115 protein-coding genes and 1 tRNA gene (1 of these 116 running past the window's edge) are annotated in these 111,383 nt (G+C 62.3%); 48 read left to right on the forward strand and 68 right to left on the reverse strand.

All coding sequences use genetic code 11. The features are described from left to right. Positions 1-136: 136 nt before the first annotated feature. Both M2360_RS22330 and M2360_RS22335 read right to left on the reverse strand, forming a co-directional pair. Entirely contained in the window at positions 137-1,486 is a 1,350-nt protein-coding gene (locus M2360_RS22330; RefSeq protein ID WP_280777591.1) for an HlyD family type I secretion periplasmic adaptor subunit, read from the reverse strand. Continuing rightward, positions 1,483-3,603, reverse strand: a complete 2,121-nt coding sequence (locus M2360_RS22335) for a type I secretion system permease/ATPase (RefSeq protein ID WP_280777592.1) — start codon at positions 3,601-3,603, stop codon at positions 1,483-1,485. The genes M2360_RS22330 and M2360_RS22335 overlap by 4 nt, the downstream gene beginning before the upstream one ends. Before the next feature lie 341 nt (positions 3,604-3,944). On the opposite strand from M2360_RS22335, the gene M2360_RS22340 reads away from it, so the two are divergent. From M2360_RS22340 to M2360_RS22350, 3 genes are read left to right on the forward strand one after another with little or no spacing between them, the layout of a single operon-like run. Beyond that, positions 3,945-6,623, forward strand: a complete 2,679-nt coding sequence (locus M2360_RS22340; protein WP_280777593.1) for a bifunctional acetate--CoA ligase family protein/GNAT family N-acetyltransferase — start codon at positions 3,945-3,947, stop codon at positions 6,621-6,623. 53 nt (positions 6,624-6,676) lie between these two features. Next, on the forward strand, positions 6,677-7,102 hold the full coding sequence (locus M2360_RS22345) for an antitoxin Xre-like helix-turn-helix domain-containing protein (RefSeq protein WP_280777594.1): 426 nt from the start codon (positions 6,677-6,679) through the stop codon (positions 7,100-7,102). After that, complete coding sequence (locus M2360_RS22350; RefSeq protein WP_280777595.1) at positions 7,103-7,795, forward strand: RES family NAD+ phosphorylase; 693 nt, start codon at positions 7,103-7,105, stop codon at positions 7,793-7,795. Positions 7,796-8,880: 1,085 nt separating this feature from the next. Here M2360_RS22350 and M2360_RS22355 read toward each other — a convergent pair. The 14 genes from M2360_RS22355 to M2360_RS22420 all read right to left on the reverse strand — a co-directional run bounded on the left by M2360_RS22355 (position 8,881) and on the right by M2360_RS22420 (position 24,741). Beyond that, positions 8,881-9,807, reverse strand: coding sequence for a TIM barrel protein (locus tag M2360_RS22355; RefSeq protein ID WP_280777596.1), 927 nt, complete (start codon positions 9,805-9,807; stop codon positions 8,881-8,883). Positions 9,808-9,818: 11 nt separating this feature from the next. Beyond that, positions 9,819-10,652, reverse strand: coding sequence for a TIGR01459 family HAD-type hydrolase (locus tag M2360_RS22360; RefSeq protein ID WP_280777597.1), 834 nt, complete (start codon positions 10,650-10,652; stop codon positions 9,819-9,821). Then, a complete protein-coding gene (locus tag M2360_RS22365; RefSeq protein ID WP_280777598.1) occupies positions 10,649-11,929 on the reverse strand; it encodes an FGGY-family carbohydrate kinase in 1,281 nt (426 codons plus the stop codon). Before M2360_RS22365 ends, M2360_RS22360 begins: the two co-directional genes overlap by 4 nt. Further along, positions 11,926-12,966: a class II aldolase/adducin family protein gene (locus M2360_RS22370; protein ID WP_280777599.1), complete on the reverse strand. Its 1,041-nt coding sequence runs from the start codon at positions 12,964-12,966 to the stop codon at positions 11,926-11,928. Before M2360_RS22370 ends, M2360_RS22365 begins: the two co-directional genes overlap by 4 nt. Positions 12,967-13,167: 201 nt before the next feature. After that, complete coding sequence (locus tag M2360_RS22375) at positions 13,168-14,694, reverse strand: glycerol-3-phosphate dehydrogenase (RefSeq protein ID WP_280777600.1); 1,527 nt, start codon at positions 14,692-14,694, stop codon at positions 13,168-13,170. 2 nt (positions 14,695-14,696) lie between these two features. Continuing rightward, the gene (locus M2360_RS22380) at positions 14,697-15,350 is read right to left on the reverse strand and encodes a class II aldolase/adducin family protein (protein WP_280777601.1); all 654 of its coding nucleotides are present in this window, start codon (positions 15,348-15,350) and stop codon (positions 14,697-14,699) included. A 7-nt stretch (positions 15,351-15,357) separates the two neighbouring features. Beyond that, positions 15,358-16,395 carry a 2-hydroxyacid dehydrogenase gene (locus tag M2360_RS22385; RefSeq protein WP_280777602.1) on the reverse strand — a complete coding sequence of 346 codons (1,038 nt, stop codon included), beginning with the start codon at positions 16,393-16,395 and terminating at the stop codon, positions 15,358-15,360. 4 nt (positions 16,396-16,399) lie between these two features. Next, positions 16,400-17,986, reverse strand: coding sequence for an FGGY-family carbohydrate kinase (locus M2360_RS22390; protein ID WP_280777603.1), 1,587 nt, complete (start codon positions 17,984-17,986; stop codon positions 16,400-16,402). Next, entirely contained in the window at positions 17,983-19,107 is a 1,125-nt protein-coding gene (locus M2360_RS22395) for an ABC transporter ATP-binding protein (RefSeq protein WP_280777604.1), read from the reverse strand. Before M2360_RS22395 ends, M2360_RS22390 begins: the two co-directional genes overlap by 4 nt. Beyond that, positions 19,104-20,222, reverse strand: coding sequence for an ABC transporter ATP-binding protein (locus tag M2360_RS22400; protein WP_280777605.1), 1,119 nt, complete (start codon positions 20,220-20,222; stop codon positions 19,104-19,106). The genes M2360_RS22395 and M2360_RS22400 overlap by 4 nt, the downstream gene beginning before the upstream one ends. Positions 20,223-20,225: 3 nt before the next feature. Further along, positions 20,226-21,083: a carbohydrate ABC transporter permease gene (locus M2360_RS22405; RefSeq protein ID WP_280777606.1), complete on the reverse strand. Its 858-nt coding sequence runs from the start codon at positions 21,081-21,083 to the stop codon at positions 20,226-20,228. A gap of 9 nt (positions 21,084-21,092) precedes the next feature. Further along, positions 21,093-22,016: a sugar ABC transporter permease gene (locus tag M2360_RS22410; RefSeq protein WP_280777607.1), complete on the reverse strand. Its 924-nt coding sequence runs from the start codon at positions 22,014-22,016 to the stop codon at positions 21,093-21,095. 190 nt (positions 22,017-22,206) lie between these two features. Further along, positions 22,207-23,652, reverse strand: coding sequence for an extracellular solute-binding protein (locus tag M2360_RS22415; RefSeq protein ID WP_280777608.1), 1,446 nt, complete (start codon positions 23,650-23,652; stop codon positions 22,207-22,209). A gap of 120 nt (positions 23,653-23,772) precedes the next feature. Further along, entirely contained in the window at positions 23,773-24,741 is a 969-nt protein-coding gene (locus M2360_RS22420) for a sugar-binding transcriptional regulator (protein WP_280777609.1), read from the reverse strand. A gap of 373 nt (positions 24,742-25,114) precedes the next feature. Here M2360_RS22420 and M2360_RS22425 point away from each other — a divergent pair, with 373 nt between their 5' ends. Then, a complete protein-coding gene (locus M2360_RS22425) occupies positions 25,115-25,885 on the forward strand; it encodes a triose-phosphate isomerase (RefSeq protein ID WP_280777610.1) in 771 nt (256 codons plus the stop codon). Between the two features lie 31 nt (positions 25,886-25,916). Beyond that, positions 25,917-26,357: an RpiB/LacA/LacB family sugar-phosphate isomerase gene (locus M2360_RS22430; protein ID WP_280777611.1), complete on the forward strand. Its 441-nt coding sequence runs from the start codon at positions 25,917-25,919 to the stop codon at positions 26,355-26,357. A 20-nt stretch (positions 26,358-26,377) separates the two neighbouring features. On the opposite strand, the gene M2360_RS22435 is transcribed toward M2360_RS22430, so the two are convergent. Next, positions 26,378-26,812, reverse strand: a complete 435-nt coding sequence (locus tag M2360_RS22435; protein ID WP_280777612.1) for a DUF5615 family PIN-like protein — start codon at positions 26,810-26,812, stop codon at positions 26,378-26,380. Beyond that, positions 26,809-27,438, reverse strand: coding sequence for a DUF433 domain-containing protein (locus tag M2360_RS22440; protein WP_280777613.1), 630 nt, complete (start codon positions 27,436-27,438; stop codon positions 26,809-26,811). The genes M2360_RS22435 and M2360_RS22440 overlap by 4 nt, the downstream gene beginning before the upstream one ends. Positions 27,439-27,655: 217 nt before the next feature. On the opposite strand from M2360_RS22440, the gene M2360_RS22445 reads away from it, so the two are divergent. From M2360_RS22445 to M2360_RS22460, 4 genes are all read left to right on the forward strand, one after another. Next, on the forward strand, positions 27,656-28,099 hold the full coding sequence (locus tag M2360_RS22445; protein WP_280777614.1) for a hypothetical protein: 444 nt from the start codon (positions 27,656-27,658) through the stop codon (positions 28,097-28,099). Between the two features lie 130 nt (positions 28,100-28,229). After that, entirely contained in the window at positions 28,230-28,700 is a 471-nt protein-coding gene (locus tag M2360_RS22450) for a hypothetical protein (RefSeq protein ID WP_280777615.1), read from the forward strand. Between the two features lie 5 nt (positions 28,701-28,705). Continuing rightward, positions 28,706-29,374 (forward strand): response regulator transcription factor, encoded by a 669-nt coding sequence (locus M2360_RS22455; protein WP_280777715.1) that lies wholly within the window; start codon positions 28,706-28,708, stop codon positions 29,372-29,374. Continuing rightward, entirely contained in the window at positions 29,371-30,696 is a 1,326-nt protein-coding gene (locus M2360_RS22460) for an ATP-binding protein (RefSeq protein ID WP_280777616.1), read from the forward strand. Before M2360_RS22455 ends, M2360_RS22460 begins: the two co-directional genes overlap by 4 nt. 20 nt (positions 30,697-30,716) lie before the next feature. On the opposite strand, the gene M2360_RS22465 is transcribed toward M2360_RS22460, so the two are convergent. From M2360_RS22465 to M2360_RS22480, 4 genes are all read right to left on the reverse strand, one after another. Then, positions 30,717-31,925 carry a calcium-binding protein gene (locus M2360_RS22465; protein WP_280777617.1) on the reverse strand — a complete coding sequence of 403 codons (1,209 nt, stop codon included), beginning with the start codon at positions 31,923-31,925 and terminating at the stop codon, positions 30,717-30,719. A gap of 28 nt (positions 31,926-31,953) precedes the next feature. Then, a complete protein-coding gene (locus tag M2360_RS22470) occupies positions 31,954-32,457 on the reverse strand; it encodes a hypothetical protein (RefSeq protein ID WP_280777618.1) in 504 nt (167 codons plus the stop codon). A 14-nt stretch (positions 32,458-32,471) separates the two neighbouring features. Then, positions 32,472-33,692 (reverse strand): calcium-binding protein, encoded by a 1,221-nt coding sequence (locus M2360_RS22475; protein ID WP_280777619.1) that lies wholly within the window; start codon positions 33,690-33,692, stop codon positions 32,472-32,474. 109 nt (positions 33,693-33,801) lie between these two features. After that, a complete protein-coding gene (locus M2360_RS22480) occupies positions 33,802-34,683 on the reverse strand; it encodes a hypothetical protein (protein WP_280777620.1) in 882 nt (293 codons plus the stop codon). Between the two features lie 365 nt (positions 34,684-35,048). Here M2360_RS22480 and M2360_RS22485 point away from each other — a divergent pair, with 365 nt between their 5' ends. The 3 genes from M2360_RS22485 to M2360_RS22495 all read left to right on the forward strand — a co-directional run bounded on the left by M2360_RS22485 (position 35,049) and on the right by M2360_RS22495 (position 36,015). After that, positions 35,049-35,264: a DUF4287 domain-containing protein gene (locus M2360_RS22485; RefSeq protein WP_280777621.1), complete on the forward strand. Its 216-nt coding sequence runs from the start codon at positions 35,049-35,051 to the stop codon at positions 35,262-35,264. 92 nt (positions 35,265-35,356) lie between these two features. Beyond that, complete coding sequence (locus M2360_RS22490; protein ID WP_280777622.1) at positions 35,357-35,692, forward strand: type II toxin-antitoxin system RelE/ParE family toxin; 336 nt, start codon at positions 35,357-35,359, stop codon at positions 35,690-35,692. Beyond that, the gene (locus M2360_RS22495) at positions 35,689-36,015 is read left to right on the forward strand and encodes an XRE family transcriptional regulator (protein ID WP_280777623.1); all 327 of its coding nucleotides are present in this window, start codon (positions 35,689-35,691) and stop codon (positions 36,013-36,015) included. Before M2360_RS22490 ends, M2360_RS22495 begins: the two co-directional genes overlap by 4 nt. 90 nt (positions 36,016-36,105) lie before the next feature. Here M2360_RS22495 and M2360_RS22500 read toward each other — a convergent pair whose 3' ends face one another. Together M2360_RS22500 and M2360_RS22505 are read right to left on the reverse strand one after the other, a co-directional pair. Then, the gene (locus tag M2360_RS22500) at positions 36,106-36,963 is read right to left on the reverse strand and encodes a WYL domain-containing protein (RefSeq protein WP_280777624.1); all 858 of its coding nucleotides are present in this window, start codon (positions 36,961-36,963) and stop codon (positions 36,106-36,108) included. Between the two features lie 287 nt (positions 36,964-37,250). Continuing rightward, positions 37,251-38,168 (reverse strand): LysR substrate-binding domain-containing protein, encoded by a 918-nt coding sequence (locus M2360_RS22505; RefSeq protein WP_280777625.1) that lies wholly within the window; start codon positions 38,166-38,168, stop codon positions 37,251-37,253. A 184-nt stretch (positions 38,169-38,352) separates the two neighbouring features. On the opposite strand from M2360_RS22505, the gene M2360_RS22510 reads away from it, so the two are divergent. Both M2360_RS22510 and M2360_RS22515 read left to right on the forward strand, forming a co-directional pair. Continuing rightward, positions 38,353-38,787 (forward strand): cupin domain-containing protein, encoded by a 435-nt coding sequence (locus tag M2360_RS22510; protein WP_280777626.1) that lies wholly within the window; start codon positions 38,353-38,355, stop codon positions 38,785-38,787. After that, complete coding sequence (locus tag M2360_RS22515) at positions 38,784-39,341, forward strand: DUF4865 family protein (RefSeq protein ID WP_280777627.1); 558 nt, start codon at positions 38,784-38,786, stop codon at positions 39,339-39,341. The genes M2360_RS22510 and M2360_RS22515 overlap by 4 nt, the downstream gene beginning before the upstream one ends. A 227-nt stretch (positions 39,342-39,568) precedes the next feature. Here M2360_RS22515 and M2360_RS22520 read toward each other — a convergent pair whose 3' ends face one another. Then, the gene (locus tag M2360_RS22520) at positions 39,569-40,198 is read right to left on the reverse strand and encodes a TetR/AcrR family transcriptional regulator (protein ID WP_280777628.1); all 630 of its coding nucleotides are present in this window, start codon (positions 40,196-40,198) and stop codon (positions 39,569-39,571) included. Between the two features lie 280 nt (positions 40,199-40,478). On the opposite strand from M2360_RS22520, the gene M2360_RS22525 reads away from it, so the two are divergent. After that, complete coding sequence (locus M2360_RS22525; RefSeq protein WP_280777629.1) at positions 40,479-41,417, forward strand: alpha/beta fold hydrolase; 939 nt, start codon at positions 40,479-40,481, stop codon at positions 41,415-41,417. 728 nt (positions 41,418-42,145) lie between these two features. Here the strand turns inward: M2360_RS22525 and fba are convergent. Further along, positions 42,146-43,210 (reverse strand): class II fructose-bisphosphate aldolase, encoded by a 1,065-nt coding sequence (fba, locus tag M2360_RS22530; protein WP_280777630.1) that lies wholly within the window; start codon positions 43,208-43,210, stop codon positions 42,146-42,148. A 365-nt stretch (positions 43,211-43,575) separates the two neighbouring features. Between fba and M2360_RS22535 the strand changes: the two genes are divergently transcribed. The 3 genes from M2360_RS22535 (at position 43,576) to M2360_RS22545 (ending at position 46,860) form a co-directional block, all read left to right on the forward strand. Beyond that, a complete protein-coding gene (locus M2360_RS22535; RefSeq protein WP_280777631.1) occupies positions 43,576-44,337 on the forward strand; it encodes a DeoR/GlpR family DNA-binding transcription regulator in 762 nt (253 codons plus the stop codon). 188 nt (positions 44,338-44,525) lie between these two features. Then, positions 44,526-46,418 carry a methyl-accepting chemotaxis protein gene (locus M2360_RS22540; RefSeq protein WP_280777632.1) on the forward strand — a complete coding sequence of 631 codons (1,893 nt, stop codon included), beginning with the start codon at positions 44,526-44,528 and terminating at the stop codon, positions 46,416-46,418. 67 nt (positions 46,419-46,485) lie between these two features. Further along, on the forward strand, positions 46,486-46,860 hold the full coding sequence (locus M2360_RS22545) for a nuclear transport factor 2 family protein (RefSeq protein WP_280777633.1): 375 nt from the start codon (positions 46,486-46,488) through the stop codon (positions 46,858-46,860). Positions 46,861-46,935: 75 nt separating this feature from the next. Here the strand turns inward: M2360_RS22545 and M2360_RS22550 are convergent, their stop codons facing one another. The 3 genes from M2360_RS22550 to M2360_RS22560 all read right to left on the reverse strand — a co-directional run bounded on the left by M2360_RS22550 (position 46,936) and on the right by M2360_RS22560 (position 47,971). Then, the gene (locus tag M2360_RS22550; protein WP_280777634.1) at positions 46,936-47,340 is read right to left on the reverse strand and encodes a type II toxin-antitoxin system death-on-curing family toxin; all 405 of its coding nucleotides are present in this window, start codon (positions 47,338-47,340) and stop codon (positions 46,936-46,938) included. Positions 47,341-47,369: 29 nt separating this feature from the next. Beyond that, positions 47,370-47,525, reverse strand: coding sequence for a hypothetical protein (locus M2360_RS22555; protein WP_280777635.1), 156 nt, complete (start codon positions 47,523-47,525; stop codon positions 47,370-47,372). Between the two features lie 167 nt (positions 47,526-47,692). Further along, a complete protein-coding gene (locus M2360_RS22560; protein WP_280777636.1) occupies positions 47,693-47,971 on the reverse strand; it encodes a helix-turn-helix domain-containing protein in 279 nt (92 codons plus the stop codon). 284 nt (positions 47,972-48,255) lie between these two features. On the opposite strand from M2360_RS22560, the gene M2360_RS22565 reads away from it, so the two are divergent. The 6 genes from M2360_RS22565 to M2360_RS22590 all read left to right on the forward strand — a co-directional run bounded on the left by M2360_RS22565 (position 48,256) and on the right by M2360_RS22590 (position 53,612). Further along, positions 48,256-49,248, forward strand: coding sequence for a carbon-nitrogen hydrolase family protein (locus M2360_RS22565; RefSeq protein WP_280777637.1), 993 nt, complete (start codon positions 48,256-48,258; stop codon positions 49,246-49,248). Positions 49,249-49,413: 165 nt separating this feature from the next. Beyond that, positions 49,414-49,839: a MarR family transcriptional regulator gene (locus tag M2360_RS22570; protein ID WP_280777638.1), complete on the forward strand. Its 426-nt coding sequence runs from the start codon at positions 49,414-49,416 to the stop codon at positions 49,837-49,839. Next, positions 49,836-51,437, forward strand: coding sequence for an MFS transporter (locus M2360_RS22575; protein ID WP_280777639.1), 1,602 nt, complete (start codon positions 49,836-49,838; stop codon positions 51,435-51,437). The genes M2360_RS22570 and M2360_RS22575 overlap by 4 nt, the downstream gene beginning before the upstream one ends. An 18-nt stretch (positions 51,438-51,455) precedes the next feature. Continuing rightward, positions 51,456-52,493 (forward strand): HlyD family secretion protein, encoded by a 1,038-nt coding sequence (locus M2360_RS22580; RefSeq protein ID WP_280777640.1) that lies wholly within the window; start codon positions 51,456-51,458, stop codon positions 52,491-52,493. Between the two features lie 187 nt (positions 52,494-52,680). Next, on the forward strand, positions 52,681-53,019 hold the full coding sequence (locus M2360_RS22585) for a hypothetical protein (RefSeq protein ID WP_280777641.1): 339 nt from the start codon (positions 52,681-52,683) through the stop codon (positions 53,017-53,019). 98 nt (positions 53,020-53,117) lie between these two features. Beyond that, positions 53,118-53,612, forward strand: a complete 495-nt coding sequence (locus M2360_RS22590) for a hypothetical protein (protein WP_280777642.1) — start codon at positions 53,118-53,120, stop codon at positions 53,610-53,612. A gap of 57 nt (positions 53,613-53,669) precedes the next feature. On the opposite strand, the gene M2360_RS22595 is transcribed toward M2360_RS22590, so the two are convergent. Continuing rightward, on the reverse strand, positions 53,670-54,173 hold the full coding sequence (locus tag M2360_RS22595) for a hypothetical protein (RefSeq protein ID WP_280777643.1): 504 nt from the start codon (positions 54,171-54,173) through the stop codon (positions 53,670-53,672). A 44-nt stretch (positions 54,174-54,217) separates the two neighbouring features. On the opposite strand from M2360_RS22595, the gene M2360_RS22600 reads away from it, so the two are divergent. Then, positions 54,218-54,499 (forward strand): XRE family transcriptional regulator, encoded by a 282-nt coding sequence (locus M2360_RS22600; protein WP_280777644.1) that lies wholly within the window; start codon positions 54,218-54,220, stop codon positions 54,497-54,499. Between the two features lie 73 nt (positions 54,500-54,572). Here the strand turns inward: M2360_RS22600 and M2360_RS22605 are convergent, their stop codons facing one another. From M2360_RS22605 to M2360_RS22625, 5 genes are all read right to left on the reverse strand, one after another. Next, on the reverse strand, positions 54,573-56,027 hold the full coding sequence (locus M2360_RS22605) for a methyl-accepting chemotaxis protein (RefSeq protein WP_280777645.1): 1,455 nt from the start codon (positions 56,025-56,027) through the stop codon (positions 54,573-54,575). Between the two features lie 189 nt (positions 56,028-56,216). Continuing rightward, positions 56,217-57,407, reverse strand: a complete 1,191-nt coding sequence (locus tag M2360_RS22610) for a nickel/cobalt efflux transporter (RefSeq protein ID WP_280777646.1) — start codon at positions 57,405-57,407, stop codon at positions 56,217-56,219. Positions 57,408-57,738: 331 nt separating this feature from the next. Then, the gene (locus M2360_RS22615; RefSeq protein WP_280777647.1) at positions 57,739-58,149 is read right to left on the reverse strand and encodes a DUF1236 domain-containing protein; all 411 of its coding nucleotides are present in this window, start codon (positions 58,147-58,149) and stop codon (positions 57,739-57,741) included. Positions 58,150-58,230: 81 nt separating this feature from the next. Continuing rightward, positions 58,231-59,592 (reverse strand): ATP-binding protein, encoded by a 1,362-nt coding sequence (locus M2360_RS22620; RefSeq protein WP_280777648.1) that lies wholly within the window; start codon positions 59,590-59,592, stop codon positions 58,231-58,233. Continuing rightward, entirely contained in the window at positions 59,592-60,284 is a 693-nt protein-coding gene (locus tag M2360_RS22625) for a response regulator (RefSeq protein WP_280777649.1), read from the reverse strand. The genes M2360_RS22620 and M2360_RS22625 overlap by 1 nt, the downstream gene beginning before the upstream one ends. A gap of 305 nt (positions 60,285-60,589) precedes the next feature. Between M2360_RS22625 and M2360_RS22630 the strand changes: the two genes are divergently transcribed. Both M2360_RS22630 and M2360_RS22635 read left to right on the forward strand, forming a co-directional pair. Next, positions 60,590-61,276, forward strand: coding sequence for a TetR/AcrR family transcriptional regulator (locus M2360_RS22630; RefSeq protein WP_280777650.1), 687 nt, complete (start codon positions 60,590-60,592; stop codon positions 61,274-61,276). Positions 61,277-61,731: 455 nt separating this feature from the next. Next, entirely contained in the window at positions 61,732-62,031 is a 300-nt protein-coding gene (locus tag M2360_RS22635; RefSeq protein ID WP_280777651.1) for a hypothetical protein, read from the forward strand. A 231-nt stretch (positions 62,032-62,262) separates the two neighbouring features. On the opposite strand, the gene M2360_RS22640 is transcribed toward M2360_RS22635, so the two are convergent. The 4 genes from M2360_RS22640 to M2360_RS22655 form a co-directional block, all read right to left on the reverse strand. Further along, positions 62,263-62,339, reverse strand: a tRNA-Pro gene (locus M2360_RS22640). A gap of 151 nt (positions 62,340-62,490) precedes the next feature. After that, on the reverse strand, positions 62,491-63,156 hold the full coding sequence (locus tag M2360_RS22645) for an ATP-binding cassette domain-containing protein (protein ID WP_280777652.1): 666 nt from the start codon (positions 63,154-63,156) through the stop codon (positions 62,491-62,493). Continuing rightward, positions 63,153-63,998: an ABC transporter permease gene (locus M2360_RS22650; RefSeq protein WP_280777653.1), complete on the reverse strand. Its 846-nt coding sequence runs from the start codon at positions 63,996-63,998 to the stop codon at positions 63,153-63,155. Before M2360_RS22650 ends, M2360_RS22645 begins: the two co-directional genes overlap by 4 nt. A gap of 30 nt (positions 63,999-64,028) precedes the next feature. Beyond that, complete coding sequence (locus M2360_RS22655) at positions 64,029-65,468, reverse strand: hypothetical protein (protein WP_280777654.1); 1,440 nt, start codon at positions 65,466-65,468, stop codon at positions 64,029-64,031. A 352-nt stretch (positions 65,469-65,820) separates the two neighbouring features. On the opposite strand from M2360_RS22655, the gene M2360_RS22660 reads away from it, so the two are divergent. The 5 genes from M2360_RS22660 to M2360_RS22680 all read left to right on the forward strand — a co-directional run bounded on the left by M2360_RS22660 (position 65,821) and on the right by M2360_RS22680 (position 69,634). Continuing rightward, complete coding sequence (locus tag M2360_RS22660; protein WP_280777655.1) at positions 65,821-67,263, forward strand: hypothetical protein; 1,443 nt, start codon at positions 65,821-65,823, stop codon at positions 67,261-67,263. Positions 67,264-67,497: 234 nt separating this feature from the next. Next, on the forward strand, positions 67,498-67,713 hold the full coding sequence (locus tag M2360_RS22665) for a hypothetical protein (RefSeq protein WP_280777656.1): 216 nt from the start codon (positions 67,498-67,500) through the stop codon (positions 67,711-67,713). 168 nt (positions 67,714-67,881) lie between these two features. After that, the gene (locus M2360_RS22670) at positions 67,882-68,763 is read left to right on the forward strand and encodes a hypothetical protein (RefSeq protein ID WP_280777657.1); all 882 of its coding nucleotides are present in this window, start codon (positions 67,882-67,884) and stop codon (positions 68,761-68,763) included. 97 nt (positions 68,764-68,860) lie between these two features. Further along, on the forward strand, positions 68,861-69,271 hold the full coding sequence (locus tag M2360_RS22675; protein WP_280777658.1) for a universal stress protein: 411 nt from the start codon (positions 68,861-68,863) through the stop codon (positions 69,269-69,271). 45 nt (positions 69,272-69,316) lie between these two features. Beyond that, positions 69,317-69,634 (forward strand): TraR/DksA C4-type zinc finger protein, encoded by a 318-nt coding sequence (locus tag M2360_RS22680; RefSeq protein ID WP_280777659.1) that lies wholly within the window; start codon positions 69,317-69,319, stop codon positions 69,632-69,634. A gap of 30 nt (positions 69,635-69,664) precedes the next feature. On the opposite strand, the gene M2360_RS22685 is transcribed toward M2360_RS22680, so the two are convergent. The 3 genes from M2360_RS22685 to M2360_RS22695 form a co-directional block, all read right to left on the reverse strand. Next, on the reverse strand, positions 69,665-70,774 hold the full coding sequence (locus tag M2360_RS22685; RefSeq protein ID WP_280777660.1) for a LuxR family transcriptional regulator: 1,110 nt from the start codon (positions 70,772-70,774) through the stop codon (positions 69,665-69,667). A gap of 104 nt (positions 70,775-70,878) precedes the next feature. Further along, positions 70,879-71,787 (reverse strand): peptidoglycan-binding domain-containing protein, encoded by a 909-nt coding sequence (locus M2360_RS22690; protein ID WP_280777661.1) that lies wholly within the window; start codon positions 71,785-71,787, stop codon positions 70,879-70,881. After that, positions 71,759-73,195 carry a HAMP domain-containing sensor histidine kinase gene (locus M2360_RS22695; RefSeq protein WP_280777662.1) on the reverse strand — a complete coding sequence of 479 codons (1,437 nt, stop codon included), beginning with the start codon at positions 73,193-73,195 and terminating at the stop codon, positions 71,759-71,761. Before M2360_RS22695 ends, M2360_RS22690 begins: the two co-directional genes overlap by 29 nt. Positions 73,196-73,802: 607 nt before the next feature. On the opposite strand from M2360_RS22695, the gene M2360_RS22700 reads away from it, so the two are divergent. The 7 genes from M2360_RS22700 (at position 73,803) to M2360_RS22730 (ending at position 77,181) form a co-directional block, all read left to right on the forward strand. Further along, complete coding sequence (locus M2360_RS22700) at positions 73,803-74,213, forward strand: DUF5330 domain-containing protein (protein WP_280777663.1); 411 nt, start codon at positions 73,803-73,805, stop codon at positions 74,211-74,213. Positions 74,214-74,489: 276 nt separating this feature from the next. Continuing rightward, positions 74,490-74,906: a SufE family protein gene (locus tag M2360_RS22705; RefSeq protein ID WP_280777664.1), complete on the forward strand. Its 417-nt coding sequence runs from the start codon at positions 74,490-74,492 to the stop codon at positions 74,904-74,906. 110 nt (positions 74,907-75,016) lie between these two features. Further along, a complete protein-coding gene (locus M2360_RS22710; RefSeq protein ID WP_280777665.1) occupies positions 75,017-75,259 on the forward strand; it encodes a DUF1902 domain-containing protein in 243 nt (80 codons plus the stop codon). A gap of 7 nt (positions 75,260-75,266) precedes the next feature. Further along, positions 75,267-75,461, forward strand: a complete 195-nt coding sequence (locus tag M2360_RS22715; RefSeq protein WP_280777666.1) for a type II toxin-antitoxin system HicA family toxin — start codon at positions 75,267-75,269, stop codon at positions 75,459-75,461. Positions 75,462-75,557: 96 nt separating this feature from the next. After that, positions 75,558-75,872 carry a hypothetical protein gene (locus M2360_RS22720; RefSeq protein ID WP_280777667.1) on the forward strand — a complete coding sequence of 105 codons (315 nt, stop codon included), beginning with the start codon at positions 75,558-75,560 and terminating at the stop codon, positions 75,870-75,872. Between the two features lie 751 nt (positions 75,873-76,623). After that, positions 76,624-76,773, forward strand: a complete 150-nt coding sequence (locus tag M2360_RS22725; RefSeq protein ID WP_280777668.1) for a hypothetical protein — start codon at positions 76,624-76,626, stop codon at positions 76,771-76,773. 18 nt (positions 76,774-76,791) lie between these two features. Continuing rightward, entirely contained in the window at positions 76,792-77,181 is a 390-nt protein-coding gene (locus tag M2360_RS22730; protein ID WP_280777669.1) for a hypothetical protein, read from the forward strand. 7 nt (positions 77,182-77,188) lie between these two features. Here the strand turns inward: M2360_RS22730 and M2360_RS22735 are convergent, their stop codons facing one another. The 12 genes from M2360_RS22735 to M2360_RS22790 all read right to left on the reverse strand — a co-directional run bounded on the left by M2360_RS22735 (position 77,189) and on the right by M2360_RS22790 (position 86,692). After that, positions 77,189-77,797 (reverse strand): PIN domain-containing protein, encoded by a 609-nt coding sequence (locus M2360_RS22735; RefSeq protein WP_280777670.1) that lies wholly within the window; start codon positions 77,795-77,797, stop codon positions 77,189-77,191. Continuing rightward, complete coding sequence (locus tag M2360_RS22740) at positions 77,781-78,236, reverse strand: helix-turn-helix domain-containing protein (RefSeq protein WP_280777671.1); 456 nt, start codon at positions 78,234-78,236, stop codon at positions 77,781-77,783. Before M2360_RS22740 ends, M2360_RS22735 begins: the two co-directional genes overlap by 17 nt. 131 nt (positions 78,237-78,367) lie before the next feature. After that, on the reverse strand, positions 78,368-79,174 hold the full coding sequence (locus M2360_RS22745; protein WP_280777672.1) for a DUF6456 domain-containing protein: 807 nt from the start codon (positions 79,172-79,174) through the stop codon (positions 78,368-78,370). 5 nt (positions 79,175-79,179) lie between these two features. Further along, positions 79,180-79,686, reverse strand: coding sequence for a helix-turn-helix domain-containing protein (locus M2360_RS22750; protein WP_280777673.1), 507 nt, complete (start codon positions 79,684-79,686; stop codon positions 79,180-79,182). 203 nt (positions 79,687-79,889) lie between these two features. Then, entirely contained in the window at positions 79,890-80,318 is a 429-nt protein-coding gene (locus M2360_RS22755) for a MucR family transcriptional regulator (protein WP_280777674.1), read from the reverse strand. Positions 80,319-80,870: 552 nt separating this feature from the next. Then, positions 80,871-81,212, reverse strand: a complete 342-nt coding sequence (gene mnhG, locus M2360_RS22760; protein ID WP_280777675.1) for a monovalent cation/H(+) antiporter subunit G — start codon at positions 81,210-81,212, stop codon at positions 80,871-80,873. After that, positions 81,209-81,544: a cation:proton antiporter gene (locus M2360_RS22765; RefSeq protein WP_280777676.1), complete on the reverse strand. Its 336-nt coding sequence runs from the start codon at positions 81,542-81,544 to the stop codon at positions 81,209-81,211. Before M2360_RS22765 ends, mnhG begins: the two co-directional genes overlap by 4 nt. Further along, complete coding sequence (locus M2360_RS22770) at positions 81,541-82,017, reverse strand: Na+/H+ antiporter subunit E (protein ID WP_280777677.1); 477 nt, start codon at positions 82,015-82,017, stop codon at positions 81,541-81,543. The genes M2360_RS22765 and M2360_RS22770 overlap by 4 nt, the downstream gene beginning before the upstream one ends. Continuing rightward, a complete protein-coding gene (locus tag M2360_RS22775) occupies positions 82,014-83,570 on the reverse strand; it encodes a Na+/H+ antiporter subunit D (protein ID WP_280777678.1) in 1,557 nt (518 codons plus the stop codon). The genes M2360_RS22770 and M2360_RS22775 overlap by 4 nt, the downstream gene beginning before the upstream one ends. Position 83,571: 1 nt before the next feature. Continuing rightward, a complete protein-coding gene (locus M2360_RS22780; RefSeq protein ID WP_280777679.1) occupies positions 83,572-83,949 on the reverse strand; it encodes a Na+/H+ antiporter subunit C in 378 nt (125 codons plus the stop codon). Next, complete coding sequence (locus M2360_RS22785; RefSeq protein WP_280777680.1) at positions 83,946-84,353, reverse strand: Na+/H+ antiporter subunit B; 408 nt, start codon at positions 84,351-84,353, stop codon at positions 83,946-83,948. Before M2360_RS22785 ends, M2360_RS22780 begins: the two co-directional genes overlap by 4 nt. Continuing rightward, positions 84,350-86,692, reverse strand: a complete 2,343-nt coding sequence (locus M2360_RS22790) for a putative monovalent cation/H+ antiporter subunit A (protein ID WP_280777681.1) — start codon at positions 86,690-86,692, stop codon at positions 84,350-84,352. Before M2360_RS22790 ends, M2360_RS22785 begins: the two co-directional genes overlap by 4 nt. Positions 86,693-87,483: 791 nt before the next feature. On the opposite strand from M2360_RS22790, the gene M2360_RS22795 reads away from it, so the two are divergent. After that, positions 87,484-88,554: a putative phage abortive infection protein gene (locus tag M2360_RS22795; RefSeq protein ID WP_280777682.1), complete on the forward strand. Its 1,071-nt coding sequence runs from the start codon at positions 87,484-87,486 to the stop codon at positions 88,552-88,554. A gap of 746 nt (positions 88,555-89,300) precedes the next feature. Here the strand turns inward: M2360_RS22795 and M2360_RS22800 are convergent. Together M2360_RS22800 and M2360_RS22805 are read right to left on the reverse strand one after the other, a co-directional pair. Next, complete coding sequence (locus M2360_RS22800) at positions 89,301-89,606, reverse strand: DNA-binding transcriptional regulator (RefSeq protein ID WP_280777683.1); 306 nt, start codon at positions 89,604-89,606, stop codon at positions 89,301-89,303. 89 nt (positions 89,607-89,695) lie between these two features. Next, positions 89,696-90,556 carry a type II CAAX endopeptidase family protein gene (locus tag M2360_RS22805; protein ID WP_280777684.1) on the reverse strand — a complete coding sequence of 287 codons (861 nt, stop codon included), beginning with the start codon at positions 90,554-90,556 and terminating at the stop codon, positions 89,696-89,698. A 218-nt stretch (positions 90,557-90,774) separates the two neighbouring features. Here M2360_RS22805 and msrB point away from each other — a divergent pair, with 218 nt between their 5' ends. Continuing rightward, positions 90,775-91,176: a peptide-methionine (R)-S-oxide reductase MsrB gene (gene msrB, locus M2360_RS22810; RefSeq protein ID WP_280777685.1), complete on the forward strand. Its 402-nt coding sequence runs from the start codon at positions 90,775-90,777 to the stop codon at positions 91,174-91,176. On the opposite strand, the gene M2360_RS22815 is transcribed toward msrB, so the two are convergent. Together M2360_RS22815 and mnmD are read right to left on the reverse strand one after the other, a co-directional pair. Next, positions 91,177-91,839 carry a hemolysin III family protein gene (locus M2360_RS22815; RefSeq protein ID WP_280777686.1) on the reverse strand — a complete coding sequence of 221 codons (663 nt, stop codon included), beginning with the start codon at positions 91,837-91,839 and terminating at the stop codon, positions 91,177-91,179. 88 nt (positions 91,840-91,927) lie between these two features. Next, positions 91,928-92,647 carry a tRNA (5-methylaminomethyl-2-thiouridine)(34)-methyltransferase MnmD gene (mnmD, locus tag M2360_RS22820; protein WP_280777687.1) on the reverse strand — a complete coding sequence of 240 codons (720 nt, stop codon included), beginning with the start codon at positions 92,645-92,647 and terminating at the stop codon, positions 91,928-91,930. On the opposite strand from mnmD, the gene M2360_RS22825 reads away from it, so the two are divergent. Together M2360_RS22825 and M2360_RS22830 are read left to right on the forward strand one after the other, a co-directional pair. Continuing rightward, on the forward strand, positions 92,646-93,860 hold the full coding sequence (locus tag M2360_RS22825; protein WP_280777688.1) for an FAD-binding oxidoreductase: 1,215 nt from the start codon (positions 92,646-92,648) through the stop codon (positions 93,858-93,860). The two genes, mnmD and M2360_RS22825, sit on opposite strands and share 2 nt — an antisense overlap. A 451-nt stretch (positions 93,861-94,311) precedes the next feature. Further along, positions 94,312-94,776 carry a hypothetical protein gene (locus M2360_RS22830; RefSeq protein ID WP_280777689.1) on the forward strand — a complete coding sequence of 155 codons (465 nt, stop codon included), beginning with the start codon at positions 94,312-94,314 and terminating at the stop codon, positions 94,774-94,776. Positions 94,777-94,854: 78 nt separating this feature from the next. On the opposite strand, the gene M2360_RS22835 is transcribed toward M2360_RS22830, so the two are convergent. The 4 genes from M2360_RS22835 to M2360_RS22850 all read right to left on the reverse strand — a co-directional run bounded on the left by M2360_RS22835 (position 94,855) and on the right by M2360_RS22850 (position 100,062). After that, the gene (locus M2360_RS22835) at positions 94,855-96,333 is read right to left on the reverse strand and encodes a calcium-binding protein (RefSeq protein WP_280777690.1); all 1,479 of its coding nucleotides are present in this window, start codon (positions 96,331-96,333) and stop codon (positions 94,855-94,857) included. Between the two features lie 228 nt (positions 96,334-96,561). Next, entirely contained in the window at positions 96,562-98,211 is a 1,650-nt protein-coding gene (locus tag M2360_RS22840) for a calcium-binding protein (RefSeq protein ID WP_280777691.1), read from the reverse strand. Between the two features lie 58 nt (positions 98,212-98,269). Continuing rightward, positions 98,270-99,835, reverse strand: a complete 1,566-nt coding sequence (locus M2360_RS22845; protein ID WP_280777692.1) for a hypothetical protein — start codon at positions 99,833-99,835, stop codon at positions 98,270-98,272. Between the two features lie 50 nt (positions 99,836-99,885). Continuing rightward, positions 99,886-100,062 carry a hypothetical protein gene (locus M2360_RS22850; RefSeq protein WP_280777693.1) on the reverse strand — a complete coding sequence of 59 codons (177 nt, stop codon included), beginning with the start codon at positions 100,060-100,062 and terminating at the stop codon, positions 99,886-99,888. Positions 100,063-100,247: 185 nt separating this feature from the next. On the opposite strand from M2360_RS22850, the gene puuE reads away from it, so the two are divergent. Further along, positions 100,248-101,171 carry an allantoinase PuuE gene (puuE, locus tag M2360_RS22855; protein ID WP_280777694.1) on the forward strand — a complete coding sequence of 308 codons (924 nt, stop codon included), beginning with the start codon at positions 100,248-100,250 and terminating at the stop codon, positions 101,169-101,171. 229 nt (positions 101,172-101,400) lie between these two features. On the opposite strand, the gene M2360_RS22860 is transcribed toward puuE, so the two are convergent. Next, positions 101,401-103,311: a PhoX family phosphatase gene (locus tag M2360_RS22860; RefSeq protein WP_280777695.1), complete on the reverse strand. Its 1,911-nt coding sequence runs from the start codon at positions 103,309-103,311 to the stop codon at positions 101,401-101,403. Between the two features lie 528 nt (positions 103,312-103,839). On the opposite strand from M2360_RS22860, the gene M2360_RS22865 reads away from it, so the two are divergent. Continuing rightward, positions 103,840-104,163 carry a type II toxin-antitoxin system RelE/ParE family toxin gene (locus tag M2360_RS22865; protein WP_280777696.1) on the forward strand — a complete coding sequence of 108 codons (324 nt, stop codon included), beginning with the start codon at positions 103,840-103,842 and terminating at the stop codon, positions 104,161-104,163. Positions 104,164-104,178: 15 nt separating this feature from the next. Continuing rightward, positions 104,179-104,478, forward strand: coding sequence for an addiction module antidote protein (locus M2360_RS22870; RefSeq protein WP_280777697.1), 300 nt, complete (start codon positions 104,179-104,181; stop codon positions 104,476-104,478). A 168-nt stretch (positions 104,479-104,646) separates the two neighbouring features. On the opposite strand, the gene alc is transcribed toward M2360_RS22870, so the two are convergent. The 4 genes from alc to uraD form a co-directional block, all read right to left on the reverse strand. Continuing rightward, entirely contained in the window at positions 104,647-105,651 is a 1,005-nt protein-coding gene (gene alc / locus M2360_RS22875; protein ID WP_280777698.1) for an allantoicase, read from the reverse strand. Positions 105,652-105,761: 110 nt separating this feature from the next. After that, positions 105,762-106,118, reverse strand: coding sequence for a hypothetical protein (locus M2360_RS22880; RefSeq protein ID WP_280777699.1), 357 nt, complete (start codon positions 106,116-106,118; stop codon positions 105,762-105,764). A 12-nt stretch (positions 106,119-106,130) separates the two neighbouring features. Continuing rightward, positions 106,131-106,679: a hypothetical protein gene (locus M2360_RS22885; protein ID WP_280777700.1), complete on the reverse strand. Its 549-nt coding sequence runs from the start codon at positions 106,677-106,679 to the stop codon at positions 106,131-106,133. 168 nt (positions 106,680-106,847) lie between these two features. Continuing rightward, entirely contained in the window at positions 106,848-107,336 is a 489-nt protein-coding gene (uraD, locus tag M2360_RS22890; protein ID WP_280777701.1) for a 2-oxo-4-hydroxy-4-carboxy-5-ureidoimidazoline decarboxylase, read from the reverse strand. Positions 107,337-107,540: 204 nt separating this feature from the next. Here uraD and M2360_RS22895 point away from each other — a divergent pair, with 204 nt between their 5' ends. Next, entirely contained in the window at positions 107,541-109,343 is a 1,803-nt protein-coding gene (locus tag M2360_RS22895; protein ID WP_280777702.1) for a methyl-accepting chemotaxis protein, read from the forward strand. A 33-nt stretch (positions 109,344-109,376) separates the two neighbouring features. On the opposite strand, the gene M2360_RS22900 is transcribed toward M2360_RS22895, so the two are convergent. Beyond that, positions 109,377-109,667, reverse strand: a complete 291-nt coding sequence (locus M2360_RS22900; RefSeq protein WP_280777703.1) for a hypothetical protein — start codon at positions 109,665-109,667, stop codon at positions 109,377-109,379. 331 nt (positions 109,668-109,998) lie between these two features. On the opposite strand from M2360_RS22900, the gene M2360_RS22905 reads away from it, so the two are divergent. Further along, on the forward strand, positions 109,999-111,383 hold the 5' portion of the coding sequence (locus M2360_RS22905; protein WP_280777704.1) for a M10 family metallopeptidase C-terminal domain-containing protein. It continues 151 nt past the right edge of the window; only the first 1,385 of its 1,536 coding nucleotides appear in the window; it begins with the start codon at positions 109,999-110,001; the stop codon falls past the right edge of the window.

Raw genomic sequence — 111,383 nt, forward strand, 5'->3', positions numbered from 1 at the left:
ATCTCGAGAGCCGTTTGTTCGGGAGCGGGTTTCTTCAACATGTCCCAGTGAATCACAAACCCCTGGATGTGGCCAGGGGTTTGTCAGCAGTCTGAAGGCCGGGTCGCCCCGGCCTTTTCCACATCCAATCTTTTCCTCACCGTTCCAGCATGGATTTGCCGAAATATCCCGTGAGCGGCTTGACCAGGTAGTCCCAGGGCGTGCGGTAGGTGGTGCGGATGAACACGTCCACCGGCATTCCGGGGCGGATCTGCTGGGCCTGGCCGAGGAATTTTTCCTCGCCGGGGAGAAGTTCGAGCGAGGCGGTGTAATAGCTCTGGCCGGTGCGTTCATTGGTGATGATGTCGGCGGCGACGCGGCGCACGCGGCCTCTGAGATCGGGCGTGTGGCGATGGTCGAAGCTCTGGAAGCGGATGATGGCGTCCTGGCCTTCATGCACCTGATCGATCTGGTTGGGCGGCAATTGCACGCTCACCACCAGCTTCACCTTTTCCGGCACGATTTCCATTATCGGCTCGGCGGCGCGCACCACGGCGCGGATGGCGTGGACCTGCAGGTTGAACACCTTGCCTTCCATCGGCGACTTCACCTCGATGCGCGACAGCGTCTCAAGCGTGGAGTTGCGGCGTTCCTTCAGTTCCGCCACCTTGGCGTCGGTGTCCGACAGTTCCTTGATCGCCTCTTCGCGCATCTGCGCCGAGACATTGATGATGGCGAGTTCCAGTTCCGCCACCCGCGCCCGGTTTTCGGCGATCGAGGCGTGCGATTCCGAAATGCTGCCGCGCGTTTGCGCCGCGTCGCGTTCATAGGAGCTGACCCGGGTCATCTCCGTCAGTCCCTTGGCGAGCAGCGCCTTTTGCCGTTCCACATCGCCGGTCAGCAGCGTGAACTGCTCCTGCAGCGCCGCGATGCGGGCGCGAAGACCGTCATTCTGGTTTTCGATCTGGGATTTCCGCTCCTGCAGCTGTTGGATCTGCTTGTCGCGGGTCAGCCGCCGCGCCACCAGCAATTCTTTCTGGCTGCGGACGATTTCAGCGGCCGTCGAGTCGGTCTTGGCGCGCTCGAGCAGATCGGCGTCGAACAAGGGTTCGGGCAATTCGTCCTGTTCGGCCACCAGCCGGGCCCGCACGCCGAGCAGCGGATAGAGCTGGCTCTCGGTCACGGCGAGTTCAGCGCGGTCGAACGTGTCGTCGAATTCGATCAGCGTCTGGCCGGCTTCCACCACCTGGCCGTCGCGCACCAGGATCTTGCCGATCACGCCGCCGGTGGCGTGCTGGATAACCTGCCGCTTGGTTTCGACCTCGATCACGCCCTGGCCGACCACGGCGCCGGCCATGGTGGTGAAGATCGACCAGGCGCCGAAGCCGAACACCAGGATGAACAGCGTCACAAAGCCCATGACCATGTAGCGCCGCGCGCTCCAGGATTGGGCAGCGGCCTGAGGGGCGCTCGGGGCGGCGCGGAGTTGCAATGCGTCAGGGCTCATTTCTGCTCCCCGTCCTTGGCGGTGGCGTCAGCGGCGTTGTCCGGGCTGGCGTCGCCGCCGTTTCCAGTCTGTTTGTCGGTCTCGCCGCTAGCAGAAGGCTGTGGCGGCATTGAGGCTGCGGCGTCCTGCGGTCCGGCTGGCCGCGGCTTGACCCCGCCAATGCCGGGCATGAGGCCGGTGCCGAGAATGCCCGGCAAGGCCGGGCGCGCGCCCGAAGGTGGAGCAGGAGCGGGGCGGGGCGGGGCGGGAGGCGTCGCGCCGGGCGCGGCCGCGCCGGGTTGACCGCCTTGCGCGGCGCCGCCGTTCGGCGCGGGCGGGCGCGGGCCCTGCGGCAGTTGCGCCGCGGCGCCAGGCTGGCCGCCGCCTTGCTGGCCGCCGCCTTGCTGGCCGCCGCCTTGCTGGTTGCCCGGCGTGATCGCCTGGTAATTCTTCAGATGCTGCTTGAGCACCTCGTCGCGCGGGCCAAAGGCCACGCGGTTGCCGCCTTCGAGGATCAGGATCAGGTCGCATTCCTCGATCGCCGCCGGCCGATGCGCCATGATGACCACCGAACGGCCTTCTTTCTTGGCGTTGCGGATGGCGATGTTCAGCGCCGCCGATCCCTCGGCGTCGAGATTGGCGTTGGGCTCGTCGAGCACCAACAGCACCGGATCGCCATAGAGCGCGCGGGCGAGGCCGATACGCTGCTTCTGTCCGCCCGAAAGCCGCTGGCCCTGCGCGGGCAGCTTGGTGTCGTAGCCCTGGCCGAGCTTGACGACGAGATCATGCGCCGCCGCCTTCTGCGCCGCAGCCACCACCTTTTCGGAATCGACGTCGAGCGACAGGCGCGCGATGTTTTCGGCGATCGTGCCTTCAAACAGCGCAACGTCCTGCGGCAGATAACCGACATAATTGGCGAGGTCATCGACATTGTACTGGTCGATCGCCGCCCCGTCGAGCCTGACCTTGCCGGCCTGGATCGGCCAGACGCCGGTCAGCACGCGGGCCAGCGTCGATTTGCCGGAACCGGACTGGCCGATCACGCCCAGCGCCTGGCCGGGCCGGAGTTCGAAGGACAGGTTGCGCAGCGTCGGCATCCGCTCGCCGGGCGGCACGACGGAAATGTTCTGCACGTCGAGAATGGCGCGCGGCTTCGGCAGCGTGGTGCGCTGCGATTCCGGCGGCACCTTGGACAATACGTCGGCCAAACTCTTCCAGCCCTGGATGGCGCGCTGGATCAGCGCCCACTGGCCGATCATGCCTTCGATCGGCGACAGCGCCCGGCCGATGATGATCGAGGAGGCCAGCATCGCGCCCGAGCTGATATGGCCCTGGATGGCGAGCCAGGCGCCGGCGCCGAGAATGGCCGACTGCAGGAAGATGCGGAAGGTCTTGGACGTGGTCGAATAAAAGCCGTTCTGGTCGCTATAGTCGATATTGGCGTTGAGCATGTCCTGGCGGAAACGCTGCCAGCGCACGGCGGTGGAGGTGCGCATGCCGAGCGCGCGCACGGTGTCGGCCTCGCGCTGCAGCGTGCCGGTCCATTCCTCCGAAAGGCGCGCGGTGTTCATCGCCTTTTCCTGGTTTTCCTTGGTGCCGTTCTGGTTGAGCCAGGTCAGCGCGATCAGGATCAGGCCGCCGATGACGCCGATGACGCCCATCAACGGATGGAAGATGAAGATGATCACCACGAACACAGGCGTCCACGGCACGTCGAACACCGAGAACGCCGCCGGCGACGCCAGCGCGCGCTGGATGGAATCGAGGTCGCGCATGGCGGTATTGGTGTTGACGCCCTGGGACGCCAGCATGGTGCGATCGGTGACGATGCGGAACACCCGCATTTCCAGCTTGGCGGCGAAGCGCGCGCCGATGCGCGCGGAAATACGCGCGCGCATATGGTCGAGCACGCCCATGATCATATAGAGGGCCACCAGCAGCATCGTCAGCACCACCAGCGTGGGCTCGGAACGGCTGGTCAGAACGCGGTCATAGACCTGCAAACTGTAGATCGAGCCGGTCAGCACCAGCATATTGACGAAAAAGGAAAAAATACCGATTGCGACGAATGCGGAGCGGCTTTCGGCGAGGGCCGCCCGAAGCTCCTCCACACCGTTTTTCTTAGGAGCTGCGCTCAAAATAAGCCTCACGTGAGATAATATGCGTTACTTTTGCGGTCTCTGCCTTGAATGCGCGAACGGATCGAATCCCGCCCTACATACGCCCCTTGGTTAATCGCCATTAACGCGCTTTGAAGGCGACAATCAATAGCGCGGGATACAAAGGATTGTGAAAAACCGGGCTTTATCTACTAGATTTTCCTAGAAGAATTCCAAGGTTGACAGTTCTTCGCGCCAGCGCCCAAGATTTGCGCTTCCTCGGACGTCATGCGTGGGGTTTGAGGAATGTCAATGCTTTCTCCCGGATTTCAAGCCAGGAAAAGGGCCTCGGTTTCACTCAAATTGCACCGGAGACGCCCATGACGATCCGCAATCTCGACAAGGCGCTTGATCCCAACTCCATCGCCGTGATCGGCGCCTCCGAACGGGCGGGTTCGGTCGGCGCCGTTGTCCTGTCGAATATTGTCTCGGGCGGCTATGCGGGCGACGTCTATCCGGTCAATCCGAAATATCGTCGGCTCAGCGGCCTCGTGTGCCACGCCCGCGTCGCCGATCTGCCCGAAGCGCCCGATCTCGCCGTCATCTGCACGCCGCCGGAAACGGTTCCCGGACTGATCGGCGAACTTGCCTCCAGGGGCTGCCGGGCGGCCGTGGTCATTACCGCCGGCGTCACCGGGGCGAGCGGGCTGAAACAGGCCATGCTGGCGGCGGCGCGGCCACATCTCTTCCGCATTTTCGGGCCCAATACGGTCGGGCTCATTCTGCCGCATGCCAAACTCAACGCCAGCTTCGCACATAGGGCCCCCGCGCCGGGCGGCGTGGGATTGATTTCGCAATCCGGCGCTATCGTCACCTCGCTGATCGATTGGGCGGCGGGCGAGGGGGTGGGGCTGTCGGCCGCCATCTCGCTCGGAGACATGGCCGATGTCGACGCCGCCGATTGCCTCGATATGCTCTCGGGCGATCCGAATACGCGCGTCATCGTCATGTATCTCGAATCCATCGCCCATCCGAAGAAATTCATGTCGGCGGCCCGCGCCGCCGCCCGGATCAAGCCGGTGATCGCCATCAAGCCAGGCCGTCACGCCGCCGCCGCCAAGGCCGCCGCCACCCATACCGGCGCGCTGTCGGGCGCCGATCGCGTCACCGAAGCGGCGTTGAAGCGCGCCGGCGTTCTCAGGGTGCGCGCTCTCGACCAGTTGTTCGACGCCGTCGAGGTTCTCGCGCGCTTTGAGCCGATGCCGCGCATTCGCGCCGGTCTCGTCACCAATGGCGGCGGCGCCGGCGTGCTGGCCGTTGACCGGCTGATGGACTGGAAGGGAGACCTCGCCGACCTCTCGGCCGAGACGATCGCGGCTCTAGACGCGACGCTGCCGCCCAACTGGTCGCGCGCCAATCCCGTCGACATCATCGGCGACGCTCCGCCCGAGCGCTATGTCGAGGCGGTGAAAGCCGTCGCCCGCGATCCCGGCGTCGATGCGATATTGGTGATGAACTGCCCGACTGCGCTTGCGTCGCCCTTGGAGGCGGCGCATGCCGTGGCGGCGCTGGCGGAAAACGGCCGCATCGGGGGCAAGCCGACGATCGCCTGCTGGCTGGGCGAAGAAACGGCGCGCGAGGGAAGAGCGGTGCTGCGCGCGGCGGGCCTTGCCGTCTATGCCGCGCCCGAGGCCGCCGCCGACGCGATCGGCTATCTCGGCGATTGGTCGCGCGCGCAAGCGGCATTGTCGCGCGTGCCGCAGGCGTCTCCCGACATCGCGCCGGACGCGCGCGCCAAGGTCGCCGAGATCCTTCGCTCCGTCGCAAATGATGGCCGCACGATGTTGAGCGAGGTCGAAGCCAAATCCGCGCTCTCGGCCTATGGGCTGCCGACGCCGGAGACGCGGATCGCTGCCACGCCGGAAGACGCCCGCGCCATCGCCGAACGCCTGCTCGCGGGCGGCGGGCGGCTTGTCGTCAAACTGCAGTCGAAGACCATCACCCACAAATCCGATGTCGGCGGCGTGATCCTCGGCGTCGACAGCGCCGACGCCGCTGTAGCCGCCTGCCGGGAAATCGAGCGGCGTCTGGCCTCGATCGGTCAGGCCGCCGCCATCGACGGCTACGCCATTCAGCCGATGATCGAGCGTCCGCATGCCCATGAACTGATCATCGGCGCGAGCCTCGATTCCGTCTTCGGTCCGGTGATCCTGTTTGGCGCCGGCGGCACAGCGGTCGAAGCGCTTGACGACGCGGCAATCGGCCTGCCGCCGCTCGACGCCGTTCTATCAGGCGATCTCATCGACGCCACCCGTATCTCCAGACTGCTCAAGGGCTATCGCGACCGCAAGCCCGCCGATCGCGACGCTATCATCGGCGCGATCCAGGCGGTCTCGGCGCTCACAGCCGATTTCGGCGCCATCCGCGCCCTCGACGTCAATCCGCTGCTCGCCGACGAGGATGGTGTCATCGCGCTCGACGCCCGCATCGAGATCGATCCCGCCAGGCTGGACCAGCCCGCGCCCAACCGGGCGCTCGCCATCCGTCCCTATCCCGGCGAATGGGCCGAAGACGTCGATCTCGGCCTGCTCAAGGTCCATATCCGCCCGATCCGCCCCGACGATCTCGCGCTTTACGGCCCATTCTTCGCCCGGATCAGCGACGAGGATCTTCGCCTGCGTTTCCTGTCGCCGCGCCGGCATTTCCCCGACCAGATGCTCAAGCGGTTGACGCAGCTCGATTACGACAGGGAAATCGCCTTCGTCGCGCTCGACCGCGACAAGGGCGACCTCATGGCGATCGGCCGCCTCAACGCCGATCCCGACAAGGACAAGGCCGAATATGCGCTGCTGGTCCGCAGCGACCTGCAGGGCCACGGCCTCGGCTGGACGCTTCTGCGCCGCCTGATCGATTACGCCCGCGCGGAGGGCGTGCGCAGCATCGAAGGCGTGATCCTGGCGGAAAACGACCGCATGCTGCAGATGGCCCGCGAATTCGGCTTCGCCATCACCCGCAATGCCGAGGATATGAGGCTGATGACGGCGGCTCTCACACTTTGACTGGAAGTTCCGTCAAATGACGCCTATATTGACGTCAAATGAAGGAGAGCGCCATGCTGCAAGCGCCACAAGCGCCATCTTCGGTCCCGCCGGCCAGCTTCGCCGATGAGGCCGACCGGACGCGCCTCAACAAGACTGCGCTCAAGGCTTATCGCCGGCTGGTGGATGAATGGGGGCTGACCGGCGCTGAGGCCGCAGCCCTGCTCGGCGTTTCCGTCAGCACCTGGGAGCGGCTGAAGCCGGAGGGGCGCGACCGTCCGCTCAGCCAGGACCAGATGACCCGGCTGTCGGCTCTGATCGGCATCTACAAGAGCCTGAAACTGATGTTTTCCGACGACATGGCGATCCGCTGGCCAACCCTTGGCAATCGCGGCCCGCTCTTCTTCAATCGCACCCCCATCGCGGCGATGATATCAGGCGGCATACCGCATATGCTCGAAGTCCGCCGTTTTCTCGACGCGGTGCGCGGAGGCCTCTAAGTGCGGATCGACGGCGTTCCCGTCGTCACCGAAGCCTATCCGAAAACGGTCAGGCTGGTGACCACGGCGCGATTGCGCGAGGCGGCGCTGGCAGCGCTCGCCGACACGGCTGAGGAACTGGCGGAACTCGCCGAGATCGAAGGCGCCACCAGCGCCCGACTGACGGCCCAATCCACCGGCATTTCCGGCCTCGCCGCCAACGAACTGGTCTATGACGTGCCGCATGCGCATTTCATCAACGCCAGCTTCGCCTATGCAAAGCCGCGCCAGCCCAACCGCTTCAATGGTGGGCATCGCGGCGCCTGGTATTCGGCGCTCGCCAGCGAAACCTGCCTCACTGAAATCGCCTTCCATATGGGCAATTTCCTGGCGGACGCCGGCGATTTCAACGCCGCAGTCGATTACGCCGAACTCTTCTCCAGCCTGTCCGGCGAACTGCTCGATCTACGCCAGAGCCCCGATCATCCCGCGCTGCATCTCGACAAGGCGATCGGCTATCCCGCCGGCAATGCGCTTGCCGACCACGTCCGCGCCGCTGCCCTCAACGGCATCGTCTACCCCTCGGTTCGCCATCCCGGCGGAACCTGCTTCGCCGTTCTCCGCCCCGCCGCCGTCCAATCCGTCCGTCAGGGCGGCGTCTTCAGGCTGGTCTGGTCGGGGGAGCGGGAGCCGAGGGTGGAGAGGGTGAAGTGAACGCTGCAGCAGGTGTTTAGAGGGTTGCGTGAAAACCCTTCATGGTTGCATAGACTCGCGCTATGAATTAGCCTTATCTCCTTCGAGAGCAGAAGCAGCACGCGCCGCGCCAGCCGGCGTATCGGGCGAGATGGGCTCGCCCGACTGCGGCATCAGCCTTGCTGTCGAACAGGAGGTGAAGCGATGTGGCGATGGCCAATAAGCATCACGGTTGAAGTGAAGCGGATGCGGACGTGCTGGCAAGTAACGATCCGCATCCGTTTCTAGACACTTTAGCAAAAGGGGAGTCGGCGAAAGCCGGCTTCCCGCTCCTGTAGAATAGAGCAGCGCCACCGATTTTTCAAGGATCACCCACCGGCCCTCGCCTCAAGAGGGTGCGCGCAAGGCAGGTCTCTATATGGTTGATGGTCGTCGCGTAGAATTATAACCTGCCGCCATTCGACAGCAGAAGCAGCGCGCGCCGAGCCAGCCGGCGCATCGGGCAAGATGGGCTCGCCCGACTGCGGCAACAGCCTTGCCGTCGAACAGGAGGTGAAGCGATGTGGCGATGGCCCGTTAGCATCACGTTAGAAGTGAAAAGGACGCGGACGTGCTGGCAAGTTACGATCCGCGTCCGATTCACGTGCATCTAACAAACAGGGGAGTCGGCGAGAGCCGGCTTCCCACTCCTGTAGAATAGGGCAGAATGCCGAGCTTTTCAAGGATCGCCGTCCTGCTCTCCCTCAATAGGGGTGCGTTTGATCTATAGCGCTTATGGGTTGATCACCGTCGCGTCCAGGCATAACATTTCAACCTTCGACAGCAGAAGCAGCGCGCGCCGAGCCAGCCGGCGCATCGGGCAAGATGGGCTCGCCCGACTGCGGCAACAGCCTTGCCGTCGAACAGGAGGTGAAGCGATGTGGCGATGGCCCGTTAGCATCACGCTAGAAGTGAAAAGGACGCGGACGTGCTGGCAAGTGACGATCCGCGTCCGTTTCACGGTAGCCTAGCAAAACGAGGGGTCGGCGAAAGCCGGTCCCTCACTCCTGTAAAATAGCCGAGAGCCGCCAAGCTTTCAAGTCTCGACAAGCGCGGCGTCCGCAGCGCTATCCCCGATTGAACCCCGTATCGATATACGGTTCCCAGAACGCCACCGATTCCCTTATCATGTCCACCACCAGATGGTCGGTCGGCTCGCGTTCCCGGAAGGAGAGTTCGAGGCAGATCTCGTTGTCGGTCCCGCCGCCGGAGCGCACGGCGTCGAGCAGTTTCTCCGGCTGGATGCGGCCGTCCTGGTTGTATTGGGCGGTGAAGGGCCAGTGGCCGCCTTTGTTCATCGAGGATTGCTTGATGTGGATGATCGGGCTCTGCTTGGGGAAGGCCGCAGCCCAGGCGTAGGGGTCGATATCGTCAGGGTTGGGCGAGGTCACGTCGCCATGGTCGATATCGACCATCATCTTCATCGGTATCGCCAAACCCTGTTCGGCCAGCCGCCGGTCGAGCGCCTGGCATTCGGCGATCGTGTGGCCGAATTCGCGGCCCACCGACATCGGCTCCCAGAAGAGATAGGTCAGGCCCGCCGCCTGCGCATGCTCGGCCACTTGAGCCCAGCAATCGATAGCGATCTTCATCAGGTCCTCGCGTCTGACCGGATCGTCATAGTCGCGATGGGTGAAGATGGCGAATTGCGTGCCCATGCCGGAAGCGCCGAGGCCTGCCGAGATATCCGCGAAAGTCTTGAACCAGTCGACATAATAGCGCCTGACATCGGCGTCGGGATGGCCGAAATGGTTGAGCCGGCCGTAAGGACCGGTCATGCCCGAGGTCACCTTGACGCCGGTGCGGTCGAGCGCGCGGGCGAAGGCGCGCTCCTGTTTGGAAATCGTCGCAGCCGGCCAGCCGGGATTGATGAATTCATGGGTGAGCTGCACATAACCGATGCGGATCTTCTCGGCGATCGTGTCGATGAGATCGTCGGCTTCGGCAAAGCGGTTGACCAGCGGATTGGTGTTGAGCGAGAGCGTAAACGCCATGAACGAGCCTTTCAGAGGCGGAAGTCGGGAAGGATGAAATCGGGCGCGGCCTCGTGCAACGCAAAAAGCGCCGCGCGCTCAGTCGCCGTCGCCTCGGCGTGTATGCCGGTTTCGACCAGAATGGAGGCGATGCCGGCCATCCGCGCGCCAGCGATGTCGTGCTCGACGCTGTCGCCGATGGCGCAGATGCGCCGGGGCGGGATGGCGCGGAGAAAGATCTTCGCCTGATCATAGATGTCCGGGAAGGGTTTGCCGATCCAGGTCACCGCGCCGCCGAGTTCCTCATAGAGATCGGCGATACGGCCGGCGCCGAAGGCTTTTCCGTTTGCGGTCAGCATCACCTTGTCGGGATTGGTACAGAGGCAGCGCAGGCCACGCTCCGCCGCCGGCTGCAGCAGCGTCTGGTAGTGGCCGAGATCGTAGCGGTCGCCTTCGCTTGCCGCGATCAGCACGATATCGGCGGTTTCGGCGTCTTCCGTCCGGTCGTAGTCCAACCCGTCGAGCGGCGAGGTGTCGCCGTCGCGGCTGATCAGCAGGCAGCGTTTGCGGGCGCCGCCATCCGTCTCCGCCGCCATCATCCGCCAGGCGGTTTCGCCCGAGGTCAGGAACCAGTCCCAACAGGCCTCGTCGAAGCCGAGGCTTGCGAGCCGCACCGAATTTTCCACCGATCGCTTGCCGGAATTGGAGAGGATGATGATCTTCTTGCCAAGCACGCGAAGTTTTTTGAGTTCCGCCGGCGCCTGCGGATAGGGGCCGGCGCCGTCGCGCAGCACACCGAACTGGTCGATGAGAAAAGCGTCGAACCGGTCGGCGATGTCACTGATCCCGGTGATCGTCTCTGTCATAACAATCCCTCCGCTATCGCTGCCTTCAGCGCGAGCCTCGCCGCGCCCGCCGCCGCTTCTTCGGATAACACCGGCGCGGCGGCGACGCGGAGCCGCCTCAGCCGGATTTTTGTCCACACATCGTTCTTCGCACCGCCGCCGACGCTGCGGATCGAGCCGAGCTTGGGGCCGCCAAGGCTTTCGAGCCGCTGATAGGCGAGCGCCTCGATCCCGGCAATGCCTTCGAAAATGCCCTTGAGGAACTCGGCGTCATCATCAGGCCGCGGGTTCATGCGCGGCGCGAGTTTTGGGTCGGAAATCGGAAAGCGCTCGCCCGGCTTCGGCAGCGGGTAATAATCGAGGCCGCTATCGGTTTCCGGATCGATGCGGGCCGAAAGCGCGGCAATCGCCTCGGGCTCGAAATGCTGCGCCAGCACCACGCCGCCTGAGTTGGAAGCGCCGCCGGCCAGCCAGATGTCGCCGATGCGATGGCTGTAGAGCCCATAGTCCGGCGCAAACAGCGGCGTGTCCGACAGGATCTTCACCGTCAGTGTGGTGCCCAGCGCACTGACGCCGTCGCCGGGCCGGTCGGCGCCGGTGGCGAGGAAGGAGGCGCAGCCATCCGTGGTGCCGGCCGCGATCAGCACCGTCGGGCTCAGCCCGTAGGTCTGCGCCGCCTGCGCCGAGATCCGCGCCATCGTCGCGCCCGCCGGCAACACATCGGGCAACAGCGCCGTCTTCGCGCCGGTCGCCTCGATCCAGTCAGGCCAGCGTCTTGCAATGGGGTCATAGCCCGTCTTCAGCGCATTGTTTTCGTCGCTGAGATCGAAGCGGCCGGTCAGCTGGCCCGCCAGCCAGTCCGCTTGGTGGATCACTCGCTCGACGCCCGCAATCCTCTGGAAGACCATCAGCTTGGTGAGGCCGGAGGTCGGCCCATGCGCGGCGCTGTCGCGCGGCGCATGTTCCGTCACCGCCTTGAGGATATCCGCATCTTCGACCGGATCGTTATACATCATCGGTCGCGCCAGCGGCCGCCCGCGCCCATCCACCGGCAACAGCGTGCCAGAGGTCCCGTCGACGGCGATGGCGACGACGGCGCCTCGATCGATCTCGGCCAGCGCGCCCGTCAGCGCCGACCGCATCGCCGCCCGCCATCCCTCTGGATCACGGTGATCGTCGCTGAAGCTCGTGAGCTTTGCGGCGGCGCTGGCGACCACACGCCCCTCGGCGTCCATCGCCACGGCGCGCGCGCCCGAAGTGCCCATATCCAGACCGATGACGAGGGCGCGCGATGTCATTGCAGGCTGGCCCCCCGCTTGTTGAGTTCCTGGCGGTATTTCTCTGCGTCCCAGCCCAGCAGTTCGGCATTCTGTTCCGGCGTGAAATAGCTGAGCCGCGCGCCCTGCGGGATGCGGCTCGCCACATCGATGAAGCAGCCGAGCAGAGCGAGCGGCCCCGGCTCGATCGCCTTCTTCACCAGCACGCCCTTGCCGGGAAACAAGAGAACCGGCGGCGGGTTGCTCAGCCGGTCTTCCATGTCCGCAGCGCTTTCGCCGGGCGCTGCGATCATGAAGCCGGGGCCGAGAAAGATCACATGGTCGGGATAGAGGCTGCCGCCAGCGGCGATCCGGCAGTTTTCGAGATCGGTGGCGGCGCCATGCAGGCTTTCATCCGGGGGCAGGGTGTAGGAACTGTCGAGCGCCAGCCGCGACAGCGCCGCAAGATCGGGGCCGGGCGCTTCGCGACGCGGCGAGGCTAGCCGGTTGCAGATGTCCTCAAGCAGCGCCTCGGCCTCCGCCACCGTCTCGCCCGCCACCACAAGGCCGTGATTACCGAGGATCAGCACGGAAATATCCGGCCGCATCCGCGCATGAATGGCGCGCGCCAAGGGCAGGCCGGGCCGGCAATAGGGCACGAAGGCATAGGCCACGCCCTTCAGCTTATCGGCCAGCAGCTGCTCGGCGTCCGTGCGGATGGCGAGGGCGATCGTCTCGACGCAATGCACATGCACCACCACCTTTTGCGGCATCAGCGCATGCACGGTGGTTTCGATCGAAGGACGCAATCCGTTTCTCGCCAGCGACTGGTCGACATGCACATGCGCCTTTTCCGCCGAGGGATCGTCCTTTGCGACCGCGTCGAGAATGGCGCCGAGCTTGACCGGCACCATCACGTCGCGCTCTTTGGCATGCGCCAGCCACAGGCCCGAGGCCTTGATCCACAATGTGTCGTCATCCTTGATCGACGTATTGCCACCCGCCGCCTGCACCAGCGCGGGGTCCGCGCCGATCTTGGCGGAGAGGTCGATCAGGGCCTGGTATTCGGTGCTGCTCATGGGATTGCCTTCTTCATCATTGTTCACTCAAGGCGTTGGCGTCGTGGGCAGCCCCTCATCCCCCTGCCGGGACCTTCTCCCCGTAATACGGGGAGAAGGAGGATGTGGCGCGGCCGGCGCTCCATCGCCCTTCGCCCCGCATGCGCGGGGAGAAGGTGGCGGCAGCCGGATGAGGGGCGGTGCACGCCGTCGCCTCAACCCTCACTCCGCCGCCCCCGCCTGCACGCGCCGCTGCTCCATCCACCCCGCAAACGCCGCCCGCTCGCTGTCGCTCAGCGCCAGCCCATGCTTCGTCCGTCGGTCGAGAATATCCTCCGCCGTCTCCGCCCATTCCTCGCTGATCAGGAAAAAGGCCTCGCGCTCGTAAAACACCCCGCCGAAACACTGGCCCAGATCGCCCATTCCGCACGCGTCGCCCAGAAGCCGCGTCAGCCGCGACCCATAGAGCCGCGCATAATGCTTGAGCACCGGAGCGGGCAGCCAGGGATAGACCCGTTTCATGTCGCCCAGGAACTGATCGAAATCGGCATTGGGCATCGCGCCCCCGGGCAGCGTTCCCGTCCGGGTCCACGCCTCGCCCATGGCGGGGAAGAACGGCTTGATCTTCTCCAGCGCATGTTCCGACAGCTTGCGGAAGGTGGTGATCTTGCCGCCGAAAACCGAGAGCAGCGGCGCCCGCTCGCCATCGCCGTCGACCTCGAAAATATAGTCGCGGGTGACAGCCGAGGGATTTTCCGCATTGTCGTCGTAAAGCGGCCTCACACCCGAGAAGGAATGGACGATGTCGTCGCGGGTCAGTTGCTGTTTGAAATAGCGGTTGACCGATTTGAGCAGGTAATCGATCTCGTTGCCGTCAGGCGCGACATCTTCCGGCCGGCCGTCATAGGGAATGTCGGTGGTGCCGATCAGCGTCAGGTCGTCCTGATAGGGATTGATGAAGATCACCCGCTTGTCGGGATTCTGCACCAGATAGGCCTGCCGCCCCTCCCAGAATTTGCGCGTGACGATATGGCTGCCCTTGACCAGCCGCACGCTGCGGGCGGAGTTCAGCCCCGCCACCCGGCCGATAACGTCATTGACCCAGGGGCCGGCGGTGTTGACCACGCAGCGCGCCCGATAGCGGCGCTTGGCGCCCGTGCGCTGGTCGGTGGTCTCGATGTCCCACAGCCTGCCGTCGCGGCGGATGGTGGTGCAGGCGGTGCGGGTGAGGATCTCCGCGCCCTTGTCCTTGGCGTCGAGCGCGTTGAGCAGCACCAGGCGGGCGTCGTCCACCCAACAGTCCGAATATTCGAAAGCCTTGGTGTATTCGGGCTTGATCGGCGCGCCCTCGGGCGCGGTGCGCAGGTTCAGGCTGCGGGTGCCGGGCAGGCGCTTGCGGCCGCCGAGATGGTCGTAGAGGACCAGGCCGAGCCGCACCAGCCAGGCCGGACGGTCGGCGGGGTTGTGCGGCAGCACGAAACGCATCGGCCAGATGATGTGCGGCGCACTGTTCAGCAGCACCTCGCGTTCGATCAAGGCTTCGCGCACCAGCCGGAATTCGTAATATTCGAGATAGCGAAGCCCGCCATGCACCAGCTTGCCGGAGCGCGAACTGGTGCCCTGGGCGAGATCGTCCTTCTCCACCATCACCACGCTCAGGCCCCGTCCGGCGGCGTCGCGGGCGATGCCGGCGCCATTGACGCCGCCGCCGATCACGAACAGGTCGATGATGCCCTTGTCAGCCGTCATACTCAGCTCTCCTTCAGTCCATAGCCCGAAAAGGCCGAGACGACGCCGGCGATCTCCTCGTCGGGCAGCAGCGCCGGCCCGCCGATCAGCAGGCTGTGATAATATTGCTTGGCGATGGTTTCGAGTTCGACGGCGCGCCACATCGCCTTCTTCAAGCTGTCGCCGCAGGCCAGCATTCCGTGATTGGCCATCAGGCAGGCGGTGCGGCCTTCGAGCGCCCGGAGCACGCTGTCGGACAGATCCTGGGTGCCGTAGCGGGCATAGTCCGCCACCCGCACGTCATTGCCGCCGAAAGCGGCAATCATATAGTGACAGGCCGGGATCGGCTTGCGGGCGATGGCGAGAATGGTCGAGAACGTGGCGTGCGTATGCACCACCGCATTCACATCCGGCCGCGAGCGCATGATGTCGAGATGAAACGGCCATTCCACCGAGGGCACCTTCGGCCCGTCATAGGCACCGCGCTCGCCTGTGATCGGCATCGAGGCGATCATGTCGGCTGTGACTTCATCATAGGGGATCGAGCTCGGCGAGATCAGCATGCTCTCGCCATAGCGCACCGAAATATTGCCCGACGTCCCCTGGTTCAGCCCCGACGCGTTCATCGCCCGGCAGCTTTCGATGATGGAGCGGCGGATGATGTCTTCCGTGCTCATATCAGCCTCAGCAGGGATTGACCGGGGGTAGCCCGGCGATGTAGCGGCGCACCTCTTCCGCCGCCATTTCGGCGGCATAGGTCACGGTGCGCACCGAGGCGCCGGCGATATGCGGCGTCAGCGTCACATTCGGCAGTTGCAGCAGCGGCCAATCGACAGGCACGGGCTCCACGGCGAAGGTTTCCAGCATGGCTGCGGACAGTTGCCCGCTGACCAGCGCCTCATAGAGCGCATCGTAATCGCAGAGCGGGCCGCGCGCGGTGTTCACGAAGATCGCACCCTTCTTCATCCTGGCGAAGCTGTCGGCGTTCATCATGCCCTTGGTTTCCTCGGTCACCCGGGGATGCAGGGTCACGATGTCGGCGCGCGACAGGAGATCGTCGAACGACACCTGTTCGACGCCGCCATTGAGATCGTCGACGGAGAGCTGCACATAGGGATCATGCACGATGACCTTGGTGCCAAAGGCGCGCAGGAGACGCACGACCTTGGTGCCGATATTGCCGTAGCCGATCACGCCTACGGTCATTTCCGAGAGTTCGCGGCCCGTCCGGTCGGCGCGGTAGAGGTCGCCGCGCCATTCGCCGGCGCGCAGGCTTTCATGTCCCATGCGGATCAGCCGTGTCTCGGCAAGGATCGCGCCGAGCGTGAATTCGGCCACGGCGGAGGCGTTGCGGCCGGGCGTGTTGACCACGCGCACGCCCGCAGCCCGCGCCGCCTGCATGTCGATATTCACAGGGCCGCCGCGCGACACCGCCACGCATTTGAGATTGGGCAATTGCGCGAACATGCCCGACGACAGCGGCGCAAGCTGCGTCACCAGGATTTCCGCATCATCGACAAACGAGACGATCTCTTCGGCAGAACCCATATATTCCTTGAGCCCGGCCATGCCTTCCACCGCATAGCCATGCTCCATCGGCTCATCCGGCCAGGGTTGTTCGAGCATGCGGATGTCCAAGTCCTCGCCGCAGGCGTCGACGATCTTGTCGCGAAACACGCTCGGCAGCATGAAACGATCGCCTATGATCGCAATCTTCTTCATTCTCTCAGTCCTTTCGAAGCGGGGCTTCGGGAGCCTCCGCGAGCATGTGCCAGATCGGGCGGAGCGCGGTCCGCGTCTGGCGGTAAGGGTCGAAGGCGCGGTCGAAACGCGCCGCAATCGCTGCATCCGGGGCTTCCACCGGCTTGAGGCAGGGGCTCACCCAGTCGGCGACGCAGGCCGCCATGTCGGGATAGACGCCGAGCGACACGCAGGCGATCATCGCGGCGCCGGCCGCGCCGGCTTCCTCGCGGGTCGAGGTCTGCACGCCGGCGTTCAGCGCGCCGCCGAGAATGGCGCGCAGCGACGCCGAGCGCGCGGCGCCGCCGGTCAGCCGCACCCGGTCGGGCGTCGGCCCCATCGCCGTGTAGCAATCGCGCGCCGCCATGGCGAGACCGTCGAACACGGCGCGGACGAGATCGCCGAAGCCGTGATTCATCGTCAGCCCCACCAGCGAGGCGCGCGCAGTCGCGTCCACGAACGGCCCGCGTTCACCGGCGTCGGAAATATAGGGATGGTAGAGGATCGGGTCCGACGTCGCGCCGGCGAGCCATGTGTCGAGATGGCCGAGCAACTCGCTCTTCGATTTCTCAACACCCATGCTTTTCAGAAGCCCCGAGGCCACCGAAATGATCCAGTCGATATTCAGCGTCGCCGCCATATTGGATTGCATCTGCGCATAGGCGCCGGGCACGGGCCAGCACATCGTGTAGCCGGTCTGGTCGGCGTTCAGCCAGACATCGTCCGGGCTTTCTGCGAAGCGCATATGCATGCCTGTGGAGCCGACGATCGAGCAGCCCGCCTGCACGCCCGGCTCGTAAAGCCCGGCGCCGAGCGCGGTGCAGACCACGTCGACATAGCCGAGCACGACAGGCGTGCCCACGGGCAGGCCCGTCAGACGCGCCGCCTCCTCGGTCAGCGGATGATGCTTGGTCGCGCCGTCGACGATCTCCGGCAACAGGCTGCGCTTGTGGCGGAGATCGAGAAAATCGATCACCTCTTCGCTATAGGCCCGTTTGCGGAAGTCGCCGAAGGTGAACACGGCTTCCGAAGGGTCGGTGGCGCGCTGGCCGGTCAGCTTGAAATAGAGCCAGTCCTTGCAGTGAAAGGTGGTGGTCACGCCGTCGAGCATGTCGGGGGCGTGTTCCAGCATCCATTTGAGCTGCGGTCCCTGCTGGCAGGCGGCGAGGCCCGAGCCGCAGGTCTGGTAGCGGGCGATGTCGCCGCTATCGCCACGCAGCCGGTCGACGATCGCGCCGGCGCGGGCATCGAGCCACAGCCAGCCCTTGCCGACAGGGTCGCCATCCGCATTGATCCGCCAGGTGCCGTCGCCTTGCGCTGTCACGGCAATGCCCGCCACGCGGTCTTTCAGATTGTCGATCTTGTTTGCGAGATCGGCGAGCGTGCGGGCCGTGTCCGCCCAGGTGCGGCTCATGTCCTGCACCCAGCCCGCACGCCCTTCCGCCTCGTAAACATTGGCGATCGACGCCACCGCCAGCTGGTTGCCGGCCAGATCGAAGGCGACGGATTTCAGCACCGACGTGCCTGCGTCGATGCCGATCACGATGTCGCGTCTCACCGCCCCGCCGCTCATGCCAACTGATCTCCATGCGAAATCGCCATACCCGTCTCGGCGTCGAACACATGCAGGCTTTTCGGCGCCAGATGGATGCGGATCGTTTCTCCCTGTTTCAGGCTCACCCGGTCATGTTCGACCAGCACCATGGTCCCGCCGGCGAAATCGGCGGCGATATGGGTCTGGTCGCCCAGCCATTGATTGACCGCCACTTTCGCCGCCACGCCGTCATCGGCGCGCTTGACCGCATAGGGACGGATGCCGATCGTGACGCGCTTGCGCTTGCCGAGCGCCGCAAGCACATCGGCCGAGAAGGCCGAGGCGGGATAATCGAGCCGCACCCCGTCGTCGAGCCCGAAGGACAGCACGCCGCCCTCGACCGCCACCGAGGCGGAAAACACATTCATCGGCGGCTCGCCGACAAAGGTGCCGGTGAACAGATTGGCGGGCCGCTCCTTGATCATCTCGGGCGTATCGAACTGCTGCAGCACGCCGCCTTCCATCACCGCGATCCGGTCGGCCAGCGCATTGGCTTCCGTCTGGTCATGGGTGACGAGGATGGCGGTCAGGCCGCGCTCCTTGATGTAATGCTTGATGCGGCCGCGCAGCACGGCGCGCAGCTGCGGCTCGAGCTGGCCCATCGGCTCGTCGAGCAGATGCAGGTCGGCGTCGCGGATCAGCGCCCGGCCGAGCGAGGCGCGTTGCTGCTGGCCGCCCGAAATCGAGCTTGGATAGCGGCCGAGAATATCCTCGATCTCCAGCAGCTTGGCGATATAGGCGACCTTCTTCTCGACCTCGGCATTGGAGAGCCTGGCGGCTTTCAGCGCAAAGGCCATGTTCTCCTTCACCGTCAGCGGCGGATAGAGCGAATAGCCTTCAAACGCCATGGCGACATTGCGCTTGACCGGCGCCAGCATATGCACTTGCCGTCCGCCCAGCGAAATCTGTCCGCGCGACACGGCCTCAAAGCCGGCTATCATCCGGAGCGTCGAAGTCTTGCCGCAGCCGGACGAGCCGAGCAGCGCGATGATCTCGCCCTTCTTCACATCCATCGTCAGTTTCTTGACGGCATGCACGCCGTAATCCACGGGGCCGTAGAATTTGTCGACGCCGTCGATCCTGAGAGCGGTCTCCATCATGCCGCGACTCCCTGATGCTTATGGGCTTTGTCATTGTCGGACAGGCGCGCGCCCGTCGCCTTGTCGAACAGGAAGGACTGGCCGCCGTCGATGGCGATCGCCGCGCTTCCATGTGTCGGTCCCGGCGTTCCCGCCGGCCGCGACACCAGGATTTCCCGGGCGCGCGCCGTCAGCGCCAGCGTCACGGTCTTCTCGTTGAGCGGCGTTTCCGCCTCCACCGTGACAGGCACGGCGTTGTCAGCCGAGGGGTCGATAAAGCGCAGCGTCTCGGGCCGGAGGCCGAGAATGGCGGGCTTGCCCGCAGCGCTCTGCGCCACATGCGGCAGCGCCACGCGCACATTGGAGATCTCGCAATAGACGCCGCCCGCATCGCTTTTCGGCGTGACGTCAAGCAGGTTGATCGTCGGGTCGCCGAACAGCCGGGCGATCTCGACATTGGCGGGCCGCAGATAGATGTCCTCGGGCGCGCCGATCTGCTGGATCTTGCCATGCGCCATCACCGCGATGCGGTCGCCGAGCGCCATGGCTTCCTTATAGTCCTGCGTCACATAGATGGTGGTCGCGCCCTGGCGGGCCAGCACGCGCGGCAGCTCCAGCCGCATCTCGAAGCGGAGTTTGGCGTCGACATTGCGCAGCGGATCGTCGAGCAGCAACACCGGCGGCGAGCCGGCCAGCGCACGCGCCAGCGCCGTGCGCTGCTTCTGACCGTTCGACAACGCCTTGGGCCTGTGGGTCAGCACATGGTCGATCTTGAGAAGCTTGGCGACCTTTTCGACGCCCGCCTTGATGGCGCCGTCCTTTTCGCCGCGCGCCTCGAGCGGCGTGGCGATATTGGCAAACGCATCCATATGCGGAAACAGCGCGAAATTCTGAAACGCCATGCCGATGCCGCGATATTCGGCGTCGAGATCGGTCACATCCTCGCCGCCGATCAGGATCTTGCCCTGATCGGGATCGATAACGCCGGCAATCAGCCTCAGCAGCACCGTCTTGCCGGCGCCGGAGGAGCCGAACAGCACGAGCCGTTCGCCCTCGGCAATGCTCAACGACAGATCGTCGATGACGGTATGCGTCTTGAAGCGCTTGGTGATGTTTTGAAGTTCGAGCGTGGCCATGATTTATCCTTTCACCGCGCCGAGCGACAGGCCTTCGACGAGGTAGCGCTGGGCGTAGAGCGCAAGCGCAAGCGTCGGCGCGATCGACAACACGATGGCTGCGGCGATCTGGCCGTATTGAATGCCGGAGGCGGTGACGAAGGCCAGCGCCCCCACCGTCACCGGCTGCTTGTCGGCGGACGCCAGCACCAGCGCAAAGACGAAATTGTTCCAGGCAAAGATGAAGGCGAGCAGGCCAGCCGCCGCAATGCCGGGACCTGCGAGCGGCAGCGCAATCTTGCGGAAGGTCGCGAACCAGCCGTGACCGGCGATGCGATAGGCGTATTCGACATCCGCCGAGATGTCCTCGAAATAACCGCGCACGATCCAGAGGATCAGCGGCAGGCAGATCAGCTGATAGACCCAGATCAGGCCGATATAGGTGTTGGCGAGCCCCATCCACTGGAAATACTGGGTCAGCGGCAAGAGCACGAGCAGCGGCGGCGCGAAGCGGAAGGACAGAAGCGTAAACGCGATGTCCTCCGAGCCCCGGAACTTGTGGCGCGCAAAGGCATAGGCCGCGGGCACGCCGAGCAGCAGCGCCACCGCCACCGAGGCGGTCGACAACAGCACGGAATTACCGAGATTGCGCATGAAGGCGATGTCGAGCGTGCCGGCGTTGGAGACCAGCTTGCCGGTGATCAGCGCCTGGTAATTCTCGAGCGTCGGCGAGAACACCACTTTCGGCGGGATCGACAGGATGGTCTCATTGGTCTGGAAGCTCATCATGAAGATCCACAGGATCGGGAACATGAAGAAGATCACGACGAGGGTGAGCGCAATGCCGCGCAAGATGCGTTCGATGGGGGAGGTGGTTTCCATGATCGAGCCTCACGCTTCGCCGCGCGCGCGTTCGCGCAGCCGCAGCCAGTTCTTGATGAAGAGGTTGGAGAGGAAATAGGTGATGGCCCAGAGGATGATCATCAGCGCCGCCGAGCGTCCGACATTGGTCGCCTGGAAGAAGTTGAGATAGGCCTCGACCTGGAACACCGTCAGCGTGTCGCCGGGCCCCCCTTGGGTCATCGCATAGATGATGTCGAATTGCTGGATGCTGTCGAGCAGCCGGAACAACGTCGCCGTCAGGATATAGGGCGTCAGCATCGGCAGCGTGATGCGGAAGAACACGAAGCTGCGCGGCACGCCGTCAAGCGCCGCCGCCTCGAAAGGCTGGGTCGGCAGCGAGCGCAGGCCGGCCAGAAGCAGGATCATGATGAAGGGCGTATAGACCCAGATATCGACGAGCACGACGGTGAACAGCGCCGTCGACGGCGAGGACGCCCAGCGGAAATCCGACAGTCCGATCAGGCTCGCGCCATAAGAGAGAATGCCGAAGCCCGGATTGGTCATCAGCTTCCACATCAGCGCGGCCAGCGCCGGCGCGGTCATCAGCGGCAGCAGCAGCATGATCGAGATGAAATTGTTCACGGTCGAACGCTTCTGCAACAGCAGCGCGATGGCGAGGCCGAGCAGCAGTTCAAGCACGACCGTCAGCCCGGCATAGACGAGCGAGATCTTCAGCGTGTTCCAGAAGCTCGGATCGGTGAAGAAATTGAGGTAATTTTCGCCCCAGTTGAATTTCCGCGCCCAGGGCTGCGACAGCCGGTAGCGCTGGAAGGAACTGACCACTGCGGTGAAAAAGGGAATGAGAATCCCGATGCAGACCAGCAGCGCGGGCAAGCTCAGCACATAGGGCAGGACGCGTTTTGAGATCCTGAAGCCCGATGGGGCCCGTTTTGCGGCGACTGTCTCGGCCATGTTTCGCTCCATTGTCTTGGAGTGTTTTCATCATTGGATGGACGGATTGCTCCGCCCATCGCGCATGTTCTGAAAGGGAAAGCGGCCGGGCCAGGGAGAACAACCCGGCCGCCTGCGGGGCGCGACGCTAGAGAAGATCTACGATCGCGAAAGGGCGCCCCGCTTTGGAGCCCTTCTGGGGTGCTTGTGATCAGCCGAGACCGGCTTCCTGCAGCTGCTTGTCGATCGACTGCGCCAGCTGATCGAGGCCTTCGTCGACAGGCACTTCCTTGGCCACCATCTTCTGCAGCGTCGCCGCCCATTCGGTCGTCACGTCGAAGAACAGCGGCTGGGCCGTGAACTTGATCGAGGCGCCCGGAGCCGACTTGTCATGCATTTCGACATAGCCGGGATAGGACTTGTTGAGCCGCTCGGTGAACATCGGGTCGGCCCAGACCTTCTTGCGGACGGGGTTGACGAAGTCCATTTTGGTCGCGCCGAAGATGGCGTGTTCCAGACCCGTCGCCCATTGCAGGAAGTACCAGGTGGCGTCCTTGTCCTTGGAGAAGTTGGACATGGCCAGCGACCAGATCCAGATGTTCGGCGTCGGACCTTCAGCCGCCGGATTGGCCGCAAACGGCGCATAAGCCAGCTGACCCTTCATCTTGTTGTCGCCGCCATTCATGAAGTAGCCGAGAATATCGGCGTCGTAGATCATGGCGGAGGCGCCGGCGCCGAGATCGGTGCCGACCTGATACCAGGTGTAGGTCGACCAGTCTTTCGGGCCGCTGTCCTGGATCATCTGCACCCATTTGGAGTGGAAATCCTTGGACTCCTTGGTGTTCATCGCCGCCGACAGCTTGCCGTCAGCCGAGACGTTCAGGTCCTTCTGGCCGAAATTGGCGTAGCCCGACAGGAAGCCCGGATGGATGGTCGCCCAGGAGCGCGAGCCGCGCACGCCGATGCCGTAGACGCCGCCGCCGATGTCCTTGCTCAGCTTGGCTGCGGTGTCGAGCATTTCGTCGATATTGGTCGGAACCTTGGCGCCGACCTTGTCGAACATCGCCTTGTTATAGGAGAGGTTGTTCTGCTCGTAGCCCCACGGAATGCACCACTGCTTGGCGTCGTCGGAGCCGAGCGCGCCGCCGGGCGTGCCGTTCCAGGCGCAGGAGTTCTTGACGCCGGGCAGGAAGTCGTCCCAGCCATAGTTCGGGTTGGTCTTGGCGGGATCGTTGATCCATTCCTTGAGATCGGTGATCCAGCCGGCCGGGCCATAGGTCCAGGTCATATAGGCGCCGGTCATGAAGGCGTCATATTCGCTGGAGCCCGACGACAGCGCCGCCGTGACCTTGTCGAAATAGACATCTTCCGGGAACACGTCATAGGTGACGTTGATGCCGGTCATGTCGGTGAAGGTCTTGAGGTTGGCGATCATCGCATCGGCGTAAGGATGCTTGTTGAGCAACAGCTTGAGCGACTTGCCCGAATGCGCCTTCCAGTCGAAGTCGGCGGCCAGCGCCTCGCTCTGCATCATGCCCATCAGCATGCCGGCGGTTCCCGCGGTCACGCCCAGTGCGCCCAAGCCCTTCAACAGGCCGCGACGGTCCACCTGGCCGCGCAGGAAGGCGTCGATCAGATCCTTTTCCTTCTCATGCATATCCGTATCTCCTCCACGAGTTGGGTGTCTCCTCGGCTCTGTCGAGCCATACCGGCCACCCTGACCGGTAATTCCTCCGTCCATCCGCCCCGCTCTCCTCAGCGGCGCGGACGAGAAACCTTAAGTCCCGTCGGCCATCAGTTCGACCGCAGTCCGCTCATCGGTGATGAGGCCGGACAGAAATCCGCTTTTGAGCACGGCGCGGGTCGCCCGCGCCTTGTGCTTGCCGCCCGCCACCGCCACGATGCGGCGGTTCTTCAGCGCCTCGCGCGACAAAGTGAAGGTGCGGTTCGACAGCATGGTCTCGACCGGACGCCCCTCGGCGTCAAAGAAATGGCCGAGCATTTCGCCCACCGCGCCGGCATGCTTGATTTCCTCGATCTCGCTCGTCTCGATCATGCCGGTGGAAACCAGCGACGCCTCGCGCTCGGCTGTGCCGATGCCGACCAGCAGCAGATCGGCGCTGTTGGCGAGGTTGAACACGTCGAGCACGCCGCGCTGTGAAAACAGCACGTCGCGGTCTTCCACCGTATTGGCGAAGAAGGGCACGGGCATGACATAGGCTTCCGCCGCCACGCGCTCGGCGAGCCTGTGGATCACATCATGCGGATTGGCCGAGAATTTGCGGGTGAGGCCGCCAAGCAGCGACACGAAGCGCGCTTTGGTATTGGCCATGCGCGGCAGGTAATCGACGCAGGCCGCCAGCGTCCGGCCATGGCCGACGCCGATCAGCTTGGTCTCGCCGCTTTCGATCTCGCGCTTGAGAAATTGCGCGCCTGAAATACCGAGCGCCTTGAGCGGCAGCTCGTCGCTGTCGAAATCGGGCGCGACTTCGCAATAACTGAGGCCGAAGCGTTCGCAAAGCTTCTGTTCAAGCTCGACGCATTCCGACACGTCGGAGTCGATATAGACCTTCACCAGACCTTCCTGGTTGGCCTTCATGATCAGCCGATGGGCTTTGAGAGAGGTGAGGCCCAGCCGTTTGGCGACTTCGGCCTGGGTCAGGCCGCCGGCGTAATGCAGCCAGGCGGCGCGTGTCGCCATGCTGGTCTCGTCGTCGCGAAAGCCGCCTGTCGCCGATAGGGCCATGCTGTCTGTCTCTCCTCCTGCCGGCCTTCCGATCGCTCGGTTTAGCTGCGCTGCATCTGCTGCAGTGCGTGATATTTTTTTATCTGGCCGAAAAAAATTTCACGAAAGAATTTTCACGTTCTGAAATTTTTGTCAATGGCGCTTTCGTCTCGTCACAGAGGAATGTTGTTTTGCGCTGCGTCAGGAAATGCGGCGCCGCAGCGAAAGAATGATCGTCAAATGGGTGAAAAACAGCGCTTCCCAGCCAGAGCGGTCAGCGCCGGTCTGTGTGATGTCGGCTTCAAATCTAACATTTCGAGCAATCAATATCACATCGTGATGTTGCATTGCCTGTTGCTGGTGTTATGTTCGCCGCGAAATCACGGAGGCATGCATGCGCACAGTCTGGGTCGGAACCAGCTTCAAGATGAACAAGACGCTCAGCGAGGCCCTGGCCTTCGCCGAGGCGCTGGCGGCAAGCGATGCGGCGCGTGATCCGCGCATCCAACGTTTCGTCATTCCGCCCTTTACCGCCGTCCGCGAGGTCAAGGCGCGGCTGAAAGACACGTCCGTCAAGGTCGGCGCGCAGAACATGCATTGGGACGATCACGGCGCCTGGACGGGAGAAATCTCGCCGCTGATGCTGAGTGATTGCGGCCTCGATCTCGTCGAGCTCGGCCATAGCGAGCGCCGTGAGCATTTCGGCGAAACCGACCGCACGGTCGGATTGAAAACCGCAGCCGCCGTCCGCCACGGCCTAACGCCACTCATTTGTATCGGCGAGACTTTATCCGAGCGCGAAGCCGGCCTTGCCGACGAAGTGCTGAAGCGCCAGGTCGAAGGTGCGCTGTCAGGCCTGGAAGGCGAGGGCAGGGCGGCGCCCGTGCTGCTCGCCTATGAGCCGGTCTGGGCCATCGGCGTCAACGGCATTCCCGCCACCGCCGATTACGCCGACGCCCGCCACGCCCGCATCGCCGAGGTCGCGCGCAACGCTTTGGGCCGCGACGTGCCCGTTCTCTATGGCGGCAGCGTCAATCCCGGCAATTGCGCCGAGCTGATCGCCCAGCCGCATATCGACGGCCTGTTCATCGGCCGCTCCGCCTGGGAGGCGGAGGGCTATCTCGACATTCTCGCCCGCGTCGCCAAAGCGCTCGACGCGGCCTGACGCTTCTCACCCCAACTCAATGGAGACCGCCATGAAAATCGCCCTCGGAGCCGACAGCGCCGGCAAGCCGCTTCTCGACGTCATCGAAGCCCATCTCAAGACCCGCCCTGACATCGAAGTCGTCAACCTGTCCAAATCCGGCTTCTACGCCGATCTCTCCCGCGATCTCGCCGATACCATCGTCAGCGGCGAAAACGAGCGCGGCATTCTCTGCTGCGGCACCGGCATCGGCGTCTGCATTTCGGCCAACAAGGTGCCCGGCATCCGCGCCGCCCTGACCCACGACACCTATTCCGCCGAACGCGCCGCCAAATCCAACAACGCCCAGATCATCACCATGGGCGCCCGCGTCATCGGCCCGGAACTGGCCAAGGCCATCGTCGATATGTGGCTAGCCTCCGATTTCGACCCGAACGGATCGTCAGCCGGCAATGTCGAGGCGATCAACCGGCTGGATGAGAAGAAGGGGTGAGGAGCGAGAGCCAGTCTGGTTCAGTTTGAACCTGACAGGTTTTCGGCAGGCAAAGCGTAACGCAGAATCCTGATCTCATCAGCCTCCGTTAGCGTGGCTTCAAGCACTTGGTTGACGAGATCGGCATTCTCGTCGACCTCATCCAGCAGGATATCGAAAAGCTCCAGTTGGACAGGTAGAGGCATGGCGCCAGCAGCGTTGAGGCAGATCAACCCAGCATGTATGGCGACATCGGCATATTGCCCCTTGACGCCGGGGGCATCGGCGGGCCCGCGAAAATCAACTGAGTTTTTGGTGACGAAGGTCCAGTCACCCGCAAGGATCAACGGCTTCAATTCCCAGTCCTTGAGGCCAGTTGCGCCGATCCATGTCACATGCGACGCATGTCCATATCCCCGTTCATGCGCACGTTTGGCGAGACGAGGGCTCAGACATTCGTCGATAAGCAGCTTCACGCGGCTGGCTTCCGTCGCGTGACCAGCTTGTCGGAAACAACGCGCCCCGCTGACGCTGCCTGGCGCGGCCGCCCGCGCAGTGGATTGGCTTCGGCATAGAGACGCGCGAGCGTGAGCATATCGGCGTTGATCTGCGGATGGTCCTGGAGAAGCTCTGCCTCAGCCAGGCCAGCATCAAGTGAAGCGGCGAGGTCATAAGGCGAAAGTCGCGTTCCCCGGATCACGGCTGCGCCGCTCAGGATATCGGGATCGTGGGTGATCAGCGCCCGCGCCGCATGAAGCAGGGCGAGGTTGCGCTGGGCCTTGCGCAGGAAGGGGCCGAGATCGATGCTGAGAAAGCCTTCGCGCAGCGTCCAGTCGGCGTCCGGCCTGTTTAACGTCAGACGTTTTGCTGCCCAGCCGATCGCTCCGATTCTCTCTTCCGCCGTCAGTCGCGCAGCGCTTTCGACATAGAACGAAATTAGGCCGCAACTCTCGGCCCAAACCTGCCGGCCGCCGTCCCTGTCGTGCAGTTGAGGCGGCAATATGCCCTCATCGATCATGCGATGAACATCGCGCAATCCCACCTCCGCCACCACGGCGGCTTCCGGCGTTTTCAGCATTTCCTTGCGCATGGTGCGGCTCAATATTCATTCCGATGCGCCGGAGTATATAATCTTCAGGAGCGCGCGTCAAAGAGTGGTGGCGCGAGCTTTCCCATAGTCTCGCTGCCTGACGTCTTGCTGACGCCATGCCTCAGCGCTTCGTCAGCAGCCTTGGCGCAGAGTGCCTCTCATGGGCGGCGAGGGCTGCCCGCGCCGGAAGAACCAGGGTCTTCCGGGCAACGGAGAGAGGGTCTTCATCATGAGCATCAACAGTCTTTCGCGCCGCGGCCTGCTTCTGGGCTCCGCCGTTGCGCTCGTCGCGCTGGTCAGCTGTCCCGTCCCCGCCTTGCTGGGGACCGGCGACGCATTCGCCAAGGGGAGCGATGACGGCCCGCGCACCGACGACAAGGGCGGTCGCCACGGCAAACATCACGACCAGACGTCCTCCGACGACGACAGCGACGACGACGCCGACGATAGTGCCGACGACAGCTCTGACGACGACCAGAGCGGCATCGACGATGATGACGACGTCAGCGACGATCACGGCGTGGACGACGATGACAGCGACGATGACGATGTCTCGACAGACACCCACGGCAAACATCACAGCCGCAACCGCAACAAAAGCCGCGATCGCGACCATCATGGCGGCCACGGCCATCACGGCCACCATGGCGGACGCGACGGCCGGCGCGGCTGAGGTATTTCCATGACCGGCGCCTTGTCCGCCGCACGCCGGTCTCCGGCGGGGCGACCCGCCGCCAGCCCCGCCGCGCCGTCCCGCGCGGCGGGGCCTGCGCGCCGATTGACCGCAGGTCGCCTCGCGGTCCATGATCGCGCCAAACTATCTCGCATTCTGGATCCGTCTCATGCTGGCCCGCCGCGATTTCCTGTTTCTCCTGTTCGGCATGGCGTCGATGGCGGCCGGCGCGGCGCGTGCCGATGACGGCGGCGGCGACGGCGGCGATGGTCACGACGGCGGAGACGATCACGGCGGTGACGACAAGGGTGGCGACGATAAAGGCGGCGACGACGATGGCGGCGACGACGATGGCGGCAACCCCAGCGGCCTCAGCCATGACGATGCGCGCCAGGAGCGGTTGAAGGGCGAGGTGATGCCGCTGTCGAAGGCGCTCATGCTGGTCGAGCGCAAGATCGATGGCGACGTGATCGACATCAGGCTCAGCAAGGGCGCGCGCGGCTATTACTACCGTTTCAAGATCCGCGACGGCGCAGGCGTCATCCGCACGCTGCGTCTCGACGCCCGCAGCGGCCGCATTCTGTCCTTCCTGGGGTCATGACCATCATGCGCATTCTCATCGCCGAAGACGACCTTTCTATCGCCGATCTCGTCACCGGCCAGCTTGCTGGCGCAGGCTTCGTGGTCGAGCGCCGCGCCACCGGCCCCGAAGTCTGGGAGGAGGGCGAGATCGGCGATTACGCCGCCATCATTCTCGATCTCGGCCTGCCGGGCATGGATGGCCTGTCGATCCTCAAGCGCTGGCGGGCGGCGGGGGTTGAGACGCCGGTGCTGGTGCTGACCGCGCGCGGCTCCTGGATGGAGCGCGTCGACGGTTTCGACGCCGGCGCCGATGATTATCTGCCCAAGCCTTTTCGCCCGGAAGAGCTGCTGGCCCGTCTGAGAGCGCTTTTGCGCCGCGCGGGAAAATCGAGCGCCGCCCCTGTGGCGCGTTGCGGCCGCTTCACACTCGACGAGGCGGCCCGCCGGGTGAGGTTCGACGGCAAGCCGGTCGAGGTCAGCGCCATGGAATATCGGCTGATCGCCTATCTGATGCAGCACAAGGGGCGGCCGGCGCCGGCGCTCGATCTCGCTTTGCATGTGCAGGGCCGTGACGATGACAGCGCCAAGAACGCCATTGAGGCCATGGTCGCCCGGCTCCGCCGCAAGACGGCGGCCGACGCGTTTGAGAACCGGCGCGGCTTCGGCTATCTCATCGCGGATGAACAGGCATGATCCGCAGCCTGCGCTTTCGGCTCGCCATCGGCGCCGTCATCGCGGTGCTGCTGTCGCTCGCCACCGTCTGGTGGTCGCTCAGCCAGCTGTTTACCGATTATGTCCGCGACCGCTACGTGGCCGAGATGACCGCGCTCGCCGACAGCGTCGCCGCCGCCGCCGTCTGGGACAAGACCCGCTTCACGCTCAACGCCGCCTGGTCCGACAGCCGTCTCGGCGCGCCGGCCGGCGGCCGCTACTGGCAGTTCGAGGCCAAGGGGCAACCGGCGCTGCGCTCGCGCTCTCTGTGGGACACGCGGCTGGGCGACGAGCCGCTCGCGCCCTCCGACATGGCGCCGTTCGAGACCACAGCCGGTCCAGATGGCGCGCCCGTTCTGGTGCTCACGCGCCGCTCGCGGCTTGCGGATGCGCCGGAGGCGGGCGAGTTCACCGTGCGCGTCGCCTTTTCGGAACGGGAAATGACGGCGGCTTTGGAAGCCTTTCATGCCCGTCTGCGCAGCATGCTCCTGCTTACGGCGGCGGTGCTGTCGGCCGCCGCCTTTATTCAGGCGGCGCTGGGGCTGACCCCGCTCGACCGGCTGCGCGGCGTCGTTGCCCGCATCCGCGCCGGCCAGGCCGCACGCCTTGATGATGAAGGCCCGCTTGAAGTGCGTCCGCTGGTGCGCGAGATCAATCTTTTGCTCGACGAGCGCGAAACGGCGGTCGAACGCGCCCGCCAGCGCGCCTCCGATCTCGCCCACGGGCTGAAGACGCCGCTGACCGTGCTCGCCCAGCTCACCAGCCGGCTCGATGCCGACGCCGCAGAGCTGGCGCTACGCCAGATCGATCTCATCCGCCAGCGCGCCGATCGTCAGTTGCAGGCCGCGAGGCTGGGCGTCGAACGCATGGCCACCAGTGATGTCGGCGCGCTGATCGGCAAGCTCGTGCAGGTGCTGCGGCCGCTGACCGAGGATCGCGGCATCGACTGGCGGCTGGACTGCCCCATGGGGCTCAGTCTGGAGGCCGATCCCGCCGATCTCGCCGAGGCCATCGGCAATCTGCTCGACAACGCCGCCAAATGGACCAGCCGCCTCATCGAGGCGAAGGTTCGGCGCGAGGAGGGCTGCGTGATCGTGATGATTGGCGACGACGGCCCCGGCCTGTCGGAACCCGACCGCGCCGCCATGCTGGCCCGCGGCGCAAGCGCCGACGCCGCCGGCTCCGGCCTCGGCCTCGCCATCACCGCCGATATCGCCCACGCCTATGGCGGCGATCTCACGCTGGGCGCTTCCCCGCTGGGCGGGCTGGAGGCGCGGCTCAGCTTTCCCGACCGGCGCGGCTGAGGGGCTCGGTTTTTGCTCCTTCAGAAAATGAAATCCGTCTTGTCCATCTGCGCCAGCGTCAGGCCCTCGACCGTCAGCACGTCCGCGCCGAATTTGATGACGACATCGCCGTCCACGAATTTGGCGTGCGCCTTCACGTCGGCGAAATTGTCCAGCCCGGTCCAGTTGTGAATGTCCATGCGATCCTGTCCGTTCTGGAAATCGCTGATCCGGTCACGGCCCTGGGTCGTGTAGAAGTCGAAAATATCCTTGCCCGCCCCGCCGGTCAGCGCGTCGTTGCCGCTATCGCCGAACAGCCGGTCATTGCCGGCCATACCCCTGAGGATATCGTTGCCGTCGTCGCCGGTGAGTATATTGTCAAGCGCGTTGCCGGTTCCGGTCAGGCCTTTCGTTCCTTCCAGCGACAGAGATTCGACATTGTCGTTGAGCGTGTAGTTTACGGTCGAGGTGATGAAATCGGAGCCTTGGCCAGCCTTTTCGATCAGCTTTGTGGCGGCGCTGTGCACGGTGAGCGAATCGTCGCCTGTCCCGCCATAGATGCCGCCCTGGACAGTCGATCCCGTCGCTTCGTTGATGAATGTGTCATTGCCGCCGCCCAGCCTGACATCGCCGACGATCCGGCCGAAATTGTCGACATGGTCGTCACCCTTGGATCCCTGGATGGCGACGCCGGCGCTTTTGATCAGGCCGAAATTCTCGAGGCTGAGCAGATGCGGGTCGCTGTCGGCATTGATGAGCACGCCGTAAGACGAGCCGGTGATCACGCCTCCTTCGGCATTGGTGACGTAATTGCTGCCGCGAAACGACTCGAGCCCCACCACGCCGGAGATCAGCCCGGAATTGTCGAGAGCTATGGTTGCGCCGACCTTGGTCGCCAGCACCACGCCGGAGCCGCCCTCTGCGGTAATCTTGCCGTCATTGATGATCTGGCAATTCGTCCCCGACGCGCCGCCATCGAAATAGACACCGTTATAGCCTGTAACCACGCCCAGAGAGCTGATGGACATGAGCCAGTTGGCGCCGGACAGCGCGATGGCGGATTCGAACTCGACAGTGGTCCGGATGGTCGAATGGATGGCGATCGTGTTCCCGAAGGTCCCGTCGAGCATCCGGATGGCCGGTCCGCTGTTCGCGGTGATTCCGCCCGGCTTGAACGTCCAGCTGTCGCCATCGACGGCGATGGTGACGGTGGCGTTGTCGATGGTGTAGGTATGCGCGACGCCGACCATGGGGCGCTCCTTTCAGATCCAGACGCCGTCACGGCGCGGGGGCGGTTATGTTGTCGAATTGGAGCCGCACATCGGTTTTGGTGCTCTCGCTCGCCATGCGATGCGGAAGTCCGTCGTCGGCGCCGATCCACACGCGCTGCGGGCCGGGATCGCCCACGCCTTGAACGGCGGGCGGTGTGTAATCATAGACATGCATGGCGGCGCCATCGAGCGTCTCGTCGCCGGCTGCCGCGCAATCCTTCAGGCTCGCGGCGTCCGGAACCATGCGCTTGGTCATCGCCGCCCTCTGGCCTTTTTCGAGCGAGGTCTTGGTCCAGCTCTCGCCGTCCTTGACATAGAGATCGTCGCCAACGGCGATACTGTCGAGCAGCGGCTTGCCGTCGAGGCTGGTCAACTGCCGATAGGCGGGCGCCTTGCTCAGGAGGTCATAGGCGTCGGCCACGGCGTCGCAGTCGCCGGCGAGAGCCGGGGTTGCCAGTATTGAAATCCCCGCCGCCAGCAACAGGAGGCTCCGCTCATGTCCAAGCCGCATGATCATCCGCCGGCTCACAGGATGAAATCCGTCTTGTTGATGTCCGAGCGCTCGACATCGGTGAGCCTCAGACTGTCGCCTCCCGCCGAAATGACGATGTCGTCGCCATCGACGCGCAGATGGGCGCGCACATCGGCAAACGTCTCCATCTCGGTCCAGCCGGAAAGGTTGATGAGATCCGAGCCGTTCTGGAAATCGGCGATGCGGTCGCGCCCGTCGCCTTCGGAAAAGACGAAGATGTCGCCATTGCCGCCGCCGATCAGCACATCCTTTCCGGCATGGCCCCACAGCGTGTCGGAGCCGGAAAAGCCCCGCAGCCGGTTTGCCCCGGTATTTCCGTCAAGCGTATTGCCCATCTCGTTGCCGTCGCCATTGATGTTCTTGCCGCCGGTCAGCAGCAATTGCTCGACATTGGCGTTCAGCGCATAATTGGCCGAGGAATAAACGGTGTCGTAGCCTCTGTTGGCGGATTCGATCATCCTGAGGCTGGAACTGGTCGTGGTCAGCGTGTCGTCGCCATCGCCGCCATAGAGATTGCCGATCAGTTTGCCGCCTTTGTTGAGGAAATAGTCGTTGCCGCCCGCCAGCACGACATCGCCCGCGATCGTGCCGCTATTGGTGATCCTGTCCGAGCCGATATCGCCGCTATAGGCGAGTTCCTCGCCCTTCAACGTTCCGCTGTTGACCAGCTTGAGATATTCGCCTGCGGCGCTATGTGTCTCCACCCCGGTGTCCAATCCATAGACCGTGCCGCTATTGGTCAAAACCGTCTCGCCGTCGGGCATGGATTGGTTGATTCCGGCAAACAGAAACACGGCGGTGTCGGCGGCGATGCCTCCGGAATTGTCGACGGTCGATCCCTTGTCGCCGCGCATATAGACGCCATAGCCCATGTCGTCGCCGCCATGGATCACCCCGCCATTGACGATGCGCTGATTGGAACCCGACAGCATGATCCCGAAATAGCCTTCGACATTGGCGTTGGCGGCCACGCCGATCGCTGTGCCGTTTCCCTGGGCCAGGATGGCGGTGGCCGAATTTTCCTTCAGCAGATTGGTGCGCACCTCGCCCTGGATTTCGATCGTGTTGTTGGATACGCCGACGGCCTCGACGATGCCGTCCTCAAGATTGGACAGGATCTTGCCGGCGGGTCGCACGATCCAGGTGTCTGCATCGCTGCCAATCGTCCAGGTGGTGGTTCTCGTTGTCAGCAGAAAATGCGTTTTCAGGGTCATGGCGCCTCTCCTTGCGGGTCGGCGGCATGTTTGGCGGCCCGGGGAATGAACGCAATTACCCTAAAAGAGTCCCGGTCGGACATTCGCGCCAACCTGGCGCGCCGACCCTTCATCCGTGCGGGCGCAATTCCTGCGGATGCTGCTTGAGATAGGACATCAGGCGCCGCCGCCGCTCTGCGCCGCGCACATGGGCGGCGCCCGCCTGCCTTGCGCCGATCACCTGCGGCGCGCGCTCCTCGACCCGCTCATAGACCAGTTTCCACATCCGCTTGACGGTGTTGATGGAGATCGCCATCGCCGAGGCGATGTCCTCGTCGGTCAGTCCTTCGCCGGCGAATTCGAGCAGCGTCCGCTGCGCCGGTGAAAAGCGGATGATCGGCGGCGTATGCGCGAAAATCTGGGCGGTGATGGAATCGGGGAAGATCGGCAGCGCATCGTCGCGGCGACGATGGGTCACGGCGAATTCGAGCCCGCCGAGCCGGTAGCGGCGAATCTCGCGCATGCCCGAGCTGATCAGCACGGTAGCGATCGGCTCCGGGTCCTCGCGCGCCGCCTGCTTGAGCAGGAAGCCGGAATGCGCCTCGACGAAATGGCCGATGGCGCGGGCCAGCAGCGCCCGGCAGCGTGGATCCTCGGGATTGTCATAGCGATGCGCAAAGCCGATCACGAGGAGGTTTAGTCCGTCGCCGGCATTGCCCTCGGCGATATCGGCCTCGCGCGCCAGAATGCCGCCTTCGCCGCGCCCGGCTTTCAGCAGCATGTCCAGGGCGCCCATCGGCCGCTCGCCAGTCAGGAATTCGGTGAGCGCGTCATCGGTCACAAAGGCGCTCGCGCCCACCGCCGACAGCACCAGCGCGTCGTCAGTCCGGTTGTGGACCTCTTCGATCATTCCGCCGCGCAGCGTCCCGGCCGAAAGATGTTCCGCGCAGAAATCGATCAGCGCCGGCGAAAGCGACGGCCTGACGCCAAAGATAGGATTCGAGAAAAGCAAGCATGGCCGCCGCATCCTGCGCCCGCGCCATTCGTCCGCGGACCGCCACTGGTTCCTGCATCATCACCCGCATTATCCGCAATTTATGAAACTGAAAATAGTAAAACCCGCTGTGATCCCATCCTGTCAACCATTCCAGCCGCGCTGAATGCTGATATTGACGCTGCGCGCCTGGAATTATGCTTGGTTCAACACGAGCAGACATGAAGGATGCTGTTTTAACGCGAGATTATGTGTGGTTAAACTTCCGGCGTGCGCGTGCATACCCTGAAACCCGCCCATGCTCCGGCAATCCCGTCCCCCGCGCGTGGGAACGCCGGTATGGTCGCGGGGGGCAAACGACGCTGCAAGAAAGGGAGAACACAATGACGACTGAAAAGCCCAAAGGCCCAGCCTCCTATTTTCCCTCGAACGAAAAGAAATACGGCCGCCCCATCGCCGAATGGCAGGCGCTGGTGCGCAAACATTATCCCGCCAAACATATGGAACTGGTGGCGATGCTGAAAACCGACCACGCCATGGGCCACGGCCACGCCAACGCCATCGTGGCGCAGACATTGGCGGAGGATAAGCGGGGGTGACGGGCAGGCTTGCGATCCATAAACCAGCGCGCTGGACAAGCAAATCGGGGAATTTGCTTGTCCAGCGTTGTTATATGTGACAACATGCAATCATGAAAGACGTTCTGTGGGTGAAAGCTGCTCGTAAGGAATTCGAGACATTTCCCGCTGGCGCACGCGAGATTATCCAATCCGCTCTCGTCATTGCTGCTGAAGGACGAAAGGCCGACATTGCAAAGCCGATGAAGGGTCTCGGGTCAGGCGTCTGGGAAATCGCCCTGCCTTACCGATCAGACGCTTACCGTGTCGTCTACGCCGTCCAGATCGGAGAGGCGGTCTGGGTGGTTCATGCATTCCAGAAGAAGTCCACAAAAGGCGTCGCCACACCTCTCAAGGAGGTGGAGATCATAAAAGCGCGTCTGAAGCGAATAAGGGAGATAGCTCTGTGAGCGACGACGATTTTGAGATTGTCAGCGGCGGCGGCAACATCTTTGCCGACTTCGGCGATCCTGACGCCGAAACCAAGCTGATGAAGGCAAAGCTCGCGGCTGAGATCATCGGCGTGCTCGACGCACGCAAGATCAGCGTGCGTGAAGCAGAGAAGATCACCGGCGTCGCCGCCGCCGACATTTCCCGCGTCCGCAATGCGGATCTTGCCAAATTCACGCTCGACCGCCTCTTGCGCATCCTGCGCCGGCTTGCCCCCTCCGTTGAGGTCAGTCTGACGTTTTCTACGCGGGTTGCGGTGGATGAAAGGGTTGTGGTCTGCTGAAAATCGCGCCGAATGCGAAGCGTTTTCGGCGCGCCGCCTCTTGTAAGTCACGGGAATTGATCTGCGCCGCGGTCACAGGCGCCATGAATGTCAGCTTTCCCCGCCAGACTTCATAAAACCGAGTTTTTGAGCGCGTTTCGTGGCCGCCGCATCCATGCTCGAAAGTCTTTGCGCATATTTTTCAATAAGCTCATATTCAGTCCCAGCCCTTTTCACCGCGGAAATGGCGCCGGCCGCTTCATTGAATATCGGTCGAGAGTTTTCGATCTGTCGGCGTGCAACGAGTGGATTCCAATCGTTTGCGCTGGCCGTTTTTCGATGCAGGCTTATCCGCTCGCCGATGAACTCCACAAACAAATCCATCTCCGCATCCGCAAGTTCATGATCGGCGCGCGCAATCCAGATCAATGCTGACAAACCGGCCTTCGCCTTGCTCATGACAGAGGCATAGTCTTTTCCCGGATCGAAGAGCTGAGTTTTCAGCTGTCGCGCATAGCGGGTGGGATTGTCTATGATTTCGCCTGTCTGCACTGCGATCATCTCGCCTATGCGGTCGGTCCGAAAGCTGCGGTCTCCACGCCGCAAATGACACCACGCCTCGATATAGATGTGGCCATTGAAATCGGAAAAGGCCTTAATTTCTATACGACGGATCGAATCGTCATCGTAGGCGTCCCTATAGGCGATATCGAAGGTTTGGGCTGTTATCGGCACGGACGGGTCGATAGGATGGGTGGGTTTTATCCGTGTCGTTCTTGAGTAAGTGCTTTGGGCAGGGGCCAGATCCAGCGTGGAGACCGGTCTTGGCGCGCCGGATCGGTACGAAGACCCCCGTTCATCTACGAGTGGTGGTATGCTGTTTTTGACGTGACGCCGACGCGAACGCCTTTTCGAACGCCAGACCCAGTAGCCGCAGCCAGCCAGAATGAGAATGAGCAAATAGACCATCGTCTATGCAATCCATTGGGGAATGTTGGTGCGTAATTCTATCTTCAGGATCTCGGCTTGTGAAGTGATTGGCTCGGTCAAACCGGCAGGTCGCTCTCTGTTCCTTGCCCGCTACGCCAGGCTGAAAGTTGCCGACGTTTTGCGTTTCTCCGATCGTCCAGCCAGGCCCTGCGCCGGGCATTTGCCGCCATTGAATATTGGCGGCAATGCCAGTGACCTGGGCAGATGTTCCAGACATTTGGCGACAGGCTCTGGGGCGACTGCTTCCGCAATCCCGTCCGCGATTGTCAGAGGGCATTCGCCACGCGGCCGCCCGTCATCCACTCGGGCGGGAATATCTCGTCGAGCGCCTGTCTGAGGATATTGGCCAGATGGTCCGCAATGGGGTTGGCGTGGCCCTGTGGTCGGTGCAGCTTGAGATGCAGCGAGGGCAGCGGCGGCAGGCCGTGCTCAGCCGGATCGAGAATGCGCACCGTGGATGGTCGGCCGATCGGCGTGCGCAGCGCAAGGCCCAGACCCGCCGCCGTCGCCGCCCACAGTCCGGCCAGGCTGGGCGTCACGAACGCGATGCGCCAGGCTATGCCATGCCGGTCCAGCTCGTCGCAGGCGATTCTGCGCAACAGGCAGGGCGCTTCGAGCGCCACCAGCGGCAGCGGTTCGCCTGCCTGCCTGCCCCAACCCGCCTGATCGTCTGTCGCGCCCAGCCAGCAAAGCGGCGCCGCGGCGATCGGCGGGGCAGGGGACGCGCCATCGTCCCAGGCAAGCGCCAGATCGAGATCGCCCGATGCGATCTTGGTCATCATCTCGCTGTTGCGCGCAATTCTCGCCTCGATCCGCACCTTGGGATGCGCCCGCGCAAAACGGCCAAGCACCTGCGGCAGCGCCGCCTCGCCAAAATCCTCCTGAATGCCGAGACGCACCCAGCCTTCAAGATCTGCGCCCCTGAGCGCTCCGACCGCCTCGTCATTGAGGCTCAGAAGTCTCCGCGCATAGGCGAGAAACCGCTCGCCGCTGTCGGTCAGCGCCAGGCCCCGGCCGGATTTGCGCAGCAGCGAAACGCCCGTCTGCTCCTCGAGCTTCTTGAGCTGCGCGCTGACGGCCGAGGTGGATCGGCCCAGCCGCTCGGCCGCCTCGGCAAATGATCCGGCGTCGATCCCGGTCACAAAACTCCTCAGCGCGTCCATGTCGAGATTGGTCCGTCGCATCTGTCTGTCCTGAATATCAGGATCATAGGTCCTGAATTATGCGATATTCAGGATGATGATGAAAGCGCATGATGCGTCTGTCAATCCTTTGCAGGCAAACGCGCATGACCCTTACGTTGATCACCCGCCGGCCAGACCGGCCGCCCACCCTCCTTATGGTCCCATCCAGCCGGCGGCGCCGTCCATGAGCAACCCGTTTGACATGCAATCGGCCTGCCCCTCGCAAATGAGGGTGCAGCGCGCCGGCGAGGGAATTGCGCCCGCGCCATCGGGCGTATCCTCAGGGCCGTTTCTGGTGCAGATGCTGCTGTCGAGCCGCACCGATGGCGAAATGACGGCGATGCGCATCTTTGCGCCGCCGGGCGTCGTCACCCATTGGCATTCCCATCCGCGCGGCCAGTTGCTGTTCGTGATCGATGGCGTCGGTTACGCCCAGCGCGATGGCGGCCAACGCGTCGAAATCCGCGCCGGCGATTGCGTCTGGTTCGCGCCCGGCGAACGCCACTGGCATGGGGCCGCGCCCTCAAGCCCCTTCAGCTATATCAGCATCCAGCCTGTTCTGGGCGACAGCGCCGTCGACTGGATGGAACCCCTCAACTCAGGAGACCGCTTGCCATGATCGCCATGCAATACAGCTTCACCATGCCGGCCGATTACGACATGGAGATCATCGACCGGCGCATTCGCGACAAGGGACCCTTGCTTGATGGCTTCCCGATGCTCGGCTTCAAGGCCTATCTCTCCGCCCGCGAACAGGGCGCGGACTATAAAAGTGCTGAAAACCTCTATGCGCCCTTTTATCTGTGGCGCGAGCCGGAGGGCATTGATCGCTTTTTGTCGAGCCCCGGCTTTGCGGCGCTGACGCGCGATTTCGGCTGGCCATCGGTCAAGACCTGGCTGATCTGGCATGCGGACCAGAGCGCCGATCTGCGATCGGCCAAATTCGCCACCCGCCAGATCACCGCAATCGCCCCCCACAGCGATCTCGCCGCCCGGCGCGATAGCGCAATCGCCGATGCGCGCGCCGCTGCAAAGGCCGGCGCGCTTGCCGCAATCGCGGGCTTCGATCCCACAGGCTGGAAGGCCGTGTCCTTCCGCCTCTGGTCATCGCCGCCCGATGACGTGTCGGAGGCAACCCAGATCTACAGCGTCGGCCACATCTCGCTGCCGTAAACGGCGTGGCTGCGCGCCCAAGCCACACTTAACCGTCCTGCTCGGCCCTGCGCCGAGCATTTGGGCGCGTCGAATTTTGCTCGCAACGCCAACGGGTTAGATGACGAGCATGGCTGCCTGCGCCGGTCCTGTCATCGACACTTGATATCGAGCCTTTTCTCACCGCGCCGGCAGATCCGTTCCACATGAAAGAGCGTGTTGTCCTCGTGAGACAATCAACATCGCGGCTATTGACAGTAAGCACGCATGAAAACTTCGGTGCCGCGCCAGACCCGCCGATTGATTTCCTCTTGGCTCACCGGTTCGGAAAGGCCAATCGCGGCTTTCACCATCAAGCCGCCTTCCCATAGGCTGATCAGGTCTTCGGCGGCCAGACGCGCGGAATCCGCTTTTACTGTTCCCTTCGCCATCGCCTCTTCGACGACCGCCGCCACCGCAGCATAGGCGCGACCCGGCGCAGCCTCATACAGTCGTTTCGATAGCTCCACATTTCCATGCAGCACAACTGACAATGTGCGAACCATCATTCGTCCATAGGGACCAAGGGCCGAAGTCAGAAACACAGCGCCAATTTGATTGAGCCGCTGCTTGAGAGGTTGTCCGGTTTCAGCCCAGGCAGGGTCGCCAACGACGCCTTCCATGATGGAATCAATCACGGTTTCAAACAGCGTGTCCTTGTCTTTGAAGCTGTTGTAGATGGTCACCTTGGATACGCCAGCCTTGGCGGCCACAGCTTCTACAGTCACGTCCTCATAAGCCTGTTCGGTAAACATCACCGTCGCAGCCGCCACAATGGCCTGTCTCTTGACAGGGTCTTTGGGGCGTCCAGAGCGGGGTTTCGGCGGCGCCTTCGCCATACGTGAACTCCTGTCTTTGCGTCTTGACTTAATGAACTGAATAGTTCATTAAGTCTTGCGCTTGTATCCCCCGATCCACACCGCTTTCATGGTCGAAAGAGGGGCTTTAGCGCCGATTGACCTCTAATTTGGCTAGGGCATACGACCAACCGATGGCGTTCATCGCAGGGATTGGCGGCATGTCAAACCACCTCAACCTATCGCGCAAGAGAGGTTGAGGCAAACAGACCGGATCCAGCCTGAAGCTGGAATACACCTCGATCCCAAAGGAAATGACTATATGAAATTCTTCAAAAATGTGATGCGCATCGTTGCAACCTTGGCTGTGACCATTGTCGCAGCAAGGGGCATTGCGCTTGCCGACACCACGGTGAGTGAGTTCTTTGTCGGCCAGATGCCCACCCAGATGTATGTTCAACACTGGAAAGATTCGACGACAGATGGAAAACCCAGCACGCCCGTAATCATGATTCACGGCGGAGCGCATTCCGGGATTTGCTGGACAAGCACACCTGACGGCAGACCTGGTTGGGCGAGCAATTTTGAAAAGGCCGGCCGGGATGTTTATGTCGTGGATTGGCCAGGCGTGGGGCGGTCCGGGTTCTGGCCAGGGTCGGTGAATATCGGGCCGAAGGAAAGTATCGACGCGATCATCAAGCTGCTGGAAAAAACCGGTCCTGGCGTCCTTGTTGGACATAGTATCGGCGGTTCTCTTGCGCTTAAGGTTGCTGAAGCCCGTCCCGATCTCGTCAAGGGTTTGGTCATTCTCTCCGTGGGCGCAGTTGAACTGCCGCTTCCGGATGCAAGATCTTTTCCGGCAGGCCAGATCGTCGTGTTTCCCAAGGAGCCCGCGCTGCAGCTTTTTGCATCATCCTCAAGCTTTCCACGCGACTATGCTGACGACTATTACAACTCCTTTCAGCCCATCAGCCCGCGTTTTGCCAATGCAGTCTCTACATTGAACGATGATCTCAAGCTGAACCGCAAGCTGCTGAGCGCATGGTCGCACATCCCCGTATTGTTTCTCGCAGCAGACGAAGACAGGGTCGCCTTGCCCGAGCGCACAGCCGTTACCGCCCAGGTCATCCATGCCAAGCAGATTATGCTTGGAAAGGACTGGGGTCTTCAGGGTCATGGCCATATGTCCATGATCGAAATAGGGTCCGAGCAGATTGCCGCCCGTGTGCTCCAATGGATGAGCTCGGCGGTGCAAGACTAGGTCGCGGGTCTGCTGGAAAGTCGCAGCTTGGAAAAGCGCTTGTCGACCCTAGTGTTTGTCAGGAAAAAGTGGAATCCGGCTTGGTCTTCCGTCCAAGCCATACACCGCCAGGGTTTCCAGATTGCAACTCGTCGAAGGCAGGCGCGACGCCTCTTTGGCGTGCTCCAGATGCTGGTGACGCAGGATCGCGCCGCATCGGCGCAGAATCCTCTCTATAGGGGCAAAGCACCTTCCCCTGGGCATGGCTCCCGCCGACGCTGATGCGCCAACCCGCCGCCTCGGCATAAGGCGGCTTCGATATCCTTCTTCGGATGCCGAGCGCGCAACAGCCTGCTCCAGAGAGGTAAGGAAATGCGAATGGTTATCAAGTGACAACCGTATTCTCTGTTTGAGCTATATGTTGGTTGCGCGTTTACTTAAAGTTGAATTCCGCATGAGGCGTCGCAATGAACGCGATTGGCGAGGCGGAAGGCTTTTCGTCATCCTTTGCGCCGGTCACTGAAAAATCACTTGCCCGCTGATGAGCGCGTCCAAAAACGCTCACCGTCGTCATGCTCGGCCTTGCGCCGAGCATCTGCCGCCGTTGAATATTTACTGCAACGTCAGTGGGTTGGACAGCTGTTGCAGACCCTAGGGACAAGCCCTAGGGTGACGTCCAACCACCCAAAACCAAAAAAAGCCGGAGGCCTCCCAGCCCCCGGCGCCTTGCTATCCAGCGTAAAACTCAGTTATCCCACCTTGGGCGCCAGGCTTCCGCTCTTGTAGCGTTTGGCCATGTCGCTCACCGAGATCGGCTTGATCTTGTCGGCATGGCCAGCCGTGCCGAATTCTTCAAAGCGCTGCGTGCAGAGCTTGCGCATCGCCGCCATGGCGGGCGCCAGATATTTGCGCGGGTCGAATTCGCTGGGGTTTTCAAACAGCACCTTGCGGATGGCGCCGGTCATGGCCATGCGGTTGTCGGTGTCAATATTGATCTTGCGCACGCCATGCTTGATGCCGCGCTGGATTTCCTCGACCGGCACGCCCCAGGTCGGCTTCATCTCGCCGCCGAACTTGTTGATGATCTCCTGCAGCTCTTCCGGCACGGAAGACGAGCCATGCATGACCAGATGCGTGTCGGGCAGTTTGGCGTGGATCGCCTCGATCACGCTCATGGCCAAAACTTCGCCATCCGGCTTGCGCGAGAATTTATAGGCGCCATGGCTGGTGCCCATCGCCACCGCCAGCGCATCCACCTGCGTGTCGCGCACGAATTGGGCGGCCTGTTCCGGGTCGGTCAGCAGCTGGTCGTGGGGGATTTCGCCTTCCAGACCATGTCCGTCTTCCTGTTCGCCGGCGCCATGTTCGAGCGAGCCGAGCACGCCGATCTCGCCTTCCACCGACACGCCGCCCCAATGGGCGATGTCGACGACGCGGCGGGTGATGCCGGCATTGTAATCGTAGTCGGCGGCGCTCTTGCCGTCCTCGAGCAGCGAGCCGTCCATCATCACCGAGGTGAAACCGTTTTGCATGGCGGTCACGCAGGTGGCTTCGTTATTGCCGTGGTCGAGATGCATACAGACCGGAATGTCGGGATGGATCTGCACGAGACCGTCGATCAGCTTGGCCAGCACCACGTCATTGGCGTAGGCGCGCGCGCCGCGGCTCGCCTGCAGGATCACCGGCGAACGCGTCGCCTGGGCCGCCTCCATGATCGCGAGCCCCTGCTCCATATTGTTGATGTTGAAGGCGGGGACGCCATAACCATATTCGGCTGCGTGATCGAGAAGCTGTCTGAGCGTGATGCGCGCCACGTGTGATCCTCCTGTTTCCCTGTGTCGGCGGTGTCTGAAGTCTAGCTCCATCCCTGACGTTTGCCATTTCAAACGTTTTAAATGGAATTAAACATTTAAGTCCCCGCCTAGGTGCAATCTCGGAAAATGAAAGTCAAGGCCGGAAACAAATTGAAATTTTGAAATGAAATCAGTCGTCCCGCGCTGGGGTCTTGCTGTGTGGGTTATATAAAATATTTAAATCGATTTGATGAACCCTTCGGCCCCATGCAGGGCTTGTTAAACATTTCTTCAGGAAAACGCTCGAGGGGCCCAAGCGTTCCCGCCCCTTGCCAGCCGCCGCCCGATCCGCCAAAACCGGATGTGGAAAAGCGGAGAGGGCGCGCATGAAATCGGAAGATCGCCGCGACGGCATCATGCAGTGGCTGCTGGCCGAGGGCCAGGCGAGCGTCGACGATCTCGCCGCCCGATTCAGCGTCTCCAAGATGACCATCCACCGCGATCTCGACGAGTTGGAGCAGAGCGGCTTTCTGCGCAAGGTGCGCGGCGGGGCCACCGTGCAATCCTCCGCCCGGTTTGAGAGCGATTATCGCTATCGCCAGAAAGTGGCCGCCGAAGAGAAGGAGCGCATCGCCCGCGCCGCAGCCGGTCTGATCGAGCCCGGCCAGACGGTGATCCTCGACGACGGCTCGACTTCGGGCCGCGTCGCCGCCCATCTCCTCGATCTCAAGCCGCTCACCGTCATCACCAACAATCTCGGCGTGATCTCCGCGCTCGCCGGCGAGACGGGCGTCAACCTCATCGCGCTCGGCGGCCAATATTCCAAGAAGTTCAACGGCTTCTTCGGCCTGGTCACGGATGCGGCGCTGGCCTCGCTCTCCGCCGACATCGCCTTTCTCACCGCCTCCGCCATCCAGGGCGCAGCCGCCTTCCATCAGGAGCAGGAGGTCGTCGTCACCAAGCGGGCGATGATGCACAGCGCCGAACGCAGCTATCTCCTGGTCGATCACGGCAAGTTCGACAAGCGCGCGCTGCATCTCTTCACCCCCCTCTCGGCCTTTTCCGGCGTCCTCACCGGCAAGCCGCTCGCCGCCGACGCCGGACGAGATCTGGCCGAATCCGGGGCGCGGGTGGTTGTGGCGGAATGAACTCCTGCGAAAACGGCCAATTCGGAAGACGATTGCCAAGGACGGCGTCCGGAATAGACCCGGAGTTTAGACCTATTGGTTGTTGTTTGCGACCAATAACGAAGAATTAATCAAGATATACAATCCTGAGTTTCGCATCGCATTCACAGAGTTGAAAATCAACATGCTGGCTTAGGGGATTTCCGGTAATGGACTTGCGCGCATTGGGTATTGGCGGTCGTTTGACCTTGTTGTCCGGAGTCGGCGTCGCCGTCATCGGTTTGTCCATTCTGGTGCAATCGGGATTTTCCGTCTCGATGAACCGCGCGATCGCCGACGGCGAGCGAGAGGCGGAAATCGCGCGAAATCTCGTCGACATGAAAGCCTCCATGCGCGGCATCGAGATCGGCGGTCAGCGTATGTTGCTGGCGCGCTCCGCCAAGGAGCGGGACGACGCCGAGGCCTATCTCGCCAAGCGGCTTCAATCGGTGAAGAAATATCTAGGTCTGGCCGAGACGGTGATGGTTTCTGACGTGGATCGGCAGAGAGCGGCGTCCCTCGGTCCGGATCTCCAGCGCTTTCACGATCTCTGGGCGTCCATGGCGGACGATGCCGGCGCCCAGCCATCCCGGGCCGATGACGTGACGGTTCTGCGCGACGCTTTGGCGCCCCGCGTCGACGAGGCGGTCGACGCCGCAAAGCAGGCGTCGGCCGAGGCTGGACGCGCCCGCGACCGCATCGTGGGCTATATGTATCTGACCAACATGATCACCTCGGCTCTGCTGATCGCGCTGATGACCGGCGCCGCACTGATCGGACGCCGGGCCATCGCTCAGCCCATCGTCCGCATCACCGGCTGCATGACGGCGCTCGCCGAAGGCGATCTGGCCCGAGACATACCCTATGCCGACAAACGCGACGAGATCGGCCAGATGGCCCGCGCCGTGGAGGTTTTCCGGCGCAATGCGATTGCGGTCAGGGATCTCAACGCCCGCGAAGCGGCGCTCCGGGTCGAAAACGCCGATCTGCAGGGCAATATCGCCGAAGTCGTCGCCGCCGCCGTCGCCGGCGATTTCACCGCCCGCATCGGCAGACGTTATGACGATCCCGATCTCGCCCGCTTCGCCAGCAGCGTCAATGATCTCGTCGTTTCCGTGGATACGGGCGTCGCCGAAACCAACCGGGTCGTCGCCGCGCTGGCCGTGGGCGATCTGACTGCGGCGATGCAAGGTCATTTCCGCGGCGTGTTTCTCGAACTGCAGACCAATGTCAACGCCACAATGGAGCGTCTGCGCCAGGTGATGGCCGAAGTCCGCTCCGCCATCGACATGATCGAAGCCGGCGCCGGCGAATTGCGCGTCGCCTCCAGCGATCTCGCGCGGCGCACCGAACGGCAGGCCGCCTCTATCGAGGAAACGGCTGCAGCTCTCGAGGAGATCACTGCCGCCGTTGGCGAATCCACCCGCCGTTCTTCCGATGTCGCGGTTCTGGTCGCCAACGCGCTGTCGAGCGCCGATCAGTCAAGCGACGTGGTCCGCAGCGCTGTGGCGGCGATGGGCCGCATCGAGCACGCCTCGGGCGAAATCAGCAATATCATCAATGTCATCGATGAAATCGCCTTCCAGACCAATCTGCTCGCGCTGAACGCCGGCGTCGAAGCCGCCCGCGCCGGCGAAAGCGGCAAGGGTTTCGCCGTCGTCGCCCAGGAAGTGCGCGAACTGGCGCAGCGCTCGGCCGGCGCCGCCAAGGGCATCAAGGAGCTGATCATCCGCTCGCGCAGCGAGGTCGACCAGGGCGTCGGTCTGGTGACGCTCGCCGGCGGCGCGCTCGACGCCATTCGAACCCAGGTCGTCGACATCAATGGACAGGTCGGCGCAATCGCCGCCTCGGCCAGCGAGCAGGCGGCCGGGCTCACTCAGGTCAACGCCGCCATCGGCGACATGGATCAATCCACCCAGAAAAACGCCGCGATGGTCGAGGAAGCCGCCGCAGCCACCAGTCGCCTGGCCGATGAAGCCGTGGTGCTCAACCGCCTGCTGGCGCGGTTCAATACCCGGGCGGATGCCAGCCGGGCTGGTTATGGCGCAAGCCGGGCGGCTTGACGCGCGGGGCCTGTTGAACGACGTTCCGCGTCCGGCATTTCTGCCGGACGCTGGAGATTGTGACGCCATGAGTTTTTCCAAAACTGTCGAGGCCTGTGTGCAGGCGCAACTCGACGCCTATAACGCCCGCGACATCGACGCCTTCATGCGCCATTGGGCGGAAGACTGCGGCTATTACGCCTTTCCCTCGACCTTGCTCGCCCGCGGCGCGGCGGAGATCCGCGCCCGCCATGTCGAGCGCTTCCGCGAGCCCGATCTGCATGGCCGGCTCGTCTCCCGCATCGCGCTGGACGATCTCGTCGTCGACCACGAGATCGTCACGCGCAATTTCGAGGAAGGCCGCGGCGAGGTGGAAGTGGTGGCGATCTACGAGATCCGCGACGGACTGATCGCCAATGCCTGGTTCAAGATGGGCGAGAAAAGGTTGGAGGGGGAGGGGTGAGATCGTCCGCTCGGGATCTGCGCAAACGATGCGTCCCGATATCGGATGACGCTGCTCGTCCGTCGTTGAGGCGTCCTATTGCCCATCCGCCAAGGGCTGTTCGGTTTCGACGATGAAGGCTTCGAGAAATACTTCCAGTTCCAACGCCTCTTTCTCACCCTCGATGACGGCGATGATCATCTCCGCCACGACAGGTTCTCCCGATGCTCCGATCACCTCGTCGAGGCGCTGGTCGAAGTCATAGCCGTGACGCTGCAGGAACAGCCGCGCGCAGTGAAAGGCGGTCCGCTTGTTTCCTTGGAGAAAAGCGTGCGCTCTGGCAATCGCCACGAGCGTGATAATTGCGAGGTGGAGAATGTCCTGCTCGCCGTCGTAAAAGGCTGCGTTCTCCGGGCGCGCAAGCGCGCCTTCGAGTTTGCCCGGATCGATGAGTTGATGTGGTTCACGGGTCGATGCGCAGTTGACGGCGTTGATCGCCACGGCGTCATCCGTCCCGATCCAAAGGAAAATCATTTGGCGAGCGCAGCGTTGATCCGTGGAAAGCGTTTCAGGGAATCCTGCGCAGACTGCTCTGCGTCCACTGTCTCCACGTTGCGGACCTGGAATTTCGCGGTTCTCTTGGTCGCGCCCTGTTCTTCTTCAGGGCCGCTTGTCTTGGTGAGCATCGCGTCGCTCTCCCTTCAGTGTCAAGCTTATGCTATATCCCGCACGTTGTATTTTGTATAATTAACACTTGGACACCGTCTATTCAAGCTGATGTTCTCCGGCGCTGGGCAATCGGTTGAGCGGCTGCCGATCACAACGGGGAAGCGGCCGCCATTCCGATCCTCCATCACCCCAACGCCTCCGTCACCAGTTCGGGAAACCGCGCGATCACCGTCACATAAGCGAGCGCGAAATCGGGCGGCGTGGCGCGGGCCTGCTCCCAGTCCCTCAGCGTGCCGACGGGCACGCGAAAGCGCGCGGCGAATTCCGCCTGCGTCAGTCCGAGATCTGAGCGCGTCCTGCGGAAGATGCGGGCGCGCTGTCCACGCTCCAGCGCTTCGGCGCTGACGTCGAAATCCTCGTCGTCGTCAGGCGCCGCCGTCAGCGCGATAGGCTTTTTCTTCACCGGAATTGCTCCTTCTCACGGATATGAAGCGGGGCCGATTTGGATATCCTGCAGCAATTCCGTCTTTGCGCAAGACGTTGGTCAAGCCGATCTCTCGCAATTGACGAATCGTCCCCGCCGTCGCACCTTGCTCACCGGCGCGGCCCGCGCCTCACCTTCATCGGCCATCCCCGGCATGGCCCTTGCGCGAAGGCAAAGGGAGTTTTCTCGGGTTCATCCTCTGTGGTTCGGTCTGCCGGATGCGGTTGCCGGGGAATACGCGTCTGGCGTCGAAAGGCCCAATCATGACCGACAACAGACGCTTCAAGCGCCTTGTGCGCGCCCGTGCGGCGAAAACCGGCGAGAGTTACACGACGGCGCTCCGCCATCTGCGCGCCCCCGAACCCGATGAACAGCAAAAGACGGCCCTGCGCATCGCCGTCTGCCAGACCGGCTATCGCGACGATCCCAGCGATGAACAGGCGCTCAGGACAGGCGGTGAAGAGATCCGCGCGCTGATGCGGCGGGCGAAAGCCGAGGGCGCGCGGCTCGCACATTTCCCCGAAGGCGCGCTGGTCGCGCCCAACAAGCGGGTGATGTCCTCGCTCGGAAGGCGCGAGATCGGCCCGTCCGACTGGAGCCGCTGCCGCTTCGATGTGATCGCTGTGGAACTCCGCGCCATCGCCGCCTTGTGCGCTGAACTCGGCCTTTTCACCGTGCTCGGCGCGCTGCATCGGCTTACGCCGCCGCATCGGCCGCATAACAGCCTCTATGCGATCTCCGACAAGGGCCGGCTGGTCACCCGCTATGACGAGCGCATGCTGTCGCACACCAAGCTGTCCTTCATGTATTCCCCGGGAGGCGCGCCGCAGGTCTTTACGGTCGACGGACTTCGGCTGGGCCTCGCCATGGGCATGGAGACGCATTACCCCGAACTGTTCATGGCGTACGAGGCGCAGGCGGTTGACGCCGTGCTGTTCTCCACCACGGGCGAGATCCCCGACACCGCGCCGCCCTTCGCCGCCAAGGCGCTCGGCCACGCCGCCAGCAATTCCTTCTGGGTGAGCTACAGCGCGCATGCGCCGCAAAGCCCCGGCGCGCCCGCCGGTCTCGCCGGGCCGGATGGGCGCTGGGCGGCGCTCTGCGGAAAGACGGGCGAGAGCGATCTCGCGGTGGCCGACATCACCCGCGATCCCGATCACCCGGCGCGGCCCTGGCGCAGGAAGGCGCGCGCTGATCTCTATGCGGCGGCCCATCCCGCCGATGATCCGCGCAGCGGCGTCCGCACTCGTTTCTGATCCGCAACAGTCGATGCAATTGTTGCTTGGTCCGGTCGCGTGTCGCGGTCGGGCCGATTTTTTTCGCGGCATACAGTTGCTGACTGCAGCAAAAGACCGGTCGCCCCCCTTTACAAAAATAGGTAGTAGACTAAATAGTAGCATGCTATCGAAAAGGCCGAAACCATGTCGCAGTCGCTCTACGACCAGATGAACCTGCTGACCCGCAAGGTCCGCAAGGTGTTTGACCATCACGCCCGCGCCCGCGGCATAACGCTGGCGCGCGGGCGGCTCCTGCGGCTGTTGGGCGCCGCATCCGAGGGCCTGCCGCAGAATGTCATCGCCCAGGAGATCGAGGTCGAAGGGCCCACTTTGGTGCGCATGCTCGATGGTCTCGAGGCGCAGGGCTATCTTTTCCGCGAAAGCGATCCCGGCGACCGCCGCGTCAAGCTGGTGCGGCTGACAGAGGAAGGCCGTCGCCAATCCGCCGAGGTCGAGGCGCTGGCTCAGGCGTTTCGCGCCCGCCTGCAGGAAGGGCTCGCGCCGGAGGATGTCGCCGCTTTCGAACGGGTCATTGTTATGATGTCGAAAAATGTCGAGGCGCTGGCATGAGCGAGGCCGCCGTGACAGCGCAGGCGCCGTCGGCGTCGCGGATCATCCATACGCCCAGGCCGTTCCTGGCCTATGTGCTGACGGCTGTGGCGCTGGGCCTCGCCCAGGGCTTCGGGCTGAATTTCATCGCCGCCAACATCACCCAGATCCAGGGCGAATTCGGCGTCACCACCAATGAATCCGCCTGGCTTTTAGCGGCCTATTACATCCCCAATGTCAGCCTCTCGATCATCCTCATCAAGGTGCGCAACCAGTTCGGGCTCAGGAATTTCGCCGAAATCGCCATCCTCGTCTTCCTTGCCGTCTCCGCCGTGCATCTGTTCATTGATGATTTCGGTTCGGCGCTGATCCTGCGTTTCTTTGCCGGCGCGGCCGGGGCGGCTTTGTCCTCGCTCGGCTTTCTCTACATGTTCGAACCTTTCGCGCCGGCGCGGAAGATGACGGTGGGCCTGTCGCTGGCGCTCGCCAATCAGGCGGTCGCGCTGCCGCTCGCCCGTATCATCTCGCCGGCGCTGCTCGATATCGGCGGCTGGCATGCGCTCTATCTGCTTGAAGTGGCGATGGCGCTGATCGCCTTTACGCTGGTCTACAAGGTGCCGCTCGGCCCCGTGCCGCGCACCATGACCATCCGGCTGATCGATCTCATCAGCTATGGTTTTCTCGCCACGGGCCTCGGCTGCCTTGCCGTGGCGCTCACGCTCGGCCGCTATTACTGGTGGCTGGAAGCGCCCTGGATCGGCGTGCTGCTCGCCGTCGCGGTGGCGGGCGTCGCCATGACCGTTGTCATCGAGCTCAACCGCAAGGAGCCGCTGCTCGACATCGCCTGGCTCACCTCGCCGCCCATGCTGCATTTCCTCGGCGTGCTCCTGCTGTTCCGCGTCGCGCTGTCGGAACAGGCTTCCGGCGCGCTGGCGTTGCTCACGCAATTGGGGCTCGCGCCCTATCAGCTCACCACGCTCTGGACCGTCATTCTCATCGCTTCTGTCGGCGCGTCCGCCTTTTGCACGCTGATCCTCAAGCCGGGGCGCGAACCGCTCATCCACGCCGTGGCGCTGGTGATGATCGGAACCGGCGCCTGGATGGACGCCTCCGCCACCAGCCTCACCCGACCCGGCGACATTCTGGTCAGCCAGGCGCTGATTGCGGCGGGCGGCGGGCTGTTTCTGCCGCCTGCGCTGTCGGCGGGCTTCATCAATGCGCTCAGCAAGGGGCCGAATTACATCACCGGCTTCATCATGGTGTTCATCTTCACCCAGACCATGGGCGGCCTGTTCGGATCAGCGCTGTTCGGCACATTCGCGACCATCCGCGAAAAGGTCCATTCGGTCGATCTCGTGGCGGGTCTTGCGCGCACCGATCCTCTGGTTGCCGCCCGCGTGGCCCAGCTCGGCCAGTCCTATGCCGGGGTGCTGACCGACAAGGCGCTGCTCACGGCCGAAGGCGGGCAATTGCTCGCCCAGCAGGTGACCCGCGAAGCCTGGGTGCTGGCCTATAACGATCTCTTCCTCGCCATCGCCGCCATCTGCGCGCTGGCGCTCATAGCCCTCATTGTCCACTCCGCCTGGCGGGCGGTCTTCGTCCGTCCCGCCGCCGCCTAAAATTCTGGAACCACGCTCATGTCTCGTCTCGTCCGCGCTATCGCCAGCCTTCTCGCCATCCTCGCCGGCATCGCCGGCGTGCTGCTGATCCTCTATGTCTGGCAATTACCGCCCTTCACCACCTCGGTCGAGACCACCGACAACGCCTATGTGCGCGGCCAGGTGACGTTCCTGGCGCCGCAGGTGTCGGGCTATGTGCTGCAGGCGCCGGTCACCGATTACCAGCGGGTGAAGAAAGGCGATGTGGTGCTGAAGATCGACGACCGCATCTATGTGCAGAAAGCCCGCCAGGCCGAGGCGACGCTCGCCGCCGATCAAGCCCAGCTCGCCACGCTCGAACAGGAGCGCGCCTCCGACGACGCCAAGCTCAAGGCCGCCAACGCCAAGGTCGACAGCGCCAATGTCGCGCTGGAGACCGCCCAGGCGACCTACGACCGCAACCTGTCGCTCGCCCGCCAGAACGCCATTTCCCAGACCGTGCTGGAACAGAGCGGCAGCGCGCTCGAAGCCGCGCGCGCCAGCCTCGTCTCCGCCCGCGCCGACGCCGATGTCGCCCAACAGGCGCTGGTGTCGATCGCCGTCTCCCGCAAGCAATATGAGGCGGCGATCGACGGCGCCCGCGCCGCGTTAGAACTCGCCCGTATCGACCTCGCCAACACGGTGATCCGCGCCCCCTCGGACGGCCGCCTCGGCGAAGTCTCCGCCCGCATCGGCGCCTATGTGACCACAGGCACGCAGCTGATGTCGCTGGTGCCCGACCGCATCTGGATCTCGGCCAATTTCAAGGAGACCCAGGTCGCCGCTATGCGCATCGGCATGCCCGTCACCTTCACCGCCGATCTCCTCAAAGGCCAGCGCTTCACCGGCCGCATCGAAAGCTTCTCGCCCGCCACCGGCAGCGAATTCTCCGTGATCAAATCCGACAACGCCACCGGCAATTTCACCAAAGTCACCCAACGCCTCCCCGTCCGCATCGCCATCGATGAGGGACAGCCGGCGGCGGACCGGCTCGCGCCAGGGCTTTCGGTGGAGGTGAGCGTGGATACGGCGGGGTGAGGGGGGCAGTGCTTCCACGGCGCGCCAACTCCGGTCGGGGATTTCCGCCCTTGCCATGTCCTGCGGCCTGAGCTCTACAGTCTTCATGGAAATTCTCAGAAGCACCCTCAATCGGTTCTCCCATCAAAGAGCCGCCCGGTGGTGGGTCGGCGGTCGACCGGATTGTCCTGAAGCCGAATTCCCGAGGATGATCGCGGCGAAGGTCGGTTATCCCACATCACTGGACGACCCTTTCGCAACTGGCGGCATGGTGCGCTTGAACCGGCGACAAGCCGCGCATGTTCTCGCTGTCGCGGCATCGACGAGTTTGGCTTACGATAGGCCGTGTCCGGCAAGATCTGAGGTTGACGCAGCCGCCGAGGCCATCGGAGAGCTGGCGGACGACGCTGCGTTCTTTGGCAACGGATTGTGGGATCCTGCTGCATTGTCAAGCTGGACGCCGCTGACCGCAGCCACATTCGATTGCGGATTGATTGGCTATGACGCAGAGCAAGCGTTCATCTTCTGGGTCGAGGAAGAAGATTAGGCAGGCTGAGGCGTTGCTCCGAGAAGAGTGCTGACGTTAATCCGCCGCAATATGCTGCCTCTGTTGGTCGCGGCAGATACATCTGGCCGAGGGGTTGAATGCGCGTTTGGCAACGCCGCTGGAGCGGGAAAAAAACAATCGGGATCATCGCTTTAGCCGCCTTGACGGTCATGGCGCTGAACATTCTGTTTGATTATGGCAGGGCCATGTTAATGGGCGAATTCGAATGGCCAAAATCCGCCTATATCAAGATCGAAGACATGGCCTTAATTCTCAGACGAATTCGAGCTCCCGCGAGATGGTGTTATCCGTCCGAAAATTCCGCCAACATCTATGTTCTCGACCCGAAAGAGGAGGAACGGGAATTTGGGCGCTGCATGTCCTCGATCAAACCTGTCAGCGATTTCTACGAAACAGACCCGGGATATTACGTCAAGCGCTTCTACCGGGGCGAGGTCCAGGGCAAATTCTGTGAGGTCACTCTGTCGACCGTAAACAGCGATGACAGGATAGTCGGATCGAACTGCTACTTCGGGCTTTTCCCCAAGGAAAGGGATACAGGTGTCGGCATGACGGACGACAAATTTGGTTAAAACGACAAAGACCGCATACCCGAGCGCACTATACTTCTTGCATGGGTGAGGGCTTTACTACAATGCGCTCACGTTCAGCGGCATGGCGCACCATGGGCAGAAGCCGATCACGAGCCCATTCGTTCGCGTCTCATCCAGATGCAATGTGAAAACGCCATGCGACCTGCCGATGACGGATTTCGCTTTTGAGCTCATTGCGTAGGCGATGTGGATGCAGGGGAAGTCTTCGATATCGAGTTCATGCCGGATCTCGACGTACCACCAGATATCGGTTTGCAAATCGGGATTGTCAGCAATCGAAAGCCTGAGGTCTGGCGGGATATGAATGAGTACAGAGAAGTCTTCGGTGGCGATCGCCTGTTTTATGTCCGCGTCGGAATGCTGATCGAGAAGACGACGATGTGCTCTGAGCCATTGATCGGAGTTATCTTGTAGAACGAGATCCATGTCTGAAATACGCTCGACGGCGCGCTTTGTTGCCTTCTGCTTGGAGGCTATCCTATTGCTGGTTGCGGTTATAGTAGGAAATTGGAACTCGCGCTGGTTGGTCGTAACAAACAATCGCTGTTCCGAGCCGTGACGAGCAATGTATGGAAAGCGGAACGATGACCACTGAGACATACGATAGCGTCTGGGACGCCCTCTCCGACACCCCGGAGGAAGCCGCCAATCTCAAGGCGCGCTCGACGCTGCTTTATGAAATCCGCAAGGCGGTCCTGAAATGGGATCTGCCGCAAGATGAGGCCGCAAAACGCCTCGGTCTCACCCGTCCGCGCGCCAATGATCTCTTGCGCGGCAAACTCGCGAAATTCTCGCTCGACGCCCTCGTAAACATCGCCGCCGCCGCGCGGCTCGACATCGAGATCCGGGCGCGGGACGCGGCGTAGCCGTCACCCGCCCCAAGCCCGCCGCCGTCTCCCAGCGACGGGCCCACTTTCTGTGACGCAATCGCCCCCCGCCTCACGCTGCGTGGCGCATCTCCGCCTTGTACTGCCCGGCCGCGCTGGCCGCGCCGCTCAGCCTGAAGGCGCCCACCAGGTCCGCCAGTTCGCGGGAGCGGGCCTGCATCGTGGCGGTGGCGGCGTTGGTTTCTTCCACCATCGCGGCGTTCTGCTGGGTCACGCGATCCATGTCGGTCACGGCGCTGTTGATTTCCTGGATGCCGGTGGCCTGTTCGCGGGCCGAGGCGGCGATCGCGGCGATGACCTCGTCGATCTCGGCGACCTTGTTGACGATGCCGCTCAGCGTCTTGCTGGTGCTTTCCACCAGCGCCACGCCATGCTTGACCTGGTCGGAGCTGGTGGTGATCAGGTTGCGGATTTCCTTCGCCGCTTCGGCGGAGCGCTGCGCCAGCGCCCGCACTTCCGAGGCCACCACGGCAAAGCCCTTGCCGGCGTCGCCGGCGCGCGCGGCTTCCACGCCGGCGTTCAGCGCGAGCAGGTTGGTCTGGAAGGCGATTTCGTCGATCACCGACACGATCCGGGCGATTTCCTGCGAGCTTTGCGCGATGCGGCCCATGGCGGTCTCCGCCTGATGCATGATCTCGCCGGTGCGGCCCACTTCCTCGCGGGTCGAGGAGGCGACGCGGTTGGCGGCGGCGGCGCCGTCGGATGTGCGGCTCACCGTCGTGGTCAGTTCATGCAGCGCCGCCGCCGTCTCTTCCAGCGCCTGCGCCTGCTGTTCGGTGCGGCGGGACAATTCCTTGCTCGCGCCGGTCACTTCGTCCATGCCCTGGCTGAGGTCGTCCACGGTGCGGGCGATCTTTTGCATCGTGTCGTTCAGGGCGTCGGTGGCGCGGTTGAAATCGCGCCGGGCGCTTTCGTTTTTCTCCGGCAGCGTCTGCGTGATGCGGGCCGAGAGGTCGCCGGCGGCCAGCGCGTTGAGCGCGTCGCCCAGCGCCGTCATCGCCAGCGCATCAGCCTCGGCGTCCGTGGCGCGGGTCTGTTCGAATTGGGCGCGCTGCCGGCTGGTCTCTGTCTCCTGATCGGCCATCAGCACATGCACCGCCGTGGCGATATCGGTGAAGATCGCTTCCATCATGCTGCGCAGATAGGCTTCGCGTTTGCGCGGCGAAAATGTCGTTTCCTTGAGCACCACCAGCGACCATTCCGCCGCATAGATCGACGCCGCCTTGACGATGAAATTGGTGAAGCCGGTCTTCTCGGCGATCGAGCGGATCACCGGCGCCTGCGCCGTGAAATATGCCGCGTTGAAATTTCCCTCGCACAAATGCCGGAACTTCACCCGCTCTCTCGCCACAACGTCTTCGGAAAGCGTGGTCGTCGAGGGGTCGAAATGCTTGAAGCATCTCGTGCTGACCTCACGAATATGTTTGTCCAGTTTCGTGAAAAGCTCTTCTCCCATGCGACGTTTCTCGCCGGACCAGGGCTGAATATCGTTTTCGATCGAATGCATGATGTCCCCTCTGCAATATAGAGGAATCTATCCCATAATAGATTTAATGCGGGATGAATAAAATCTGGATTTAGTTGGTGCTTATATTGTATCTCTACTTATTAATATAAGCAATAAGCAATTTAAATTACAAAACCCTGTCGCGGCCGCGCGCTCGCCGCAGCGGATCTGTCCTTGTCCGACATCGCGTCATCCGCCGGTCGCCGCGATCCCCTGCCAGCCATGCAGGCAGGTATAGATCCCCACCGCCAGGATCAGCAGGCTCGACAGATAAGGCGCGCGGGCCGCGATGTCGCTCACGCCGCGCCAGCGTTTGCCGGCCTGCCGGAGGCTCAGCGCCGCGAGCACGCCCACCGACACCAGCGTCAGCGCCAGCCCGATCGAGAAGCACAGGACCAGTGTGAAGCCGAGCGAGAATTCCTTGAGCTGCAGACACAGGAGCAACACGGTGATGGCGGCGGGGCAGGGGATCAGCCCGCCGGTCAGGCCGAACAGAATGATCTGGCCGGTGGTGGCGCGGCCGTTGGAAAAACGCTTTCGGATGTCGTTGGCATGCGCCAGTTCATGGGCGTCCTGATGGGCGTCGATGGCGCTCGCGAACCCGCGCATGTCGGCATGCGGCGCATCCTTACCGGGCGCGTCGACAAAAGCCAGATCATAGACATGGCTATGGCCGCCATGGCGGAGCGTCAACCGCGCCGTGAAGTCATGCGGCTCATCGACCGTGTCGACCGATTGCAGCCCGTCGCCGCGCTGGATGAACACGAACACGCTGAGCGTCCCGTCCGGCCGCTCGGTGGTCAGCTTGACGTCATAGGCCGACCAGCGCGGCCCGCTTTCCGTTCTCAGCCGCCACACCGCTGGCCCTTCGCCCTCATACAGTTCGAGCGCCACGACGCCATGGCCGGTGTCGATGCGCCGGATGTCCGCAGGCGCAACGGAATGCCCGTGTCGATGCGAATGGCCATGGGCGTGATGCCCGTCATGCCCATGATGGTGGGAATGCCCATGCCCTGCCGCCTGCAGCGCCATCTGGTGGTCGCGCCGCACCCGCCACACCATCCACATGGCGATGGCGATGATGATGAGGCCCGACGCGAGCTGGAAATAGGGTTCGATCGCCTCGGCGTTTATCCCGCGCCACAGCGTCATGCCTACAAGCGCAATGCCCCAGACCACGGCGGTATGCGACAGCGTCGCCGCCAGCCCCAACAGCACCGCCTGCAGCACGGTGCCGCGCACCGCCACGATGAAGGCCGCCATCATCGTCTTGGAATGGCCGGGCTCCAGCCCATGCAGCGCCCCGAGCAAGATGGCGCTGGGGATGAACAGCCAGGCATGCGCCGAACCTTGCTGCAGTAACGCGTCGAAACCGGGCATGGGCGCTCCTCAGAGATAACGGGCGATGGCTTTGAACTCTCGTCGATGTCGTTACGTCTTCCCGGAAGATCGACGGCATCGCCATGGTCGCGGTCCTCCGCCCGCGACCATGGCGATGCCGCTGCGCGGACACGCCTCGGCCCGCATGAGCCGCTTGACGATCCCAGGATGGCTTTCGAGGAAATGTTGCGTCATGCCGCATGCTATCCTTGCTTCAGAGCATCATGCAAGACGCTCCAGCCCGCCGCAGCGGAGAAACCGGGCAAGAAAAAGCCCTTGCGACGCAGGGTGTTCGCAAGGGCTTCGACTGGAGTTCGGTGTGCGGGGCGGCCTATTCGATGATCCTCACCACGGTATGGGTGCGGGGATCGACGATCACCCGCTGTTGGTTGACCACGGTATAGGCATAGGCCTCGTCGCCGGGAATGGGCGTGAGCGCGATGTCGGCGGGCAGCGGCTCGCCGACCACGATCGGCTGTTCCACCACGACGCGTCGGTCGGGTACCGGCTGTTCCTGCACATAGGTCACCACCCGTTCGGACGGCGGATCGAGCGCCGCGCCGGCGGCGAGGCCCACCGCCCCGCCCACAACGGCCCCGACGGGACCGCCGACGATCGCGCCGGTGGCCGCGCCGCCGGCCGCGCCGGTCAGCGCGCCGTTATTGTCGTCATCGGCGTAAGCGGGAGCGGCGGCGAGTGTGGCCAGCGCCAGGCAGCCTGCCGTCAACAGCGTAAGTTTCATGACAATCTCCTTTGCATCGATGTCTCGATGCCCCCTTAACGCCCCTCTCGCGGCCTGGGTTCCGCGTGGATCTCAGCCTGATCAGCTCAGGCGCGGAAGGATGATTGTCACCGTCAGGCCGCCTTCGGGATTGGCGAGCGCCTCCACCGAGCCGCCATGCGCCTCAACGGCCCGCCTTGTAATGGCGAGGCCGAGGCCATAGCCGGATTCGCTTTCCTGCAGCCGGGTGAACGGGTGGAAGATCTTTTCGATATCCTCCTGAGGCACGATCGGGCCGGGGTTGCGAATGGCGAGTTCCAGCGTCTCGCCATCGCTGCTGCGCGCTGCCGAGATGGCGATCCGGCTGCCGTCGGGGGAATATTTCACCGCATTGCGCGCGACATTCTCGATGGCGCGATAGATCAGCTCGCCGTTGACGCGGGTTACGAAGCTTTGAATGCCGGCATAGTCCATCGCCACGCCCTTGGCCTGCGCCTCGAAGGCGGCGTCGTCGATGATCGCCGAGACGAGATCGATGATGTCGATCGTTTCCCGTTCGAGCGTCGCCGCCGCATTGGGGCCCAGCCGCGCAAGCGTGAGGATCTCCTCCACCAGCCCGTCCTGCCGCTTGATCTCGCGCTCCATGCGCGGCAGCAGCGTCTCGAGCCGGGCGGGGTTCTTGCGCAACAGGCCGACGGCCGCCTGTAGTCGCGACAGCGGTGAGCGCAACTCGTGCGACACGTCGTGGAACAGTCGTTTTTGCGCGGCGTCCATTTGCTCGAGCTTGGCGGCGGTGGTGTCGAAATCCCGGCCCAGCGTGGCGATTTCGTCGCGCCGTTTGCCCAGTTGCGCGCCGATGCGGACATTGAAAGCGCCGCCCGCCAGCGTCTTCAGCCCCTCGCGCAGTTTCATGATTGGCGACACCAGATAATTGGCGAGCAGGAAGGACGAGATGACGCTGGCGAGCAGTCCGGCCAGCAGCGGCAGTACGGTCGGCGCGATGCGATCAAACAGCGAAAGCCGTTCCTTCTGGAGATTGATGCGATAACAGGCCGCCAGGCCTGGAACGGTAACGCTGACCAGTCCGTTTCGGTCAGGCGTCATCTGCGGCCCGTGGGGTGGGGGCGGCGCGTCGGGCTGCTGCTCGCGGGCATGCCGGGCCAGAGGTCCTGGGCCTACCAGATCCTGGCAGGCCTCCGGCGCGGTCCCGGCTTCGACATGAAAGCGGATGCGCATGGTCGGCGTTTGCCGGCCCATCATTGTGACGAAAGTGTCGGCCTCGACGGTCTCGTCTGCGCGCAGAAAACCGGCCAGCGCCTCAAGCGTATATTTTTCCTGAAGATCGATGAACCCGTCCTTCGGCGGCAACACCTCCAGATAGGCGTTGACCGCGATGATGATGGCGATGGCGCCCGCCATGGTCAGCCAGATCGTCAGGAACGAATGCCAGAAGGTCCGTCCCATCAGCCGTCCGTCACCAGCTGATAGCCCTGGCCCCGCACGGTGCGGATGCAGGATTGCCCGTTTTCGGCGATGCCGAGCTTCTGGCGGATCGAACTGACATGCACGTCGATGCGGCGATCGAACGGCGCCAGCGGCTGGCCGAACACCCGCTTGGCCATGTCCTGCTTGGACACCAGCTGACCGGCATTGCGGGCCAGCACTTCGAGAATGGAATATTCGGCCCCGGTCAGTTCCAGCACGCGTCCGCGCCATTCGGCGCGCCGCGCTCCCGTGTTCAGTTGCAGCGAGCCGGCCTCCACCAGCCGCGCGCCGCCGTCTCCGGCCATATGCCGGCGCGACCGGCGCAGGATGGCGCGCAGACGCGCCACGAGTTCATCGGGCGAGCAGGGTTTGGGCACATAGTCGTCGGCCCCCAGATTGAGTCCGGTGATGCGATCGACATTGTCGCCGCGCGCCGTCAGCATCAGCACCGGCACGTCGCTTGTCCGGCGGATGCGCTGCAGCACCTCGATGCCGTTCATCTTGGGCATCATGATATCGAGGACGATGATGTCGAACTGGTTGGAGAGGCTTTCGTCCACGCCCTGTCGGCCATCATGCACGGCGCGCGCGTCAAATCCTTCCTCGACCAGATATTCGGTGAGAAGCGATGTCAATTCGACGTCGTCGTCAATGAGCAGAACCTTGGTCATGCGTCCGGGATACACCCTCAGATCGGCTTTGCCAGCGCTTTTACCTAACTTTACACTGCCTTAACAGCACTTAACGCAGGGCTCGCTACGGTGAATTCTGGCCAGGATGACGCCGAGCCGCAGGATGCGCGAACGGGCAGCGAAATGCAAGATCTCCAGGGGTGGGGATCGCCCGCCGCATCGGGTCGGCGCGTTCTGTGGTCAAGGGGTGAGCATGACGCGAAAGCGGAGCCGCCGAACATCTGAGCCGCTTGAACCTGCGGATCAGGTTCGGTCTGGCTGCCGAAAAAGATAGGAGCCCGACTTTGACACTGGAATCGACATCTTACGCAGCGCCCCAGGCCTTGGACCGCATCCCGACCGACACCGTCGAGAGCGGGGACGAGGCATCCCTGCCGAAGCGGGGGCGGGGTCGGCCCAAGGTGCGCAGCGATGAAGAGCAACGCGACATCATTGTCGAGCGCGCCGCCAACATCTATTTGCGCACCGGCTATATCGCCATGCGGATGGACGACATATCCGCCGCCTGCCGCGTGTCCAAGCGCACGCTATACCGGCTTTTCCCGAGTAAGCTGTACCTGTTCCGCTCCATTGTCGGGCTGATGAACACCCAGTTGTTCGATTTCGACGATGTCGAGCCAGGCGACTCCGTGGAGCGGGCCCTGTCGGCCATTTTCCGCGTCGATGTCGACGAAGACACCGATCAGAAGCGGCAGGCCTTTCTGCGTCAGGCCCGGCAGGACGCCGTCCTTGCGCCGGAAATCGGCGAGGTTCTCCGCGAAGATTGCCTCGACCGCGCCCGCCGGCGCTTGACGGAATGGTTCGAACGCTGGAGCGAGGCGGGCTTGCTCAGCGCCACCAATCCGCAGGCCGCCGCCTATATGCTGATGGACATGACCTTCGGCGCGGCCGACAGCGAACAACGCAAGGGCGTCACCGGGCGCGCTTTTATCCGCACCTGCATTCAATACTTCGTCAACGGCGTCCGCTGACGATAGAAAATTCGGCGTCGACGCGCCGCCGCCTTGCGCCGGGGGCCAATCCCGGCGCCTGAAGAATGCGACTTTCCGCCCGCGCCGTTTGCGTCGGAAATGCGCTGTTCGGGGCCCCGCCCAGGCGGAGGCCGTGAAAAGTCCCGCCGCTTCTGCGCGCGGGATTTTTTTTGGCCGCGCGGATATCTGCGACACGAACGACCCGCCCGCGCACACCCATTCCGTCCGCCCAGACGGCGCATCGCTGCGTCGCATCCGGAAAATACTCGGCAACATCAGGAATTATTCCAAATTCACCCATTTGGGGGAGGTGGTTCGTTTCGGGTTACGTTATCAAACGCAATAGACGCCTCGGGATGCGACTCGGATTTTCGGATCGGTCCCGCGTCTGCTGAACCTTGCGGCCCGGATGGGGGCAATGGGCGGGGCTTTGGATCGAAGCGATTGGTATTATAATGTTTGACAGCGAACCGACCAACACAATCCTTCTCATTTTCGCAGCGCTGCTCTACGGCGCCGTGGCGTCCGGCTGTGTGTTGCGAACCCTGTTCGAAGGCTATGCCGTTCGGGCGCCCTGGGATGCATGGCGCGTGCTGGGGCTGATCCTCTGCTTCATCTGGCCGATCTTGCTTCTCGCCCCACTGGCGCAGCTGTGGCGCGGCTCCCGCAAGCCCGGGACGGAACCTCGCGGCCTCGGATCCCTGCGCGGCGGCCCTGACCGCGCCGAGGACGATCGCGTCCGGTCAAAGGGATAATCCCATAACGAGTTTGCCTCGTCGCGGCGGGAGACCATCCGACCGGCGCGCCAGGCTGGGCAACGGTTGCGCGACGGCGACGAAACGTCCGACGATTACGGCGTCCACACAGAACCAGCGCAATGCAAGGGAAGTGGCGAGATCCGCCTCATCGTAGCTCGCCAAGCCTGAGCTTGCGACACTGATTAGGCCGTATCCATGAAGGGCTGAAGAAGTCGGGAAACTATAACTTGGTCGGAGTGGCAAGATTCGAACTTGCGACCCCCTCGTCCCGAACGAGGTGCGCTACCAGGCTGCGCTACACTCCGTAACTCAAGTTGAGGGTCGTATAGACCGCTCTTTTTGTTTCCGCAAGTCATTTCGTCAAAAAAAGTTCAAGGAAATGTGGATACGGATCATCCTGTTGATAGTTATGGTTTATTCACCCGGAAGGACGGCGTCTCGCGCGCGGTTTGGCGCTCAGACATAGACCTTGTTGATCTCGTTGAACGCTTTGGCGGCGTCGTTCAAATCGTCGAAAAACGTCAGTTTTCCCTGATGCAACACGCTCGCCGACTTGCACATTTTCGCCGCGTAGTCCGGATCGCTCGTCGCCAGCAACACGGTGAACTTGTCGCTGTTGTCGATAATGTAGTTCATGCATTTCCGGCGGAATTTCTGGTCGCCCAGCGAGATCGTGTCATCGATCAGGATATGGTTGAAGCCGAGCGAAAGAAGGGCGCTGACGGCAAAGCGGGCGCGGGCCTGATTTTGGATGTTCTTCAGCGGCAGATCGAGTTGTCGATCCATCGCCGAAAATGCCGCGCAGAAATCCAGCGCTTCGGGATAGTTGCGCCCGTAAATATCGGTGAGGAAGCGCAGGTTCTGCCGCCCCGTCAGTTTCTGCGAGATATTGGCGCGGAAATCCATCGGATAGGAAACGCGTCCGCGCCTGTGGATCTCGCCCTGGGACAAGGTGTCGTTGCCGCAGATGACGTTGAGCAGCGTCGTCTTTCCCTGGCCCCGGGGCGCCAGCACCGCGTGATTGTCCCCGTCGTGGAAAACTGCGTTCAGGTTCTGAAAGACCCATTGGATGCCGTTGCGGCGGTCCCGATAGGCTTTGCCAGCATTTTCAAGGGTGATCATACCATCTCGTCTTCGTCTTCATCGCCTTTCGCGCGGATGATCTCTTTGCGGAACAACCGCTCCATCGCCAGCGAGAAAAGAAGGACCACGGTGGAGAAGCAGAGCAGATAACTCGGCGAATACACCGTCAGGTAATCGAGATAGGAATGCGATCGCAATCCCTCGACACAATGCAGGAACGGGTTCCAGATGATGATCGCGAGAATCTCCGGCGGCATTTGCGCCGGTACGAACAGCACGCCCGACGTCATCATCAGCGGCAAAGACATCATTTTCCACATGCTGCGCCAGACCGGCACCAGCGCCCCGACCGTGGCGTTGAACATCGCCATCGACAGGCTGAAATAGAGAACCAGCAGCATGGACAGCACGAATCCCTGGAAATCCGTGATGACCTCGGTCTGGAGAATGCGTCCGACGGCGGCGAAGAAGACCGTGAGAATCACGATCCAGATCACGAATTCGACGATGGAGCGCGCCACGACAGTGTCGAGCGGCTTGACCAGGCCGAATTCGAACAGCGCCCGGTTCGCCTGAATCGCCCTGCCGCCGGTGTTGATGACGGCGCGGACCGCCCGGAAGGCCACGACGCCGGTCAGAAGGAACATCACCGAGCTTTCGCCGAAAGCGGGGCTGACCGTCTTGAAGTAGACGCGCGCCAACAGCAGGATGCCGACAAGGATCGCGGGCTCCACGATGGTCCAGACATAGGCCACCGGCGAGGCGCCGAATCGATTGGCGGCCTCGCGGAAGATCATGGCGACGATGACGCGCAGATTGTTCTGCGCGCCATTCAGCACGCTGATCTCTCGTTCTCGCCGGTTGGCGTTCAACGTGCTCACGTTATCCTCCTGCGCAACGATCCCGGCGGATCAGATCGCATGGTCCTTGAACGAGCGGTAGAAGAACTGCGCCAGCAGCCAGATCGCCATGAAAACCAGCAGCGATATGAATGTGTCGAGGATCCGCATCGGATAAAGCGCGATTTCCGGTCTCACGGGTTCGACGAACAGCGCGAAATAGCGGTCCTGCTTCTGGGCCTCGGTGAGCGAGGTTTCGAACGCCGCGAGCGCCGTGGTGTAGGCCTGGGTGGCGAAGGTCTGCTGCACCGTCAGGTCTTCGAACTTGGTGAGGACGCCGGGAATATTGCCTTCTTCATTGACGCGGCCCGCTTTCATCGGCTGACTGGACACTTTCTGCGTGTCTGGCAGCGACATTTTTTGCTTGAGCACGGCGAGCTGTTCTTCCAGGCCCTTGATCGTGCGCTTCAGCACCACAACCTGCGGCGCATCGCCCGCCACGCTTTGAAGGGCGGTGTTCAGCCGTGTCCGCGTCGCCTGCAGTTCCGATTCCAGCTTTTGCGTCAGTGAGAAGTCAAGCTGTGACAACTGGGCCGGATCGATGATCTTTTCGGTCGATCGCAACTGACGAATTTCGTCACGCACATTCTCGAGCCGGGCTTCGGCCCGTTCGACCTGCAGGTTGGCGACGCGCGTCATCTGCTGCCGCGAGCTTTCGCTCAGCGAGTTGACCAGCTTTTCCGACACTTTCAGAACGGCGTCGGTAATCGCCTTGGAGTCTTCCGCCGTGAAGGCGTAGATATACAGGGTCGTATTGCCGGTGGTGGAATTGAAGCTGATCTCCACCATGTCGCGCCAATATTCGGTGAACCTTTCCAGCGGCATGTCGGGCGAAATGCGGTAGAGCAGGTCTATGTTGGGGCGGGAATAATACTGACGCAGATCGACGCCGAATTGATCGCGCACGTCGCGGACCAATTGCTGGGATTCGATATAGGCCGCAACGATGTAGGAATCGTTGGATTGCACGGAGGTGCCGAACAGGCTTCCCAGACCCAGGCTCGCCATAGACGAGGCGTTGGAGCCGCGGACTGAGAATTGCGACTCCACCACATATTGCGGGCTGGCCAGCACCGTAAAGTACAGGGCCGAACACAATCCCGGAATGATGACGAACAGCAGAAACGAGACATTGGTCCAGGACGCCCGGAACAGGCGCTTGCTCGGGGCCTTGAAGTCTTCGTTGTCTTCGCTCTCCGCCTCTTGAGCCGCCTGTTTGCGTTGCAGCGGCGGCGCCATCGGACTGTCCGCGATGACCGAGATGATCCTGCCTTTGGCCGTCGCCGTGTCCGCGCCTTTGCCGGCGCTCATATCCGCTTCGGCCGCGTCGACGTTTTCCGCTTGTCTTTCACGCTCGGCGCGTTTGCGAAGCTGTTTCTCGCGTCGTTCTTCTTTGGTGAGCGGAAACTGGATGGTTTCGGCATTCTCATCCGTCGTCTTCGGAACTGTCATATCTCATTCCAATTTTACCGGTTGGCCGGGGGGAATTCCCGCCAAAGCCGAGCAATGGGGAGGAAACGCGCGATGCAGAGGCGCACGTCGCCAGTTTCCAGTATTCAACACGCCGTCGGCCCCGACCAACGGCTGAGAGTGGCGGGCAGGTTAGTATATTTTCATTGCGCCAACAATATGGTTGCGTCGCCGCGGAGACGGTTCGCCGTCTCGGATGCTTGGCCAGTATGGTGAATTCTCCTTTACCATTGGTGAACGCGACATGACAGGGCTTTGCCTTTGCCTTCCGGCGTTCTATGACGCAACGGCGCCGTCGGCGAGGATCGGAGCGAAACAGAGAGCCAACTGCGGCATGATGAAGATTACCCTGATCATTCCCCTTCGCCTGACGGCGGAAACCCATGAAGGCGAATTGCGTCTCCGGCGGCTTGCCGCTGTGGTGCCCAGGGACCTGTTCGACATCCAGATCGCCGATTACGGCACCAGCGACAGCCATGCCAAACCTCTGCGCCTGTTGGAAGCGGGCGGCGTCGAGGTCGTGCGCCATCCGCGTCCGGAAAAGCTGTTTTCGATCGGCAAGGTGCGCGATTTCGGCGCGGCCATGGCCCGCAATCCCGTCATCATGTTCAATGACATCGATTTCTACGGCACGCCCGCCATGTACCGCGCCATTCACGCCGAAGCCATGCGGCGGGACATGGCCCGCAATCGGTTCGAATTCTTCACCGCGCCGGTGCTGTTCCTGACCGAGGCCGGCGTGAACAGATGGTTCGCCGACATGGCCGACGATCTGCCGTTCATCAAGCAATTCACTCCGGAATGGCTCGACGCCCAATCCGACCTCATCCAGTTCACGGCCTTCGGCAGTTCGGCCATGGTGGTCAACCGCGAACATTATCTTTCGCTCGGAGGCCATGCGCCCGGTTTTTCCGGCCATGGCGCCGAGGATTACGACCTTCTCCACAGATTGTCGTCGCTGTCGCCAAGAGGTCCGCGCCCGCACGCCTATCTCACCGATTTCAAGGACAATGGCGTCCGCCATTATTGCGGCTTCCGGTCCTTCTTCGCCCTCAATGGGCTCGAGGCTTTCGCAGCCGGCATCCATCTCGTGCATCTCTGGCATCCGCGGCGGCGGGAAAAGGGCTATTTCAGGCCGGGACCCAATTTCCGCCTGTTGCGCCGCCTGATGCTGTCCTTCGATAAATCCGGCGCCATGCCGTTGCCCCTGTCGGATCCGGGGCGCCGCGGTGTCTGGCTGGTCTATTGCCGAGACAAGGCCGACATCCAGCTGATGCGGCAGATCCTTCCCCATGCGGGCCGCTACCGGATCGCGATCCGCAGGCGCGCGCCGGGGCCGTCGGCTCTGGTTTCCGAGGCTGGCCGGATGGGCGCGGACACGGTGGTGATTGCGCCGGGCGTCGCCGGCTCGGCCGCCGCGCCCGGGGATGCGGGCCTGGCGGTCTATCAATTCGTCCGCAGCGCGGGCGAAGGCGCTTTCCGCGTTGTCCAGCTGGCGGGCGACGCCGTGACCGCCGCCGCGGAGTTCGGTGGAGAGGCGCGCGAAATCCGCTCCGAGCGCGGCGTGGTCCTGTTCCGCTACTGGACGCGCTTCGACGGCGGACCGCTCGGCCGGATCGAAAGCGGCGATATTGCGCCGCCGCACTCCTATGATGCGCCGATCTTCGCGTCATTCGGCGGCGCGGATGCGCCGGCGCGGGTTCGCCGCGCGCGCGTCAGGCCCAAGCGGAAGTCCAACTGGCTGGTCCGTTTGAAGCGCTTCCTGACCGGATTTTAGCGCCGGCGGCCATGATAACGGCGGCGCGGCGCCGGGCTGGTTTTCCCGAAAAGCCGATCTCGACACGAAACCGACAAACTTGTTTCGGATTGCGGGGCGCGGCGGCAGGCGAGGCCTTGTGTCTTCATCTGGGCCGCACTAATGTTCGCGCTGATTGCAACGCGTTGGTTTGTCACGAAAGCGCGAATGCGAACGTCCATTCAATGGACTGCGACCCAATCAAGAGGTATAATAATGGCGACGACCGACGCGGCAGAGAAGAAACCTGGCCCGAGAAAACAGATCCAGGCGATCAACAAGGAAATCGCCGCGCTGAGGGACCGCGTGAAAGCTCTCAAGGAGCAGCGCGCGACCTTGAAGGAAAAGGTCAAGGCGAATGATGCGGCCCGCGCCGCCAAGAAGGCCGCGCGCGAAGCAAAGGAAGCTGGAAATCCAGGTTCGGCGAGCTAATAAACGTAATGCTGGAAACGGCGGTATCCAGTAGTCCTGGCGGCCGTTTCCCTTTATAAACAATAGTCCTTCATGGCGCATGACGATGTAAGCCCCGGTATGGCAGGCCTCCTGGCCAGCGAGACGCAGGCTCCTTCACGAGCGACCGAGTATTCCGGGTTTGCGCCGATGCGCGTCAATGTTCATCTCGGCGTCCACAAGACCGCCACCACTTTCATCCAGGCGCAGTTGCACGATCACCGTTCGATGCTCACGGATGGCGGCATTCGCTATGCGCCGATTTCCACCGTGCGACGGGGATTCACCTCGCTGTTTGATGTACTCGCCTGGACCGATGCGCTTGGCGGGGCGATCACGCGCCCATTCTTGGCTCGCCGGCTGGACGCGTTGATCCGCAGCCAGGGGGGTGGCGACACCTTCATTCTCTCGGATGAAAATCTGCTCGGGCTGATCTCGGCCAATTACTGGACGGGCCGGCTCTATCCCGGCGCGCGCCGCAGGCTGCGCATTCTCGATTCTCTTTTGAAGGGCAATGAGACGCGCTATTTCCTGTCGATCCGCCGCTATCCCGATTATCTGACCTCGTCCTGGCTGCAGCTCGCCTCGCGCGGCAAGGCGCCCGCCTTCGATCGCTATCTCGCGAAGTTCAAGCCTGAGGGGCGCGGCTGGGCAGAGATCGTCGCCGACATGGCGGCGGCCTGCGGCGCCGACAGGCTCACCGTCTGGACCTATGACTGGCTGTCGGCAGACCCAGGCAGGGTGTTCGGGCTGCTCGCGCCGGGCGTCGCCTTCACCGTGCCGGACGAGGAATTGCGCCGCGACGTCCTGCCGTCCTTGACCATCAAGGGCCTGAAGGTGCTCAACGAACTCAAGCCGCATCTGTCGGCCAACGAGATGAAGAACGTCGCCCGCCTGATGCGCGGTTTTCCGTTCGATGAACCCAATCCACGCCTCGAAATCGCCGATCCCAGCCTCATCGGCGCCTATGAGGAAAAATATCAGACGGATCTCGCCCGCATCCGGGCGCTTGGCGTCGAGCTCCTTGACTGATCGCGGTTGCCGCTCCTCCACTTGATGTTGATCAATGCCCGTCACGCGCGTGACGCGCATGATGCCTCCAAGAAGTTTCACTCACAGGAGGCGCGACATGTACAAGAAAATCCTCGTTCCCGTGGATATCGGCCAACTCGACAAGGGCGAAAAGATCCTCCTCAAGGCGATGGAGATCGTTGATGACGGCGGCGCGATTCTGCTTCTCAATGTCGCCGAGGACATTCCCGGCTACATCACCATCGAACTGCCGGTGGATTTCATCGAAGCCAGCATCAAGGAAGCCGGCGAGCAGCTCAGCACGCTCAACGAAAAGACCGGAGCCAAAGCGCTGATCCTGACGCGCATCGGCTCGCCGGCGCGGGAAATCCTGGCGGCGGCGGAAGAAAACGGCGCCGACCTCGTGATCATCGCCTCGCATAGGCCGGACTTTTCCAATTACCTGCTCGGCTCTACTGCCGATCGGGTGGTGCGTCACGCCAAATGCTCGGTGCTCGTCGACCGTTGACGCATAAGAAATATAAGAAAAACAATATTCTACGGAGGAAAATCCATGCTGGATATGAGTGTCTTCGCAGCCCGTCTCAACACGCGCAAGACCGAACTTGAAGGCCGCCTGCGCGCCATCGAAACCGAACTCGAGGCCCCCGGCAGCACCGACGCCGCCGAGTATGCGCTTGAGGTCGAGGGCGATGAGGTTCTGGAGGGCGTCGGCCGGGCCGGTCTCGACGAGCTGCGCGCCGTCAACGCCGCGCTCGATCGCCTCACGCGAGGCGTTTTCGGCCTGTGCGCCAAATGCGGCCAGCCGATTTCCAAGGCGCGGCTCGACGCAGCGCCGCAGGCGGCGCTGTGCGAGGAATGCATTCATTGAAACGTGCTATGAGACGCCGCTTGCAGGCGGTCAGCCGCCTGCGGCGACCGAATAGCGGGTGACCGGCGACAGCCTGCGGACGAAATCGGTCTGGCCGGTGCTGCCGGTCTTGCGATAGATCGCCTTGGCGGTGCTGCGGGCGGTTTCATAGGCCACGCCCAGCCGCTTGGCGATCTCGGGCAGCGCTTCGCCCTCGAGCATCAGCGCCGCCACGCGCGCTTCGGCGCGGGTGAAATCATACAATGTCTTGAGGAGCGGAAACAGCGTGTGGTCGCCTTTGGTGGGAAAGGCGGCCATCACGATCGCTTCGGCGCTGGGCCCGAGATCGCGCGCCATGCGCCGGAGCGGCAGGATGTGCAGCACGCCCGGCGTCACCGTCGCGTCGGCCGAGGGCAGCGGCAATGATTGCACCCGCACGCCGCCGAGCGACGCCAGCGCTTCGGAAAACAACTGTTGGGCGGCGGCGTCGCGCAGCGCCAGCCGGCCATGGGCGAGAAAGGCGATATAGTCGTCCAGCTTTTCAAATTCGGAATTGGCGGCGACGATGCGGCCCTGTTCGGTGATCAGCGCCGCCGCCACCCCGGCCAGCGACAATCCGTTCAGCAAGACCTGCCGCCGCTGCCGGCGCACCTCGCTCGCCAGATTGAGCGCGCGGGCCATATGCGGCCTCAGCCCGTTGAGCGCCGCCAGCAGCTCCGGCCCCACGGCTCCCTGCTCCAGCCGCCGTTCGAAAATGATCGACATGCGCCGGCCGTCGGCGGCTTCCACGATGGTGGCCGCGCCCATCCCGAAGCCGCGCGGCAGGAGGAAATCGCGATAGATCGGGATCCGCGCCTTGTCGTCGGCGCTGTAGAGCTGGCTGTCGGACACGAAGTCGAGATCGCCCGATTTCACCAGGCCGTAGAGCCGGTCGTTGCGCGGCTGCCAGCCGCCATGAAGGAATTCCTCAAACAGCGGCGTGACGCTTGGCGTCAGCACCCAGTCGGCTCCGGTCACGTCGTCTATGGCCACCATTCCGCCGAAAAAGTCGCCCCATCGGCAGATATCTTCCATCACCCCGACCCAGGCTTCGGGCAGCACCGCAGCTTCATAGATCCTGTCAATGATGTGGATGTGGTCAGCGGAACCGGGAGAGAACATGACGTCCGTTTCATGAAGAAACTCTTATGAAACGATCATTACCCCTTTTCGCCAAATGTCAAACGCCGCCGCCGTGTGGATGGATGGTCTGCAACCGGACGGCGCTACAAGGCGCCGATGGATTTCAGCTTTTTCAGCACGGCTTCCGACGGTTCGCCGGTCACCGGCATGCGATAGGCTTTCTCGAAGGAGCGGATGGCCGCCTTGGTCGCCGCGCCGGGCTTGCCGTCGACGGCGATATCGCCATAGGCCAGACCCACCAGCGCTTTCTGGATCAGCATCACGCGCTTGACCGGCGCGTCGCCGGACGGCGCCTTGGAGGCGTCGGCATGGGCGGTTTTCTTGGCCGGCTCGGGATAGGGGGAGGCGGGAATGGGCGTCGAGCCGGTCTCGTCCATGGCGCGGATCAGTTCGGCCACGTCGTCGCTCTTTTTCACGCTCGCGGTCTTGGCCTGGTCGGGCGGCTGAGCAGCGTCTGTCTGCGCGATGGCGGCGCGGGCGGCCTTCATCCGGTCCAGCAGCGCCTGGGAGGGTTCGCCGGTGGCCTCCAGCCCCTCGGTCTCCTGGTAGAACTGGATGGCGGCCACCGTCTTGGGTCCGCTGACGCCATCGGCCGGTCCATCATAAAGGTTGAGCGTGGTCAGCGCCTTCTGGATCTCGGCGACCACGGGCGAGGGCGCCGGTTTCGGCTGGGCGGCGAGATCCTCCTCGCGCTCGATGCGGAAGGTGGTGACGCCGGGTTCGGCGGCTGAAGCATGCGCCTCCGCATGGGTTGCGGGCGCATCGCCCCGCGTCGCCATGAACGGCGAAGGATGATGCCGCGGCTGATACCACAGCGCGTTAGCCGCCACAAAACTGAACACCACGGAAAAGATCGCCACCCCCGAGATCAGCCGGGGGTAGCGGGCAATGAAAGTTACGCCCGACAGCCAGGCGCTCTGCTTGCGTCTGGCCGGCGCCTTGCGGGCGGGGGCTTTTTTCTTCTCAGGCGATTTTCGCTTCGGCGGCGCCATTGAGCGTCTCCTCTATCGTCTGTGTCCGGGCGCGCTCATGCAGGCGCGGCGGAAATTCGATGGCGTTTTCGCAGCCGTCCTCGCCGTTGAACGGCAGGGTGACGGTGACTTTGGTGCCGGCGCCTTTTTCGCTTTCGATCGAAAAGGAGCCGCCATGCAGGGCCACGAGACCCTTGACCAGCGCGAGCCCCAGGCCCGCGCCTTCATATTGGCGCGCATAAGCGCTGTCGGCCTGTACGAAAGGCTGGCCGAGCTTGCCGATCTTGTCGGCGGCAATGCCGATGCCGGTGTCGGCGACGGTAAGCACCAGCGTCTCGCCGTCGCGGGCGGCGTCGATCGTCACCACACCGCCTGATTCGGTGAATTTGATGGCGTTGCTGGCGAGATTGATCAGAACCTGCTGGATGGCGCGGCGATCGGCCGAGACGTCGCCGAGATGGCGGGCCACCCGGCTGGTCAGCACCACGCCCTTGGCATGGGCGGCGAGCGACAGCATTTCCTCGGTGGCGGCCACGGCGTCGCCGATGTCGAAGGGCTCCTTGAGCAGGTCGTAGCGGCCGGCCTCGATCTTGCTCATGTCGAGCATGGCGTTGACCACGGCGAGCAGATGCTTGCCCGAGCGGTTGATCAGCTCGCAATATTCCTTCTGTTTGTCGTTTTCGAAACGGCCGAAATATTCGCCCGTCAGAATGTCGGAAAAACCGAGAATGGCGTTGAGCGGCGTGCGCAGCTCATGGCTGACGGCGGCGAGAAAACGGGTCTTGGCTTCATTGGCGCCGAGCGCCTCGTCGCGGGCGCGGGCCGCGTCCTCTTCGAGCGCCGCCTCCTGGCCGCGATCGGTGATCTGGGTCAGAAAGCCAGAAAGCGCGTCGTCCTCGTCGAATTCGGCGACGAATTCGATTCGGACCGGGCGATAGTGGTTTTCGAAACCGCCGACTGCAAACAGCACGTCGGCGCGGGCGCGGGCCGCGCCGCGACGGAGATCGTCGAATGCCTGCAGATAAGCGATGCGGCCGGCCACATGCACGCGGTCGATCACCGCATTGGGCTGGATGCGCTCGGGGGAGAAGCCGAAAGCCTGCGCATCGGCGCCCGAGATCGACACCAGCGCGCCGTAGCGATCATGACGGGTCACCAGGCCCGGCAGGCGCGACACCGAGGACGGCGCCGGGATGGCGGCGGCGAGCGGGGCTGTCGCGGCGGCGGCGGGACGGATCTCGCGAAACGCCAGAGCCAATGTCATGGAAGCGGCAAATAGCGCAGCCGAGGCCGGCAGCGACGCGGCGAGCGCGACGCCCGCCATCTGCATGCCGGACAGGCACAGAAGGCCGACCGCGCTCGAGGCAGCGAGCCGCAGGCCAGGCGAGGGCATCGCCCCTTCGCCTGTGTCGGATGCGCGTCCTATCATGTGACGCGCCTTGCCGCCGATGTTGCTCAATACTCTCAACGCTTGTGGCCTTCGATTAGCCCTTGGGAACTCTCAGTCCGGAAAATGGCAGCGCGGACTTAAGGAATGGATAAAAACGAACCCGGAACAGCCGCAGCAAGGGGCGAAAAGTCCAGAAAAGGCACAGATGCGGGCAACTTCGAAAATCGTGGTTAACAGCGCGTAATTGCTGGTGTTTTTAAACTTACCCGGGGTGAGTTAACCTTTGTGGCGGCGTCAGGCGCCGCAATCGCCTGATTTGGCGGGGGCGGCTGCCTTGTTGGTTAACGGCGATAGGTCGAATTTGAGCAAAATGCAGTTCAAGATTGCATAAACTCCAAGAAATTCAAATTCGCGGCAAATTCGAGTCGAATCCTCCTCTTTGCCGCAATGGGACGTCAGCATCGCCCGGCTAGTGTTTGCTCATCGCCGGACAACAAGCGCCGGACCAAGACAAGAGAGCGACAAGCTCCTGATGGAAACAGGCCGGGTCAACCGGCGATGAGCGACACACCGGCGAAAGCCGGCGGACACGACGGAACCGGACGCGAAAAGATCTGGTCCGAAAGACAGGGCAAGGAATACGGATATGTGGTTTCTCTTGAGAACCGCCTTCTGGTTTTCGATGGTGCTGGTCATGCTGCCGATCTTCGATCAGGACGCGACCGACCGGTTGAAGAATGAGGAAGGCGTCGAACTCACCGATGCTTTCGGCGCCGCCGCCGGCGCCATCACCTATATGGGCTCGCTCTGCGCAGAAAAGCCCGATGTCTGCGTCAAGGGCGCCGAGACCGTCTCGACGCTCGGAGCGCGGGCCAGGGAAGGGGCGCGGGTCGCCTATTCCTATCTCGATGAAAAATTCGCCGACCCCGCCGAACTCGCCGCCGCCGACGGCGTGACGACCGGAACCGTGACAACAGCCGCAGCCGCCCCCGAGGCCGGCGCGCAAGACGAGACTGCCCGCCACATCCCCATCCCGACCCCGCGCCCCACGCGCTGACCCGACTGCCTACTGGCTACTGCCTGCTGGCTCCCATCCAATTCCCCTTCGCGGCCGCGCCCTGACCGGCGCCGCCGCGCCGCCTGAAGCGTCTCGCTTCTTTTCATGCCCCGCCTCGTCATCTTGACGCCGCCGCGAAGCCCTGCGCTTCGCGGCTTTTTCTTTGGCAGCGTCCATGCCCGGAAAGTCCCTCCAGCCGTCGCGCAATCCGTCGCAGCGGCTTTTCAAGCCCGCCCCGAGCGCCTATATCGGGCGGCAAAGACAGGGATCAGCATCATGGCCGCCATTGACGACATCATCAGCGACTTCGCCTTTCTCGACGACTGGGAGGATCGCTACCGCTATGTGATCGAACTTGGCAAGGCGCTGCCCGATCTGCCCGAAGAAGACCGCACGGCGGACAACAAAGTGCGCGGCTGCGCAAGCCAGGTCTGGCTAGTCAGCGAACCGGGCGAGGGCCAGGACCCCGTGATGACCTTCCGCGGCGACAGCGACGCCCATATCGTCCGCGGCCTCGTCGCCATCGTGCTCGCCATCTACACGGGCAAACACGCCTCCACTGTGGCCCGCCTCGACGCGCTCGACACATTCAGGGAGATCGGCATGATCGAACATCTCTCGGCCCAGCGGGCCAACGGGTTGAGGTCGATGGTGAACCGGATCCGGGAAGAGGGCGTGAAGGCGGTGGGGTGAGGGGGCGTCAACGAACTTCCGCCCGATCAGCAGCGCGAATTCCATTAAAGCGCGCTCCGTGCTACAACGGCCCACATGACCGGCAAATTCAATCAGCGGGAGACCAGCGGATGAATGCTCATGCGATTACAGTGCGCGCCGCCTGGGATGGCGAGGCCGACGTCTGGTTCGCCACGAGCGACGACATCGACGGCCTCGTTGTCGAGGCGGCGACCATGGAAGAGCTGGAAACCAAGGTCCTCGCTGCCGTCGTCGATCTTCTCGAACTCAATGGCTCCGCCTCCGACCAGCCGGAAATCCCCGTGCACATCCTCTCCGAGCACGCCGTCAAAATCCCCAATCCTTGCCTCTGATTCCGCCATGGCGGGCTATCTTCGCGAATTGAAAGAGCTTTTGGTCAAGGCCGGCTGCGTCTATGTCCGACCCGGTCGCGGCGATCACGAAATCTGGTTCAGCCCCATAACCAACCGCCACTTCACCGTCGATCACGGCGTCAAGTCCCGTCATACGGCCAATGAAACCTTGAAGCAGGCGGGACTGCCGAAGGCGTTTTGATTGCACCGTCTTGACACCAAGCGCGATCACTGTCTCGGATTGCGCGAACCGGAACAGGCGCCTGTTCCCATATGATCTCGACCAATGAGGCCTCAATTGGCGATCAAGCTTTTGGACATCATCAGAGGCAGCGAACCTCACGGCCTGATGCCCGGCGCGACGCTCAATAAAATCGCCCCACGCTTCGGCCCGCCGGATGGCTGGACATTCCCCTGGACCGACCCGTTCGGCGGTTCGATCCAGTACGGCGACCTGAGGCTCGGCGTGGTCGTGCGCAACCGCAATGTCCTGATCTCCGATTTCTCGATCGCCCTTTGGGAAACGCATGTCCCGGAGGAGGGCGAAACCCACCGGGCACCGAAAGCAAAACCCCGTTTCAGGCGCCACGCGCCCCCCGAAAAAGGGCCATGACGCGTCCGGAGCCAACCCGAAAACGAACGAAAATGCCGCCAACAACCACCAAGCCGCCATGCCAGTGACCAATTCGACGGTAATTCGAGAAGTCCGATGGATTTTGCCCGGAAAACGGTCGTGCCGGCATGCCGCGAAAATTCAGCGCGATCTGTCTTTACATCTCGTGAGATCAAGTCTTGATTATAAATACTGCGCGAAGGCGTGATGTTAACGGTTGTGCGCGCTTGAATTGCGTGTAAGAAGACGCCCATAGGAGAGTTTCGGATGCGCCACTTTTTCCTTTACCTCGCACTGAGCATTAGCACTATGCTATGGAGCCCAGCGTACGCGAATTTTATTCCCTCCAACGTAGGAACCTCGCCTGAAAGCTTTGCGGAGTCGTTAATAATAACGCAAAGAATTGAAGGCCAATTTTTTCTATGTCTCTCAGACATAAGGATTTTCAATAAGGCGGATAGCAAAAACTGCAAATACACTATAGAAAAACTTAATATTCATTCATATTCAATGCAAATGGGGGATATTAATAATTTAACATTAGATTCGCTAAAGAATATTCTTGTCATTATTGAGGAAAAATCGGAAAAATGATACTACAAGAGATGGTTGAGAAATATATATAAATATATTATCTAATATAGAAAAAACAATATGAACGGTTTTGACCGCTGTATATGATGAATCTTGATTGGGTCGCGGCATGCTGGCAAAGTTATAGACTGGAATATCAGCGCCGACGGAGCCTCAAGTGGCGATCACGCTTTTGCACATCATCAGAGGCAGCGAACCTCATGGCCTGATGCCCGGCGCGACGCTCAACAAAATCGCCCCTCATTTCGGCCCACCGGATGGCTGGACATTCCCCTGGACCGACCCGTTCGGCGGTTCGATCGAGTAGGGCGACCTGAGGCTCGGCGTGATCGCGCGCAACCGCAATGTCCTGATCTCCGATTTCTCGATCGCCCTTTGGGAAACGCGTGTCGAGGAGAAGGGCGAACCCGTCCGGGCGCCGAAGGCAAAACCCCGTTTCAGTCGCCACGCGCGCATCGATCTCCAGGGCATTCGCGGCGGCATGTCGATCGACGACATCAGATCCTGGCTCCGCCATCACGGCCTACGCTTTTCGGAGTTCGAACAACCAAGTTTCGCCTCTGAGGAAGGGCGGCAGCTCGTCGCCAACGGCAACACCCTGTTTTCCTTCTGCCGAGGAGGCGGGTCGCCGTGGCTGATGGATGTCGTGGTCTTCGACAAATGTCATCCCTTGTGGCCGGTGAGGAATGGGGTGGGTGTTGTAGAGAGGGTCTGATTGCCAGCTACAATGAAGCCACATGCCCTTTCAGTATATCTACCGTCTTCACAAGCCCAGCCGCCTCGAAATCCAGAAGCAGCGCGTCGGCGTCCTTCTCTGGACGCTTCAGCCGCAACCTCATGGTCCGAACTGCGGATATCGCCCTGCCGATGTCGAGGTCGATCGTATCCGCAATGAACGCATCGGCGGAGCGCACCTCGATGCCGTAGCGACGGAGCGTGTCGGGCGGAAAGTCCCTCAGGTTTTCTGTCACGATCACAGACGCTTGCGCCTTGATCGCGGCCGCCAACACATGTCTGTCTTTCGGATCGGGCAAGTCGTTGCCGCATTGAAGGAACTGCTCATAGTCGGCGACTCTGGCCTCATCGAACGCTGCCGACATGGCGGCAATCGCGCGCCGCGCATGTGCGTCCGGGTGGTCCTTGCCTTTGGCTCTCGCCATTTTCTCGATCGCCGCAGACGTCTCTCTCAAAACCTCATCGGACCACCGGACCCTGAAAAATTCCGCCTCGGCAAGCGACAGCAGGAGATTGCGCCTGACAACGCTTGCCAAGCTGCACGCATCGACCAGAGCGGTGAACCGGTTGGCGAACACGTCAGAGCAATTCTCCATCCAGTTCGCCGAGCCTGTCCAAAGCTTCGCTACGGGCTTTGTCACGGGCCCGCTTGTAGTCAAACAGGTGATCCGCCTGAATGCGTCTGTGTCGCCCGGTCAGCGAATAGGGGATGTCGCCGCGATCGAGCCGCGAGATCAGATAGGGCCTGGACACATTGAGAATATCGGCGGCCTGCTGGGTGGTCAGCAGCTGCGTCACCGGCACCAGCGTGACGGCGTCTCCTTTGCCGATATGGCGCAGGACATCCATCAACAGGCCCGACAATCCCGGCGTCAGGACGATTTCCGCCGGCGGCTGTCCGTCGTTGACGACCCGCAGCGTCGCATTGGCTTTGGATTGCGCGGCGATGATCTTGCGCAACTGGTTCGCCGCTGCGCGTTCCTGTTCGGACGGCAAGCGTCCACCCAGTTCCTGGGCGTTTGCGGGAAGGGTCATGTCTCTCTCCGGTGCGCCATGATCAGCCATCATAACGTAATCTCTATTCGAAATATTCGCAACGACGCAATCGATCTGACAGTTGCGCGCTCCTCGCTGCTCCCTATTGGCTACTCGCTACTCGCTACTCGCTACTCGCTATTCGCCCGCCCCCTCCCACCCGGCCGATAATGCCGATCCAGCGCCATCAGCGCCGTCTTCAGCATCAGCTTGGCCGATCTTGCCGGCCATTGGCGTTCGCGCTCCACCGTCTCAAGCCCTTTTTCGAAGCAGCAGATATCGAGCGCCACGCCCGAAAGTTCGGGGCCAATGGCGGTCAGCGCGCGGGCGACCCGCAGCCGGGCAGCCACGACATTGTCCTTGAGTTCGACGCCCGCGCCGGGGGCGGATCTGACGCGGTCGCCGAGACGCGGCGCGTAGTTGGGGGTGATTTTCGGTTGCAGTCCGGCGAAGTGGAAATCGCGCGCCAGCCGCTCGCCGGCGGCGAGCGCCTCGTCGGCAAACCACGGCGCGCCGGATTTGTCCTTCATGCGGGCAAATTGCGCGAGCGGGCTTTCGCTCGCATTGATGCGCACCGGCTCGGACGCGTCGCCCTCGACGATATAGCCGATCTCAATGGCGCGATGCTGGTCGAGCATCGCTTCGTCACGGGCGGCGCGCTGGCGGCGCAGGAAGGAGCGGGCCTCGCGCGTCGGCGCCACCAGCCCGTTGCGATCGACCAGCAGGCCAAGGCTGGCCGCCTCCGCCGCCACAGGCTTCTGGACATCCGTCGTCCGGCCGTCGGGATGGGTCAGCCTCAGCATGGCGTGTTTGCGGTCGGGGGCGAGCTCAGCGCGGCAGCCGGAATTGCCGAGAAAGCGCAGTAGCTTTTCGATCTCCTTGCGGGTCTCTCTGTCGGGCATCATCGTGAAGTCTGGCGTCACAGTCATCTCCGCCATCGGCCTCAGCCCTTGCGGCCGATGGGCGTGAACACGCCTGATGTCACCGTCTCGATCGCCGCCACCAGCCGGTCGAAGCCGGCCTCGTCGCGGCGGTCCTCCACACGGGCGCAGGCATGTCCCACCGTGCTGCGGTCGCGGCCGAAACCGCGGCCCACCTCACTCATGGTCATCTGCAGCACCACATGGCAGACATACATGGCGATCTGCTGCACATGGCTCATGATGAAGCGGCGGTTGTGCCCCCGCTGCGGTTCGTCGGAGGTCAGGAACATCATCTCGGCGGCGATTTTTGCGACCACGGTCGAGACGCTGCGCGGCGAGATTTCGGCCCTCTGCCGGCGGCGGCGGGCGCGGCGGCTGAGTTTGCCCGGGTTCGGGCGGGGGGAAGGATCGAGGCTGAAGACGTCGCCGCCGCGTCGGCTCCAGTCGGCCACGCGCTGTTCCAGGCGCAGGGCCACATGCGGTTCGCAAAACAGGCTGGTCAGTCCGTGGTCGTCGGAATGGGTCATCAGTATCGCTCCGGTATGAATAGGTTAATTTTCCTATTCATACGCCGCAATCCTGACGTTGAAAAGATGGCTGCGCAACCGCTTCAGCGGTATTTGGCGAAGATGCAGGTTAAGTCGTTGAAATCAAATGTAGGAAAAATTTCCTGTGTGTGAAAAAACAAAAGCGGCCCCGCAGGACCGCCCTGTTTTCATGCGATTGCGGCTCAAACCCGCTTCTTGCGGCCCTGGCCGAGGCCCATTTCCTTGGCGAGGCGCGAACGCGCTTCGGCATAGGCCGGCGCCACCATCGGGTAGTCGGACGGAAGCTCCCACTTTTCGCGGTAGTCTTCCGGCGTCATGCCGTAATGGGTCATGAGGTGGCGCTTGAGCGACTTGAACTTCATGCCGTCTTCGAGGCAGATGATATAGTCGTTATGCACCGACTTCTTGATCGGCACCGGCGGCTTCGGCTTTTCCGCCACCGGAGCGACGACTTCCGCCGTCGCGGTGTTGGACAGCGCCGTATGCACGTCGGCGATGAGGGATGCGAGGTCGTTGGCCGGCACTACGTGATTGCCGACATAGGCGGCCACGATTTCCGCGGTCAATTCGACCAGCAATTCCTTGTTTCCCGCATTTACTGCATCGTTCATATTATTCTCCTGATCGATCCACTTGCCCTGCTTCAGTTTCTTTCGAACCAGAAGCGCTGAACAGAGTCATCTCCGGCGAAGTATATAGTTGATGGCCTCGGCGCTACCCCTAGCGCTTGTGCCTATATGCCTCGCCGATTTCTATTCTTGCGACGGATAATTCCGCCTTTCGGTCTTTCCCGTCATGCAGCGCCTCGATTGAACGCGGCGTCCCCCATGACCGATCGACTGAATTGAATCGAAATATGACTCTTGTGTTGCGGATTAACATCTTTTCTTTGCATTTCCAATATATTTTTACATACTTTACACAATTGGAAAAAACTTGCCGTTACGTGACGTATCCTGCTGAAAACCAATCTTAATAAAGGCTTACATAAGCTGTAAAAACAACTCGTCTTGCAGTTTCATCAAGGAACCTTTGCGCTTGTTCTTCGTTCTTGCGGTTGAGGAGAATTTTAATCGCTTCTGATCCGGTTTTGCAATTCAAACGCTAATACTGCGGATTTGCTGACGCGCCGAGACTGACATGTCTCACGGCCATCCGCAGCGTTACTCTGCGTCGCCAAACGCCGCCTTGGCCTTTTCGTCGAGAACGGGCGGGCGAAATCCTGCCTTGATGGCGGCGCGGGCGAGCAGATGGGCGGAGATCGGCGCGGTCAGGAAAAAGAACAGGATGGTGGCCGCCGCCTTGATCCAGATCGCGCTGTCGTCGGCCCTCAGCGCCACGGCCAGCAGAAGCAGGCTGGAGCCCGCCGCCCCCGCCTTGGAGGCGGCGTGCATGCGCGCGAACACATCCGGAAGCCGCAACAGGCCGATGGCCGAGATCAGCGCAATCAGCGAGCCGATGATCAGCAGCGCGGCCGCGCCGAGCGTGAGAAGCGTGTCGATCATGGCGCGGTCTTCTTTTCGGTTTTGTCGCTCGCCGTGTCGCCGCGCAGTCCCTCCGGATCGCCCGCCAGAGCCAGATAGCGGGCGAAGGCGGCGGTGGTCAGAAAGCCCGTCAGGCCGAGCGCGAGCGCGATGTCGATATAGAGCTCAAAGCCGGTTTTCACCGCGATCACCGCAATGAAGCCGATCGCCACGCCCACCAGTTGGTCCAGCGCCAGCGCCCGGTCGGCTAGCGTCGGGCCGCGCAGCACGCGTATAGCGATCAGCGCCATGGCGGCGATCAGCGCGGCCAGCGCGAAATGCACGGAAGAGAGCAGGATGTCGGCAGGCGTCATGGCTCGAATGCCTCCTTGATCAGCCGCTGGAAGCCGTTGACGATGTCGTCGCGGGTGGCGTCGGGATCGGGCGCATCCACTGCATGCACCAGAAGATAGCTGCGATCTTCTGCAACATCCACCGTCAGCGTGCCCGGCGTCAGCGTTATAAGATTGGCAAGCAGGGTGATTTCGGCGTCGCGCGTCAAGGTCAGCGGCACGGTCAGCAGGCCGGGCCGGAACTGCATGCGCGGCGAGGTCACCAGCCGCGCCACCCGCCACACCGACAGCGTAAATTCCTTGAGAAACACCAGGATCAGTTTGCCGATGCGCCACAGCCTGACGCCATAGCGCAGCGAGCCGGAGGCGCGCGGCAGAAGCGTCAGCACGATTGCGCCGACGACGAAGCCGAGCAGCAGCGACAGCCCGCTCGGCAGGTCGGAAAAGCTCATGGCGGCGAGAATGATGGCGAGATGGGCGAGCGCGGCCTTCATGGGCGGCTCCCCATCAGCGCCGAGCCGATATAGGCGGCGGGATCGACAAAGCCGCGCGCGGCGAGATCGGCGATCCCGGCCATCGCCGCCGGCCACAGCCCAATCGCCAGGCTGATCCCCGCCATCCCCGCCGCCGCCGCGATCATCGCGCGTCCGGCCGGGGGCGCGGGCAGGGGCGTCGCCGCCGGCCGCCAGAAAGCGAGCAGGATCACCCGTCCCGCAGCGAATGTCATCAGGAAACCCGAGACGAGAATGGCGGCGGCCAGCCCGTCATGATCGCTGGCGATCGCCGCCTTGATCAGCACCGCCTTGGGCCAGAAGCCCGACAGTGGCGGCAGGCCGGCGAGCGCAAGCAGCAGCAATCCGGTGATCACCGTCAGCCCCGGCGCGGCCGCATAGAGCCCGCCGAGTTTCGTAAGCGAGGAGGTTCCCGCCCGCGCCGCAATCACGCCGACGGCGAAATACAGCCCGGACATCGCCAGCATCGAATGAAGTAGATAGAAATAGGCGCCCGACAATCCGGCCTCACCGCCGATCGCCAGACCCGCCAGCGCCACGCCGATGCCGGCGATCACCCAATGGCCGAGCGCGCGCTTGAGATCGTCGCTGCCGATGGCGCCGATCGCGCCGACGAGCATGGTCAAGGCCGCCACCGCGCCGATCACCGGCGACAGCGCCGCGCCTTCAGCCGGCATCAGCATCACCAAGACCCGGATCAGCGCATAGACGCCGACCTTGGTCAGAAGCCCGGCAAACAGCGCCGCCGCCGCCATGCGCGGCGTGTGATAGGAGGCGGGCAGCCAGGCATTGAGCGGAAAGGCGGCCGCCTTCATGCCGAAAGCGGTGAGATAGAGCGCCGCCAGCGTGCCCAAAGGCAGATCGCCTTGATCCTCGGACACTTTCACGGCGATGTCGGCCATGTTGAGCGTGCCGAAGATCGCATAGAGATAGCCGGTGGCGATCAGAAACAGCGTCGTGCCGACGAGGTTCAGCAGCCCGTATTTCAGCGCCCCGTCGATCTGCTCCTTCTCCCCACCCAGCACCAGCAGCCCGAAGGACGAGATCAGCAGCACCTCGAACCAGACATAGAGGTTGAACACGTCGCCGGTCAGAAACGCCCCGGACACGCCGGCGATCAGGAACAGGAGAAAAGGATAGAAGCCGTAGCGCCGGTGGTTGAGGTCGATCTCCGCAAGCGCGAACACGCCTGCCGCCAATGTGACGACGCCCGCGACCAGCGCCAGTGCCGCCCCGCCGACATCGACGGTGAAGGCGATGCCGAACGGCGGCAGCCAGCGCCCGAGCGCCAGCGTCACCGGGCCATTGACGGCCACATGCGCCAGAAGCGCGATTTCCGCGAGGATCATCAGCGAAAGTGTCACGAGCGCGATTGGCGCATGCCAGTCGATGCGACGGCGGATGGCGGCGAGAACAGCGCCAGCGGCCAGCGGCAGGGCCACCGGCAGAATGGTCAGCCAGGCCTCGGGCGCTACGTCGGGCGCATAGACTTTGGCGAGGTCGATGCCTGTGGCGGCGGCGATGAGCGTCTGCATGTCAGTAGTCCCTCGGCGGCGCGGGCGCATCCGCCGGCTCGGAAAAGCGCAGCGAGGTCGTGTCGTCACTCTCGAGCGTCTGCCGGGCGCGATAGGCCAGCACCATCAGGAAGGCGAAGAAGGAGAAGGAAATCACGATCGCCGTGAGAATCAGCGCCTGCGGCAGCGGATTGGCCGATGTCGAAGCCAGCACGTCGCCGGAGGTGATCACCGGCGGGATCTCGCGCGTCATCCGGCCGGCGATGAACAGCGTCAGATTGACAGCATTGCCGAGCAAGGACACGCCGAGCATGATGCGGATGATGCGGCTCGACAGCATCAGATAGATGGCGGCGGCGAAAAACAGGCCGGCGAGCAGGATGAAGGGCGCTTCGGTCATGGGTCCTCCCGCTCCTCAAGCGCGAGCAGAATGGTGGAAAACGCCCCGAGCACCACCAGATAGACGCCGAGATCAAAGCTCATCACCGTGGAGAGATCGACGCCCGCGACCTTGAACCACAGCCCGGTCATGAACGGCATGCCCGCCAGCCAGGAGACGAGCCCCGACAGGGTCGACAACAGCAGCCCGCCGCCGGCGATCGCCATCGGATGCGCCTTGAGCGCCCGCCGCGTCGCTTCCACCCCGAAAGCCAGCGCGTAAAGCGCGATCGCCGAAGCCGCCAGCAACCCGCCGATAAAGCCGCCGCCCGGCGCATTATGCCCGCGCAGCAGCACGAAGACCGAGAAGACCAGCATCAGCACGGTCAGGAAGGGCGCCATGGTCTTGAGGATCACGGAGTTCATGCGCGCTCCTCCTCGCGGTCGGGATCATTGTCGGCAGGCGCGGCGCGGCTGGTCCGGAGACGGATCAGCGCCAGAATGGCCAGACCAGTGATGGTGACCACGGCGATTTCGCCGAGCGTATCCGAGCCGCGGAAATCGACGATGATGACATTGACGACATTGGCCCCATGCGCGAGCGTCTTGGAATAATCCCCGAAAAAGGCCGACAGCGTGTTGTCGAACGGCGTCTCCAGCACTTTGAGCAGATAGAGCGCAAAGCCGAGGCCGCAGGCCACCGCGATCACCGTATCGAGAACGATCTGGCTGACCGGCCGGTGATCGCTGACATCGAGCCTCAGCCGCGTCATGATCAGCGCCAGGATCACCACCGACAGCGTCTCGACCATGAACTGGGTGAAAGCGAGATCCGGCGCGCCGAACAGCAGATAGAGCACCGCCACCGCAAAGCCTTGAATGCCCAAGGAAACGATCGCCGTCAGCCGGCTTTTCGCCGCCAGCACCGCAAACAGGCCGAAAATGGCGATGGCGATAAAACCCGCCTCATGCGGCTGCAGGTCGCGCGGCCAGGCGGGAATGTCAGGCCATTCGCCATGAATGCCCATGGGCAGCAACAGGCTCGCGGCGATGAAGGCGAAGACGGTGGTGAGATAAAGCTCCAGCCGCCCGCTCTGCAGCCGGTTGAGGCCGGCATGGCTCACTGTCACCAGAAGCGAGACGAACTGGTCGAAGCCGCGATCCGGCCCCCAGCCGATCATCGTCAGCAGCCGCGCCATCAGCCCGCGCAGACCGGCCAGACCCAAGAGCATCACCGCCGCCAGCGCAAGCGTCAGCACCGACAGCGCAAAAGCCAGGCTGACATGCGGCAAAGGCGAGGCATGCACGTCAAGCGCCGTCCCCGCCGCCGCTGACGCCATCGGGCTCGACAGCAGATGATGGAACGGCCCGGACGCCAGCCCCGCGACCAGCCCGAGCGCGGCAAGCGCCACCGGCCCGGCCATCAACAGGAGAGGCCCGTCATGGGCGTGTTTCGGCGTCTTCGTCTCCGCGCCGAGGAAGGGCAGCAGCGCAATCGCAAAGCCGATCGCCCCCATCATCGCATTGCCGGCGATTGCCGCGAGGAGCGGCAGCGCCCGCCAGCCGCCCTCGGTCAGCGCCGCATATATCTCTTCTTTCGCCATGAAGCCGGCAAACAAGGGAATGCCGGCCATCGAGCAGGCGGCGAAGAGCGCCGCAGCGAAGGTGAGGGGCATCTTGCCCCGGAGGCCTGAAAGCTTGGTGACGTCGCGCGTGCCCGCCTCATGGTCGATCACGCCAGCGATCATGAACAGCGCGCCTTTGAACAGCGCATGCGCGATCAGATAGAGCACCGCCGCCTCGATCGCCTTGTCCGAGCCGATGCCGGTCATCATGGTGATCAGCCCGAGCGAGGCGACCGTGGTATAGGCCAGCATCAGCTTGAGATCGGTCTGTTTCAGCGCCAGCGCCGCCCCGATCACGAGCGTGACGCCGCCGAACAGCGGCAGCGCGATCTGCCAGATCACCGTGTCGCCGAACACCGGATTGAGCCTGAGCAGCAGATAGACGCCGGCTTTCACCATGGTGGCCGAGTGCAGAAACGCCGACACCGGCGTCGGCGCCTCCATGGCGTTGGGCAGCCAGAAATGGAAGGGAAACTGCGCCGATTTGGTGAAGGCGCCGATCAAAACCAGCACAAGCGCCGCGCTCGCCCAGGGATGCGCCGTCACCTCTGCCGCCTTGACGACCAGCCCCGACAGCGTCGTCTCGCCGCTCATCACCGTCAGCGTCATCACGCCGGCCAAGAGCGCCAGCCCGCCGCCGCCGGTCACCAGCAGCGCCTGCAGCGCGCCGCGCCTCGAGGCCGCCCGCTGATGGTCAAAGCCGATCAGCAGGAAGGAGGAGATCGAGGTCAGCTCCCAATAGACAAACAGCATCAACAGATTGTCGGAGACGACGACGCCGAGCATCGCAAACGAGAACAGCAGGATAAAGGCGAAGAACCGCCCCTGCTGCTCATGCCCCTTCAGATAGCCGCCGGAATAGAGCACGATCAGCACGCCGATTCCGGAAATCAGCAGCGCAAATGTCAGCCCCAGCCCATCGAGCCGCCAGGCGTAATCGAGCCCGAGCATGGGCGCCCAGGCAAACCCGCCCGCCACCGCCGCCCTGCCCGCCACCTCGGGCAGATGGCTCGCAAAGATCACAAACGGCGCCGCCAAGAACAGCGTGAGCACCCAAGCCGCCTTCTCCTGCAACCGCCGCGTCAAAGCGGGCGCAACGAAAGCGCCGAGCAAGGGCAGGAACAAAGCAGCGGTGGTCATCCCGGTCGCTGACACTCTCTCGACGCCTCCAAACTTCATCGGTCGCGGCTAGAAATAGGGGGGAATAGCCAGGGGCGCCAGCAAAAACGGGCATTTGCGCCGGTAAACTCGGTCTGACGGGAATGTGATGAGGGGTTTGTCCACAGGGGGAGGGATCGATGGTGCTTCGATGGAATGAGCGAAGGCGTTGAGGTGCGGCCTCCGGCTTCAGGCGATTGCGATGACGGGCCGCTTTGGGGCTGGGAGTGGACCGTTGGATGACGAGTGCCTAACGGTGAAAGCCGAAATAATACATGTGGCGCGGCTGTCCGAGCCCGCCTATTGCCGCCATCCGCGTTCGCAACGTAATGGGTAAGGTCAAGAACTCGCAGTACGATTGTTAGTAGCAATGGAAAACGCGGCATTCCAAAAGGGGCCAAGTCGCTCGCCCTTAACCAAAGGGGAATGGATGATGAAAAAGCAATTACTGACATTCCGATGGACTGTGGTGTGTTTATCGTATCGATCGTTACCGGCTTCGGCATTTATCTATTCGGCAGCTTCTTATCCCGTCAGGATTGCCGGTTTGCATGATGAGTTGAAGTGAACTGGACCTTTGTGCATATAGGGGAGATTCCCGGTAGTCCTGTTACAAGCCCTATTGGTGCGGAATACATCAGGTGCGACAATTACGATTAGGATAATGTCCAACGAAGCAGATTCGAATAAGAAGTGGCAGAGACCCAATAGCTGCCGCAAGTGATCAGATTTCGTCTCAGGTGAAGGCTCGTTATCATATCATTTCGTGGAAGATGGCGGCGATGGATGTGCCGGAAGGGTGGGGCAGTATGTGGCGCAAGATAGAGCGGTGGAGGATGTCAGCCTGCGGGTGGATAAAGCACCTGCCGAAATGCGCCTACTGGTGGTTACGCAAGCATTTCGAGGCCTTTTTGGAGCCTGCCAATGAAAACTCCAAGTCCAATCTATTCCACTTATTCCTGATTGCCGGCGCATTCTGTGTCGTCATCGTGTGCACAGCATTTGCCATCGTTTATTTCGAGGCGGAATCGTCTGGCGGAACCTTCGGCGATTTCATCGGTGGTACGCTTAACCCCATCCTGACATTCCTGACCTTCATGGCGCTGCTCATCACCATTGTCCTGCAGCAGAAGGAACTGGCCGAGACGCGCAACGAGCTGGCGGCATCGGCCCGCGCCCTTCAAGATCAGCACATCTCGCTCGACCGCCAGAACTTCGAAACGACGTTTTTCCAGATGCTGACGCTGCACAATACCATTGTCAATTCGATTGACCTTGAATGGAAGAACCGGCGGCCCAACAGCTATGATGCTATGTCAGGCGACATCAATCGTCGCGCCGCGGGAAGGGATTGTTTCAAGCAGTTCTTTGCCAATTACAAGCAGTATTACGACGATGTCGGAGAACTGGACGACAAAGAGCGTCTGCAGAGGGCTTACGATCAGTTTTGGGACTGGAGACAGCAAGACCTCGCCCACTACTACCGCTACCTCTATAACGTCCTGAGGTTCGTCCATGACTACAAAGGCATCAGCGATAAGCTGCGGTATGTGAAGTTGCTGCGGGCTCAGCTTTCCGATTACGAATTGCTGATGCTGTTTTACACTGCGCTCAACAAAAATGGTCTAAACTACTGGATTTATATCCATGACTACGGGTTGTTCGACAATTTGCCGCCCAGCATGCTCATCAAGCCGGAACATAAGGACTTATATTCAGCCAAGTCGTTCGGGGAGCCCAAAAATCCGCCGCTTGAGATATGGCCTCCCAGCCAGTTAGCGGCTACGTGGGAGCGCGAAGCGGCGTTAGACGCGGAAGCTACAACAGACGAAAATGAAATTTGATAGGATCGTAGCGCATGATAGATGACAGTGATGACGAAGTGGTAATGAGAGCATCTTCCACGAGCCGCGAGGCTCTTGAGCATCTATGCAGGGCATGTCCGTTCATTGACCTGCCGGAAGATTGCGAAGACGATATTCGGAAGGATGAAACCGGCCGATACAGCTTCGTTTATTGGAATGGGGAAGACCAGCGGATGCAGATCAAGTCATGGGCCGAACGGTTTTATCCATCGAACCTCTATTATGGCATTCATCTAGATGACGTATCGGACCAGTATAATCTGAGCAATTAGTTTTTGCTTCCGGAGATTGCGGGCCTAACCCGTAAAACGGCATAAGACACTCGTGATAATAAGATACTAAAATATTTTGATAAATAATCATGGTTGAAGACCCGTTTAAAGTAGTTAGGGCACCTGTGATACCTTCTCTTGGTGACCTGGAAATCTAGCGATCGGTGCCCGTCGCCCGCACTTCACCCGGTTGCCCGAACGCAGTCTTCGCGCGCTCTCATAGGATGGAGGGCCGCGTTATGCGCAAATGCGGCGTGACGCTGCCATCGTTAGGTTCCCTCTTTCGAGCGCCTCAGGGGGCGGCCCCTATGACCGACTTGGAGGCGCGAATCGGAGATCACCATCGGCCTAGTGCTCGCTGCCGTGGGAGCCAGTCCTCGATCTCCCTCCGCGCCGCACGCAACACATTCCTACGCTGTCGCAGTTGCCACCATGATCAAGCCCCAACACCACTCACCACAACACCTCCAACCCCTTCCTCTCCACCAGATCCAGGATCTTCACCGCTGGCCCGCTGGGCTTCTTCACGCCTTGCTCCCAGGCGGCGACCGTCGATGTCTTGACATTGAGATGGGCGGCGAAAACGGCTTGGCTGACCTTGGACTTGGCGCGGATCGTCTTGATGTCTTCAGGCGAATAATCCCGCAGCGGCGGAAGACGCAGTGCGTCGAAATCGCGCATGGTCACATCGTCCATATACCCGGCCTCATGCAGCCGCGTCGCAGATCTGTGAACATTGGTCAGAATGCCGGACGTCATAGGCATGTCTTTCGAGTGAAGGTGAGTTGCGGCAGCCGCCTTTTATGGCGATGGTTCTACCATAGATGGCGGCCATCCGCCAGCGCCCCCTACCTCCACCGCCCCGCTGCCACATGCCCCCGCCGCACCGCAATCGCCATCAAAATCACCCCCGCCGAGGTGCAGAACACCAGCGCAAACACCGAGGATTCCAGCCCGAAGGCGCCGCCGGTCAGCACATCAGGCCCTGTGATCACCGCCTTGATCAGGCCGGGATCGCTGTCGCCGCCGGAGACGATGCCGGAAAAGATGCCTGAGAGGGTGTAGTTCCAGGCCATATGCAGGCCGATGCCGATCCATAGCCGCCGGGTGATCAGATAGGCGGCGGCCAGCAGCAGGCCCGCCTCGATGCTGATATAGACGGCGCCCGCCAGCGTGCCGGCCGGATTGAGAAGATGCACCAGCCCGAACAGCAGCGCCGACGCCGCCACCGCGATCCAGGAGCCGAACAGATCCTCGATCGAGCGGAACAGCACGCCGCGAAAGAACAGTTCCTCGAATGTGCCCGAACTCAGCGCCATCGATACCGCCGGCAGCAGGAAGATCAGCGAATTGAGCCCTTCGACCCGGTACATGCCGAGTGCTGCGAGCGCCAGCACGCAAGCCGTGATCAGCCCCGCGCCGATCGCCGCCCCCATCGCCCATTCCCGCCCCGCGCCGGCGAGCGACAATTCGCTGACCGCCCGGCGTTCGACAAACCTCGCCCAGCCCGCATAGACCGCCATGGCAGCCAGGCCCATGCCGAGGGTGACGAGGATCGACACAAGCGGCGTCTGCTTGAACACCAGCATGAAGCTGTTGTTGAGCATCATCATGAAGAAGATGATCCCGCCGAGAGCTGCGATGCGGATGACGGGAAATTGCAGGATCCTCAGCCATAGCGGCTTTGCGGCAATGGTTGCTTCACTCATGCGTCCCCTCTCTCCACGCCGCAAGAAAGCTGCGGTCCCGGATGTTTCCCGATTGTATTGTTTCAATAATTCCTATTAGAGACTGCAAGAAATCTACATTAGCGTCAAGTAATTTGCTGGGTCGTGCCGTCACGGAGCCGACATTGTCGGCGTGAGTGGCCATCCTTGCCATCTCCGCCCATCCACCCCATTTATGCCCTGGATACAAGGAGATCGCCATGACCGACGCCAAGACGACACCTGCCGAGGCCGATTGGACCCATTGCCTGACGCCGGAGCAATACCGGGTCACGCGCGAGGGCGGCACCGAGCGGCCGTTTACCGGGCCCTATTGGGACAATCACGAAACGGGGATCTATCGCTGCGTCTGTTGCAAGACGCCGCTGTTCTCATCCGACACCAAATTCGAATCCGGCACCGGCTGGCCGAGCTATTTCCAGCCGGTCGACAAGGACGCCATCAAGAATATCCGTGATATCAGCCATGGCATGGTGCGCGTGGAAGTGCGTTGCGCCGAATGCGAGGCGCATCTGGGCCATGTCTTCCCCGATGGCCCTGCGCCGACCGGCTTGCGCTATTGCATCAATGGCCATGCGCTGGATTTTGAAAAGACCGCCTGATCAGGCGCTCTGCCAGATCACGCAAGTCAGCACGGCGGCGTAATGCACCCCCGCCGCCGTCACCACGAAGCCATGCCAGATGGCGTTCTGGAAGCGCAGCTTCTCCCAGACATGGAAGATCACGCCCAGCGAATAGATGATGCCGCCGATCAGGATCAGGATCATCGTGGCCGCCGACAGCACCGACAGCAACCGGCTCACCAGCATCACGCCCGACCAGCCCATCGCCAGATACAGCAGGATGGTGAGCCTGTCGAAGCGGCCCGGCCAGCCGCATTTGAGCACGATGCCGAACACGGCCACGCCCCAGAGACCGACGAGATTGGCAAGAATCAACGGATCCGGCAGCGCCGCCACCAGAAACGGCGTATAGGTGCCGGCGATCAGAACGAAGATCGCCGAATGGTCAAACCGCCTGAGAATCCACTTCGCCGGCGTCACCGGCCAGATATTGTAGGCGAAGGAAATGCCGAGCGAGGCGATCAACCCGAGCCCGTAGATCCAGGCGGACGCGGCAAGGCCGGGCGAGGCCCAGACGGTAGCGTAGAAGATCAGCACCGTCACCGCCACCAGCGCCGCAACCACGCCCACCCCATGGACGATGCCGTCGGCGATGATTTCGGAACGGTCGTAGCGCCATTCGATGATCGGCAGTCTGCTCATGCGAAAATCCCCTGCGTCGCGTCCATTTCATCATGCCGCTGTGACCGTATCAAGATGGTAAACACGGCATTTGGACGCGGGGAAAAGATCACGCCGCCGATTTTGTTCCCGCGAGCATCTCCCGCTTGCCCGCAAAGCCCGGCCGTCGCTCCACCGCAAAGCCTGCGGCCATGAGGTTGCGCCGCACGAAGCCGGCGGCGGCGTATGTGGCGAATGTGCCGCCGGGGCTGGTGTGATCACACACCGCCGCCATCAGCTCCTCAGACCACATGGCCGGATTGCGCGATGGGGCGAAACCATCGAGATACCAGGCGTCGAACAGGTTTTTGCGCGCGGAAAGCCGGTCCAGCGCATCGCCGACGATCACCCGCAGCGTCACATCCGGCTCGAAAGTCAGCGTCACATCGCTGTCGGGTTTCTCCGGCCACAGCGCCAGGAGATCGCCGCGCTCGCGCGTCAGTTCCGGCCAGCGGCTGAGCGCCTTGGCGATCGCCTCCCGCTCCATCGGATAAAGTTCGAAAGAGGTGAAGCTGAGCGTCCCCGGCGCTTGTCCCGCCGCGCGCGGGGCCCGCCAGATCCTCAGCGTCTCGCAGAAATTCAGTCCCGTGCCGAAGCCGAGTTCGCCGATCGCAAAGGCGCCGCCATCCGCCCAGCGGCCCGGCAGGCCATTGGCGCCGACAAACACATGGCCGCATTCGGCGCGGCCATCGCTGCGGCAATAAAAATGGTCGCCAAACAGGGTCGAATAAGGCATATCGCCGTCGATCCAGTCCAGCTTCGCGTCTTCAGCAGTTTTCGTGGTGTCCATGTCGAAAGCCGATAATCCGCCCGCCGCTCCCGGTCAATTCACAACCGACATTCTGGTCGTCGGCGGCGGCGTGATGGGGCTTTGGGCGGCGGTGAAGGCGACCGAGGCCGGCTATGGCGTCACGCTTGTCGATCGCGCCAGGCCGGGCGCCGGCGCGTCCGGCGGGCTGTTGGGCGCGCTGTTTCCCTGGATGCCCAATCGCTTCGACGACAAGAAGAAATTCCAGTACGACGCGCTGCTGTCTTTGCCTGTGGAGCTTTCGGCGCTGGAGGCGGAAACCGGGCTTTCGGCCGGCTATGCCCGCGTCGGCCGCATCATTCCGCTGCCCAAGCCGCATCTCCGCGTCATCGCCGAGCGCCATCAGCAGGACGCCATATCCGCCTGGCGCTCGCCCGCCGGCGCCTTTGACTGGCGCGTGACGGAGACGCCGCCGGTCGAATCCTATATCGACCCTGCCTTCGCCGCAGCCGGCTATGTGCATGACACGCTCGCCGCCCGCATGAGCCCGCGCGGCCTCTGCGCCCTGTTGACCGCCTGGCTCCAACATCGGCCCAATGCGCGCATCTTCATGGGGACCGAGCTCGAAAGCATCGACGCCGCAGCTGGCCGCGCCCGGTTCCGCGCCACGGGCGCCTCCCAGCCGGGTCAGGACGGCGAAACCTTTTGCGGCGACATTCTCTTTGATCGTCTGGTGCTTGCAATGGGCGTCGACGCTTTCGCGCCGATCGAGGCGCTGGCGCCGCCGTTGCAAAAGCCGCTGGGGCAGGGGGTCAAGGGCCAGGCGGCGCTCATGGCCGCCGATCTCGACCCAGGCCTGCCGGTGGCCTTTCTCGACGGCGTCTATGTCGTGCCGCATGCGGGGGGGCGTGTCGCGGTCGGCTCGACCTCGGAAAACAGCTATGACGCGCCTTTCGCCACCGACGCCCAGCTCGACGATGTGATTGAAAAAGCCCGCGCGCTCATCCCCGCGCTGGCGAATGCCCCGGTCATCGAACGCTGGGCGGGCCTGCGCCCCAAGGCGATCGCCCGCGACCCCATGCTCGGCCCGCTGCCCGACCACCCCAACATTCTGGCCATGACCGGCGGCTTCAAGATCTCCTTCGGCGTCGCCCATGCGCTGGCCGATGCGCTGATCGACATGATCGAAGGCCGCGACCCCGTCCGCCTGCCCGACGGCTTCCGGCTCGCGGCGCATCTGGCCGAGGCGGGGTGATTGCCTAGAGCGTGTCTCAGCTTATCAGCCTCATTCTGTTGGTCCAAACCGGGATGATCCGCGAGGAGAAGGGCGCAGGTCGTAGCTGCAGGTCGTAGCTAATGCTACGGCCAAGCCCTACGACGATGCGGGCGCCCGGTTTCGACCAACCCTTCGGGCCGGATGAATTTCGGCCACTATCTTCGGCTTTTGGCTCCGCCGTACATCTGGGTACGCCCTCGCCAAAAGCCTTGACCCTGACCGAAATTGATCCGGCAGAATGAGGCTGATAAGCTGAAACACGCTCTAGGCGGCCAGTCGAAAGACCCCGATGCGCCCCGATTGAGCTTATTCCTCTGCATCGTTCTTGCGCCGTCAAGACGATCAACTTTCCGCGCCGCCGCTCTCAGGATCCGATTGACGCGGCCTGCGCTTCGCCGATACTTGCGGCCATCGGAATGGGGAACACCATATGGGATTTGTCAAAGCTGCGGTCCGGTTCTTGGCGGGCCTGTTTTTTGGCGCGCTGACCGCCTTTGCGCTTGCGCCGGCGGTGGCCGCATTCAGTGCGTCGGACGCCGATCCATCGCCGTTGCTCGTCCCGGCCATCGTCCTGGTCTCAGCGATCCTTTGCACTCTCGCTCCGACGATCAGGAAAGCCTTCGGGCGCGGCTTTCTGATCGCGGGCGTGAGCTTTTTCTCCCTGCCGGTCTCCACCATCCTGCTCACCGGCCAGGCGCTCCTTGACGTGATCATCCCGGGCGAGGCCGCTGCGTCAGGCGAGGCTGCGCTGTTGACGGGCGTCGCGGGCCTTGCGGTCAGCGGCTTCGTCACGCTGGTCAGCCTCATCGCCGGCGCGATCTTCGTCATCATCGGTCTGGTCCTGATTTTGGGCGGACGTCGCCGTGAGGACGCGGTCGATCTGCCCCGGCGGTAAAGCGGCAAGGGTCGTTGACGCGCATCTTGCCGCTGCTCGATCTGACAATCCTCATTTGGCCAAACAGACTCGGGGGCGTCAGAATAGAAACATGCTGTCGTCGAGGTTGTCGCTGTTGACGCCGTCAAGCGTGATTGAGCCTTCGTCCAGTGTGATCGTCACATGCCGATGGTTGCCGTCCATGTGTTTCTCGACGTCGGAAAAGGATTTCACGGACGCCACACCGGAGAGATCGATGACGTCGTGGTTGGGCCCAAATGCAAAATCATGAATCCGGTCGACGCCGAAGTCATTTCTGAACACGAAACGATCGACGCCGTCGCCGCCGGTCAGCTTGTCATCACCTGCCCCACCGGCAATAACGTCATTGCCCTTGCCGCCGCCGATCGACAGGTTCTGGTCGCTGTCGGCGTCCTGGTGAATATTGTCGTCGCCCTTTGAGCCGGCAATCCGGTAAATATTTCCTCCGCCAAATTCGACCTTGGAGACATCCAGTTCCCCTTCCTCTGTTATGCCGAGCGTTCCACTCTTGCCGCGGAGCCGAATGACATCAAAGGCGCTCAATTGTTTCGCTGTTGCAAAAACGTTATAGACATCAAGGATTTCAGCTTGGATTTTGTCGTTCGACTTCAGTGTTCCCTCATTAAACTTCAGCGTATCCACTCCGGATCCACCCTTGTAATTCAAGGATATATCGTCAAATATTGAATATCCTTTCGAAACGGCCAAAACGTCGGCGCCTTCTCCACCGGAAATGATGCCGGTAAATGGCTTCTCATTCCGCAACACGAAGATTGTGTCATCCCCATCCCCGCCGTAGACGACGTCCGTTCTGTTGTGCGTCGAAATTTGATCGTCGCCCTCGCCGGCGTAAACAGTGTCGGCGTCTGCCGTATCTCCGGTAGAGAGCTTGTCGTTCAGTCTCGTTCCGTAAATGGTGTCGAAGCCTTCACCCCCAATTACGTTTCGGCCCTGAAGCACATCGTCGCCGTAGCCGCCCTGCAGGGTCAAACCTTCGGTCTCGCCCAGCTTGATGATGTCATCGCTGTCAGAACCGAAGATGTTGAAGTTAAGACGTTCGAAAATTTCCGGAGATCGGAAATCCGTCCGGTTGGAAAAGTAGAGATCAAACGGCTTTCCCTTGAAGCCAATCCTATCAAATTTATCAAGGAACTCGTCCGTCGTTCTGAGATCGACATTCCAGGAATAGGGGTTGTTAAAAGTCACGCGCTCGACCGTATCCACTTTCAGATCGTTTAAAGTGAAAAGAGTGGGCGCGATCAGGGTGAGCGTATCGTCTCCCTGGCCGCCACTTATTGTTCCGGCCTCGACAGGTTCCTTGATGATGATCGTGTCGCTGCCTTTGCCGCCATAGGCATTGCCGCATTCGCGGATTTCGATTGTGTCGTTGCCGGCGCCGCCGATCGCCGTCGCCAGTTCCTGCGTGTCAAGATCCCCATAAAGATAGATATAATCGTTTCCGGCGTCTCCGTAGAGAGCGTCGGGCGAAGAGCCGCCATAAAGGCTGTCATCGCCGCTTCCGCCACGCACGGACATGTAATAGTTGCCGAACCAGCCATCGTCTTCGTAGTCTCGCAGGACATCATTGCCGTCGCCGAGATCCGCGAAGACGAAGGCGGAATCGATGGGCCGTTTGGCGAGGTTGACCCTGTCGTCGCCAGTTGAGCCGGTGATCGTGTTGCCGTCGATGGTGACCATCTGAGAGATGTATCTCGACATGGTTTGAATCCGTTTTGCTGAGAGCCGCGTAAAATCGTGAAAAGTTCAGAAAATCAGGTTGTTGGCGTCCAGCGTCCAAGTGTAGCTGTCAAATTCGACCCGAAGTTCGGATTTGCCCATGTGGACGATCAGGACATGATAGAGATCATCGACGATAATGTCGGAATGCGTGTTGAGGTCGTCGATATCCCGGATGATTTTGGAGTTCGAGAAATCGAGGCGATCTTCCTCCTTTGCATTCGTGGAAAAATCCGTGATCGTATCGTGCCCGATCCGGTCGCTGAGATAGATCGTATCGACGCCGCTTCCACCGTCTATCGTCTCGTTCCCGGCTGTACCGCGGAATTGATCGTCGCCGCCTTGCAAATAAACGCCGAGGTTTCGACCGTCTATGCGGGTGTGTAAGAGATCGATGGCATTGTCTTCGTCGCTGCCGCTGACGTGGTATTTTCCGTTGATGCGCTTTGGCGCCAGCAATTCGCCGTCGGTCACCTGCACGTAGCCGTTTCTTGTCACGTCCAGCAGATCGACGGCGTTCAGCGCCGCGGCGGGGCCGGAGAGATCACGACCTCTGAGGATCTCGACATCGAGCACCGTCTTGTCGCCCAGCCCATACTCGATCTCGAGGATGTCTTTGCCGGCGCCTCCGACGACCGTACCGTTGACGCGTTCCATCTCGAAGAGATCGTTGCCGCCACCGCCGTAAAATGATCCTTCGATATCATGCAAATAAGTTGTTTCGGCTATGAAGACGTCATTGCCGGCGCCGCCCCAGCCGGACCCGTAATTGCCGATGAAAATGAGCCGGTCGTCTCCGGCGTCGCCATACAGCTTGTTGAGATCGCCCTCCTTGAACATGGTGTTGGAAGACGTATCCTCGGAATACAACTTATCGTCGCCCCCGCCGCCATAAAGCGTATCGACCCCGATTCCTCCGACCATGATATTGTCGAGATCGTTGCCGTAAAGGAGGTCGTCGCCATCGTCGCCCGCCAGCCGAAAATCGTTTTGGGTGCCGCGCAGATTGATGACGTCGTCGGCAATGCTGCCCACAATGGTTCCGCCAAAGTCGCCGGAGAGAAATCCCTTGCCGATCTGCGCGTCGTCGCCGGTAAGATGGATAATGATATCGTCATTGTGGAAAGACGAAATAGAGCCGAGCAGGCTCATGATGTTCTTGGACAGATGGATCGATCCCTGAACGGCGAAATGCTCAACGTCAGTGAACGATCGCGAGAAGAGCAACGTTTTTTCGAAGGACAATTCATAGCGGCTGCTGATGACCATCGTATCGTCGCCTGCGCCGCCGTTAACGGTGGCGTTGTCTTGCAGGTTTCGAAACAGAATGTCGTTCCCGTCTCCGCCTTCTATATAGGCAGCTGCGGAAACCCGGATAATGTCATCGCCATCGCCGCCGTAAAGGGATGCGTTAGCGCCGCGAGCCGTGATCTGGTCATTTCCGGCTCCTCCTATGAGAATATCGCGGCCCTTCGAGCCCTCGATGACATCGCGTCCATCGCCGCCATCGATGACGACTCCCTTCGCTTTGGTGTTGATGACGGAAATCTCGTCATTTCCGCCATAGCCCAAAATCGTCACCTGTTTGCTCTCCTGGCCCGGAGCCTGGAGAATGTTGAACAAAATGACGTCTTTTGATTGCGAGCCGACAACTGTTGTCTGATCCCAAGTATACATGAAGCACCGCCAGGATATTGAGGGGCGGCTCCTCAGCCGCCGTTCACAATGGAATTGTTTAGAAAATGAAGTATTTCGCTTGCAGAAGGTCGTCCGCCGCACCGATGTGCAATTGGTTTCCGTCCCCGAAATCGATCGTGAGGTCGGAAGCCGGGCCAGTCAGATGGCGCTTCAGATCAGTGAAATTGTCGATGCCTTTCACGTGGGAAAGATCGATCAGGTCGTGATCGCTCCCGGATATGTCCATGATGAATTCGTCCTTGCCCATGATTGAGCGGACCACGAATACATCTCTTCCATCTTCACCGAAAAAGCTGTCGTTGCCTTTGCCGCTAACAAAAGTGTCATGTCCATCACTGCCAGCGACGAAGGACCCACCTGATCCTGCAACGATTATGTCGTCACCTTCGCCGGCAAAAATTCTCGTCCGGTTGGTTACGCGCCCCATGTCGAATTGAGTGTCTTTGTCGGATCCATAGAGATCGGCATTCTGTTCGCTGCCGCGCCAAGTCAATTCGCCTCCGTCGGACAGGGTTATGTGACCGCGAACAGTCATCGGGTCACTCCTGACTTGTAGGTCAATGATTGTGCCGAGGAATTCAGTAGTAACGATGAGGTCGCCTTTGAAGATGAGTTTGTCGACGTTCCCGACTATGCCGGAAAGATCGCCGCTTGCGGCCAGACGGTCATACCCCCCGCCACCCTGAACGATCAGTTCGGTTTTCCGAGTTAGCGTACCGATGTCGAAGCGATCGTCGCCTGCGTCGCCATAGAGAGCCACATTTCCGCTTTTCGCCGTGAAGTTTACGACAAACATATCGCTGCCGTTACCCCCATGCGCCTCATCGCCGCCATTGTTGAGAATGAGCTTATCGTCGCCGCTATCGGCGCGAATGAGATCGGATCCGGTCTCGCCTCCGATGACATCGTCGCCGTCACCGCCGATCAGCGTGTCGTCGCCGCGTCCGCCCCAAATCATGGAGTCTTTGTCGCTGCTGCGCAGATAGTCGTTGCCTTCTTTCCCGTCGAAGTGAAATTCTGCACCTTTGCCGGACATGTCGAGACGGTCGTCGCCGTCTGAGCCTTTCAGTTGGTAATGGCCGATCACAACATCGAAAGTGATGGAAGACAAATCAAGGGGCGATCCAAGTTGAATGGTCGCGCCGGAGCCTGCAGCTCCGATCGACGTCACCGCAGACAGATCCAGACCGGTCAGGTTTACCGAGCCTCCAATGATAATCTTTTCAAAGCCCGACGATTTCGCGTCGATGCGGCCGGAAAATTTCAGCGTGTCGTAACCGTCGCCGCCGTCAACAATATCAAGCTTGTCCTTCTGACCCCGAATGCCATGGTCCACGACCGAGGAGATGTAATCGTCTCCAGCGCCGCCGCTCAATGTATCGCGCGCTTTGGAATCGAAGATGTAATCGTCACCGCCTTCGCCATAGAACGCGGAGCCTGTTTCATTCGCAACCAGGTTGTTTGAACGAATAATATCGCTGCCGTCGCCGGCCATGACAACGTTATAAAGATGAAGTTCGTTGTCTTCGTATTTGTAAAGTGCGCTCAAACTATTGTCGCCAGCATCGCCTTGGACCACGAGTCCTTTTGTGAAATTTGTCATATTACGTCATCCATGTCAGAAATTTCATGTCGTGAGAGGATAACCCTCTATCAAAAGGTGACATATCGTACGGACAGATCCCGCGCGGTCATATTCTTGGACTCGAGCACATTGCCGCCGCCATAGATCGTGCTGTGCACGTCCACCACGTCGCCGTCGACTGTATAGGTCGGCGAAAGCGCGTCATCGGCATCGGAACCATAAAGCGTGGAATAAGTGACACTCATCAAAATCGCCTTGAGTAATCTGATTAACACTCAAGTACAGTGAGTTGCATGATTTTCAATCACCCGCAACCGGTTTTAAAAACCGCGCGCAGCTGCGGCGCCACCCTCTTTCCGCCCCTCGACAAATCCGCCACACCGCTCTAGCCTTGCCGCACTGCAAAAGGCAAAACAATGAGGCGGAACAGATGATTGTCGATGTCAAGACCAGCCGGGATCTCGTGGGTTACGGGCGCAATATCCCCGATCCGCAATGGCCGGGCGCAGCCAAGGTGGCGGTGCAATTCGTGCTGAATTACGAGGAGGGCGGCGAGAGCTGCATTCTCGATGGCGACCCGGCGTCGGAGAACTTGCTGTCGGAAATCGTCGGCGGCGCGGCCTGGCCGGGGCAGCGCAATCTCAACATGGAATCGATCTACGAATATGGCTCGCGCGCCGGCTTCTGGCGGCTGCATCGGCTGTTCACCGAGCTTGAGGTGCCCGTCACCGTCTATGGCGTCACGCTCGCCATGGCCCGCAATCCCGACGCCGTCGCCGCCATGAACGAAGCCGGCTGGGAAATCGCCAGCCACGGCTATCGCTGGCATGAATACAAGGATTATCCCGAAGAGGTCGAGCGCCAGCACATTCTCGAAGCCGTCAGGCTGCACACGGACGTGGCTGGCGAGCGGCCCTATGGCATGTATCAGGGCAAGCCGTCGCTCAACACGCTGAAGCTGGTGATGGAGGAGGGCGGTTTCCTCTATTCCTCCGACAATTATTCCGACGATCTGCCCTTCTGGGTGCCCGATCTTGAAGGCAAACCCTTCTTGATCATCCCCTACACGCTCGACACCAACGACATGCGGTTCGCCACGCCGCAGGGCTTCAATTCCGGCGACCAGTTCTTCACCTATCTGAAGGACGCCTTCGACGAGCTCTATCGCGAGGGCCAGGCCGGCTCGCCCAAGATGATGTCGGTCGGTCTCCACTGCCGCCTCGTCGGCCGCCCAGCGCGCGTGGCGGCGCTGCGCCGTTTCGTGGAGTATGTGAAGGGTCACAAGGACGCCTGGACGCCGACGCGTCTCGATATCGCCCGGCATTGGCACGCGCATCACAAGCCGACTTGGTGAGGATGGAGGGGCGGCTGCGGTTGTGGCCACCCCCCTCTGGTCTGCCGACCATCTCCCCCTCAAGGGGGGAGATCGGATGCGGCGATGGCTTCCCCGATCTCAACGTTCGTGGCTAGGCGATGGTCGAGCCTCTGGCCAATCTCCCCCCTTGAGGGGGAGATGCCCGGCAGGGCAGAGGGGGGTAAACCCCAGCCTCAAACCCTAAACGCCGCCTCAAACCCTCAACGCCTCACGCCCCCACCGCGCCGCCGTCCTGCTTGCGGATCGCCACCACCGAAGGACGCGGCAGCGTCCCCTTGAAGTCGGGCCACAGCGTCGTCGCCTTGTCCAGCGTTTCGGCGTCCTCGGCCGGATGCTGCACCGAGACGAACAGCGTCTTGCCGTCGGGGGTGAAGCAGGGGCCGGTGGCCTCGGCGCCGGCTGGGCAGGTGAACAGCAGTTTCGGCAGGCCGCGCGCTGGGCCTTCGGTGTCGACGCCATAGATGCCGTCGGGCAGGCCGAAATCATTGGCGCCGTCGGTCGCCACCCACAGCCGGCCCTCGGGATCGAAGCTGATGTTGTCGGGGCAGACGAACCAGCCGTTGTCGGATGTTTCCGGATGGAAGTTGGCCTTGGTCGCGGCGTCCTTGGGATTGCCGGCCAGCACGAACAGATCCCATTGATAGACATCGGCCGTGTGGTCGGCCTCAGCCCCGCGCCCGCCGGGCGGGATCATCTCGACGATATGGCCCCAGAGATTTTCCGGCCGCGTATTGGCCGGGTTGAGCTTGTCCTGCTCGCGCTTCTTGTTCTTGGTCATCACGGCATAGACGCGGCCGGTCACCGGATTGGTCTCGAAATCCTCCGGCCGGTCCATCGGCGTCGCGCCCACCGCATCGGCCGCAAGACGGGTCTTCAACAGCACGTCTGCCTGCGAGGCGAAACCGTTTTCCGCCGTCAACTTGCCCTCGCCATGGACGAGCGGCAGCCAGTGCAGGCTGCCGTCGGCATCGAAGCGGGCGACCGACAGCACGCCCTCGTCGAGAATGTCCTTGCCGGTTTCGGGCCGGGCAGGGTCGTAGGCCGCCTTGGTGACAAAGCGATAGGTGTATTCGAAATAGTCGTCGTCGCCCATATAGACCACGATGCGGCCGTCCTTGTTGCGCACCACGGTCGAGGCTTCGTGGCTCATGCGGCCGAGCGCGGTGCGCTTGATCGGCGTGGACGCGGGGTCATAGGGGTCGATCTCCACCACCCAGTCGAAGCGGTTGGGCTCGTTGGGCTCCTTGTCCATGTCGAAACGGTCGTGGAAGCGGGCGCGGCCATAGATGTCGGAGCCGTCGAAGCCGTAACGGTCGAGCACGGCGGCGATGGGCGAGGCGGAGGTCTTGCCGCCGAATGTGTCGGAAGCGCCTTCCTCGCAGGTCAGCACCGTGCCCCAGGGCGTCACGCCGCCGCCGCAATTGTAATTGGTGCCCTTGACGATGCGGCCCTCCGGATCGGCCTTGGTCTTGACGAGGTCGTGGCCGGCGACAGGACCGGAGAGATGCATCTCGGTTTCCACCGTCAGGCGACGGTTATAGGGACTGTCCGTGACGATCGCCCAGCGCCCGCCGTCCATCTTCACCTCGACGATCGAATGGCCCATGGCGGCCATGCCGAAATCCACCTGGTCCTTGGTCATCTTCTGGCCGGCGTCGTCTTCGGTCATGCCGGCGAAGATCACATTGGGCGAGATATATTCGTTGTTGACGCAGAGCAGGCCGTGATCGGCCGAGCTCGACCCCTTCGGCAGCGACATGAAGGCGATATAGTCGCAATTATAGCCGAAGCGCAGGAGCTGCTCGGCGGCAGAGGGAACCGCGCCGGCGAACTCCGCGACATCCTTGGCCATCGGATCGCCCCAGCGGGCCACGACCTCGGCCGTGTAGCCCGGCGCCACCGCCATGTCCTTGTCATAGACGCGCTTCAATTCGGTGAAGCCGAGCGAGGAGGCGGCGGACGCCGCAAAACTCTCACCGGCAAACAGCGAGCCGACGAAACCGCCGCCCGCCGCCACCGCGCCGAACGTCGCCACGCCCGACAGGAAAGAACGCCGCGACACGCGCTCCGCGATGATGTCGCGAATAACCGGGGAAGATGTATTGGGACAGTCCGTCATGGCTTTGCTCCTTGAAAAAAGCGGGTCATCATGACCTCGCGCCTGTCTAGCAGCGGCGTGTGACAGCCATTCCGTCGCTTTGCCGGCGGTGCGTTCGGAGTTTCGCAGTGCCCGTCTTCTATCTCCAGCGTCTCGACCCTGCGACCGGATCCGCCCTGGCGGAAGCGCGCTTCGAGATCGAGGACACCGCCCGCCTCGCCGCCGCCCTCGGGATGGAGGGCGATGACGGGCTCTCGCATCTGCGGCCACCCCCCTCTGGTCTGCCGACCATCTCCCCCTCAAGGGGGGAGATCGGCTAGAAGCTCCCCCATCGCCCAGCCACTGCCGTCGAGATTGGCGAAGCCGGCGCCCCATCCAATCTCCCCCTTGAGGGGGAGATGCCCGGCAGGGCAGAGGGGGGTAGCCACAGCCGCAAACGCCCGCCGACCTTGGAGCCTCAGTGGATTGGCGCCTCGACCGAAAGACTTTGTCACTTCATAGGTGTCATATCTCCGGATCATGCTTTTCGTTTTTAAACGAAGGTGATATATGTTTGTCATACGCCATTATCTGACCAAAGGCGGGGCGGATCTTGTTGCCGAATGGCTTCGAGACCTGCGCGATCTCAGGGCGCAGGCGGCGATTATCCGTCGCATCAACCGTCTCGAACTTGGGAATTTCGGCGATCACAAGGCTCTTCGTGAAGGCGTAAGCGAATTGCGGATCGATCTTGGTCCCGGCTATCGCCTCTATTTTGGCCGTGCTGGCGACACCGTGATCCTGCTGCTCTGCGGCGGCGACAAGCGCAGCCAGGAAGCGGATATCGATCGCGCCTGCGCCTTTTGGCGAGACTGGAAGAGCAGGGGACACTGACGAGGAGTTTATGCCGTGAAAGACCGCAGCCATGACGACGCGATGTCGGAGATGTTCAGGGAAAACCCGGCGCTCGCCGCAGAGACCCTCGATCAGATCTTTGCAGATGGCGACCAAGCTGAACTGATGATCGCGCTCAGGCAAATGACGTCAGCATTCGGCGGTGTCCCGGTCGTCGCGCAGGCGGCCGAACTCAATGCCACGCAGCTCTATCGCACCCTGTCCGCCAAGGGCAATCCGGAGCTTCGCGGCCTCAGCGCAATTTTGAAGGCGATGGGTTTACGGCTCTCCGTGCGCCCAATCGACGCCGGCTGAGACACTCTAAAAGCGCTTCGCCCTCATCCCCCTGCCGGGTCCGTCTCCCCGCGCGGAGCGGGGAGACGGTGGATGCGCCAATGCCGGCGCTCCATATCCCTTTGCGCCGTTTTGCGCGCAGAGAAGTTTCCCGCCAAGCGGGAGGGGCCGTCCGACAGCCGCGATGGATTACGCCTTCACGCCCAGCAATCTCAGCCGCATCACGCCGCCATCGGGATGCATGGCGAAGCGGACATGGGTGACGGGGCCGATGGCTGCGACGGCGTCGCTCGTGAAATCGTGGATATGGTCCATGGCGAGCTTGGTCTTCGGCAGGATCGGCGTCCAGGTCTCCGACGCGGCGATTTGTTCCGGCGTCAGCGTGTCGCCGAGATCGGGCAGATAGGCGCCCAGGAGTTCGCAGGTGTCGGGGAAATTGCCCTTGTAGAAATGCGTGTCGACGGTGACCTTGCGGATGGCGCCGGCATGGCCGAGACGGATGATCGCCCAGTCATGGCCGGGGCCGCGGCGGCGCTTGGTTTCCCAGCCGTCGCCCATATTCTTGCCGCGGCCGGGCTCGAGCATCTTGTCGGGATGGCCGTAATGGGCGTCCGACCAGGCGAGCGATTTGGCGCCATGGAAGATGTAAGCGAGGTCGATCTCCTGATCGGCCCCGACCTTGGACCAGTCGAAGGCCGCAGTTCCATAGACGCGCAACCGCGCCACGCCGCCATCGGGATAGATATGCAGGCGCAGATGCGTCCAGATCCGGTCCTTGTCGGCATTCTCAAAGAAGTGATGCGCGGAGGGGCCGAGCGGGCTTTTCGCCACCAGTTCGGTCCACTGGGCGTCGTCATTCGGATCGGGCTCGCCATCGGGCGAAAACGCCGCCTCAATGGCGGCAAATGGCGGGTAGTTGCCGGTGAACCAATGCGTGTCGACATCGAAGCCTGAAATGCGGCCGGCCATGGCCAGCTGGATCACCGCGTGATCATGACCGGCCACGCGCTTGCGGCGGCTTTCCCAGCCGTCCATCCACTTGCCATTGTCGTCATAGAGATCGGGATCCCAGAGCGGTGGCTCGTCGGCGAGCATGCGGCTGAGAGGCGCGAAGAATTCGTCGGTGGAAAAGACCGCCGTCGCGCCCAGGCGGGCGGAGGCGAGATTGACGGCGCCCGCGGCGAAAGCGGGCATGTCGAGCGTTCCGTATGAGACTGGCAAGGCGTTCCTCTTTGTTCTCTTGGCTTGCTGCTTCGGCTAGCTATAGCGCGGGGAGAGAGGGATGGGAACGGGACTTGTGACGGTCAGGCGCCGAGGCTCAGAGGGCGGGAAAGCGTCTGCTCCAATTGCCGCAGGATTTCCCGCGACACCAGTCCCGCCACGTCGCGCGGAAGGCCGTCCAGAAAATCGTTTTGCGCATCAAGCCGGGCGGCGCCGACAACCCTCGCCAGTTCGATGGTGCTGATCGCCTGCCAGGCTCCGGCGATGGTGAGATGGGAGGCAGCCATATAGATGCGGTCACTGTCGGCGCCGCCATCGGAAGGCGTCTTGTCCAGCATCTCGGCTATTCCACTCAGCACGTCGCGCTTGTCCGTATCCGACCAGGGACGGCTCGACAAATCCTCGATCTGCGACGGTCTGAGAACCGCGACATCAATCATGCTGCTCTCCTCTCAGCCTCTCCATTCGATAAAGAATGGCCGCACCTGAATGTCGTAAGACGCGAAAACGTCTCTCACATTGTTGATGTGGCTCCTCGTTATGCCTTCTCGTTTGCCATATCTGCCGGAATTGTTGGAGATGACCCAACTCACAGGAGAATATCGCACCGGATCGTAAAACAATTCGCCACCAATTCTCGCCTCCTTCACCATTCCCGGCTCGACGGGATCGAGCAAAGCGGGATGGCCAAGTCGGACATGATGCGCCTCCATGGGCGGACCATTACGCGGCAGTATATAGCGCAATGCGCCCGTGTCACGCAGGACGACTTCTTCCATGGCAATCCTGATAGCGCCATCCTCATCCACCAGCCACAGGATGGGGGCGGTTTCATGGAATACTGCAGGAATCGCCAGATCGCCGGCGCACTCCAAATAAGTCTTCAAAACGGCAGCGACGTCTGCAAGCCTCTGCAGGCTGCGCGGCTGAATGTGCTGTTCCACTTCCGCTACCGGTCGCGCGGCGGGCCGGCATTGACCAAAACGCTCGTCCAAATCCATTCTCGCCTCCGGACGCATCGGCCAGAAGATAACTAGAACATATCGATTTGCAATCAGGAGTCGAGCAGTATCGACATGCCAGGCAACACCTTCAGCGACAGCCGACCTGCTTTCGGTCGACATAAGCGCGAATGGATTCGGATTGCCCCTGCTCGATCCGATCTCCCCTCACCACCCCATCGCCTCCAGCCGCAGCCTCGCGATCTTCTCCACCTCATGCGCCGCCGTGTCGAATTCCGTCAGGCGGGAATTGTGGATGCGGCGTTCGAAGGCGGCGAGGATGTCGTCCTTGTCGAGGCCCTTCACTGCGATGATGAAGGGGAAGCCGAATTTCGACTGGTAGCGGGTGTTGAGATCGGTGAAGCGGGCGAATTCCGTCTCGGTCAGCCGGTCGAGGCCAGCGCCCTTCTGCTCGGCGCGCGAGTCTTCTGTGAGCTGTCCGGCCACCGCCAGTTTGCCGGCGAGATCGGGATGGGCGCGCAGCACGCCAAGCCGCTCCTCGTCGCTGGCGGCGCGGAATTCGGCCGCAAGCGCGGCATGCACCGCCTGCGCCGTCAGGGGCGAAGGCGTCCCGGATGCGTCGAAGGCGCGTTCGGCGATCCACGGCGAATGTTCGAAAACCCCGCCGAAACGGGCCACGAAAGCGTTTCGATCCATTGTCTTCCCTCTGTTCGACCGCAAATCACGATGGCGACCATATAGGTCCGGCCGGCCTGCAAACAAGCGCAAAGCCAACCAAACCGTTAATCCCGACCAATCAGTCAGTAGAACTTACAGATGAGTTTATCGGGTATTCAATTTAATCTTTATCAACTTTACCGCTGCATTTTATTCCCAATTCCTTATTGACCGAGGTCTTACGTGAAAAATTTTTCAGTTCTGATCCGCATATCGATCCTGACCGGCTTCTGCCTCGCCGTTCTCGCTGCCGCCCTGTTCTTTCGCAACGAGGAGAGTTATGGCGACGTGGTGGCCGAGCGCAAGGCGATGCTCGCGCAGATGAACGAGAACGCCGCCTCGATCTTCAAGCGGTATCATGCGCTTGAAACCGAAGGGAAAATGACCAGGGAAGCCGCCCAGGCCGACGCCATCGCCCAGATCATGGCGATGCGCTACGGCGCCGACGGCTATTTCTGGATCAACGATCTCGACGCCCGCATGATCGCGCATGCCACCAAGCCCAAGCTCAACGGGACCGATGTATCAGGCCTCAAGGATCCTGACGGCGTCTATATTTTCCGGGAATTCGTCCGCACGGCGAGAGACAATGGCCAGGGTTTCGTCGATTACATGTGGCCGAAGCCCGGCTCGGACGCGCCGGTCGGCAAGAATTCGCATGTGATGCTGTTTCAGCCCTGGGGCTGGATCGTCGGCACCGGCGTCTATAACGACGATATCCAAGCCATTCACACCAATGGTTTGATCAAGACCACCGGCATTCTCGCGCTGGCGGGTCTGCTCACCATCCTGTTTTCGGTGATGATCGGCCGCTCGATTTCCGCGCCGCTCGGCGCCTTGAAGGCGGCGATGACCAAGATCGCCGCCGGCGACGTCTCCGAAGAGGTCTCCCATACCGATCGCCGCGACGAGATCGGCCAGATGGCCGCAGCCCTGGTCGAACTGCGCCGGTCGGTGGTCGAACGCCGCACGCTGGAAGATGGTCGCGCCGCCCAGCAACAGGCGATCGAGGACGCCCGAGCTCGCCAGGAGGCCGCCGATCGCGGCCAGTCCGAAAAGCAGCAGGCGGTGATGGCCGAATTCGAACGGGCGCTGGCGCTGATGTCGTCGGGCGATCTCACTGTGCGGCTGAGCGGTCTGCCCGCCGATTACGCCCGGCTGGAACAGGATTTCAACGGCGCGATCGGCAATCTCGCCGAGGCGCTCAGCGACATCGCCTACTCCACCGGCACGGTCACGCGCACGGCGGCCGAAATCGAGGCGGCCGTGGCGCAACTGTCATCGCGCACCGAGGGACAGGCGGCCAGCCTCGAAGAGACAGCCGCCGCGATCGAGGAAATCAGCCGCACCATCCAGTCCTCGGCGCGCAGCATCGACCAGGCCAAGTCCATGGCGGCGGCGGCCAAGACCGACGCGGCGACGTCCGGCGGCATCGTCGGCTCCGCCATCTCAGCCATGGGCCGCATCGAGGAGTCGTCGCGCAAGATCGGCGAGATCATCGGCGTCATCGACGAGATCGCCTTCCAGACCAATCTCTTGGCGCTGAACGCCGGCGTCGAGGCGGCGCGCGCCGGCGAGGCCGGCAAGGGATTTGCGGTCGTGGCGCAGGAAGTGCGGGAACTGGCGCAGCGTTCCGCCAACGCCGCCAAGGAAATCAAGGCGCTGATCACCGCTTCCAGCCAACAGGTGGGCGAGGGCGTGCATCTGGTCGAGGAAACCGGCAAGTCGCTGTCGGGCATCGACCGCCGGGTGGCGACGATCGACGCCAGCATCGGCGACGTCTCGACGCTCGCCCGCGAGCAGTCTTCCGGTATTTCCGAAATCAACGGCGCGATCAGCCAGATCGATCACATGACACAGCAAAACGCCGCGATGGTGGAGGAAACCACCGCCGCGACCGCAACGCTCAGGCAGGAAACCGAAAATCTCGCGCGTCTGCTCGCCCGGTTCAAGGTGGAGCAAGAGCGCCGTCGCGCAGCGGCGTGACGGCTGGTCTCGGGGGCGGCGCGGCGCCGGCGCTTATTTGTTCTGCAGCAACCACATCTTGCCGGCCATGGTGATTTCATGGGCGGTTGTCTCGACGGCGGCGTCCGCGTCGATGGTTTTGATCAGGCCGTGTTCGCGCAATTGCGTGATCGTGGCGGTGGTGACGGTCTTGATCGGCTGCGGGCGCTCCTTGAAGCGATCGCGCTTCAGATAGGTGATTTCCGCGTTCAGATGCGTCCACTTGTTCCCCTCGCTCGGATAAAGCCCGCCCTCCTTGGCGAGTTTCAGGCCCTTGATCTGCGTCGGGGTGAGTTCGATGGTCATGATGGTCCTTGGTGTGAGGAATAAAGGGGGCGGCAAAGGCCAGGATATGCGACCGGCCGCGCCCGGGAACGCGCGGAGACCGTTCCACGTGGGCCAAGGTGACGTTCGCCATGCGCGCTTTCGGCGCGCGCGGCTGCGCCGGTGGCGTCCTTATGACCCCACGAGACCCTTATGGCAAGCCCGACCACGTCAAACGCCTGAGATTCGCGGCTCTTGACTGGCTGACAGGCGCGGGGCGCCGCGTTTCTCATACTTCAAAGCCTTTGACAGCGGCATTGGTTTCCCAAATATCCGCCCCTTGGTGATTCCAGTCTAAAGGAGCAGGCGGCACATGGCGCGGGTTGAAAAGCGGACGATCGACGACGGCAACAATGCGTTCCTGGAAAGCATTCTCTGGAAAAAAGTGGACTCCGACACGATCTCCGCCTGGAATGACGAGCCGGTCTGGGTCTATTTCAAGGACACCGCCGCCAATAGCTGGACCTGGGCCGACAAGACTTTCTTCAAGTCGGTGTTCGACCAGTGGACGGATGTGGCCAGGGTCAATTATCGCCTGACCAATGACGTCAACAAGGCCGATATGGTCGAGACGATCGTGCCCCAGAAATTCTTCGGCGGCAATGGCGTCACGCTCGGCGCGCATGAAACGCCTTATTCGGAGATGAAGAACGGCGTCTCGCGCGGCTGGTACTGGAACGACATGCTCGAGAGCGGGTCGACGCGCCAGGGATCGATGATCTATTCCACCGTGCTGCACGAACTCGGCCATGCGCTCGGCCTTGCCCATCCGCATGACAATGGCGGCGGCTCCTCCCTGTTCGCCAACAAGCGCTATGACCATTCCGCCTATACGATCATGTCCTATAACGAAGCCTATAGCTTCGGCGCCAATGGCAAGATCACCCTGCGGGAAGGTCCGCTGGGCGGGATCGACCTGTCTTTCGGCCTGCGCATCGATCCGGCCGCCTTCGATATCGAGGCGATCCAGGCGATCTACGGCGTCAAGCAGGCGGCGCGCGGCGACAATGTCTATCACCTCTCCGACAAGAACGGCTATTGGACGACGCCCTGGGACACCGGCGGCACGGATGAGCTGCGCTATGACGGCGCCGGCCGCGCGGTGATCGACCTGCGCCCGGCCTCGATGAAACAGGGCGCGGCCGATGCCGGCGGCGGTCTCTCCTATGTCGCGGGCGTCTATGGCGGCGTGACCATGGCGTCCGACCGCACCGTCGAAACCGCCGTGATCGAGCGCGCCACCGGCGGCAGCGGCGACGACAGGATTACCGGCAATGACGCCGACAACCGGATTGTCGGTCGCGGCGGCGATGACATCATCGATGGCGGCGGGGGCAAATTCGATCTGGTCAATTATCGCGGCGAATACGCCGATTATTGGGTCCGCATTTTCGCCAGCGGCACGCTTGTCGAACACGAAAGTAACACCGCGAAGTTCGATGATGGCTTCGACCGTTTGAAAAACGTCGAATATCTTCATTTCGCCAATGGCTATATTTCGCTGGTCGGTGGCCGCGAAGGCGCCCACGCGCGCGCCGGAGGGCTGACGTTCGAAGTCGACGGCGTGGACCCCGGCAAGAGGTTCTCGATGCTTGTCGGCTTCACCTCCGGTGAAGACACGATCGTGTTGAAGGACGCGCTGTTCGACGGTCTCGACAAGGGCCGGTTCGACGCGGATCAGTTCACGCTCGGCCAGCA

The organism is Rhizobium sp. SG_E_25_P2, from assembly GCF_029892285.1.
GTDB lineage: Bacteria > Pseudomonadota > Alphaproteobacteria > Rhizobiales > Rhizobiaceae > Rhizobium_E.

What these genes read in the sequence shown, in the direction of transcription:
- M2360_RS22330 (WP_280777591.1), bottom strand. Translation starts at nt 1,486, where the DNA reads ATGAGCCCTGACGCATTGCAACTCCGCGCCGCCCCGAGCGCCCCTCAG.
- M2360_RS22340 (WP_280777593.1), top strand. Translation starts at nt 3,945, where the DNA reads ATGACGATCCGCAATCTCGACAAGGCGCTTGATCCCAACTCCATCGCC.
- M2360_RS22345 (WP_280777594.1), top strand. Translation starts at nt 6,677, where the DNA reads ATGCTGCAAGCGCCACAAGCGCCATCTTCGGTCCCGCCGGCCAGCTTC.
- M2360_RS22355 (WP_280777596.1), bottom strand. Translation starts at nt 9,807, where the DNA reads ATGGCGTTTACGCTCTCGCTCAACACCAATCCGCTGGTCAACCGCTTT.
- M2360_RS22360 (WP_280777597.1), bottom strand. Translation starts at nt 10,652, where the DNA reads ATGACAGAGACGATCACCGGGATCAGTGACATCGCCGACCGGTTCGAC.
- M2360_RS22365 (WP_280777598.1), bottom strand. Translation starts at nt 11,929, where the DNA reads ATGACATCGCGCGCCCTCGTCATCGGTCTGGATATGGGCACTTCGGGC.
- M2360_RS22370 (WP_280777599.1), bottom strand. Translation starts at nt 12,966, where the DNA reads ATGAGCAGCACCGAATACCAGGCCCTGATCGACCTCTCCGCCAAGATC.
- M2360_RS22375 (WP_280777600.1), bottom strand. Translation starts at nt 14,694, where the DNA reads ATGACGGCTGACAAGGGCATCATCGACCTGTTCGTGATCGGCGGCGGC.
- M2360_RS22380 (WP_280777601.1), bottom strand. Translation starts at nt 15,350, where the DNA reads ATGAGCACGGAAGACATCATCCGCCGCTCCATCATCGAAAGCTGCCGG.
- M2360_RS22385 (WP_280777602.1), bottom strand. Translation starts at nt 16,395, where the DNA reads ATGAAGAAGATTGCGATCATAGGCGATCGTTTCATGCTGCCGAGCGTG.
- M2360_RS22390 (WP_280777603.1), bottom strand. Translation starts at nt 17,986, where the DNA reads ATGAGCGGCGGGGCGGTGAGACGCGACATCGTGATCGGCATCGACGCA.
- M2360_RS22395 (WP_280777604.1), bottom strand. Translation starts at nt 19,107, where the DNA reads ATGATGGAGACCGCTCTCAGGATCGACGGCGTCGACAAATTCTACGGC.
- M2360_RS22400 (WP_280777605.1), bottom strand. Translation starts at nt 20,222, where the DNA reads ATGGCCACGCTCGAACTTCAAAACATCACCAAGCGCTTCAAGACGCAT.
- M2360_RS22405 (WP_280777606.1), bottom strand. Translation starts at nt 21,083, where the DNA reads ATGGAAACCACCTCCCCCATCGAACGCATCTTGCGCGGCATTGCGCTC.
- M2360_RS22410 (WP_280777607.1), bottom strand. Translation starts at nt 22,016, where the DNA reads ATGGCCGAGACAGTCGCCGCAAAACGGGCCCCATCGGGCTTCAGGATC.
- M2360_RS22415 (WP_280777608.1), bottom strand. Translation starts at nt 23,652, where the DNA reads ATGCATGAGAAGGAAAAGGATCTGATCGACGCCTTCCTGCGCGGCCAG.
- M2360_RS22420 (WP_280777609.1), bottom strand. Translation starts at nt 24,741, where the DNA reads ATGGCCCTATCGGCGACAGGCGGCTTTCGCGACGACGAGACCAGCATG.
- M2360_RS22425 (WP_280777610.1), top strand. Translation starts at nt 25,115, where the DNA reads ATGCGCACAGTCTGGGTCGGAACCAGCTTCAAGATGAACAAGACGCTC.
- M2360_RS22430 (WP_280777611.1), top strand. Translation starts at nt 25,917, where the DNA reads ATGAAAATCGCCCTCGGAGCCGACAGCGCCGGCAAGCCGCTTCTCGAC.
- M2360_RS22445 (WP_280777614.1), top strand. Translation starts at nt 27,656, where the DNA reads ATGAGCATCAACAGTCTTTCGCGCCGCGGCCTGCTTCTGGGCTCCGCC.
- M2360_RS22450 (WP_280777615.1), top strand. Translation starts at nt 28,230, where the DNA reads ATGATCGCGCCAAACTATCTCGCATTCTGGATCCGTCTCATGCTGGCC.
- M2360_RS22455 (WP_280777715.1), top strand. Translation starts at nt 28,706, where the DNA reads ATGCGCATTCTCATCGCCGAAGACGACCTTTCTATCGCCGATCTCGTC.
- M2360_RS22460 (WP_280777616.1), top strand. Translation starts at nt 29,371, where the DNA reads ATGATCCGCAGCCTGCGCTTTCGGCTCGCCATCGGCGCCGTCATCGCG.
- M2360_RS22465 (WP_280777617.1), bottom strand. Translation starts at nt 31,925, where the DNA reads ATGGTCGGCGTCGCGCATACCTACACCATCGACAACGCCACCGTCACC.
- M2360_RS22470 (WP_280777618.1), bottom strand. Translation starts at nt 32,457, where the DNA reads ATGCGGCTTGGACATGAGCGGAGCCTCCTGTTGCTGGCGGCGGGGATT.
- M2360_RS22475 (WP_280777619.1), bottom strand. Translation starts at nt 33,692, where the DNA reads ATGACCCTGAAAACGCATTTTCTGCTGACAACGAGAACCACCACCTGG.
- M2360_RS22485 (WP_280777621.1), top strand. Translation starts at nt 35,049, where the DNA reads ATGACGACTGAAAAGCCCAAAGGCCCAGCCTCCTATTTTCCCTCGAAC.
- M2360_RS22490 (WP_280777622.1), top strand. Translation starts at nt 35,357, where the DNA reads ATGAAAGACGTTCTGTGGGTGAAAGCTGCTCGTAAGGAATTCGAGACA.
- M2360_RS22500 (WP_280777624.1), bottom strand. Translation starts at nt 36,963, where the DNA reads ATGGTCTATTTGCTCATTCTCATTCTGGCTGGCTGCGGCTACTGGGTC.
- M2360_RS22505 (WP_280777625.1), bottom strand. Translation starts at nt 38,168, where the DNA reads ATGCGACGGACCAATCTCGACATGGACGCGCTGAGGAGTTTTGTGACC.
- M2360_RS22510 (WP_280777626.1), top strand. Translation starts at nt 38,353, where the DNA reads ATGAGCAACCCGTTTGACATGCAATCGGCCTGCCCCTCGCAAATGAGG.
- M2360_RS22515 (WP_280777627.1), top strand. Translation starts at nt 38,784, where the DNA reads ATGATCGCCATGCAATACAGCTTCACCATGCCGGCCGATTACGACATG.
- M2360_RS22520 (WP_280777628.1), bottom strand. Translation starts at nt 40,198, where the DNA reads ATGGCGAAGGCGCCGCCGAAACCCCGCTCTGGACGCCCCAAAGACCCT.
- M2360_RS22525 (WP_280777629.1), top strand. Translation starts at nt 40,479, where the DNA reads ATGAAATTCTTCAAAAATGTGATGCGCATCGTTGCAACCTTGGCTGTG.
- M2360_RS22535 (WP_280777631.1), top strand. Translation starts at nt 43,576, where the DNA reads ATGAAATCGGAAGATCGCCGCGACGGCATCATGCAGTGGCTGCTGGCC.
- M2360_RS22540 (WP_280777632.1), top strand. Translation starts at nt 44,526, where the DNA reads ATGGACTTGCGCGCATTGGGTATTGGCGGTCGTTTGACCTTGTTGTCC.
- M2360_RS22545 (WP_280777633.1), top strand. Translation starts at nt 46,486, where the DNA reads ATGAGTTTTTCCAAAACTGTCGAGGCCTGTGTGCAGGCGCAACTCGAC.
- M2360_RS22555 (WP_280777635.1), bottom strand. Translation starts at nt 47,525, where the DNA reads ATGCTCACCAAGACAAGCGGCCCTGAAGAAGAACAGGGCGCGACCAAG.
- M2360_RS22565 (WP_280777637.1), top strand. Translation starts at nt 48,256, where the DNA reads ATGACCGACAACAGACGCTTCAAGCGCCTTGTGCGCGCCCGTGCGGCG.
- M2360_RS22570 (WP_280777638.1), top strand. Translation starts at nt 49,414, where the DNA reads ATGTCGCAGTCGCTCTACGACCAGATGAACCTGCTGACCCGCAAGGTC.
- M2360_RS22575 (WP_280777639.1), top strand. Translation starts at nt 49,836, where the DNA reads ATGAGCGAGGCCGCCGTGACAGCGCAGGCGCCGTCGGCGTCGCGGATC.
- M2360_RS22580 (WP_280777640.1), top strand. Translation starts at nt 51,456, where the DNA reads ATGTCTCGTCTCGTCCGCGCTATCGCCAGCCTTCTCGCCATCCTCGCC.
- M2360_RS22585 (WP_280777641.1), top strand. Translation starts at nt 52,681, where the DNA reads ATGATCGCGGCGAAGGTCGGTTATCCCACATCACTGGACGACCCTTTC.
- M2360_RS22590 (WP_280777642.1), top strand. Translation starts at nt 53,118, where the DNA reads ATGCGCGTTTGGCAACGCCGCTGGAGCGGGAAAAAAACAATCGGGATC.
- M2360_RS22600 (WP_280777644.1), top strand. Translation starts at nt 54,218, where the DNA reads ATGACCACTGAGACATACGATAGCGTCTGGGACGCCCTCTCCGACACC.
- M2360_RS22605 (WP_280777645.1), bottom strand. Translation starts at nt 56,027, where the DNA reads ATGCATTCGATCGAAAACGATATTCAGCCCTGGTCCGGCGAGAAACGT.
- M2360_RS22610 (WP_280777646.1), bottom strand. Translation starts at nt 57,407, where the DNA reads ATGCCCGGTTTCGACGCGTTACTGCAGCAAGGTTCGGCGCATGCCTGG.
- M2360_RS22615 (WP_280777647.1), bottom strand. Translation starts at nt 58,149, where the DNA reads ATGAAACTTACGCTGTTGACGGCAGGCTGCCTGGCGCTGGCCACACTC.
- M2360_RS22620 (WP_280777648.1), bottom strand. Translation starts at nt 59,592, where the DNA reads ATGGGACGGACCTTCTGGCATTCGTTCCTGACGATCTGGCTGACCATG.
- M2360_RS22625 (WP_280777649.1), bottom strand. Translation starts at nt 60,284, where the DNA reads ATGACCAAGGTTCTGCTCATTGACGACGACGTCGAATTGACATCGCTT.
- M2360_RS22635 (WP_280777651.1), top strand. Translation starts at nt 61,732, where the DNA reads ATGTTTGACAGCGAACCGACCAACACAATCCTTCTCATTTTCGCAGCG.
- M2360_RS22645 (WP_280777652.1), bottom strand. Translation starts at nt 63,156, where the DNA reads ATGATCACCCTTGAAAATGCTGGCAAAGCCTATCGGGACCGCCGCAAC.
- M2360_RS22655 (WP_280777654.1), bottom strand. Translation starts at nt 65,468, where the DNA reads ATGACAGTTCCGAAGACGACGGATGAGAATGCCGAAACCATCCAGTTT.
- M2360_RS22660 (WP_280777655.1), top strand. Translation starts at nt 65,821, where the DNA reads ATGATGAAGATTACCCTGATCATTCCCCTTCGCCTGACGGCGGAAACC.
- M2360_RS22665 (WP_280777656.1), top strand. Translation starts at nt 67,498, where the DNA reads ATGGCGACGACCGACGCGGCAGAGAAGAAACCTGGCCCGAGAAAACAG.
- M2360_RS22670 (WP_280777657.1), top strand. Translation starts at nt 67,882, where the DNA reads ATGCGCGTCAATGTTCATCTCGGCGTCCACAAGACCGCCACCACTTTC.
- M2360_RS22675 (WP_280777658.1), top strand. Translation starts at nt 68,861, where the DNA reads ATGTACAAGAAAATCCTCGTTCCCGTGGATATCGGCCAACTCGACAAG.
- M2360_RS22680 (WP_280777659.1), top strand. Translation starts at nt 69,317, where the DNA reads ATGCTGGATATGAGTGTCTTCGCAGCCCGTCTCAACACGCGCAAGACC.
- M2360_RS22685 (WP_280777660.1), bottom strand. Translation starts at nt 70,774, where the DNA reads ATGTTCTCTCCCGGTTCCGCTGACCACATCCACATCATTGACAGGATC.
- M2360_RS22690 (WP_280777661.1), bottom strand. Translation starts at nt 71,787, where the DNA reads ATGGCGCCGCCGAAGCGAAAATCGCCTGAGAAGAAAAAAGCCCCCGCC.
- M2360_RS22695 (WP_280777662.1), bottom strand. Translation starts at nt 73,195, where the DNA reads ATGATAGGACGCGCATCCGACACAGGCGAAGGGGCGATGCCCTCGCCT.
- M2360_RS22700 (WP_280777663.1), top strand. Translation starts at nt 73,803, where the DNA reads ATGTGGTTTCTCTTGAGAACCGCCTTCTGGTTTTCGATGGTGCTGGTC.
- M2360_RS22705 (WP_280777664.1), top strand. Translation starts at nt 74,490, where the DNA reads ATGGCCGCCATTGACGACATCATCAGCGACTTCGCCTTTCTCGACGAC.
- M2360_RS22710 (WP_280777665.1), top strand. Translation starts at nt 75,017, where the DNA reads ATGAATGCTCATGCGATTACAGTGCGCGCCGCCTGGGATGGCGAGGCC.
- M2360_RS22715 (WP_280777666.1), top strand. Translation starts at nt 75,267, where the DNA reads ATGGCGGGCTATCTTCGCGAATTGAAAGAGCTTTTGGTCAAGGCCGGC.
- M2360_RS22735 (WP_280777670.1), bottom strand. Translation starts at nt 77,797, where the DNA reads ATGGAGAATTGCTCTGACGTGTTCGCCAACCGGTTCACCGCTCTGGTC.
- M2360_RS22740 (WP_280777671.1), bottom strand. Translation starts at nt 78,236, where the DNA reads ATGACCCTTCCCGCAAACGCCCAGGAACTGGGTGGACGCTTGCCGTCC.
- M2360_RS22745 (WP_280777672.1), bottom strand. Translation starts at nt 79,174, where the DNA reads ATGGCGGAGATGACTGTGACGCCAGACTTCACGATGATGCCCGACAGA.
- M2360_RS22750 (WP_280777673.1), bottom strand. Translation starts at nt 79,686, where the DNA reads ATGACCCATTCCGACGACCACGGACTGACCAGCCTGTTTTGCGAACCG.
- M2360_RS22755 (WP_280777674.1), bottom strand. Translation starts at nt 80,318, where the DNA reads ATGAACGATGCAGTAAATGCGGGAAACAAGGAATTGCTGGTCGAATTG.
- mnhG (WP_280777675.1), bottom strand. Translation starts at nt 81,212, where the DNA reads ATGATCGACACGCTTCTCACGCTCGGCGCGGCCGCGCTGCTGATCATC.
- M2360_RS22765 (WP_280777676.1), bottom strand. Translation starts at nt 81,544, where the DNA reads ATGACGCCTGCCGACATCCTGCTCTCTTCCGTGCATTTCGCGCTGGCC.
- M2360_RS22770 (WP_280777677.1), bottom strand. Translation starts at nt 82,017, where the DNA reads ATGAAGGCCGCGCTCGCCCATCTCGCCATCATTCTCGCCGCCATGAGC.
- M2360_RS22775 (WP_280777678.1), bottom strand. Translation starts at nt 83,570, where the DNA reads ATGCAGACGCTCATCGCCGCCGCCACAGGCATCGACCTCGCCAAAGTC.
- M2360_RS22780 (WP_280777679.1), bottom strand. Translation starts at nt 83,949, where the DNA reads ATGACCGAAGCGCCCTTCATCCTGCTCGCCGGCCTGTTTTTCGCCGCC.
- M2360_RS22785 (WP_280777680.1), bottom strand. Translation starts at nt 84,353, where the DNA reads ATGAACTCCGTGATCCTCAAGACCATGGCGCCCTTCCTGACCGTGCTG.
- M2360_RS22790 (WP_280777681.1), bottom strand. Translation starts at nt 86,692, where the DNA reads ATGACCACCGCTGCTTTGTTCCTGCCCTTGCTCGGCGCTTTCGTTGCG.
- M2360_RS22795 (WP_280777682.1), top strand. Translation starts at nt 87,484, where the DNA reads ATGGCGGCGATGGATGTGCCGGAAGGGTGGGGCAGTATGTGGCGCAAG.
- M2360_RS22800 (WP_280777683.1), bottom strand. Translation starts at nt 89,606, where the DNA reads ATGACGTCCGGCATTCTGACCAATGTTCACAGATCTGCGACGCGGCTG.
- M2360_RS22805 (WP_280777684.1), bottom strand. Translation starts at nt 90,556, where the DNA reads ATGAGTGAAGCAACCATTGCCGCAAAGCCGCTATGGCTGAGGATCCTG.
- msrB (WP_280777685.1), top strand. Translation starts at nt 90,775, where the DNA reads ATGACCGACGCCAAGACGACACCTGCCGAGGCCGATTGGACCCATTGC.
- M2360_RS22815 (WP_280777686.1), bottom strand. Translation starts at nt 91,839, where the DNA reads ATGAGCAGACTGCCGATCATCGAATGGCGCTACGACCGTTCCGAAATC.
- M2360_RS22825 (WP_280777688.1), top strand. Translation starts at nt 92,646, where the DNA reads ATGTCGAAAGCCGATAATCCGCCCGCCGCTCCCGGTCAATTCACAACC.
- mnmD (WP_280777687.1), bottom strand. Translation starts at nt 92,647, where the DNA reads ATGGACACCACGAAAACTGCTGAAGACGCGAAGCTGGACTGGATCGAC.
- M2360_RS22830 (WP_280777689.1), top strand. Translation starts at nt 94,312, where the DNA reads ATGGGATTTGTCAAAGCTGCGGTCCGGTTCTTGGCGGGCCTGTTTTTT.
- M2360_RS22835 (WP_280777690.1), bottom strand. Translation starts at nt 96,333, where the DNA reads ATGTCCGTGCGTGGCGGAAGCGGCGATGACAGCCTTTATGGCGGCTCT.
- M2360_RS22840 (WP_280777691.1), bottom strand. Translation starts at nt 98,211, where the DNA reads ATGTATACTTGGGATCAGACAACAGTTGTCGGCTCGCAATCAAAAGAC.
- M2360_RS22845 (WP_280777692.1), bottom strand. Translation starts at nt 99,835, where the DNA reads ATGACAAATTTCACAAAAGGACTCGTGGTCCAAGGCGATGCTGGCGAC.
- M2360_RS22850 (WP_280777693.1), bottom strand. Translation starts at nt 100,062, where the DNA reads ATGAGTGTCACTTATTCCACGCTTTATGGTTCCGATGCCGATGACGCG.
- puuE (WP_280777694.1), top strand. Translation starts at nt 100,248, where the DNA reads ATGATTGTCGATGTCAAGACCAGCCGGGATCTCGTGGGTTACGGGCGC.
- M2360_RS22860 (WP_280777695.1), bottom strand. Translation starts at nt 103,311, where the DNA reads ATGACGGACTGTCCCAATACATCTTCCCCGGTTATTCGCGACATCATC.
- M2360_RS22865 (WP_280777696.1), top strand. Translation starts at nt 103,840, where the DNA reads ATGTTTGTCATACGCCATTATCTGACCAAAGGCGGGGCGGATCTTGTT.
- alc (WP_280777698.1), bottom strand. Translation starts at nt 105,651, where the DNA reads ATGCCCGCTTTCGCCGCGGGCGCCGTCAATCTCGCCTCCGCCCGCCTG.
- M2360_RS22880 (WP_280777699.1), bottom strand. Translation starts at nt 106,118, where the DNA reads ATGATTGATGTCGCGGTTCTCAGACCGTCGCAGATCGAGGATTTGTCG.
- M2360_RS22885 (WP_280777700.1), bottom strand. Translation starts at nt 106,679, where the DNA reads ATGGATTTGGACGAGCGTTTTGGTCAATGCCGGCCCGCCGCGCGACCG.
- uraD (WP_280777701.1), bottom strand. Translation starts at nt 107,336, where the DNA reads ATGGATCGAAACGCTTTCGTGGCCCGTTTCGGCGGGGTTTTCGAACAT.
- M2360_RS22900 (WP_280777703.1), bottom strand. Translation starts at nt 109,667, where the DNA reads ATGACCATCGAACTCACCCCGACGCAGATCAAGGGCCTGAAACTCGCC.